Below are 110224 nucleotides of genomic sequence, written 5' to 3' on the forward strand. Positions count from 1 at the left end.
CACGGTGAGCTCGTTGCCGGTCGCCGTGGGTGCTCAGGTCGCCGCCGGCACGGTGCTGGCGGTGATCGATGAAACAGGCTCCGAACAAAGATCATTGGAGAACTCATGACGGACCAGGAGATCGCCTTCACCGAGTCGCCCGAGCGACGCGCGTTGCGGAAGTCGGTGGCCGCGTTCGCCCAGAAGTATGGCGACAGCTACTGGCTGCAGTGCGCGCGAGAGGACCGCAAGACCGATGAGCTGTGGGCCGACGCCGGCCGCCAGGGCTATCTCGGAGTCGCCATACCCGAGGAGTACGGCGGTGGTGGCGGCGGCATCGGCGATCTGGCGGCTGTCGCGGAGGAGCTCCAGGCGGCGGGGTGCCCCCTGCTGCTGATGGTCGTCTCACCCGCGATCTGCGGCACGATCATCACGCAGTTCGGCACGGCCGAGCAGAAGCAGCGCTGGCTGCCGGGATTCGCCGACGGCACCCGCAAGATGGGCTTCGCGATCACCGAGCCGGATGCCGGTTCCAACTCGCACAACATCACCACGACCGCGGTCCGTGACGAGTCGACCGGTGACTGGATCCTCAAGGGCAGCAAGGTTTTCATCTCCGGCGTCGATGAGGTCTCCGATGTCTTGGTCGTCGCGCGCGCCGCGAACCACAAGACCGGCAAGCTGCGTCCGGCGTTGTTCGTCATACCGACGGACGCGGAGGGTTTCGGCTACTCGCGGATCGACATGGGCATCGTCGGACCGGAGAAGCAGTTCGTCGTCCACATCGACGACGTGCGGTTGCCCGGGGACGCACTGGTCGGTGACGCGGACGCCGGCATCGAGCAGCTCTTCGCCGGGCTGAACCCGGAGCGGATCATGGCCGCGTCCTCGGCGACCGGTATGGCGCGCCGAGCCATCGCGAAGGCCGTCGAATACACCAAGCAGCGCGAGGTCTGGGGCGCCCCGATCGCGACGCATCAGGCGGTCTCGCACCCGCTCGCCCAGTCGTATGTCGAGACCGAACTCGCTCGGCTGATGACGCAGCGCGCGGCCGCGCTCTACGACGCCGGGGAGCTGATGCTGGCCGGCGAGTCGGCCAACATGGCGAAGTATGCCGCCGCCGAAGCCGCCTGCAATGCGGTCGATCGAGCGGTCCAGGCACACGGCGGCAACGGCCTCACGGAGGAATACGGCCTGGTGCACCTCATCGGCAATGCGCGGCTCACCCGCATCGCACCCGTGAGCCGGGAGATGGCGCTCAACTTCGTCGCACAGTTCGGTCTCGGGCTGCCCAAGTCGTACTGAGCCACGTCGTACTGAGCCGGGACTTCACCGCTTGCGGACGGTGGCCAATACCTCGGGGTCGGCGCGCAGGTCGATGCGATGGATCCGTCCGTCGACGATCGTGATGTCGAATGCCACCTTGTACTCGCCGCGATGCATCCACGCCACGGCGGGCCGATCGCCGAGGTGCACCGGGAATGCGGTCTTCATGCCACCGTTGACCAGGCCGAGGACCTCCTCGCGGCCGACGAGGCGCCGCGAGCCGAGCGCCAGCGCGGCGGCGTCTGCGCCCTCGACGATGACGTCCGGCGCCAGCAGTTCGAGCAGGGTCTCGAGGTCGCCGCCCTTGGCCGCGTGCAGGAAGGCATCCACCACTGCCGTGTTGTCCAAGCCTTCCGACCGTCTCGCCGGAGCTCCGGCAGCGGCGACCTTCTGCCGCGCCCGGGACGCCAGTTTGCGTGCCGCTGCGGGCGAGCTGTCGAGAATGGCGGCGATGGTCGGGAAGTCCACGGCGAAACTGTCGTGCAGGACGAACGCCACCCGCTCCGACGGCCCGAGCCGGTCGAGGACCACCTGGAGCGCGTCACCGACGGAGTCGGCGAGGACGACTTCATCCGCGGGATCCGGTGCGGTCTCGTCGATCTCGAGGTCGTCCCGCGGGTCCGGGAGCTTGCTGCGCAGCCGGTCGAGACACAACCGGGTCGTGACGGTGGTCAACCAACCAGGAAGGTTGTCGATGCGGGATTCGTTGCGCGACAACCGGATCCAGGCATTCTGGACGGCGTCTTCTGCTTCGGCGTGGTCGCCGAGCAACCGCTCGGCGATGCGCACCAGCCGAGGCCGCTCGGCGACGAACACGCTGGTCTGCTCATCCATGGACCAAGTCCACCACAGTCCACCGGTTGCGTGTGGTCACACTTGCCGATCCTCGATCGTCATGGAAGTGACGCGCATCGAGCACGTCACCACCGAACCTCGAAAGGCTCCCATCATGGGCAACTTCCAGACCGTCCTCCTGCCGACGAACGACCTGGCCGCCTCCCGCGACCTCTACATCAAGCTGCTGGGCGTGCAGCCGAACGCCGACTCCGACTACTACGTCGGTTTCGACGTGGACGGCCAGCAGATCGGCCTGGTCCCCGGCAGCACCGATGTCCAGCCGCACCTGCACGTCGACGACCTCGAGGTCTCGCTGCAGATCATCACCGACGCCGGTGGCACCGTCGTCGACGGCCCGCGTGCCGTTGGCGGCACGCGTCGGGTGGCTGTCGTCCGCGATGCGTATGGCGCACAGTTCGGCCTCACCCACGACGCCTGAGAGATCTGGGCGACAGGCAATGACGCGGCGACCGAACGACGAGCGGACGCCCGCGAGACGACGACCAAGGTGCTTGGCGCAACGGAGCGAGCCCTCGAGCCGGTTGCTCCAACCACCTTGCGAGGAGTCGAGCAAACAACTACGTCAGGTCGCGGTGCCAGCTCTCCGTCTTGTATGACGTGACCCACCCCATGGACGAGTAGAGGCCGTCGGCGCCCGTCGGTGAGTCGGCATCCACTTCCAGCCCCACCCGATTGCTCCCGGTGTCCAGTGCATCGCGGATCACGGTGTGCAGCAACGCTTTTGCGACACCCCTGCCCCGTGATCGGCGATGCACGCCGATGTAGTCGATGTAGCTGCCCGGTGCACCGGAATCGTCCGGCGGAAGGACGGCCCCGACCACGGCACCACCGGGCAGCAGCGCCCGGTCGGTCTCGACCTCCGCCAACCACCAGTGGTCCCAACGGTGTCCGGGATCCTCGCGCAGCCGCTGCACGAACTCCGGGAAGCTCTCCCGGTAGGAATTGAAGTGGTCGGCGAACGACTCCTCCAGGACCAGGTGCACCGCCTGCAGGTCGGCGGCCACCGGCGTGCCGTCGTCGTGCAACCCGATGGGCCGCACGGTCACTCCCTCGCGCGGGGCGGGGAGGTCTGCGTCCGCCGCGGTCACCGGCCGCTTCATCTGCAGCCAGGTGCGGGCCAGCCCGAATCCTGCGGCAGTGAGCCAGCGCTGCTGGCGCTCGTCCCCGGCATACGCACCGGAATCCAGCTGCGTGACGCTCAAGCCGCGCACCCGCATCATCGTGCTGGCCTCGGCGCTCGCCCACGCGAAGAGGCTCGCCGCGAGCTCGTCGGAGACTCCGGGACGCGCGGTGATCTCGACGACCGTCCGTCCCGCTGCGCGATCGTGCACGACCGCCCATGCCGCGGCTGCACCCTCGGCATCACGCACGACGACCTGCCGGCGAGTCCAGGATCCGACGCCGGCGACGTTGGACGCGACCATGTCGGGGTCGACCGAGCTGCTGCCGTGTGCCGCGACCTGGTGTGCGGCGAGCAACTCGATCAGGTCCGGGACGTCGGAGGTGTCGGGTGTGCTGGCCACGAAACCGTTCGGGACCTCTGGCATCGGCAGGATCTGTTCGCTCACGGCATACAGTCAAGCGCACTCCGAGGGCTCCGTCGCGCACCCGCTTCCGAAGGCCCACCGCACAGCGAGGAGAGCCTCAGCAACAGCCGACTCAGCAAGGGATTCCAAGCGCGGTCGGAAGGTGCCCGCACCGCCCGCTCCCTGGGGGTCGATCGGCGCACAGAAATACGAAATATGTTCGATAAAGTACTAGCCATTCAATGACCCTCCGGGTATTCTGTAGATAGCGAAAATGCTTACAGGGGAAGGGGGTTCACGTTATGGCCATCACTGATTCGCAGACGCCTGGCTCCCTGACCGTCGAGCCTGGTCGCGGGCCGGAGGTGCTCGCCGCCTTGCGGGCCGCAGCCGAGATGCTGGACGAGGTCCCGGGTGCGATGCATCAACTCGGTGGTGCCGAGGAGGACGAGTTGCTGTCGGTCCTGCTTCGGCTGCACGGCCGGACGGCGCAAGTCACGACCGTCGTCGCTGCGGATGCGGTGAAACGTGGGGTGTTGATCGAGTCGAACGCGGCCAACACCAGCCAATGGTTGGCCGGACATCTCGCGAGTGGAGTGCCGGTCGAACCGCGGACGGTCCGGACGATGGCCTCGGTGGCGGACGCGTGCCAGGTGCGTAAGAACGCCGTCATCGCTGCCGCGCTGCGAGGCGGGGCCTGTTCGGTGGAATCCGCCAAGACCGCGTTGACACAGGCGGACAAGGTCGCACCCGTCATACCGACCGCCGATCGTGACGAAATCCTTGGTTGGTTCCTGCAGATCGACCCGGCCCTCGGCGCCGCCGGACTCACCCAGTTGACGCGTCGGATCATCGCCCGATTCGCCCCGGACAAGCTGTCCAAGGACGACGAGAAACTTGAAGGCACCGAGTCGCTGACCTGGTCCACCACACCCACCGGAATGACCCGCCTGGTCGCAGAACTCTCGCCGGCGAACGCCGCAATCCTCACAGAGGCCATCAGCGCCAAGTCTTCGCCCCGACCCGCGAAAACTGCTGATACGGCTGAAGATTCCGAGATTGCGAAGGCTGGCCGAGGAACGCGGAACGAGCGTCTCGACGTCCCGGCCGGCGGCGACTACGGCTCTCACACAGCCTTCGGCCATGGCACCGGCGAGTCAGTGCGGGATGAACGCTCACCGGGCAAACGCCGGTTGGACGCGTTGATGGAGTTGCTCGGTGCTGGTGCCCGGGCAGCGGTCGGCGATGGCGTCCAAGCCGGCGCCGCTACCGTCCTACTGACCATGAGCCTGGAGGAACTACTGGCCGGTCGCGGAGCGACGTCCGCCACCGGCGACGTGGTCGACGCGGGCGCCGCCCGCCGGTTCGCGTGCACCGCCGACCTGATCCCCGTGGTCCTTGGCGGACCCAGCCAACCACTCGACGTCGGACGACGAGAACGCCTGGCAACCAAAACAATCCGAGCCGCGGCAATCCTCCGAGACCGCGGATGCACGTTCCCCGGGTGTGATCGACCACCCGGCTTCTGCGAAACCCACCACATCCAACCCTGGTGGACCGGCGGCGAAACGTCTCTGATCAACTCAGCACTGTTGTGCTCCCGACATCACCAGATCGTGCATCGGCAGGGATACACCGCCGACGTCCGACCGGACGGTGTGCACTGGGATCTGACACCCGGGCTCATGCACGGACACCACACCGCGGCAGCCTGACGAAGACCCCTGGCTGAACGAGGTCCGCCGACCGAACCACACGACAGTCGGCGAGCGAGACTCGTGTCTGCTGACCGCACCGTCGGATAACGATTCGCCGTCGGATCGCGACTGGTCACGCGATCGCGACCATCCTGTAGACATGTTGCGATCGTCTGCCGTGGCCACAGCGATCTTGACCACCGCTCTCGCTGGGTGCGGTGTCATGGACAGTCGTGTGTCGTATGACGAGGACCTGGAGCAAGCTCAGACTCTGCCCGAGTGGATCGCTTGCTCTCGGGCGATCGCGACCGGCGAGGTCGTCAAGGTGGTAGGGGCGGACTCGCCGCAGGTGACCGTCACAATGCGCGTGAGTCATTGGATACGTCCCAGCCACGGGAAATCCACCCTCGTCTTCTCGGAGCGGAACCCGAAAATCGACGGAGGCGGCGCCTGGAAGACAGGCGGTCCCGTCTTGGCAGTCATTCCGTTGAAGACGTCCGATTCGGCACGCATGTATCGCGGTAATCAACTCACGGTGAACAAGCGCCTCATTACGTCGGGATTGAAAGAGGCATCTCGCACGACGTGCCCTTCACCGTGGGCTGCTAGCTCCCGGTAAACCAAACAGACCGGCACCAGCGCGCAAGCAGGTCAGTGCTGACACCACCCGGACCAGGAGGCACCCTAGTATTGGCGGGAATTGACACCTCCCTGGCGGGCACGCAAGCGGGGCGAGTCCGAGCAGATTGAGCAGAGGGGGCGCATGTCGGCGACGAAGCTCCTGGTGCTCGGTAGCGTGCACCTCTCCGGCGGCGCGCATGGCTACCAGGTGCGGTCCGAGCTGCAGAGCTGGCGTGCGGATACGTGGGCCAATATCAAGCCCGGCTCGATTTATCACGCGCTGAAGAAGGCGGCGGCTGACGGCTTCCTCACCGAACACGGCGAGCCGGGCAACTCCGGGCCGGAGCGCGTTCTGTACCGCATGACAGCTCGGGGACGTGACGAGATGGTCGAACTGGTCCGCGACGGTCTGCGGCGTACCCATGACCCCACCATGCTCGACGCGTCGATCGCCATGTTGCCCATGTTGACCAGGACAGATGCCATCGCGCACGTCAACGAGCGGGTCGCGCGCCTGGAAGCGGAGCTCGTAGAGCAGGCCACGTGGCGGGAGCACCCGAACCCCGACATTCCCGAACACGTCCGTGATCAGGCCGAACTGTGGGCGGGACATACACGCACCGAACTGGAGTGGGCGAAGAGCCTGAGCAAACGACTGGCTGAGGGCGCCTACACCATGGCCGATGATCCGGGCTCGTGGCGAACGGTCCCCTAATCAACCTTGACTAGATGCTCCTCCTCGTTTACTTTGACCGAGTAGCCAAACTTGACTAGCCGTCCGGGCCCTGACTCGGACGCGGCAAGGAGAGCCGAATGAGCACCATCCTCAAGAACAGCTCGGAAACCGTTGCGCACACGCCCGGGCGGGCGAGCAGCATCGGGGTCTGGATCCTGCAAATCGTGCTGGCGGCGATCATCGCCGGCGGCGGAATCTCGAAGCTCGCCGGCGACCCGGTCATGGTGGACATGTTCGCCAACATCGGGGCCGGCCAGTGGCTCCGGTACCTGGTCGGAGCGCTGGAGGTCGCGGGAGGGCTTGGACTTCTGATCCCGGCTCTGGCGGGCCTGGCCAGTCTCGGGTTGGCGGCATTGCTGACCGGTGCTGTCATCACCGATCAGTTCGTGCTCGAGCAGAGCCCTTGGCTGCCGCTCGCCCTTCTCGTCGTGGCGGCCGTGATCGCAAGGGTGCGGTGGACGCGCACCGAGGCCGTCGTCGGCACGCTGCTCAGGCGCTGAGACAAACCTCTCGAACGGAGATGTGAGATGAACGAGATGGCCTTTCGCGTGACATCAAACGATGGCACCACCATCGCCTACGACCGAAAGGGAAGCGGCCCGGCTGTCATCCTGGTAGGCGGCGCACAGGACGACGGAGCCGAGAACGCTCCCTTGATACCTGTTCTCGCCGAGCACTTCACGGTCTACAACTATGCCCGTCGGGGACGCGGCGCGAGCGGCTTCACCGAGCCCTACGCCGTGGAAAGGGAGATCGAGGACCTGGATGCGTTGATCGCAGAGGCGGGCGGCTCGGCACACCTGTTCGGGGCGTCCTCTGGTGGCGCTCTGGCGCTGGAAGCCGCCGCGGCCGGGTCAGCCATCGACACGATCGCCGTGTGGGAGGCGCCCTACGCGGTCGGGGACGACATACGCCCGCAATTCGAGGAGTACGTCGCGGACACCCGACGCGCCTTCGACGCCGGGCGAGACGAGGAGGTTCTCGAACTGTTCATGCGCATGACCGGCGCCTCCGACGACAACATCGCGGCCAGGAAAGCGGCAGGCAAGCAGACGGCGCATTGGGCGGATTCCGTCGCCCTCGCGCCCACGCTGGTCCACGACAGCCTCTTCCTCAACCACTACCGGTTGCCGGCCGATCGACTGGCAACGGTCACCCAACCGGTCCTGGTCACCACCGGAGGACCGATCACGGTCCCCTACATGGCAGGCCTGCCCTCGGACTTCTTCGACCGCGCAGCCGACGAGCTTGCAGACCTCCTACCCCACGCTCAACGGGAGACCCTCGAGGGGCCGGATCACGTCGTCGACCCACAGATCATCGGCCCGCTGTTGCTACGGTTCTTCAGCAGCGAACACTGAGGGGCCCGCGAGGTGTTGCGGGAAGACCGATGAGGCACCGCACAAGCAGATCTCTCAGGCCGGCAACGATCCGCCCGGAGAGTCGTCATCGTCGTCCTTGTTCTTCGGGATGCGACACCAGCCCTGGACGACCAGGCCGACGATCACGGCACCGATCGAGCCGACCAAGAGCACGATCGCCTGGATCAGCCCGCCGCGTGCGCTGCCCGCGTCGAGACGGCCGAGCTCCACCAGCGCGAATGCGGCGAACCAGCCGGCGAACATCGAGCCCGCCAGCACCCATGCCTGCGCGGCGACCAGGGCGCGTCGGGCGCGTAGCGGCGTCGGAGGTCGGGTCGACGTGCCGTGCAGGTAAGCACGGACCTCCCAGCCGGCGGCCAGCACGGCGAAGGACAACAGCACGAGCGTGACCAGGATGAACCACGACATGTGCGGCAGCCCGTGCCCGTGCGCGGTGGTCCACCGCAATAGGCCGTAACAGACGAGCAGCACCACGACGCCGACACCGGCCGCGTGCCGCCAGGTGACCCCGGACTCGTTCACAGGGGGCACCACTGCGGACCGACGCGTATGCCGGACGAGTCCGACGCGCGCAACAGCTCGACAACGGGCACGACCTTTCGGCCGACACGCAGTCGGGCCTGCGGGTCCGCAGCGAGCCATGGCGCCAACACGAACGCCCGCTCGTGTGCCCGCGGGTGCGGCAGGGTCAGTTGTTCGGAGTCGAATCGCAGGTCGCTGTCCGCAGCCGGGTCGCCGACCTGGATCAGGTCGAGGTCCAAAGTCCGCGCACCCCAACGGATCTCGCGGGTCCGTCCGCGGCCCGCCTCGATCTCGTGCAGCCGGTCGAGCAACGTCCACGGCGCGAGCCGGGTCGTGCCGACCGCGACGGCGTTGAGGTAGTCGGGTTGCTCCGGGCCGCCGACCGGATCGGTCTCGAAGAGTCCGCTGACCTCGATCAGTGTCAGTCCCTCGATCCGACCCAGGGCACGGACCGCCGACGCGAGGGTGGCGACCCGGTCACCGAGGTTGGCGCCCATCGCGATGACCACGGGACGGTGCTGCTCACGACGAACCATCACCGCCGGACCGGTGAGCCCGATCGACGAGAACTCCACGCCCGCAGGCGCATCCGGCTTGTGCACGGTCACCTCGACCGCCTCGGCCGCGGGCCGGGCGAGCACCGACGCCGCGATCTGCTCGGCAAGCGTCTCGATCAGATCGACCGGCGGCTGCCGCAGGATGCGCTCCGCCTCCTGCGCCACCTCGGCGTAGCTGATGGTCCGGTCCAGATCGTCGGAGCTGCCGGCTGCCGACAGGTCGCACTCGATGGCGATGTCGACGAAAAACCTTTGCGGTTCACGCTTCTCGTGCGCGAGCACCCCGTGCGGGGTGGTCACGGCGAGCTGGGTGAGAGTGATCCGATCAGCCATCGGTCGCCTCCCTCAGATGTTTGACGACATCGCAGGCGGCGAAGGTCGAGCGCACGTCATGGACCCGGATCGCCCAGACGTCCGCCTGCGCGAGCACCACCGACACGGCAGCGGTCGCGAAGTCCCGTTGCTCGGCCGGGACCGGTTGCCCGTCGCGGCTGCCCACCTTCGCCAGGAACGACTTGCGGGACGCCCCGACGAGCACCGGCAGGCGCATCTCTTGGAATGCCGAAAGGTGTTGCAGCAGAACCCAGTTCTGCTCCGCGGTCTTGGCGAACCCCAGTCCCGGGTCGATCACGATCTGCTCACGACGCACCCCGACGTCGAGCGCCGCGCCGACCTGGTCGGCCAGCTCCCGGCATACGTCTGCAACGACGTCGTCGTAGACGGCGCGGGTCTGCATGTCGTGGCTGTGCCCGCGCCAGTGCATGGCGACGAAACCGACACCGGTCCGGGCCGCCACAGCGGTCATCTGCGGGTCGGCCAGTCCCCCGCTGACGTCGTTGATGATCCGTGCGCCCGCGTCGACCGCGGCCTGCGCGACCTCGGACCGCATCGTGTCGACGGAGATCCAGGCACCGGTGTCCGCCAACCCCTCGACAACGGGTATGACGCGACGGATCTCCTCCTCGACCGTCGGCCGCTCGGCACCCGGCCGGGTGGACTCACCACCGATGTCGATGATGTCCGCGCCCTGGTCGACCAACTCGCGCCCGTGCGCGACAGCCGCACTCGCGTCGAAGAAGAGACCACCGTCGGAGAAGGAGTCCGGGGTGACGTTGACGACCCCCATGACCAGTGGCCGATCTGCGGGGCGTCGTGGCAGGGCGGTCGGCTCGGCCGCGGCCATCAGCGTCGGCTCTGGCCGTTGATCAGGCTCATCGCCTCGGCACGCGTGGCGGCATTGGTCAGCTGCCCGCGGACCGCGGAGGTGATCGTCTTGGCTCCTGGTTTGCGTACGCCGCGCATCGACATACACAGATGCTCGCACTCCAGGACGACGAGCACACCCTGCGCGTGCAGGTGCTCGACGAGCGCGTCGGCGACCTGGGTGGTCAGCCGCTCCTGAACCTGCGGTCGCTTGGCGAAGACGTCGACCAGCCGGGCGATCTTCGACAGACCGGTGACCCGACCGTCCGCCGCCGGGATGTAGCCGACGTGGGCGACCCCGTGGAACGGGACCAGGTGGTGCTCGCACGTCGAGTAGAGCTCGATGTCGCGCACGATGACCAGCTCGGAGTGATCGACGTCGAAGGTGCGACTGAGCGCTTCCTGCGGGCTCTGCCACATGCCCGCGAAGCTCTCGGCATACGCACGCGCGACACGGTCAGGAGTGTCCTGCAGACCTTCGCGGTCCGGGTCCTCGCCCAGGGCGAGCAGCAGTTCGCGCACTGCGGCTGCTGCTCGCTCCAGATCAATTTTCGGTGGGGTCGACATACCCGCCGTCCGGGACCTCGACAACCGCCTCGGGCGGATGCACCTGACCGGCCTGCTGCCGCTCTTCCTTCTCCAGGTCGACGCCGTGCGCCATCGCCTCCCGCTCGGCGGGGGTCAGCACCGGCGGCCGGTCGCTGACGTTGCGGCGATCGCTGGACAGCCAGATCTTCCGCTTCGGGCGCTTGTTGACGTCCTTGAAGACGACCTCCAGCTGGTGCACGTCGAGGGTTTCCTTCTCGAGCAGCTCCAGCACGAGGCTGTCCAGGATGTCGCGGTTGTCGTTGAGGGCGTGCCAGGCCTCGTCGTGCGCGGCCTCGATGAGTCGGCGCACCTCCTCGTCGACGACACCGGCGAGTTCCTCGGAGTAGTCGCGCTCGTGGCCCATGTCCCGGCCGAGGAAGACCTCGGAGTTGCCGGAGCCGAGCTTGATCGCGCCGACCCGCTCGCTCATGCCGAACTGGGTGACCATCTTGCGGGCCAGGCCGGTGGCCTTCTCGATGTCGTTGGCCGCACCGGTGCTCGGGTCGTGGAAGACGATCTCCTCCGCGACACGGCCGCCGAGCGCGTAGGCCAGCTGGTCGAGCAGTTCGTTGCGGGTCGTGGAGTACTTGTCGTCGACCGGCAGCACCATCGTGTAACCGAGCGCGCGACCACGCGGCAGGATGGTGATCTTGCTGACCGGGTCGGTGTGGTTGAGCGCCGCGGCGACCAGGGCGTGCCCGCCCTCGTGGTATGCCGTGATCTTGCGCTCCTTGGCGCTCATCACTCGGGTGCGCTTCTGCGGACCGGCCATCACGCGGTCGATCGCCTCGTCCAGGGCGCGGTTGTCGATGACCTGCGCATTGGAGCGCGCAGTGAGCAACGCCGCCTCGTTGAGCACGTTGGCCAGGTCGGCGCCGGAGAAGCCCGGAGTACGACGGGCGACCTGCAGCAGGTCGATGTCGTTGGCCATCGGCTTGCCCTTGGCGTGCACCTGCAGGATGTGGTGGCGGCCGCCCATGTCGGGCGCCTCGACGGCGATCTGCCGGTCGAACCGGCCCGGGCGCAGCAGCGCCGGGTCGAGGATGTCGGGACGGTTGGTCGCCGCGATCAGGATGACGTTGGTCTTGACGTCGAAGCCGTCCATCTCGACCAGCAGCTGATTGAGGGTCTGCTCACGCTCGTCGTGACCACCGCCGAGTCCGGCGCCACGGTGGCGACCCACGGCGTCGATCTCGTCGACGAAGATGATGGCGGGAGCGTTGGCCTTCGCCTGCTCGAACAGGTCGCGGACGCGGCTGGCGCCGACGCCGACGAACATCTCGACGAAGTCCGAGCCGGAGATCGAGTAGAACGGCACGCCCGCCTCGCCGGCGACCGCCCGCGCGAGCAGGGTCTTACCGGTGCCGGGAGGGCCGTAGAGCAGCACACCCTTGGGGATCTTGGCGCCCACGTCGAGGAACTTCTTCGGGGACTCGAGGAACTCCTTGATCTCGTGGAGCTCCTCGACCGCCTCGTCCGCTCCGGCGACGTCGGCGAAGGTGACCTTGGGCATGTCCTTGGTGGCCAACTTGGCCTTGGACTTGCCGAACTGCATGACGCGCGAGCCGCCGCCCTGCATCTGGCTCATCAGGAACCAGAAGATCAGGATGAAGAGCACGAACGGCGCCATACTGATCAGGATCGACAGCCAGACGCTCTGCTTCTGCGGGTCGTCGGTGTAGCCGCCGGAGGGCGGGTTCTTCTCCAGCAGGTTGACCAACTGGTCGCCACGCGGGTCGACGTAGTTGGCCTCGACCTTGGTCAGACCCTTCTTGTCACCGACCGTGGTCGGGTCCTTGAGGGTCAGCTTGATCGAGTCGGGGGTCAGCGTGGCCGAGTCGACCTGCTTGGACGAGATGAGTTTCTCGGCCTGCGAGGTGTCGATGCTCTGATATCCGCCGACATTGCCGACCGCGAGCCAGAGCACGCCGATCAGCACGACGAGGATGACCCATAGCCCAGGGCTGCGAAGAACGCGCTTGAAGTTCATGTACCTGCGGGGCGTGCCCCGATCCTCCTGCTTGAGTTGGGCGGAGCCCATGACAGACCAGTAGACGGTACACCGCGGGTAGCGGGGCTACGGTGCGGTGTCCCGGCTGGATCAACGCGTGGGCGGCGGGCGGTGTTCCGCAATGACCTCGACAGCTGTAGATGCGACCCGCTCGCGTGTCAGGTCAGCTGTACACGTGGGGGGCGAGGGTGCCGATGTCGCGCAGGTTCCGGTAGCGCTCGTCGTAGTCGAGGCCGTAGCCGACGACGAATTCGTTCGGGATGTCGAAGCCGACGTACTTGCAGTCGATCTCGACCTTGGCGGCCTCCGGCTTGCGCAGCAGCGTGCAGATCTCCAGCGAGGCCGGCTCGCGGGACGTCAGGTTGGCGCGGATCCAGTTGAGCGTCAGGCCGGAGTCGATGATGTCCTCGACGATCAGCACGTGCCGGCCGGAGATGTCGGTGTCGAGGTCCTTCAGGATGCGCACGACGCCGCTGGACTTGGTGCCCGAGCCGTATGACGACACCGCCATCCAGTCCATCGGGACCGATCCGGGCAGCGCCCGCATGAGGTCGGCCATCACCAGGATGGCGCCCTTCAACACACCGACCAGCAGCACGTCCTTGTCGTGGTAGTCGCGCCAGATGTCGGTCGCGAGTTCCTCGAGCCGCGCGTGGATCTGTTCCTCGGTGTAGAGGACGTGCTCCAGGTCATTGCCCATATGGCTGGAATCCATGGGCCCTATTGAACCCGACGCGGCTCGACGTGGATCAGCCCGGCACCACGCCGGACCTGCAGGGCGCCCGGGACGTGGATGGGTTGCTGGCCGTGCCATCCGCTCACCAGGGCATCGACCGCGTCGATGTGGACCTTGCTCAGCGAAGCGGCCGGCGATCCTGCACGACGCAACAGCTCGCGCCATACCCGTGTCCGGAGCGGGGTGGCGAGGGCAGCCAATTCGTCCGCGGCCCACGGGGATTCGCCGAATTCGTCGGCGATCTCGCCGGCCCGGTCGTCCAGGAAGTCGAGATCGTCGCGCACCAGGGACGCTGTGCGTGCCAGCCCGGCGACGACCCCGGGACCGATGTCGGCCTCCAGATCGGCGAGCGCCCGCCGCGCCCGAACGCGCAGATAGCGGGGATCGGCGTTGTGCGGGTCGTGCCACGGCTCCAGGTGGAGCGCCGCGCAGGCAGCGTGCGTCTCCGCGCGGGTCACCTCCAGCAGCGGCCGCACGAAAGCCGGTCGAGTAGCAGCTGAGGAACGAGGCTGCGTATCGAGACCGAGGGGTCTCGATACACCTCCCCCGCTTCGCTCCTCCGGCACTCGACCCGCAACACGCGCCATACCGGTCAGAGCCCGTGGCCCGGAGCCGCGGGCGAGAGCGAGCAGCACCGTCTCGGCCTGATCGTCGAGCGTGTGCCCCAGCAGCACCGCCACGGCGTCGTATGACGCAGCCGCCGCCTGGAGCGCGGCATACCGTGCCTGTCGTGCGGCGGCCTCCGGCCCGTCCGCGGTCCGGGGCACCTCGACGGTCCGCACCACCGCGTGGTCCACGCCGAGGTCCCGGCACTGCTCGGTGGCGCGCAACGCCACCTCACCGGAGCCGTCCTGCAGTTGGTGGTCGACGACGACGGCGACCGTGGTGATCCGCAACTTCGGCGCTTCGAACGCCACCGCGGCCGCGAGCGCCAATGAGTCGGCGCCGCCCGAAACCGCAACGACCACAGTGCTTCCCGCGACGAACCCGGCGTCGGACAGTGCTGTCCGAACATGCCGCCGGCACGCGGCGACAGCGGGGTGGGGGCCGGTCATGTCGTTATCCGTGGATCCGGGCGACCCAGCTGGCCGGCGCGTAGATCTCGTCGGCAGTGGGCAGGTTCTCCGGTCCGGCCCAGACGGCGTTGAACCCGTCGACACCGACCTGCTCCTGGACGCCGCGGCAGCAGGCCGCACCGTCGCGGTACTGACGCATCTTGGCCTCCAGGCCGAGCAGCCGCCGGATGATCCGATCCGGTCCCATGCTGCCCCTGCGGCGCGCGTTGAACTTGCGCCGGATCTCCTCCACCGTCGGCACGATCTGCGGGCCGACGTCGTCCATGACAACGTCGGCGTGCCCCTCGAGCAGCGACATGATCGCGGTGACGTTCGCGAGTTCGGCGCGCTGTTCGGCGTTGCCGATGAGATCGGTGAGGCCGCCGCTGCCCTCGCGCAGCAGCCCGGGCAGCGCCTTCGCCGCGTCCTGCAGGCGCTGCTGCAGCATCTCCGGGTCCGGCACCATCTCGACGGCAAGGGTGCGGACCCGCTCGATCAGGTGCTCCCGCAGCCACGGCACGGCGGTGAACTGCACCCGATGGGTCTCCTCGTGCAGGCACACCCACAGCCGGAAGTCCGACGGGTCGACGCCGAGCTCGCGCTCGGCGCTGACGATGTTGGGCGCGACCAGCAGCAGGCTCGGCTGCCCGTCCGGGGCGAGGTCGAACTGCCCGAGCACCTTGCTGGCGACGAAACCCATCAGTGCGCCGGTCTCGGTGCCGGTGACCTTCGCCCCGACCGCTCGGGCGCGCGGGCCGGCCTTGCGCTTGGCCGTCAGCTTGTCGACGACCGGGTTGAGCAGGGCCGCCATCGAGTCGACGTTGACATCGATCCAGGAGGCACGGTCGACGACATACACCGGCGACTCCGCGCCGGCCGTCGCGTCGAGGCGAGCGGTGTCCGCGACCGGCTGCAGCGCACGATGTGCGGCGTCGCGCAGCTCGGTGACGACGTCGGCGGCTTCTGCCGCCGTGGTCTTCGGGCCGTCGGACACCCACCGTTGACCCGTGCGCTTGGCCAGTGCCCAGTCGACATACTCCTCAGACATGGGATCGAGCGTATGTCAGGCGGGACGCCGGAAGACGAGGTGCGCGAGCTGACCGAGGTAACGGAACGGGTCGAGCGCGCCCAGTCGTTCCTCGACGGCGAGGAGCGCCTCGATGTCGGCCGGGTCGGGCGGGAGCGGCGGGTCGTCATCGGCCAGGTCGTAGGCGATGCGTATGCCGTACCACTGCTCCAGCTGCAGCCCGGCGTCGTGCGCGGCGGCGACGAGTCGATCGAAGGAATCTGCGCGAGCGGGTGCACCGATCTCGTTGGTGTAGCGCAGATCCGTGCCGGCGGCCTTGTCCTGCTCCCATCGGGTCAACGCCGCGAGAGCGGTCGGCCAGTCCTGGCGACGTGCCGGGCGCCATACGGCTGAGACGTCCAGGCGTACGGCGACGGAGAGTATGCCGCCGGGCGCGACTCGGGCAGCGGCTTCCGCCACGGCGTCCGTGCCCGACGGGAGATACATCAGGACACCCAGCGCGAGCACGGCATCGAAGGTTCGACCGGCCAGCTCGTCGAGGCCACCGAAACCCGCTGATGACACGGTGATCCGCTCGCGAACTTCGGGTGCGGCGCCGGCGATCCGCTCGTGCAGGACCGAACGCATGTCGTCGTCCGGCTCGGCCGCGACGACATCGTGACCGAGCTCGGCGAGCTCCAGCGTCTTGTGCCCCTGGCCGGCGCCGATGTCCAGCACAGTGCCCGTCCGGTCCTCCAGATGCGCCTCGAGTTGGCGGCGCAGGAGTTCCTGGCGCAACCTCACCCGCAGCGACTGCTCGGAGTCGAGCCATTGCTGCCGCGCACCCGGAAAACTACTGTCGGACAAGGTCTTCCGCCCTCACTTGGAACAGCCGCACTTCTGCAGCGCGGCGACGAAGTCGTCGATCGCGGCGCGGGTGCCGTAGGGCCCCCAGGACTTCGCGGCATTGTTGATCACCGCGAAGACGAGCACCCGGTCGTCCTTGGTGATGACCGTCCCTGCGAGGGACGCGACATCGGTGAGTGAACCGGTCTTGGCGCGCACGTCACCGGCGGCGGAGTTGTTGGACGGCTGCAGGAAGCGGTTGTCGAGAGTCCCGTTGTAGCCGCCGACACTGAGCCGGGTGAGGGTCTCGGCGAACGGTTTGTTCTTGCCGCTGGTGCCCGAGAGCAGCACGTCGGCCAGCACGCGCGGCGGGATCGTCGTGCCGTCGGAGAGACCGGAGACGTCGGCCAGCTTGACGCCCTGCATGTTGAAACCGGCCTCCTTCAGCGTCTTCTCGACGAACGCGGTGACGTCCGCGGTCGAGCCGCCGACGCCCTTGTGGAAGGCTGCCTGCCGGGTGAGCGACTCGATCATCGCGTTGTCGCTGGCCTGCAGCGCGTTGCCGAGGACGTCCAGGAGCGGGGACGACTCGACCTTGCCCAGGGTGGTCGCGTCCTTGCCTGCGGTCACGTGCGAGCCGGCCGTCGCGTGGATCCCCTGCTTGACCAACGCCTTCACGAACGCCTGCTGCGTCGAGGCGACCGGGTCGGCGGGCGTCGGGCGAGCCGGGTCGGTCGCGCGCTCGGTCGACAGGCCCAGCTGTGCGATGCGTGCGGTGTAGCCGGCGGCGACGACACCCGGGTCCCAGTGCTTCGCGGTCAACGGCCCCGGTGCGTATGACGTGTCCACGCCGACGCTGACCGTGGTCGTTCCGGCCTTCTTGAGCGATGCCGCCACCTGGGCCGCCAGATCCGCCAGACCGGCGTGCCCGTTGACGTGGTCGGGGTCGCCCTTGCCCGGATTGAGCGCGGTGTCGCCTCCGGCGACGAGCACGATCTTCCCGGTCGCTGCCCCGTTGACCACCTTGGTCGTCAACGGCTTCTCGAGGTCAAGTGTGTTGGCGACGACCCACCCGGAGAGCAGCTTGGTCACGGATGCCGGTGTCATTGCTGCGTTCTCGTTCTGTTGCAGCAGCACCTGCCCGGTCTTGCCGTCCAGGATCTCGACGCCGAGCTTCTTGGCGAGGTCCGGGCTCTTCATCGCGGCGGCGACCTGTGCGCGGACCTTCGCGGGCACCTGCTCGGGACCGTCGCTGACCGCGAGCGGCGTCGCGGAGGCGGGCGTCGGCGGTGCAACGGACGGCCCCACCTGGGTCTTGCCGGGCTCCGGGACAGGGGTCGCCGCGGCGGCCGAACGGGTGAGCGGTCCGGGGACCACGTCATACACATCGAGCGCTTCGTAGCCGACGCCCAGCGCCACGACGGCAGCAACGCCCATCGCGATCCGCTTGTTCATGTCACCCCTACCACCACAGCACACCCGTCGGTGCGTCAAACTAGGCGCCAGTCAAGCACAACGATCCGCCGAAGGGACAAAGCCGTCATGGAGTTCGACGTCACCATCGAGGTGCCGCAGGGCAGCCGCAACAAGTACGAGATCGACCACGAGACCGGGCGCCTGCGTCTGGACCGCCGGTTGTTCACGTCGATGCAGTACCCCACGGACTACGGATACATCGAGCACACGCTCGGTGAGGACGGCGACCCGCTGGACGCGATGCTGCTGATCACCGAGTCGGTCGTCCCCGGGGCAGTCGTCGAGGCTCGCCCGGTCGGCGTCTTCAAGATGGTCGACGAGGCCGGCGGCGACGACAAGATCCTGTCCGTCATCGCGGGCGACCCGCGCTGGGACCACATCCAGGACGTCAGCGACGTCAACAAGTTCCTGCTCGACGAGATCAAGCACTTCTTCGAGACCTACAAGGTGCTCGAGCCGGGCAAGAGCGTCGAGGAGGGCTCGCACTGGGCCGGCCGCGAGGACGCCGAGAAGATCATCGCCGACGCCCTGCAGCGCGCTAAGGACCAGAACGTCGACACTGCGCGCTGGGTCTCCCCCAACAAGCACTGAGGCTGCACCGCCCCTGATCGAGGGGCGCCGATCGCACTGAGCGGCATACGGATCCGAGGATCTCGTATGCCGCTCAGTGCGTTGGTGGTCGCGCGATCAGCGACGAACCTCTCGCACCCAGCACGAAGGGGCTAACCCTGGGACCAGGAGATCCCAAGCACCGAGCTGACCACGAAGGTGAGCAGGAACGCCTTCCCACCGGTGAGTCGCCAACGCGGCTTGACTGGACTGTCGACGTAGGTAGTTGCCCACGATCCGCTCGCGAGCAGGAACAAGGGCACACCCACCACGTTCAGCGGCGTGGCGATCACCCAGAACCACGCCCACCGTGTAGCCCAGCGCGGCTGCGGGCCGTTCACGAGCACGAAGATCGCGCCGAGCCACATGAACATGGCGACGTACAGCGTCCAATCCGGGACTCGCCATCCGGCGATCGCGCTGTAGCCGGAGATCTCGCGGCCGGTCCGGACCACCCGGAGGTCCCGGTGCGGTGCGATCGCTCGCAGTTGCGCGGCCACGTCGCCGTACAGGACCAGCGTCGCGTTGGATGTGGTCGACATGTCATCGGTCTCGTCGGGACCACTCGATTCGGTCGCTTCGGCGACATGCCAGTAGGCGCCGGCGTGCCAGCGATAGCTGGTCAGGGCGCTTCCCCGTGTGCCGTTCAAGCCGCCGGTGATCTCGACACGATGCGTTCGCCCCGCGGCGACGTCGCCGCGCAGGCTGTTGTACGACGTCTCCCGGGCGCCCGCGAACCAGGCGGCGCCGACGACGACGAGCACTGCCACCAGCAACACCATCCGCGCGACCCACCATGGGCTGACCCGCCTCGTGGCTGACCGGCTCCCCACCGGCGCCACGGTCCCCTGAACCGTCATGGGCGAAATCTACGCCGTCGGAACAGTTGCGGAGAGCGCTTCGCTCAACCGGCGGAGCGGGTCCCGCGGACGCTGACCTTGAGGTGCTCGTAATCGTCCGAGCTGTGCACCAGCCGGCGGGTATGGCGCCGCAGCCGCAGGATCTGGATGATGCCGAAGGCCCACACGACGTACTGGAAGGACATCGCCACCCGGAAGGCGTGCATGTCGTAGTGCTCGGCACCGCCGGGAGCGACGTGGTCGAGGATCACGCCGATCACGAAGACCGACATCAGGGTCGCCGAGAATCCACCGACGTTGACGATTCCGGACGCCGACCCGATGCGGTGGGTCGGGTTGAAGGTCCGCGCCAGGTCGAAGCCGATCATCGATCCAGGGCCACCGATCGCGGTGACGATCACCAGCACCAGCAGCACCGGCAGCGGTGCTCGTCCCGGCCAGAGCAGCACGACCGCCCACATGGCCATGATCGCCGTGACCGTGCCGAGCACCAGCGTCGATCGGTTGTAGGGGTAACGCGCGGTGAACGCGCCGAACAGCGGGCTGGCGGTCACCGTCGCGATGACCATGATCTCCAGCAGCAGGCTCGCGGTGCCGGACGACAACCCCTCGGCCTTGGTCAGGAACGGGAAGCCCCACATCAGGCTGAAGACCGTCGCACTGAACTGCGAGGTGAAGTGGCACCACAACCCCAGCCGGGTGCCCGGCTCGCGCCATGCACTGGACACCGCACGTGCCACGGCGCGCAGCTTGATCTCGGTGCGCTCCTTGGTCGTGTATGGCGAATCGCGCACGACCAGGATCAGCGCGACACCGAGCACGATGCCCACCGACGAGGCGAGCAGGTAGGACTTGGTCCAACCCATCCCGTGCAGCGCCGCGGACAGCGGTCCGGCCGCCGCGATCGCGCCGAATTGCCCGAACACACCGACCAGCTGCGTCATGATCGGCGAACGAGCCGGCGGGAACCACAACGCCACCACCCGCAGCAGCGACACGAAGACCATCGCGTCGCCCATACCGACGAAAACCCTTGCCAGCACACCCAATGCGAAGGTGTCGGCGAACGCGAAGCCGAACTGCGCGATGGTCATCGTCGTCACCCCGGCGATGAGCAGCACCTTGGAGCCGAAGCGGTCCAGTAGCGCACCGACCGGCACCTGCATGACGGCATACACGAAGAGCTGGACCATGACGAAGGTTGCCAGCTGCGCCGAACTGATGTGGAAACGCTCGGCGGCCATCACCCCGGCGACGCCGAGCGAGGTGCGGTGGAAGATCGCCAGAATGTAGACGAAGAGCGCAGTGACGAAGACCGCCCACGCGCGACGTCCGCCCAACGGCCATGCGGCAGAGGGAGATTCGACGATCCCGGGCAGATGACCGGCGTCGGCGGCAGGCGCGTTCATCGGGTGCCCGCCAGACTGCCGGCATACGCGACGTGCTCACTGCAGGCATGCACGAACTGCGACTTGGTACCGGACTCGACGAGGCGCAGGAGTTCGCGGTGCTGCCGCAGCGACTTGGTCATCCGCGGCTTGTCGCCGCGCAGGTTACCGGCGACGATGACGATCTGCCGGTCCCGCAGGTGGGAATACTGCCGGGCGATCACCGAATTGCCGGCCGCCTCGACGATGACCTCGTGGAACGCCCGGTCCGCGGCGCTGAAGGCGCTGACGTCATCGATCTTCATCGCGGCCGACATCTCGTCGAGCCTCTCGCGCAACGCGGGTAGCGCCTCGTCGCGACGCGACCACATCTGTGCAGCCGCCCACTCCTCGATCAGGGCGCGGGCCTCGAACACCTCACGCATCTCCCGCGGGGTCGGGGCGACGACGAGCGCACCCTTCTTCGGGAAGAGCTCGATCATGCCTTCGGCCTGGAGTCGCAGCAGTGCCTCACGGACGGGCGTCCGGGAGATGCCGACCTCGTCGGCGAGCTGCCCCTCCGTCAGGAAAGTGCTCGCCGGGATGTCCCCGGCGAGGATGCCGCCCTTGACGTGTTCGTATGCCTTGTCGCTTGCACTCATGTTGTATCTATCTTAGATGCAACAGTGCGGGTGGGGCCAGGCCGTCGCACGTGACGTGCGCGACATACACTCGCCAGCCGTCTGGGCTACCGTCGGGTAATGCAGACCTACCGCCGCGGCCAGCTGACCTTCGATGTCTCCGACTCGGGACCGGAGGACGCTCCGCTCATCGTGCTGCTGCACGGCTTTCCGCAGGACCGCCAGGCCTGGGCGAAGGTCACGCCATTGCTCGTCGACGCCGGCTACCGGGTGATCGCACCGGACCAGCGTGGTTACTCCCCCGGCGCAACGCCGCGCAAGCGCACGGCATACCCGTTGTCGCAGCTGGCGCAGGATGTGATCGCGCTGATCGACGCCGCCGGCAAGGAGACCGCCCATGTCGTCGGCCACGACTGGGGCGGCGCGGTGATCTGGCAACTCGCGCAGGCGCACGCCGATCGCATCGCGTCGGCGACCACACTTTCCACACCGCACCCCGAGGCCCTGTTGTGGGCGATGCGGCACAGTGACCAGTGGCGCAAGAGCAGTTACATGGCGCTGTTCCAGGTGCCCTGGGTCGCCGAGCGCGGCGTGCTGCGACAGTTGCCGGAGATGTATGTCAAGACGGGCATGTCGCCCGAGGACGCCCAGAAGTATGCCGACCGCTTCAGCACTCCGCAGTCGCTGACCGGCCCGCTGGGTTGGTACCGGTCGATGGCGGCCGGGCAGTTGCGCGCCGCTCTTCCGCGCCGCAAGCGTGGCGGTGGTCGTGGCGACGGGCACGCACCCAGGGATCGTTCGATCACCGTGCCGATGAGCTACGTGTGGGGCACGCGAGACTTCGCGCTCGGCCGTGAAGCGGCGGAGAAGTCAGCCGAATTCGTCTCCGGCCCTTACGAATTCATCGAGATCGAGGGCGCCGGACACTGGCTGCCGGAGGTCAACGCCGCGGAGGTCGCCGAAGCGGTCCTGCGGCGGGTCCGGTCAACGAGCTGACCGAGCAGCGCCGGTCGCCCACGCCGCGCGGAGCGCGTTGATCGACGTCTCCGGACGATGCGGGTGCACCGCGTTCGTCAGCAGTATGGCGGTCGCGCCACTCGCCAGGTCTGCCACGAGCGAGGTGCCCGTGAAGCCGGTGTGTCCGATGGTCTGCGGGCCACTGAGTTCGCCCATGTAGCGGGGCTGATCGATCTCGAAGCCCAGGCCATGCGAGTCTTCGGGCAGGTCCGGGTTGAGGTTGGTGGTCATGGCAATCACACTGTCAGTGCTCAGGATCCGTGGCTCATCACCGGTGAAGACCTGCGCGAACCGCAGCAGGTCGGCAGCGGTCGAGAAGACGCCTGCGTGCCCGGAGACACCGCCGAGGGACCAGGCGTTCTCGTCATGGACCTCCCCGCGCACCAGGCCGCGGCCGGCATCGTCCTCGATCTCGGTGGCCGCGAAGCGCTCCGCCGGGACGTGCCCGAGTCGAGGGATGAAGCCGGTGTCCCGCATACCCAGCGGGGCGGTGACGCCGTCATGGACCAGCACGTCGAGCGACGCGCCGCCGAGCTGTTCGAGGACGATGCCGAGCGTGATGAGATTGAGGTCGCTGTAGACGAACCGCTCCCCCGGCCGCGTCGCCGGCGGATGGGTCAGGGCCGCGTGGATGCGGGCTTCTCGCGTCGGCCAGTCCCGCCAGAGCGGCAGCCACCACTCCAAACCGCTGGTGTGCGTGAGCAGTTGGCGCACAGTGATGGCGGCCTTGCCACCCGCCGCGAACTCCGTGAGGTATGCCGCGACCGGCGCATCGAGGTCGAGCGATCCCGCTTCGACCTGCTGCATGGCGACGGTCGCGGTGAAGAGTTTGGTCAGCGATGCGACGTCGAAGACCGTGTCGGGCCGCATCGGGACCCGGTCGTGCTCGGACAGGAGAGCGGCGGAGTCGTCATACAACACGGCGGAGCCGGTGACGTGCGTCGTGAGGACGTCGTCCCCGATGGCGAGGAGTCCGACGGCGCCCGGGACCAGCGGTGCTCCGGGTGCGACCGGAGTGACACGCGCGGCCTCGAGGGCCGCGACCGCGTCAGTGACCGGCTTGGCGACGCCGCTCACGCTCTTCGTCCTTCTTGACCAACAGCGGAAGCTCGGGAGCCTCTCTCGGCCCGCCGCGGCGCTTGTCGCGCTGCTTGCCGACCCAGATGATCAGGGCGAAGAGGACGACCATGAAGATGCAGATGCCCCAGAAGGTGACGCCCATCCCGATGGGGTGCCCGTTGTTCTGGTCGAGCTTCGTCGGCAGGTCGGCAATCACCTGTCCATTGTGCACCGGCGGTGGCGCGGGGGCACCACACCCCCGGTGGTCATCGCACGGCAGCGCAGATGTCGGTCTCCGTGCCGTATGACCTGGTCAGTGTGCGCTCGGTGTTGTCGGCGTTGAACCGCACGACGTGATAGCCGTCGACGGCGTAGTAGCCGGCGGGCAGACCCTTCGAAGCGCCGGCCGGCATACCGATGCCGACGGGTCCGAACATCCGGTAGGTCTGCAGATTGCCGGTCGGGTAGTCGGTCTCCAATGCCTCACCGCCGAGGTCGTAATTCTTGGCCTTGCCGGTGGTCAGATTTTCGGCGCGAGTCGTGAGCGGCCCGCTGTAGAAGGTGTCTTTCGGCGTGCCGTTGTCCCAGCGCGAGAGCACCTTGCCCCGGACATCCTGGGTGACTGCGGACAGCTTCAGGTCGAACGTGCCGCAATACCGAGCCGCCGGAAGAGTCAGATCTCCTTGCGGTGCCGGCTTCCATCCCTCGTGCACCCAGTGCCAGCCCGTGCCGCTCCCGGCGGCTCGTGGCGTCGCAACTGCCGGTGCCGTTTGCGCCACTCCCACAGCGAGTGCCGCCACTCCGATCGTTGCCGTGATTCCTCGTGACAAGCGCATCGTTCATTCCCCTAACCATTCATTTCAACTAACTGGTTATTGCATAACAGTGGTTAGATGACGAGGTGTCAACCCCCTGGACGATCGAGGTCGACGGCGTCGTTCTGCCCAAACCGCTGAGCGGGCACCCGGCACTCGAGCTGTGCAACACCCGTGCCGGATGGGACGGCCCACCCGATCTGCGCGGCGAATACCTACGTTCGTATGACGCGCTCGCGCTGCTCGCGTACAGCACCGGGGTCATGTCAGAAGCGACCACCGATGCACTCCGCCAGCAGGCCGCCAAGAACCCGAAACCAGCCGATCGGACCCTCGACCGCACCCGCGCGCTGAGAGCCGACCTCTACGCCGCGCTGACCAGCACTCCGAGCGCGGCTGCCAGACATCGGCTCGCCACCGCGATCGGCGCAGCCCACTCCCGACGACGATTTGTCGTCGAAAATGACTCCGCACACTGGGAGTTCGGTGGCACGCCTACGCTGCACGATCCCCTCGATGCGTTGTTGATCGAGGCCGGGCACCTGCTCGCCGATCAGCAACGCGAGCTCGTCTCCGCCTGCCCCGGGGAGGACTGCGGGTGGCTCTTCCTCAACACGTCCCGCCGCCGACGCTGGTGCCAGATGGCGGTCTGCGGCAACCGTGCGAAGCAAGCCGCATTCGCGAACCGGCAGCACCACTGACCGCACCAGTCCGTCGGGGTGCTGTCCTGGGACATCGCTAGGGATCAGAGCGATATCGACTCACTGGGTTTCAGATCGGTCGAACCTCCGCGAGTCGTTTGAGCGCGACGACTACCCGCAGTGGGTCGTGATCAACGACCGGTAGCCGCCGCTGTAGGCGGTCGCGTCACCCTTCCACCAGATGTTCGCGTGCACGGCGATGCACCGGCCCTTGGCGTTGACCGAGACCGGACCGGCATACTGCTTGAAGTTCCCGCTGTTGATGGCGTGCTTGTCCATGTCACAGTTGCGGCCGGGCGTACGATTCCTGCACGAGTAGATCTCGATGAGGGTGTACGCCTTCTTGTTCCAGGTGACGCCCCCGTGATTGGTCTTGGCGCAGTTCACTCCCGTCGCCGCGTTGTAGTAGATCGCCATCGACCCGACAATGGTCTTGCCGACCTTCAGCGATCGGCTCTCGATCAGCTTGCCCGAGCATCCCGTCGCCGCTGCGGCGTGCGGGGCGGTCGCAACCGGGACCACTCCCGTGACGGCCAGTGCGGCTGCTGCGACCGCCGCGATCTTCGCGTGCTTCATACTGATCAGATTCATCGGACTCTCCCCTGTCTGCGCCCCCGGCGGACGGTGGCTGCCGGGCGGGTCGTGCCTGAGACTACCCACCAGACCGCGCGCCAGCACCCGGTTCGACCCGGTCGGCGGCACGTTGAGTGGTAGTCAAGGCCACCCTGCCTGGCGATCCCCGCCGCAGTGAAGAAGGCATACTTTCAACGGCGTCGACGCAACGAGGCCTCCTGCCCGAAGGCCCGCGACGCCGAGAGAGGCAAACATCGTGAGCACCGAGCTGCGACGCACCTTCCACGCCGAGACGCGGCCGACGATCGTCTGCCTGTGCGGCTCGAGCCGGTTCTATGACGAGTTCCAGCGGGCCAACTACGACCTGACGATGGCCGGTCAGATCGTCCTCTCGATCGGCTTCTACCCGCACGCGCACGAGCAGCACGGGTATGGCGAGGGCGTATCCCACGACTCGGTCGAGAAGGTCGCCCTGGACGAGTTGCACAAGCGCAAGATCGATCTGGCCGACTATGTCTACGTTCTCGATGTCGATGGGTACGTCGGCGAATCGACCAGGTCAGAGATCGCCTACGCGACCGCGCACGGCATCCCGGTGAAGTATCTGTCCCAGGACGCAGCGACAGGTCAGTGGATGTCGTGAGAGTCGACTCTCACCACATCCACTGACCTTTCGCGCTCACAACGCTTGGTGCAGTCGGGCCCTGAGCCCGGGGATGACGACCGCCGCGGCCGCAAGGTGACTGCAGATCAGCGCGACTCGGGACGCCGCATCGATGTCCGGCGTCACGAGGTCGGGGATGAACGACAGCACGAGCAGCGCCAGGGTCGTCCACGTGAAGACCTGAGCCGGGTTCCGCGACCACCGCCGACACGCCGCAGCCAGCAGGACGCCGATGAGAGAGAAGATGAACGCGAGCTGGGCGAAGCCGAGCACCGGAATCGCGTCACCGGCAATCTCCAGTGACGCCCCGGCTGCGTGTGCGACGGCGGCGACCAGCGAGGCGGCGACTGCGCCGCCGACGGACAGCGCGACGCCGGGCAACCACAGCGCCGAACCGGTCGATCGAACACGGGACTGCTCGTGGACGGTGAGTATTTCGGACATGTCATGCACCTTCCGGTCAGTGAGGCGGCTGTTGCCGTCCCTTGACATGACGACGAACGGGCTCGACCGAATACGACATCCGGCAGCGCAACTCACCCGATCAATTCACCCGGTGCCCATACGCCTTCGCCAGCTGCGCACCCAACAGGGCGTTGTTCTTGACCAGCGCGATGTTGGCGGTCAGCGACGCACCGCCGGTCAGTTCGACCACTCGGCCGAGCAGGTATGGCGTGGTGTCCTTGCCGGTGATGCCCAGGTGATCCATGTCGGCGAGCGCCTGCGTGATGATGCCGGAGATCCGATCGGCGGGGATCTCGTCGGCCTCCGGGATCGGGTTGGCGATGTCGAAACCGGACGTGATGCCGAGGTCCCACTGCGTCGCCATGATCGCGGCGAGTTCGTCGGGGCTGTCGGCGCGCATCGGGACCGCGTGGCCGCTGGAGCGCGAATAGAACGAAGGGAATTCGTCGGTCCGATATCCGATCACCGGGATCGACAGCGTCTCCATCGCCTCGAGCGTCAAGCCGATGTCGAGGATCGATTTCACCCCGGCGGAGATGACCGCGACCGGCGTACGGGACAGCTCGGTCAGGTCGGCGGACACGTCCATCGATGTGGTGGCACCACGGTGCACGCCGCCCAGTCCGCCGGTCGCGAAGATTCGGATCCCGGCCAGCGATGCGAGGCGCATGGTCGCAGCCACGGTGGTCGCGCCGTGACCGCCCTGCGCAATGACAAGTGCCAGATCCCGCACGCTGGCTTTGGTGACGGATTGGCCTGCCCTGCCGAGCATTTCGAGGTCTGCGTCGGTGAGGCCGATGCGCGGCACACCGTCCAGCACGGCGATCGTCGCCGGCGTCACACCCTCAGCGCGGATGAGCGCCTCGACCTCCCGCGCCATCGTCACGTTGTCCGGGTAGGGCATCCCGTGGCTGATGATCGTGCTCTCCAGAGCCACCACGGGACGTCCGGCCTCCAGCGCGTCACGCACCTCGTCGGTCGGTCGTAGACGGGGGTGGATGCTCATGCGGGGTCCCCGCGAAGTATTCGGAGGAAAGAAGTGCGGGAGAAACTTCGTGGAGTGCTGTTCATGGACGCTGCTCCTTCAGGACGCTCTCGATCAGTGCCGGGGTGAGATCCGGCCGGACGGTGTGCTCGCTGATGACGGTCAGGTACGCCGCGGCGGCCCCGTGGCGGGCCGCTGTGACGTCGTCGAGCCCGGCGACCAGGGCGTGGACGTATGCCGCTGCCATCGCGTCCCCGGCTCCCGTGACGTTCTGCACGACGGCGGTGATCGCCGCCAGGTGCGTGGTCGATGTGCGCGTGAAAAGCGTTGAGCCACTTGCGCCTTCGCGGACCCATATCCGTTCGACGCCCAGGTCGTGCAGCGCGGCGACTCCCGACTCCGGATCGTCCTCACCCGTCAGCGCGACAAGTTCCGTCCGCGTCGGCGTGAGGGTGTGGATCGGTGCAGTGCCCAGGACTTGGGCCACGCGTTCGGCCTTCGGCACGGACACCGGGTCGATGATCACCGGCACATCCGCGGCGGCCGCCGCCCGGCATACATGCTCCAGCACGACGCCGGCGAGATTCGCATCGAGCACGACATACGAGGCGTCCGCGATGAACTCCACGCCGACGTGTTCGACCCGCAGCGACTCGGTCGCCGCCATGTCCGAGACCGCACCGACCAGCTCACCGTCCGCGCCGAGCATCGCCAGATAGCTGCCGCTGGGCATGTCGACGTCCACCGAATGTGTGAGATCGACTGAAGTAGCTGATGTTTCGGACCGTAGCCGCTGACCGAACGTGTCGTTCCCGAAGGCAGCGATGAGGGTGGTCGGCACGCCGAGCCGGCCGAGATTGGCGGCGATGTTGCGGCCGACGCCGCCGGCGCTGGAGTAGGTGCGTCCGGGGTTGCTGGTGCCCGGAGTGAATGTCGCCGACGACTGCGCGACGACGTCGACGTTCGCACCACCCACGACGAGGACTCGACACATGAAAATCAGTCTGTCAGGCGCTGTGACGTACGTTACGGTCACCCCATGTCCGCCGAACGCACCATTCTCGCAACCTCCGGAGGCCTCCGCCCCGGTGAGCGCACGTACTTCGAGTTCAGCGAATTGACCCAGTTCGCAGTTGATCTCGCCGGTGTGACCGGCCGTGCTCCCCGCGTGTGCACGATCGCGACGGCGTGCGGAGACAACCCGCACGTGCTGCACAACCTCGCCGAGGCCGCAAAGGTCGCCGGCTACGACCACTCGCACCTGCAGCTCTTCACCATGCCGAATGTCGCGGACCCGGCCGAGCACCTGCTGCAGCAGGACGTCATCTGGGTCATGGGCGGCTCCGTCGCCAACCTGCTGGCCGTATGGCGCGTGCACGGCCTCGACGACGCGATGCGCGCTGCATGGGAGGCGGGCGTGGTGCTCACCGGTGTCAGCGCCGGTTCGCTCTGCTGGCACATGGGCGGCACGACCGACTCGTTCGGAGTGGACCTGCGTCCGGTCACCAACGGTCTCGGCTTGCTGCCCTACGGCAACGGCGTGCACTACGACGGCGAGGAACGCCGGCGACCGCTGATGCAACGACTGGTCGCTGACGGCACCCTGCCCGAGTCCTATTGCAGCGACGATGGCGCCGGAATCCTCTATCGCGGGACGGAATTCGCCGAAGCGGTGACCGAGCTCGACGGCGCCGGCGCCTACCACCTGGTGCGGGACGGCGACAGCGCCGTGGAGACCGAGCTGCCGACCCGGCGGCTGTGACGCGGTAGTCATCGCAGGGTGCACGCGGCATACATGATGTGCCGCTACAGTGCTGGACCCGTGAGCCTCGAGACCCCGCCGCCCCTGGACAAGCTGCTTCTCTCCATGCCGTTCCAGCGCTGCCGCCACGTCGCGGCGCGCACCGTGAACGACCACACTGCACTGGCCGGCCTGCTCGAGAAGGTCGCGGCGCACGAGTTCGGCATCGGACAGCTGCCGGATGCCCAGGGCGGCATCGACATCGACATCGCGTGCGCGGTGGTCGAAGCGCACATCGACGACCTGGCCAGCGGTGACGCGACCGACGTTGTCGCGGACGCACGATGCCGGCTGGTGGTCGCAGCGCTGCACTACCTGGTCGACATGAACGACGTCATACCCGACAACCTGCCCAGTGGTCACGTCGACGATGTGGCCGTGATGCGCTGGGCGACGCGCGTCGCGCGTGGTGAGGTGCCCGTCGAGTAGCGGGGTCGGCTCTCGCTCGTATGTCGGTCGGCGATGCCAGACTCATCGATCGTGGGCAGAACGATACCTCGGGAACGCGTGGTTGCCGCCGTGGCGCGGGACGGCGAGCGCGAGTTCGTCGGGCGGTGCGTTCGGCTGCTCGGCGGCGACATCGACGCGGCGCTGGTGGAGGTCGTCGGTGGCGAGAGTGCGCCATACGTGCTCGAGGGGCATGAAGGCGGCCCGGACGGCTACTGGCCGCGTGCGTGGGCGCTGCGCGCGTTGCTCTACGCCTGGGACCCGATCGCCGAACCTGCGGTCCTCGCTGCGTGCTCCGACGAGCACTGGCGAGTCCGTGAGATGGCGGCCAAGGTCATTGCGGCACGTATGACGACCTCGGTCGATGCACCCCACACAGTCGAGCAGCTTGCCAAGGACGACAACGCCCGCGTTCGCGCCGCCGCCGAGCGAGCCCGGGGCACACTCGGCTGACGCCGGAGGTGCGACGCCGCAGCGACTCAGGCAAGGTCGCTGTGCACGTCCCCGATGCGGATGTTGTTGCCGAACGGGTCGCGTATGGCGAAGTCCCGGCCGTACGGCTGCTCGACGATCTCCTGGGTGAAGTCGACACCGGCGTCCTTCAACGTGGCGAACGCACCGTCCACGTCGTCGGTGTCGAAAGCCAGCCAACCGCCGCCGGCGCCCTTGGTGACGAGTTCACGGACCTGAGCGGCAGTCGCTTCGTCGATGCCCGGAGGGCCGGGCTTCTCCAGCAGGATCACTTTCGGGTCGCCCGGGACACGCACGGTCAGCCAGCGCATGGGTCCGAAGTCCATGTCCTGGTCGACCTCGAGGCCGAGCACTTCGGTGTAGAACGTCTTCGCCTCGTCCTGGTCGAGCACGAAGATCGAGGAGATGTTGTTCCGCTTCAACATGATGTTGCTCCCTGCCAGTCGGTGGTGCCGGTCGAGTCCTTGCGAGCCTATGACCGGGTCGGTCCACCGCACTTCTCCGAAAGTGCGCTCCTCGCGACCGGGCTCCCACCGCCATACGATGGCCCGGGTGGAGCCTCTGGAGGACCGCAACCGTCGGCTGTTGCGGGCGCGTGACGCGATCGACGTGCACTACCGCGAGAAGCTCGACGTGCCGAGGCTCGCCCGCATCGCGCTGATGGGTAGGGCGCATTTCATCCGGGAGTTCAAGGCGGCGTTCGGTGAGACACCGCACCGGTATCTACAGCGGCGCCGCGTGGAGCGCGCCATGTACCTCCTGCGCTGGACCGACCGCAACGTCACCGACGTGTGCATCGAGGTCGGGTTCAGCAGCCTCGGCACCTTCACGCGCACCTTCACCGAGATCGTCGGTGAGTCACCGGGTTGCTACCGGACCAGCGCCGACCGACCGGCTTCGTTCGTTCCTGGTTCGTTCACGATGCGATGGACCCGCCCATCCGGTTGATGCTGGTCCTCCAGAACATAGCGAACAGAACATAGTTCGGCCGCCGCCGAAGCTTGTTCGCCATACCGTGCAGGTATGACGACTCACCTGTATGACGTCGCCCTGACCTGGACCGGGTCCACCCGCGACTATCGAACCTACGACCGGAGCCACGAGGTCACCGTCAATGGCACGCATGTCTCGGTCAGCGCGGACAAGGCGTTTCGCGGAGACCCGACCAAGGTGAACCCGGAGGCGCTGCTGGTCGCGGCCGCCAGCTCCTGCCAGCTGCTCAGCTTCCTCGCCGTCGCCGCCCGGGCGCAGCTGGAGGTGGTCAGTTACGAGGACGACGCCGAGGGCAGCATGCCCGACGACCAGCAACCAGTGCGTATTTCACGGATCGTGCTGCACCCGTACATCCGCATGCGAGGTGGCACCGCCGACCGGGGTCCGCGAGTTGCTGCACAGCGCACACGAGCAGTGCTACATCGCCAACTCGTTGACGACTGAGATCCAGCTCGATCCGACCGTGGAGGTGGTCTGAGTGTTCGACATCGAGATCCCGGCACCCGACGGGGCCGTATCGCTCCGCCACATAGGCAACGTCCTGGGCGCTGCAGGAGTCAGCCTCGAAGGCGGCGGCCTGTGGTCCGGCATGGCGCACTATCTGGTGGAGGACGGTGATCGTGCGGCGATGGCGTTGCGCGACAACGGGTTCCATGATGTGGCGGTGAGTCCGGTAGTGGTCGTCGAGCTCGACGCGGACGTGCCTGGAGCGCTCGGTCAGCTGATGGACCGGCTGGTGGTCGCCGGCGTCGCCCTGCGCGGGCAGTACAGCGACCACGACAATCGCAAGGTGCTGCTCGTGGATGACCTCGATGCAGCGCGCCGGGCGCTCGGCACCACAACCAGCGAGTCTGTCGAACTGCGTACCTGAAGCGGCGAAACCGATTGCTGGAACAGGAGAACGACGTACTGCGTCACGCCGCGGCCCATCTGTCGCAGGCGAGTCTGCCGCCCAAAATGATGGTCCCGCTCGTGCGCGAGTTGGCCGCACAGGAGCACCCCGTCCGGGTACCGGTGGCTGCCCGGACGCGCGGGCGCGATCCAACGCGATGGCTGACGTTGCCGATCCGACAGCGAAGAAGGCATCCGAGATCGACCCACCCCCCGACGACCCGTCGAGCAGATCGCACCGCCGCTTCGGGCGACGACGTTCGCTTCGAGCTGTATGACAGAGCCGGGCACGCCTTCGACATTCCGATGCCGATCGTCCATCACCCCGAAGCGTCCGCCGCTGCCTGGCGCACACCGTGGATTTCCTGTCGGCATACTTCCCGGCCGTGCGCCGACGGTCAGTCGGACTCCACCCGAGCGAGCACGTTGGTGATCGCATCGTCGGCCAGCTCGTGCAGCGCCGCATCGTCCTCGACAACTTGCCCGACCCAGATCAACGAGACGAGACCGTGCGCGGTCGCCCACAGTTGCAGGACGTGTCGGTCGGCGTGCTTGTCGCCGGCCTCGCGCAACAGCCGGGCCAGGATGTCGCCGACGGCCTGGCCCTCGGTCCATGCGTCGGTCGCGGGCACGCGGTCGCCCCCCACGCCATACATCAGGCCGTAGAGCGCGGGTTCGGCGAGCGCGAAGTCGAAATACGCGTGCGCGGCTCGCCGGACGGCGGCCAGCTCGGCGGTCTCGTCGTGCCGCCGACGCCCCGCCTTCCGTCCTGCTGCAGCGGTTTCCAGCGTTGCGCGAAGGCGCGCGAACCCGTCGCGCGCGACATTCAGCAGTATGTCGGTGCGCCCCTTGAAGTAGCGGTACGCGAAGTTGGCGGAGTAGTCGAGCCGGTCAGCCAACGCGCGCATGGTCACCGCGTCCCACCCGTCCGAGCAGCCGATCTCCAACGCCGCGGCGAGGATCGCCGATCGTGCGGCGTCGCGTTCGCGCTCACGGCGCTGCGCTGCCCGGGTCGGTATGTCGGCGGGCGCTTTGCTCATCGGCAACTCCTTGCGGACGGGGCGGTCGTGGTGGTTACAGTGTACACAATGATGACGTTGTAACCAGAACATCGGACGGAGCGACATGGCAACGATCGAACTGAACAACCCGGACCCCGACGTCCTGGACGGGCGACACATCCGTGCATCCGCCTTCGAAGCCGCCCAACGCGAGCTTCTCACCAGACTGCATCAGCAACTGCCCGCCGCCGATCCGCAATTCGCCACGGCGCTCGCAGTCGGCGCCGGCTACAGCCGGTTGCCACAGCTGATGCTCGACGTCGGGTACCACGTCACTGCCGTGGACCCGTCGGCCGATGCGACGAGGGCGCTCCGTGCCGGATACAACGGTCGGTGGCCGACCCTTCGATCAGTTGTGGGAGACGCCAAATATCTTCCTGCAGAAGCGGATTCGATTGATCTGGTGTGGTGTGTCGACACCCTGGAGATCGTGTCCGACGTGCGACCGGTCTTCACCGAGATCAGTCGGGTGCTGCGACCCGGTGGGGTCGTCATACTCGACACGCTGAACAACACTGCGCTTTCTCGGGTGATCTACCTGCGACTGTTCCAGCAGGCGCCGGGCACTCGGATCATGCCCCCCGGCAGGTATACCGCAGCGCGACTGTGGCGCCCGGACGACCTCAGTGCGGCCGCCCGTGCCGCGGGCCTGCGAGTGGCGGAGGTCATCGGCTACGAACCGCGGTCACCCATCGCGTTGCTGAGCGCTCTGCTTCGGCGGCGGAGCGGCCGCATCGGTGACGAGCAACTCAGCGACCTCGCAGGCTTCCGGTTGTCGACCTCCGAGCACACTCCGCCGGTGACGTATTACGCGATTGCTCGGGCCGAGTAGCCGGCGATGTACTTCCCGGCGAACGCGCCGCTCGGCATGCGGTGGAGGTCGTACGCCAGGTGGTTGGCTCGGGAACGTCTTTCAACCTTGTTGTCTGCGTGCCGTGTTACCGGTCGAGGCCCCCGGCCACGGAAGAAGGGCAAGCGACATACGAAGACGGCCGGTGAGCGTTGTGCTCACCGGCCGTCGTGTCGCGGGGTGTCAGGTGGCGACCAGTGCAGGGTCTTCGTCGGCCCGCCGGCGATCCTCCTCCTCGGCAAACTTCTTCGCGAGGCCTTCGCCCTCGATGTCCACCTTCGGCACGACCTTGTCGAGCCATTTGGGCAGCCACCACGCCTTGTCACCCAGCAGGTACATCACTGCCGGGATGAAGGTCATCCGGACGACGAAGGCGTCGAAGAAGACCGCTACCGCGAGAGCGAAGCCCATCGACTGGATCAGGCTGTTGCTCTGGAAGATGAATGCTCCGAAAACCGAGATCATGATGGTCGCCGCCGCGGTCACCACACGGGACCCGTGCCGGAATCCGTCGACCACGGCCTCGCGAGCGGTGTCGCCGTGCACATATGCCTCACGCATCCGCGTGACGAGGAAGACTTGGTAGTCCATCGCCAGCCCGAAGACGATCCCGATGATGATGATCGGCATGAAGCTGACGATCGGCTGCCCGTCCACCAGGCCGAGGAAGCCATTCTGGAAGATGCCCACCGTCGCGCCGAGGGTGGCAAGAACCGACAGCAGGAACCCGAGGGTTGCCATCAGCGGCACCACCAACGATCGGAAGACGACGATCAGCAGGACGAAGGCCAGACCGACGACGACGAGCAAGTAGATCGGTAGCGCGCTGGAGAGCCGATCCGACACGTCGGTCTCCAGGGCGGTGGTTCCGGTCACACCGACCGTCGTGCCGGTCTTCTGCTCGATCGCCGACTGGGTACTACGCAGTTTGTCCAGCAGATGAACCGTGGACTGGTCATCTGCGGATCCGCGCGGCGTGATCACCAACTGCGCCCCGGACTTGTCTTTGTTGAGCCCGATGATCTGGGCATTGACAACGTCTTTCTGCTGTCCAGCCCAGCTCATCACCTGGCCGTATGCCGCCATCCGCTGGTCAGTGCCCTTCACATGAGTGGCGTCGACAACAGCGAGCAGGCTTGCCTGTCGGCCGGCGCCGAACGCCTCGGTGACCATGTCGGCCGCCTGACGCTGCGTCGTCGACTTCGCGGCCGTCGTGTCCGTCGGCAGCGCCAGATGCATGCTCATCATCGGCACGGCGAGCGCACCGAGCACGACGACCACCAGCGCGACGAACGCAGCCGGCTTCTTGCCGAGCAGGTGCGCCCACCGGACACCGTTGTTGATGGTCTTACCGTTCGGGAGCACCTTGTCCTGGCGCTTGCGCAGCTGGCCTCCGAAAACCTTGGACTTCAGCAGGCCGAGGACCGCCGGCAGCAGAGTCAGTGCGACGCACACAGCGAAGAACACTGAGCCGGCCGCGGCCAGGCCCATCGAGGTGAGGAACGGAATGCGGACCACGGACAAGGCGCACAGAGCGATCAGCACGGTCAGGCCGGCAAAGACGACCGCGCTGCCGGCTTTGCCGACCGCCATCCCCGCCGCATGCGACCGGTCATCGGTCTCGTCCAGTTCTGTGCGGTATCTGGCCAGGATGAACAGGGTGTAGTCGATGCCGACGGCGAGACCGATCATGGTGGCCAGTACGGGCGTGGTCGTACCGATCGTCGTGAAAGCAGTCGTGATCTGAATGGCCAGCTCGCCCATGGCCACACCGACGGCGGCAGAGATGATCGGCATACCCGCCGCCACCAGCGACCCGAACGTTATGAACAGAACGATGGCCGCAATGATGACGCCGAGCAACTCGCTGCTACCACCGGACTCCACTTTCGCCTGCATGCCGGTGCCGTTGACCTCCGCACGGATGCCGTCGCGTCGAGCCTGCTTCAGATCGTCGAGCACCTTGTCCTGTGTGGACGACTTGACGTCGGCAAGGGTCTTGACGTCGAAGTTCCAGGTCAGCGTGCCGGTCCGGCCATCCTTCGACAGCGGCGACAGCGCTTGGGCGTTCTTCCTGGCCTGCGCCTGCTCGGGTGCGCTCCTGCCGGCTGCTGCCAGCATCTGCTTCTGCTGCGCCGCAGCCGCAATGACCGGATTGACCGGCTGCTGAGCGGGCTTGGTCGGCATCTGCGGAGCCTTGTCCAGCTGCGTGATCAGGTTGTCGACCGCAGTCTTGTACTTCGCCTCGCTGAGCGTATGCCCCTTGGGTGCCTGCACGACCACCGTCGCGGTCGCCTGATCCTGCAAGTCCTTGGTGCCGGGAAAGAGCTCCTGTTGCATGCTCTGCGCCTGCAGCGAGGGGATGCCCGGGATGCTGAACTTGTCGACCATCGGCTTGCTCACGCCGACGGCGAGCGAACCAAAGCCGACCAGGATGATCACCCAGGCAGCGATGAAGATCGGCCACCTACGGTAGGCGGTCCGCCCCAGACGATAAAGAAGGGAAGCCATAGAATTCCTAACGAGATGTTTGAAGTACGTTGAGCTATTTGAAGATTCGGCGTGCGATCGCCAGGTGGTCGCGAAATACCGCTGCCGGATCACGGTCATCGTCGACCATGCTGAATTCCTGCATCGCGGTGTCGAACGTCGCCGCGAAGATCGCCAGCAGAACCCGCATCTCCGGAGTTTCCGCCGGGGTTCCAGACCGTCGTTCGATCAACTCCTGAACGCCCTCGATGAAGCCGGCGAACATCTCCCGCACGACGACGACCAGTCTTGGGTTCACCTCGAAGCACCGGCGCATGGTCCGCCAGTCCTCACGAGTTATTTCGACCTCGGCGGAGGTCCGCAGGATGCCGAGGACAAGCACGGCGAAATCCTCGGTGAACTCCCCCGTAGGGCCACCGTCGAGGAATACGTCGATGTCTTTCTGATGCAGCTGCGGACCTCCGCCGATGGTGGCCTCGAGCTTGCCGTCGAAGTAGTTGAACAAGGTACGGCGGGAGACCCCAGCACGTTCGGCGAGCTCGTCGAGGGTGAATCCGTCATACCCCTTCTCCACTGCCAACCGTTGCGCCGTGCTGGTGATCCGGAACGCCCTCTGCAACCGCTTCGTAGGCATTGTTCCGGCGATCCGCGGTGGCGAGGCGGAAGCCCCTTTTGAGGGGTGGGTCCTCACGGTTAGCTGACGCGCAGCAGCACCTTGCCGCCGACACCGTTCCGCAGGTCGTGGAATGCGTCGATGATCCCGTCGAACGGGCGTTCCTCGACCCAGCCTGTGGTGTCGTAGAAGCCGTCTGCCATCGCCGTGATCACCTCGTCGAACTCCTGCGGTTCGTAGCCGACCGCGCCGACGACTTCCAGCTCGGACATCATCAGCTGAGTCAGCGACAGTTCGACCGGGTTTTCGTGGAGAGCCACAACGGACAGCCGTCCCCCGGGCATGAGGCCGGCGATCGCGCCGGTCGCGGCCGGACCCGCACCCGCGGCGTCGACCGCGACCTTGACACCCTCGCCGTCGGTGAACTTAGCGATGGCTGCGGCCAGGTCGTCGGCGGGATCGACGACGTCGGCGCCGATCTTGGCGATCGCCTCGCGCCGCTGCACGTTCGGCTCGGAGACCAGGATTCTTTCCACACCACGGGCCTTGAGCGCGAACCACGCACCGAACCCGACCGGGCCGGCGCCGGCGACCAGCGCGGTGTCACCCGGCTCGGCATTGGTACGTGCCACGCCATGCCAGCCGACAGCCAGCGGCTCGACGAGGGCGCCCATCCGCAGGTCGACGTTGTCGGGCAATTTGTGCAACTGCCCGGCATTGACGGTGACGTACTCCGACAGGCCGCCGCCGGGCGCGGTGGCGCCCAGCGCACCGATCTGATGGCAGATGAATGGCTTGCCGGCGCGGCAGGGCGCGCAGTGTCCGCACGACTTCACCAGTGGGAAGACCGCGGCGCGGTCGCCGACCTGCACATCGGTCACGTCGGGCCCGACCTCCACGACCGTGCCCGAGAACTCGTGGCCGAGCACCTGCGGCAGGGTCGCCCCGGTGACTGGGTGCGGCTTGCTGAAGTCGAATGGAAGCGACTCGGGGTAGAAATAGAAGTGCAGGTCCGAGCCGCAGATTCCGGCATACGCGTTGCGTAGCTTGACTTGCCCCGGGCCGACCGTGGGCTCCGGGATGTCCTCCACTCGGACGTCATGCTTGCCGTGGAAACGAACTGCCTTCACGTGTTGCTCCTTGCTGACTGTGTGAGTCGGGCGGTTGACGACCACGGGCTCGAGGTTGCTCGACCCTGACCAACTCGGTTGATGCTGGCCAGTCTTCGCCGCGGCCAGCTGGTTGAGAACCGCCAAGTGCGAGGGGTTCTCGTCATACAGCCCGCCGAACGCGCGGCATCGCGCGGACCAGAATCGGTCGTCCGTGCTTCTTGCCCACGACAGCGCGGGGCCACGTCGATGACGTAAGCACCACTTCCTGGGCGGGGACGACGATCATCAACCCAGCACCAGGTTGAGCTGTGGGCGTATGAGGAAGACCGAGATCGAGGCGGTACTCAGTGCAATGCAGGTTCAGGTTTCGGCGGCGCGGCACCGCCGACGTGTCGCCGTATGCCGCACCGGCACGAGCGACCGAGGTTCAGGCGAAGCTGCATGTGTGGGCGGCGGTTTGCATGGGTTCGACCTGATGGCTCCACATGCCGGTGTGAGTCAGGCTGCACATGCTGCTCGGGACAACTGGGTCGCACGCACGATGGATTCCTGACCCGCGACCGACACGGGTTGGTCAGCGTGGTGAGCCCGTGCCCGGCTGATCGGACAGCCGCAAGATCAAGGCCGCCGCGATGTAGCGCATCCGGCCCAGCGGAGTGCGCACGTCGTACCCCAGCTGCAAGGTGAGCGCCTCGTGCCGGGCCTGCACGCTCGAGTGGTGCATCCCGAGAGTTGCCGCGGCGGACCGGATGCTGTCGGTCTCGACGAGCGTGCGCAGCACGTGCGCGGAGCGTTCGTCCAGGGCGGCCAGCGCACCCACGTCCGGGTGCGGGTCCTGCGGGTTGTGTGCACGCAGCAACATCAGCATGGCGCCGAGTTCGGCCGCGTCTACGACCGGATCGTCGTCGTTGGTGAGCCGCAGCGCGATCAGCGCACCGGCCCAGGAGTCCGGTGCGTGGTCAGCGCGCACCCACTGGCCGAAGCCGACCAGGCCGGACACGTCGCGGGTGCCGGTCGTGTCGAGTGTCGCGCGCACCAAGCCGTATGGCGTCGGCACCACAGCCGACGTCGCCCCTGCGATGGGTGGCGTGTCGCTCGCAGTTGCGATGATCCGCATCCGCTTGGCCGGGTCGAGACGGAACCGCGCGAGCTGGGTCACGCGATCGCTCAGCGAGCGGTCCTCGTCGAGGATGGCATCGAAACCTGTGGGGCGCCGGTGGGTCTGGAGCAGTTCGACGCCGAATGCGAGCCGATCCACGATCACGTCATCCGCCAGTTCGGGGCTGCCGTCACGCTCCAGCCACACCGACCAGTCCGCGCCCGCGCGCTGAGTTGCGTACGGCGCCCGCGCGCCCGAAACGGGCTCGTGGCCGTCGGGATCACGGCGTCGAACGCGGCCACCGATCTCGACGCCCGCCGTACACCCGGCCAGGACCGCCGCCCCGCGCAGCATCCCGTCCACGCCTGACCCCCGAGCGATGAGCCTGTCGAAGTATGCGACAACGCGAAGGTTGTCCGCAGCCTCCGGATTGCTCGCGCTCAATCGTCCGACCGGAGGCTCCATCGGGCGGTCCCTTCTTCCAGCGGGTACGCAGAGCCTGACCCGCGAGGCCATCGTGAGTGTCCCAGTATGCGCCGAGGCCACGAGGCGCTCGACTGCGTCCCGGCGATCCTCGGCCCCCCGCGCCGCGTCACCGCTCCTGGGCGGCGTGACCGGCCGATGCGACCGGGGTGCACGCGCCGACGGTGCTTGTCGGGGCTGCTGCACGGTTCGCGATGGTTTGTAGTCACGCAGCCCGAGCGACTGGTGTGGTCATGGTGATCTCGTCTTCGATGAGGTCAATCGGCCCAGGACGTAATTGCGGACCCGGTACCGCCGCGACGAGGCTGGCGACGATAGCCAGGAGATGAGCCTGCATACTGCGTGGGCGATCTGCTCGGCCAAGGGCCGCACCCGGCACGACTTCACCACCGCCCGGCAGGTGAACACGGTGTGGTTGACCGACATGTGTCACCGAGTGGAGATAGAGCGCGCGCCAGGGACGAGGCTGACAGGATCGGAGCATGACCGCGATCCGACCCAATGTTGACCACGTCGACCGAGACATCGCCCTCGCCAACGAGATCCTCCGTGTGACCGTCGGCTCCGGCGCACACGGGATGGCGATCCCTGGCCACGACGACAACGACGAGATGGGTGTACGTCCAGACGCCGGGGCAGGTCGCCGGACTCGCTCACACTGACGAGCACTACGTCTCCCGTACCAAACCCGAAGGCGAACGATCCGGCCCTGGCGACACCGACCTCACGATCTACTCGCTGCGCAAGTTCACACGTCTCGCGGCCGCCGGCAACCCAACCATCCTGATCCCGTTCTGGTCCAACGATGTCGACCTGCTCCTCAGTACGGAGCTGGGCGACGAACTCCGCGCGCTCGGAAGCAAGCACTTCGCCACGCGTCGAGCAGGACGGCGCTTGCTCGGATACCTCGAGGGACAACGCGAACGGATGACTGGAGGCGGGCGCCAATCGCGGATACCGAACCGTCCTGAACTGATCGAGAAGTACGGATATGACACGAAGTACGCGAGCCACGCGCTGCGCCTCGGACTTCAAGGCATCGAACTCGTCACCACCGGGCGACTCAGCCTGCCCTTGCGTGCCGAAGACCTCGCGCCCTGCATGGAAATCAAGAGAGGTGAGGTCGACTACGACGAAGCCTTGCGTCGCGTTGACGCTGTCAGGGCGCAACTCGACACCACGCTGGCCGGAGTCCTTCCGATCCTGGACGAGCCCGAGATGGACGAAGTCAACGCATGGCTCGTCGGGGCGCACCGTCGGCACTGGGGATGGCTGGTCTGACCTGCCAAACCTGCGCATCCTCTGGAGGACGAACCATGCAGAACCACACACTGGCCACAATCCTCGGCCAAACACTGGCTGACTCCGACGACATCACGCTGCCCGGGATCGAGGCCGTGATTGGCGAGCTGGCATTGCACATCCGCAGCCTGAGCGGCCCCGACCTGGGAGCCACGTTCCCGTCGAAGGTTCGATCGAACTCGCTCCGCATCCTGGCTGCTGGCTTTCCGGATGCGGAACGCATCGGCAGTCACGGAGCCTCAGGTCACGCTTCCGATGTCGTGGACGCGCTGCGACGAGTTGAGTCCGCCATGACCAGCTCGACCAGCCCGGGACTGTGAGGATGCAGCGGCATCAACTGGAAGGGGTCCACATCTCGATTCGACGTGAACTCGGCCCGCCTCGGCATCCCCGACGCTTGAACGCCGATCGGGTCGCTGAGGCGCCTCGTCGTGGCCCATGCTGCCCCAGCTCAGTCGGTAGAGCGATTCACACCACACGCGGTCGCGCCGCACGAATGGCTGATCAAATGGCCAATGACAGACGAACGGCGCGGTCCGAGATTTCTCCCAGACCGCGCCGTTCCGCCGAGCCGCCTAACGGAATCGAACCGTTGACCTATTCATTACGAGTGAATCGCTCTACCGACTGAGCTAAGGCGGCATGACCTACGACATGCGTCGAAGGCCGCGACGAGTATACGCAGCAGTTGGCCCGGACACCGAATCGGCCAGCGCGGTCAGCCGGCGTCCTCGTCGGCGATCAGCTCGGCGATGGCGTCGCTGACCACGCGGGCACCCTTGTCACCGAGGGTGATCGTGTAGTGATTGACGCCGTCGACCTCACGCCAGGTGAAGTTCGGCCGGCCGGTCTCCCAGTCGTCCAGCTGGCTCGGTGCGTAGAGGCCGCCCTCCTCGCCCAGCAGGCCGCGCGGCGCACGCAGGAAGATCGCCGACGCGTGGATCGCCGGCCAGGCCAGATCGGTCGGGCCGCCACTGAACATCTGCGGGTAGTCCTGGGTGACCAGTTCACCCGCCACCGTGCTCCGGTATGGCGGGCCGGATCCCAGGTCGTAGTCGACATAGTCCGCGGCAGCCTGGCTCCATTGCCCGACGAAGGCCGGGTGCTGCTGCCAGAACTCCTGATAGGCCTGCGGGCTGTCGAACTCCATCGACAACCGCGCGACGGCAGGCCCGAGCACGGCCTTCATCCGCGCGTCCAGGTCGCCGCCCGGCGGCAGCTCGAACGGCACGCCGCCGTCCACCAGCAGCAGGCTGCCGACCGCTTCGGGATGCTCACCGGCCAGCGTCGCGACCACGAAGCCGCCCATCGAGTGGCCGACCGCCACGTCGCAGCGTCCGTCCGCGAGCTCCTGCAACACGACCAGACAGTCGGCGGCGTGCTGCGACATACCCGAGGGTCCGGGCAACGATCCGGACCGGCCGCGACCACGCAGGTCGGGCGCGAGGACCACGGTGCCCGCCGGCACGGCCGCACCGACCGACTGCCACGACATGTGCGTTGCGGTGATGCCGTGCACCGCGAGGATCACCCGCTCGACCGGACCGTCGCCCTGCCACCGGCCGACGCGGAGCATCCCACCGTCCACCGGAACGTCGTGCACCGAGTACGTCATGGCTCAGCACGCCTTCCCGGCAGGCGGCACGGTGCCCTTGGTCAGGTAGGCGTCCACCACGCCGTCGACGCAGGACGAGCCCAGCTTGTACGCCGTGTGCCCATCCCCGTCGTAGGTCAGCAGGTGACCGTTGTCGAGTTCCTTGGCCAGCCGCTGCGCCCAGTCGTAGGGCGTCGCCGGGTCCCGTGTGGTGCCGACGACCAGGATCGGCCCGGATCCCTTGGCCGTGATCCGCTCGGGCTTGCCGGTCGCCTTGATCGGCCACTCGCCGCAGGCGAGCCCACCCCACGCCAGCATCGGACCCCAGGTCGGTGCCGCCTTCGCGAACGTCTTGGCGTCCTTGCGATAGGTCGCCAGGTTCGAAGACCCAGCGCGGTCAAGGCAATTCACCGCATTGAGCGCCTGCATGATGTTGCCGTTGTAGGTGCCGTCGCTGTCGCGCTCGGCATACTGATCGGCCAGCGCCATCAGCTTGTCGCCGCTGCCGTTGAACGCCGCCTGGAAGGCGTCGGTCAAGGTCGGCCAGGAGCCCTTGTCGTACATCGCCTCGGCGATGCCCATCGTCGCCCAACCCTCGGTGAGCTGCGTGACGTCACCCTGACCCGTGACTTTCAGCGGCTTGGCGTCAACGTCCTTGAGGAACTTACGGATTCGCGCCATACCGTCGTCGAGATTGGCGCCCAACGGGCAACTGCCCTGCGCCACGCAGTCACGCACGTAGGCGCGGGTCGCCTGCTCGAAACCCTTCGCCTGACCCAGGCCCATCTCGGTGCCGGTGATGTCCGGCGGCACCACTCCGTCCAGCACGAACCGGCCGACCCGCTTCGGGAAGAGCCCGGCATACGTCGAGCCGATGAAGGTGCCGTAGGACTTGCCGAGGTAGTTGAGCTTGTCGTCGCCGAGCGCGGCGCGCAGCACGTCCATGTCCTTGGCGACCTCGACGGTCGACACGTGCTTGATGAGGTCACCGGTCTTGGCGACGCAGGCCTTGCCGAAATCGCGGCTCTCGGTCGCCGCCGCCTGCTGCTCCGCCGCATCGTCCGGCGTCGGGTCCGCCGCGAGGTACTTGTCCATCTGCGCGTCGCCGTAGCAGGTGATCGGCGCCGAGCGTTGCACCCCGCGAGGGTCGAAACCCACTACGTCGTATGACGATCGGACGTCCTTGCTGACGACGTAGCCGGACGCGGCCGCAGCGGCGTAGTCGACACCGGACCCGCCCGGGCCGCCGGGGTTGACCACCAGCGAGCCCTTCTTGTCGCCGGTTGCCGGCACCTTGTCGATCGCCAGCTTGATGGTCTGCCCGCCGGGTTTGGAGTAGTCGAGCGGCACGACGAGATCGGCGCACTGAGCCTGCCCGCAATCGCTCCACTTCAGCTTCTGGTCGTAGAACTTCGCCAGATCGGCCGGCGTCGTGGCGCCCGCGGATGCCGCCGCGCTCGACGCGCCCGCGGAGGAGTCGGCACTGCTGGACCCTCCGCCGGACGCGGTCTGGTCGGTGGCACCGCCGCCGCTGGATCCGCCGCTGCAGCCGGCCAGGGCCAGTCCCAGCACGGTCGCACTCGCAAGGCCGGCCAAGGACCGTCGTCGAACCATGCGCTGCACGTTACGTCATACGCCTTGGTCGGCGGTGTGGACTTGCTCCTCGCGCACGGGCAATGGACCCTGTCCCCATGCCGCGCGCCATTCGCCCCACTGCGTCGAGCACCGCTGCGTTGGATCGTGGCAGCCGCATCCTCTGGCGGACCCTGGGCCGCCCCATCGATCTGGCCGGTGCGCATGCCTGGCTCGAGGCACCGATGCACTCACAGTCCCGTGTCGCCGACGGCTGGGTGGAGGATGCCGCGCACCGCCTCGGTGGCGTGGCGGATCGCAGCGGGACGGGCGGGCTCCTCGCCGACCTGTCCGCCCTGGACGGCCCGGGGTTCAGTGCGTCGTCGGTGGACCCGGTCATCCGCCGGTTCTACGAAGAGACCAGCGGATGGCGCATGGAGGCGTGGGCCCAGTGGAATCCGCTGCTGCAACCGGGCGGCGAGTTCGTCAGTCGCGCCTTCGGCACCCGGGTCCAGCAGCTCGCCATACCGACGCGTCCGCTGGACGTCGCGCGTGGCATGGACAGCACGGTGGTCCGCATCCTCGACAACACCGGCCGACAGCGCAGCGCCGCCTGGTTGCGCACACTGCGCGGTTCCGGCGATTACGTCTACAGCGGCTGCTACTCGGTGCGATCGCTCCCGGGCAGCGACCGGCCAAGTGTGCACGTCGCGTTCCCCCTGGAGTCCGGCAACGTCCAAGTGTTCCTCCGGCCACGTGCTCTGCCGGACGGCGGACTCGAACTCCATTCGCCACCAGGCAGTTTCGGCCAGGACGGCGCGTATGTCGTCGTCCGCGAGCGCGGCACCCACGCCTCACGTGCACCGATCCACGAGACGTTCCGCGTGTATGTCGACGACGAACGCGTCCTGCGCACCGACCACGTCCTGAAGTTCGGCCGCGTCACCGCCGTGCGCCTGCACTACAAGCTCACCCCGCAATGAGTCCGGGCCCACAACTCGGTTGATCGGTACTCGCCGCGTCGTGAAGGCTGGTGCCATGACGGTGCCCCCCGACGATCTCCGGCTCGAGCTGCTGACCATGCGACACGCAGCGCCGCTTGAGGCGTTCGAGCGCGACAACCGGGCATTCTTCGCCCGCGAGGTCGGCGACCGCGGCGACGATTTCTTCGCCGAGTTCGCCGACCGGCTCGCCGAACGAGTGGCCGAGAACGACTCCGGGACGTCACTGCTGTGCGTCGTGGTCGACACGAACGGCCAGGTCCTGGGCCGGGTCAACCTCCTCGACATCGACGATCCCGGGCGCACCGAGCTCGGGTATCGGGTGGCGGAGTCGGCCCAGGGACGCGGTGTCGCGACGTGGGGCGTCACCGGCGCACTGGATCTGGCCGCCGCACACGGGGTCCGACAGGTGCAGGCCCGGGTCGCGACGACGAACCCGGCGTCACGACGGGTGTTGGAGCGATGTGGCTTCGCGGCGACCGGTCCGATCGACGCGCCCGCCGGTTCGACGCAGCGGTTCCTCGGCTACCGGAAGGACCTCTGACCGACGGCCCGCGTCAGGCGGTGGAGCCGGTCGGTGCCTGCAGGCCGATCGTCATCGCCTCCAGGGCGAGCAACGGCGGCACGTTGGCCTCGATCCGCTCCCGGGCCGTGCCGATGGTGTCCATCGCCAGCAATAGTTGCTCGCTGGTCCGCCCACCGGCCAGGTGCCGCACCTCGTCGGCGAGGTCGGCGTTGATCAGCTCCACGGTCCCGCCGGCCTGCAGCACCAGGGCGTCCCGGTAGATCGACAGCAGATCGACCAACGACCGATCGATGACGTCCCGGCTGAACCGGGTGGCCCGGGTCTTCTGTTCCTTCTCCAAGGCGGCCAGCTGCGAGCGCACGTGCGGCGGTTGGGTCCGGGCCGCCGGGTCGGCACCGAGCTGGGCCATCAGGCGTTCCTTCTCGGCGGCGTCGCGTTCGGCGGACGAGGCAGAGGACTCCTCGCCGGCGATCGCCGCCAGGTCCGCCGCCGCCGTCATCGCGTCGCCGAGGTTCGTGATGTGTCCGGCCAGCAGCAGCGTCTTGCGGCGACGCTCCCGCGCCGACGCATCGGTGGCGAGCCGCTTGGCGAGGCCGACGTGGGACTGGGCCGCCCGGGCCGCGTCGGTCGCGACCTGCAGGTCGATGCCGTCCCGCTCGCTCAGCAGGGCGGCGACCGCCTCCACCGGCGGAGTGCGCAACCGAACGTGCCGCGAGCGGGACCGGATGGTGATGATGACGTCCTCGAGCGAGGGTGCGCAGAGCAGCCAGACGGTGCGCTCCACCGGCTCCTCGAGTGCCTTCAGCAGCGCGTCCGCCGCGCGTTCGGTGAGCCGGTCGGCGTCCTCGATGATGATCACCCGCCAGCGACCGATGCTCGGCCGGCGCTGGGCGAGACCGGCGAGCTCGCGCGCGTCCTTGACCTGGATCGACAGACCCTCGGTCGCCATCACCGTGACGTCGGCGTGACTGCGGTCGAGCACCGTGCGGCATTCGTGGCACTCCCCGCACCCGCCCTGCGGGCACTCCAGCGCAGCCGCGAACGCGCGGGCCGCGGTGGATCGGCCGGAGCCGGGTGGCCCGGTCAGCAGCCAGGCGTGCGTCATACGGGCCGGGTCGGCGACGGCTGCCCGCAACGTGCCGACGGCCTGGTCCTGCCCGATCACGTCGCGCCAGACACCCGGGTAGTCGGTCACAGCCGACCCACCCGCTCGGCGACGATCGCGGCGATCTCCTCGCGCGGCAGGGCGGCGTCCACGATGAGGTAGCGCGCCGAGTCCTGCGCGGCGAGCTGCAGGTAGTGCTCTCGGACGCGGGAGTGGAAATCGTCCTGCTCCGACTCCAACCGGTCGTGTATGGCGCCACGCCGGGCCCGCCCGTCCTGCGGCGTCACGTCGAGCAGCACCGTCAGGTCGGGCAGCAGGTCCTCGGTCGCCCACAGCGAAAGCCGTTTGATCTCAGCGGGATCCAGCTCGCGCCCGGCTCCCTGGTAGGCGACGGAGGAATCGATGTACCGGTCCTGCAGGACCACGGCACCGCGGCGCAGCGCAGGCCGGACGACGGTCGCCACGTGGTGCGCCCGGTCGGCGGCGAACAGCAGTGCCTCCGCTCGCGCGGCAATGGCGTCGCCGTGCAGCACCACCTCGCGGATGCTGGTGCCGAGGTCGGTGCCGCCCGGCTCGCGGGTGACGACCACGTCGTGGCCGTCACCGACCAGCCGCGCACGCAGCATCTCGATCTGGGTCGTCTTGCCCGCGCCGTCGCCGCCCTCGAACGCAATGAACACGGCCCGAGCCTAAGGGACCAGGACGACAGCTCGGCAGCCACGCCGCCGGCCCGCGCTCGGGGCGGGGTGCGCATGTGACGCACATCGCATGGTCCTAGGTTGGTCGTATGACGCAAACCGCCTCCCCCCTCAGCGATTCGACGGCCCGCGTGCTGACCGGCACCGCGATCGAAGCCCAGCGCGACAGCCGCACACCCGCGTTGGTGGCCGGCGTCGGTCGACACGGCACGCTGCTGTGGTCCGAGTCCGTCGGCCGGGCCGACCTGTCCGACCCGAGCGTGCCGCTCGGACCGGAGACGCAGTTCCTGGTCGCGTCCAACACCAAGACCTTCACCGCCGTGCTGATCATGCAGCTGCGCGACGAGGGGAAGCTGAGCCTCGACGACACCGTCGACCAGCTTGTCCCGGGCACGACGCACAACCAGGTCACCGTCCGCCAGATGCTGGCCCACGTCAGCGGCATGCAGCGCGAACCCGTCGGCGATGTGTGGGACACCCTGGAGTTCCCCGACCGCGACGGCCTGATCAGCGGCTGGAACGACGCCGAGCGCGTGCTGCGTCCGCACAACCGGTGGCACTACTCGAACCTCTGTTACGCCCTTCTCGGCGAGATCGTGGCGCGCCTGGACGGTGGCAGCTGGGAGGATTCGCTGCAGCGGCGACTGCTCGACCCGCTGGAGCTGCGTCGCACCACGCTGACGCGGGTGGCGCCATACGTCGGGCTCTACTACGTCCACCCGTTCACCGACGTGCCTGTCGAGGAACCCGTGCTGACCAAGAACACCACGGCGTCCGCCGGCGCGCTGGCCAGCACGTTGTCCGACATGGTGCGGTGGCACGGCTTCCTGCTCGACCCGGTCGAGGAGATCCTCTCCCCCGACACGGTTGAGGAGATGCGCCAGCCGCAGATCGCCGCCGATGCCGGCTGGAACACCGCCTGGGGCCTCGGTCTGGAGCTGGAGCGCCGCGACGGACGTGTCTGGTTCGGACACACCGGAGGTATGCCGGGTGGCATCACCGGGTTCTTCTCCGAGCCCGAGTCCGGCACCACCGGCGCCGTGCTGATGAACAACTCGATCTCCAAGGACCCGGCGGGCACCGCCATCAAGCTCGGCGCGTACGTCGTCGAGCACGACCCGGAGCTGCCGGAGCCCTGGGTGCCCGGCACGGTCGAGCCCGAGGAACTGAAACCGCTTGTCGGCCAATGGTTCTCCGAAGGCGCCGAGTTCACCTTCGCGATCAACGAGGGCAAGCTCACCGCGCGTCTCGCGTCCGCGCCGCGCAGCACCGCGCCGTCGGTCTTCGAGCCGGAGGACGCAGACGTCTACCGCACGGTGAGTGGTCGCGAGCGCGGTGAGCGCCTCGTCATACACCGGCGCGAGGACGGCTCAGTGCGCCAATTCAACTGGGCCACCTACCGATTCACGCGAGAGCCCCTCGGTTTCGGCCAGCCCACCCGCTGACCGCACCGACGACCGAAGGCGGCCACCCCACCAGGGGCGGCCGCCTTCAGCATGACGACTGGATGACCGGCAACAGCCGGCCGCAGGTCACTTGGACCAGACGATCTCGGTCTCGTAGGTGTCCCACATGACCTTGCTCGGGGCCGGCCCGGTCACCTGGTAGTAGTAGCAAGCGGATCCGCTGCCACCGACGGGGATCTCGTCATACGAGGACTTCTTGCAGCCCGGCAGGTCCTGGTAGGGCGAGCCACCGGCGCGACCCTTCTCGGACGAGTCGAAGACCGGCTTCAGGAAGAACTGGTTGGGCGCGGTCGCGCGGAAACCGTACTTCGCACCACCGAGGTTGGTGACGTCGAAGTTGACGTAGTACATCTTGCCGTTGCTCTTGTTGAGGTTCGCCGTCGCGTATGCCGACTCCGGGGCGGCGGTGATCGACTTGACCTTCAGCTTGTACTTGCCGTCGGACTCATCGTCGATGACAGCGCTCTCACCGAACTTCAGCTTGGTGCCGTCAGGGGTCACCTTGGCGTCGCTCTTGGAGCCGCCGGCTGCCGCCGTGGAGGACTCGCTGGTCGAGGACTCGCTCGGCTCGCTGCTGGTGCTCGTCTGTTCGCTGGTCGGCGCCTCCGAGGACGTCGGCGGAGCCGGCTCCGTGGTCGCCTTCGACGTGGCGACGGCTGTCGGTGCCGAACCAGTGGGCTTGCTCACGCTCGCGGTGTCGTTGTTGCACGCGGCCAGGCCCAGGGCGCCCGCGATGGCAACGGTACCGACGACGCTGCGGCGAAAAATGTTGCTGGACATGACTTTCCTCCGTGTGTGTCCTTCGTGAACTTCGGGCCTGTGACGGTTGGTGACCCGATGTGGTTCCGTGGGAGCGTAACGGAAGGTGCGACGACCGCGAACCGGACAGTCGTCCGGTGGACCCGAATCAGTCGGCGGACTTCGCCGCCGACGCCTTCTTCGCAGTCGTCTTCTTGGTAGTCGTCTTCTTGGTAGTCGCCTTCTTCGCGGTGGTCTTCTTCGCCGCCTTCTTGGTGGTCTTCTTGGCTGCTCGCTTGCGCGTGGTCGGGCCCTTGGCCCGCTTCTCGGCGAGCAGCTCGAAACCACGCTCCGGCGTGATGGACTCGGGGTCGTCGCCGCGTCGTAGCGTCGCGTTGGTCTCGCCGTCCGTGACGTAGGGACCGAACCGGCCGTCCTTGACTACCACCGGCTTCTCGGACACCGGGTCCTTGCCCAGTTCCTTCAACGGCGGCTGCGCCGCGCGCCCGCGCCGCTTGGGCTCGGCATAGATCGCCAGGGCCTCCTCGAGGGTGATCTCGAAGAGCTGCTGCTCGGTGGCCAGCGACCGCGAGTCGGTGCCCTTCTTCAGGTAGGGCCCGTAGCGACCGTTCTGAGCGGTGATCTCCACCTGCTTGGCCTCGTCACCCTCACCCTCGCTGACGGTGCCGACCACGCGCGGCAGGCTGAGCAGCTTCAACGCGGTGTCCAGGTCGACGGTCGCCAGATCCATGTCCTTGAAGAGGCTGGCCGTCCGCGGCTTGGGACCGGCGACCTTCTTGGCGCGCTTGGGCTTGGCACCGTCCGCGGGCGCGGGCGGCTCCGGCGGTGCCGGCAGCACCTCGGTGACGTACGGCCCGTAGCGGCCGGCGCGGGCGATGATGTCGTGACCGGTGGCCGGGTCCTGCCCGAGCACGCGGCCGTCGTCGTCCGCCGAGACCAGCAGCTCGCGCGCCTTCTCCGGCGTCATCTCGTCCGGCGCGATGTCATCGTTGATCGTCGCGCGGCGCGGCTTGGGTGCTTCCGCCGAATCCGACGTCACCTCACCGGTTTTCGGGTCGACTCCGTCAGGAACGACCTCTTCGACATACGGGCCGTAGCGGCCGACGCGGACGACGACGCCGTCGCCGATCTCGATGGTGGAGATGCCCCGGGCGTCGATCTCCGGGAGGTGCTCGACCATCTCCTGCAGGCCCTCGTTGCCATCCGGGCCGCTGGTGGGCAGCCCGGGCGTGCGGTCGTTGCCGTCGCCGAAGTAGAAGCGGGTGAGCCAGTCGACCCGGCCGACGTCGCCCGCGGCGATGCGGTCCAGGCCCTCCTCCATCGAGGCGGTGAAGTCGTAGTCGACCAGCGACGGGAAGTGGACCTCGAGCAGCCGAATCACGGCGAACGCGGTCCAGGTCGGGATCAACGCGGTGCCACGCTTGTTGACGTAACCTCGGTCCTGGATGGTGCCCACGATGGAGGCGTATGTCGACGGGCGTCCGATGCCCATCTCCTCCATGGCCTTGACCAGGGTGGCCTCGGTGTAACGCGGCGGCGGGCTGGTCTGGTGGCCCTCGGCCTCGGCACGCAGCACGTCGAGAGCAACGCCCTCGCTCAGCTTCGGCAGTCGCGTGCCGGTGTCGTCGCCCTTGGCGTTGCGCTCGACATCGCGACCCTCTTCGTATGCCGCCAGGAACCCGCGGAACGTGATGACCGTGCCGGACGCGGTGAACTCCGACCGCTTCGCAACGCCCGAATCCTCAATCGGAACAGTCAGTTTCACCGTGGCGGTGCTGCCGCGCGCGTCGGCCATCTGGGAGGCGACGGTGCGCTTCCAGATCAGCTCGTAGAGCGCGAACTCCTCACCGCGCAGCTCACCGGCGACCTGGGCCGGCGTGCGGAAGGTGTCGCCGGCGGGACGGATCGCCTCGTGCGCCTCCTGGGCGTTCTTGACCTTCGCCTGGTAGCGACGCGGCTGGTCCGGGACGTACTCCGCGCCATACAGATCGCGGGCCTGGCCGCGGGCGGCCCGAATCGCCGACTCCGACAACGTGATCGAGTCGGTTCGCATGTAGGTGATGTAGCCGTTCTCGTAGAGCCGCTGGGCGACGCTCATCGCCGCCTTGCTACTCATCCGCAGCTTGCGACCGGCCTCCTGCTGCAGGGTGCTGGTCGTGAACGGCGCGCTCGGGCGACGCGTGTAGGGCTTCTCCTGTACCGAGCTGACCGTGGCCACACCGGCGCCGACAGCTTCCGCAACCGCGTTGGCCTGCGCCGCGTCGAGATGAAAGACCTTGTCGTTCTTGAGGTTTCCAAGGTCGTCGAAGTCGCGACCGGTGGCGACCCGGGCACCGTCGAGGCCGGTGAGCTTCGCGGTGAACTTCTGGGCGCTACTGTTGCCGGGTGCGAAATCGCCCTCGACATCCCAGTAGGAAGCGGAGCGGAACGCCATACGCTCCCGCTCCCGCTCGACGACCATGCGTGTGGTGACCGACTGGACGCGGCCGGCGGACAGCCCGCGGCGGATCTTGCGCCACAGCACCGGACTGACCTCGTAGCCGTAGAGCCGGTCCAGGACGCGACGGGTCTCCTGTGCGTCGACCAGGTGGTCGTCCAGGTCACGGGTCGTGTTCGCAGCGTGCTGGATGGCTTCGCGGGTGATCTCGTGGAAGACCATCCGCTTGACCGGCACCTTGGGCTTGAGCACCTCGAGCAGGTGCCAGGCGATGGCCTCCCCCTCGCGGTCCTCATCCGTTGCGAGGTAGAGCTCGTCGCTGTCCTTGAGCAAGCGCTTGAGCTCGGCGACCTTCTTCTTCTTGGCCGACGCGACGACGTAGTAGGGGTCGAAGCCCTCGTCGACATTGACGGCGAATTTGCCGTACGGCCCCTTCTTCATGTCGACCGGCAACTCGGACGGGTTCGGCAGGTCCCTGATGTGCCCGACGCTCGCGTCGACGACGTACTCGTCCCCCAGATAACCGCCGATCTTCTTCGCCTTGGCAGGCGACTCGACGATGACAAGCTTGCGCGCCACTTCGTTCATCTCGCTTCCCGTCCGACGTGCAGTGGATTCGTCACTGCTTCGACGTACGAACGGGGCTGAGTCTAAGCACGTCGTTCGAGAAACCCCCACCGCGGTCGGGTCAGCAGGCACCTTTCCGGTAATAGTTGAATTTTAAACTTGTTTACGTCATCATGGAACCCATGACCGCAGACCGCCAGCCCGTCCTCTTCCTCAGCCACGGTGCGCCACCGCTCGCCGACGACGCGCGGTGGACCGCTGAGCTCGGCGCCTGGGGAACGAAACTGCCGCGACCGAAGCGGATCCTGATGGTGTCGGCGCACTGGGAGTCGGCACCGATCGCGGTCAGCTCGACGACCGGAGCCCCGCTGCTCTACGACTTCTGGGGCTTTCCGCAGAAGTACTACGACGTTCGGTATGACGCACCGGTCGCGCCCGACCTGGCCGACGACGTCGCCAAGCTCATCTCGACACCCGGGCAGTCACTGGTGCGCGACGAGACCCGCGGGCTCGACCACGGCGCCTACGTCCCGCTGAAGGAGATGTTCCCCGCGGCCGACATACCGGTGCTGCAGCTGTCGATGCCGACGCTCGACCCCCAACGGCTCTACGAGCTCGGCCGCAAGCTCGCACCGTTGTGCGAGGACGGCACGCTGATCGTGGGCTCCGGCTTCACCACGCACAACCTCAGTTGCATGCAGCCGAGCGCCGACGCGGCGCCGCCGTCGGTGATGTCCGAGTTCGACCACTGGGCCGCCGAGACGATGGCCGCCGGCGACCTGGACGCGCTGATGGACTTCGGCCACACGGCACCGGCCGCGCAACTGGCACACCCGCGCACCGAGCACTGGGCGCCGCTGTATGTCGCGCTCGGCGCCGCGGCCGCGGACGGCTCCGACTCGCGCACCGTCATCGACGGCTTCTGGCACGGCCTCTCCAAGCGCTCCTGGCAGTTGGACACGACCGCCGCCTGACCAATCCCGAGGTCGCCGAGGAGCGAGGAACGAGCGTCTCGAGGTGCCAGGTTTCGATACGCTCCCCCGCTGCGCTCCTCCGCTACTCAACCCGCAATATGCGGCATGACCTCGGCCGCGATCAGGTCCAGGTGCTCCAGATCCCGAATGTCGAGCACCTGCAGGTAGACCCGCTCGGCGCCGGCCGCCGCCAGCGCACCCAACCGGTCGATCGCTTCGGCCGGTGTGCCGGCCACGCCGTTCGCGCGCAGCTCCACGACGTCGCGACCGATCGCGGCGGCGCGATGCCCCAGTTCGGCCTCGGTCCCGCCGATGCAGACCACCTGTGCCGTGGACCAGACCATCGAGTCGGCGGCGCGGCCGGCTGACTCCGCAGCCGCCCGCACCCGACCGAACTGCGCGCGGGTATCCTCGATCGACGCGAACGGCACGTTGAACTCGTCGGCGTACCGGGCCGCAAGCGCGGGCGTGCGCTTCTTGCCGTGACCGCCGATCACGATCGGCACACCATCGCGAATCCCGGTCCGCTGCACCGGTTTCGGCAACGCCGGACTGTCGGCCACCTGGTAGTGCTTGCCATCGAACGCGTAGCTGCCGTCGGCCGACCACAATCCGGTGATCACCTCGAGCTGCTCCTCGAGCCGGTCGAAGCGCTCCTTCGTCGGCGGGAACGGTATGCCGTAGGCCGCATGCTCCCGCTCGAACCAGCCTGCGCCCAGGCCCAATTCGACCCGTCCGCCGGACATCGCATCGACGTTCGCGACCTCGATCGCGAGCACGCCGGGTAGCCGGAACGTCGCACTCGTGACCAGCGTGCCGAGTCGGATCGTCGACGTCTCCCGGGCGATGCCGGCCAACGTGATCCACGCGTCACTCGGTCCCGGCAGGCCGGTCCCGTCGCCCATCGCGAGGTAGTGGTCGGACCGGAAGAATGCTCCGAAGCCGAGCTTCTCGGCGTGCTGGGCGATGGTCACGAGGTCGTCGTACGACGCGCCCTGCTGGGGTTCGGTGAAGATGCGCAGCTCCATGCGCCGAGCCTACGAGCCGTTCAGCAGCAGCCCGTCGGCGACCAACTCGTGTATGGCGGGCAGCGACCCGCGCACCAGCTCGTCGGTCGGCACGTCCAGCAGGGACGCGATCGCGCCGAGCGCCTGACCGGTCGACAGCTCGCCGTCGCAGACCGACACGAATGCCGCGACGGCCGTGTCGACCCGCACCGCGCGGCGCAAGCCACCGCCCTGCCGGATGACGATCACCGAAGGGTCCTCGGCGCCCGGGCGACCGTGCCGCTCCTCGATGACGTCCGCCGCGACCGTCAGATGCGCGTCGAGCAATCCCTGGTCCCCCGCTTCGGCCAGCCAGGTCCGGGCATGCAGTCCGGCATCGATCGCCGGACCCATCGGCGACTGCACCGGACCGGTCACCTCGACCAGTTCCTTCCACGGCCGACGTCGGGTCTCCGGCAGCTGCACCGTGATCACGCCGAAGCCGATCTCGGCGATCCCGCGTGACTCGAAGTCGCGCAGCCAGGCGCCATACATCTGCTCGAAACCGGTTGCGCCGGAACGCAATCCGCCGTCCCCGGACCACAGCTCGGCATACTCCGCCGGGTCCTGGGTGTCGCGCTGCACCACCCACGCGTCCTGGCCGGTGCGCTCGAACCACTCACCGACGACGTCGCGCCAGTCCTTGCCCTCGGGGACCTCCCAGTTGGCAAGCAGTTGCGCGACGCCGCCCGGGTTGAGGTGTCTGGGCAACTCACGGATCAGCGAACGCACCACTCCGTCGCCGACGCGTCCGCCGTCGCGGTATTCGTAGGTCGGCACACCTTCCGCGCGCGGCGTGATCACGAACGGCGGGTTGCTGACGATCAGGTCGAACTGCTCACCGCCGACCGGCCGGAAGAGATCGCCACGACGCAGATCCCACCGGTAGCCGTTCAACGCGGCGTTCCAGGCGGCGATCTCCAACGCACGCTCGGAGGTGTCCGTCGCGACGATCTGGTCGGCGTGGCCGGCCAGGTGCAGCGATTGCACCCCGCAACCGGTGCCGAGATCGAGCGCCCGGGCGGCCGGGCGACGCGGCGTCCACGACGCGAGGGTCGTCGACGCGCCACCGATGCCGAGCACGTGGTCGACCGGCAACGGTTCGCCGGTCATCACCTCGGACAGGTCGGACACGACCCACCACTGGTGGTCGTCGTCGCCGTACGGACGCAGATCGTATGCCGCCCGCACCTGCGAGCCGTCCACCCGCACCAGTCCCGCGGCGCGCAGTCGCGCGGTGTCCCAACCGGGCAGCGCACGGTCGAGTTGCCGCGCCCCGACCGGGAGCCCGAGCGCGAAGAGCCGCACCAGGGTGGCGACCGGCGAGGTGTCGTCACGGGTCACCAGGTCCGCCGGCAACCGCTGCTCCCGGTGCAGCGCCTGGGACGCCATCGGTCCGAGACAGTCGCCGATCCCGTCGAGGGTGAAGCGGGCGGCGATCAGTGCACGCCGCAGAGCTGCGGGGTCGTCGGCGAGCGGCGCGGGGTTCGGCATACGCACATCCTCGCGCACTACGGCGCCTTACCCGGTCCGTCCCACCCGCCGTGGGCTACGACTCAGCTGTCGGAGGCGACGGCGTCGGCGATCGACGCGTGGATGTTGAAGACGCGGTCGAGGCCGGTGATCCGGAAGTTCCGCAACAGCCGCTCGGACTGTATGACGAGAGCGAGATCGCCGCCGCCGATGCGCTGCTGCTTCAGCCGCCCCACGAGGACACCGAGACCGGTTGAGTCCAGGAACGGCACGTCGGTCAGGTCGACGAGTACCTTCTCCGCCGGGTCGGTGATGAGCCGCGCGAGGGCATCCCGCAACCGCGCCGCGGCCGAGACGTCCACGTCACCGACCAGACGAATGACAGTGAAGTCGCCCTCGTCGCTGCCGCTGATGTCCAGATCGGTCACGAGCTGCCTTTCGTGGAAGTTCCGGTTGCCGACCGTCAGTCTTTCATCGTCGCGACCGGCCGGATCAACAGATGTCGGAGATCGGTCCTACCGTGGAAGACGGAATGACGAACATCGCGCCCGTCACCGGCCCTCCGCACGCTCGGCCGGAGCCGCTTGCTGCCCCGGAGACGTCCGGTGACTTCGACGCCCAGGCGGCGCTCGACGCGCTGCAGGGCGCGGGCACCGGGCAACTGCTGCACACCCGTCGACTGCCGGGCCGTGTCGCGATCGATGCCCCGTGGCCGGACTGGGTCAACCCGCAGGTGCGCGCCGCCATCGCGGGCACCGGGATCGACGGTCTCTGGTCGCACCAGCGCCGTGCCGCTGATCTCGCGTGGTCCGGGGAGCACGTCGTGCTGTCGACCGGCACGGCGTCCGGCAAGAGCCTGGGCTACCTCCTGCCGATGCTGTCGGCCGTCGCCGACGGCTCCACCGCACCGACCGGCCGCGGCGCCACCGCGATCTATCTCGCGCCGACCAAAGCCCTTGCGGCGGACCAGGAAGCGCGGATCCGGAGTTTCGCCATACCGGGCGTGCGAGCGGCGACCCTCGACGGTGACACCCCGCTCGACGAACGCCGCTGGATCCGCGAGCACGCCGCGCTGCTGCTGACCAACCCGGACCTGCTGCATCACACCTTGCTGCCCGGTCACGAGCGGTGGGCGTCCTTCTTCCGCGCGTTGAAGTATGTCGTGATCGACGAATGTCACGTCTACAGAGGGGTTTTCGGCTCGCACGTGGCAGGCGTCCTGCGCCGGCTGCGACGGATCGCGGCGCGCTATCACGCGAACCCGACCTTCGTGCTGGCCTCGGCCACGGTCGCCACGCCCGGCCTGCACGCGGGCGAGCTCACCGGCCTGCCGGTGCACGAAGTCACGCAGGACGGGTCGCCGCGCGCGCCGATGCTGGTCGGCCTCTGGCAGCCGGGCAGCAAGCCGGGTGCCGGCCCGGACGCCGCGCAGCGCAGTGCCGTTGCCGAGTCCGCCGACCTGATGACCGCTCTCATCGACCGGGGCGTGCAGACCCTCACGTTCGCGCGGTCCCGCGTCGGCGTGGAGGTGGTCGCCGAGATGGTGCGCAGCCACGCGGGACGAGCCGAGCACGCCGATCGAGTGGACGAGCACGCCGGTCGCGTGGACGAGCACGCCGGTCGAGTAGCGCGAGCCCCCCAGAGCGAGCGCGTATCGAGACCACCCGGCGCCGACGAGGCGACACCCGTTGCGGCATACCGCGGCGGTTACCTGCCCGAGGAACGTCGCGAGCTCGAGAACGACCTGCGCAGCGGACGGCTGCGTGGCCTGGCAGCGACGTCCGCGCTCGAGCTGGGCATCGACGTCAGCGGACTGGACGCGGTGCTGCTGGCCGGCTGGCCGGGGACGCTCGCGTCGTTCTGGCAACGTGCCGGCCGCGCCGGTCGGAGCGGTCGGACCTCTCTGGTCGTGTTCGTCGCCGAGGACGACCCGCTCGACTCGTTCCTGGTCCACCACCCCGAGGCGATCTTCGAACGCCCGGTGGAGGCCGCCACTCTCGACCCGACCAACCCCTTCGTGCTGGCGCCGCATGTCGCGGCCGCTGCGCACGAACTGCCGGTCACGGAGGCCGACGCCGAACTCTTCGGGCCCTCGATGGCCGGCATTCTGCAGTCGCTCGTCGCCCGCGGCATCCTGCGCAAGCGACCGCGCGGCTGGTTCTGGGCGCGTGACGACCGGCCGGCCGATCACTTCTCGCTGCGCGGCGGCGGGGAGGACGACGTCCGCATCGTCGAGACACGCACCGCGCGGGTCCTCGGCACCGTCGACGCCGACCGCGCTCACGCCGCGGTGCACACGGGTGCCGTCTACCTGCACCAAGGCACCTCGCACGTCGTCACCGAGCTCGACCTGGATGCGACGACCGCGCACGTCGTCGTCGGCGACCCGGGCTGGTCGACGTTCGCGCAGTCCGTGTCGGCCTTCGACATACAGCAGGTGGAGCGCGAAACTCGTTGGGGCAGTGTCGGTTTGCACTTCGGAACGATCCGGGTGCGTACCCAGGTGACGTCGTTCCAGCGAATGCTGCCTTCCGGCGAGGTCATCGGCCAGCACCCGCTCGACCTGCCGGAGCGAGAGCTGATCACGCGGGGTGTCTGGTGGACCATCGACGAGGACGAACTGCTGCGCGAGGGCATCACGGAGGACGCCCTGCCCGGCGCCCTGCACGCCGCGGAGCACGCCTCGATCGCCATGTTGCCGCTGGTCGCGCAGTCGGACCGGTGGGACGTCGGTGGGGTGTCGACGGCGCTCCACCCGGACACCGGGTTGCCGACCGTCGTCGTCTACGACGGATACCCGGGTGGCGCCGGCTTCGCTGAGCGGGCGTATGCCGAGGCCGCCACCTGGCTGCTCGCCACTCGTGCAGCGATCGACGCGTGCCCGTGCCGCGAGGGTTGCCCTGCCTGTGTGCAGTCGCCCAAGTGCGGCAATGGCAACAACCCACTGGACAAGTCCGCTGCGATCGTCGTGCTGGACCGCGTGCTGCGCGACCACCGCTGATCGGTCCGTTCGGCGCGTAATTCGCTTGCCCACACGGCTTTTCACCGGCATCGTCATGGCCGTGATGGACGATGCGAGCCTGCTTGCGGCATACGACGAACAACTCCGGGCCGACGCCGAGATGGGTTCGACGGCCGACGTCGTGCGGCACGGGCCGCTGCTGTGGGGGCGATTCCACAGCGGTCGCGGCTTCGTCAGCTACCAGACCCTCGGCACGCCGACCGATGCCGAGCTGGAGCAATTGATCGTCGAAACGATCGAGCACTATGAGGCCGACGCGGAGGTCACCGAGTTCGAATGGAAGACCCGCGGCCACGACGGGGTGCCCGCCCTGGACGGCTTGCTGCGCAAGCATCGGTTCGTCCCCGAGGACGTCGAGTCGGTGATGATCGGTGAGGCGACCGCCATTGCCGCGGATGTTCCTGTGCCGGAAGGTGTTTCGCTGCGAAGCATCACCTCTCGCGAGGACGTCACCGCGATGGTCCGGATGCAGGCAGGCGTCTTCGGCGACCCAGAGACCATCGACGAGCGAGTGGACTCGACACTGCGCCGGCTGCACGACACGGACGCGCCGGGCGTCGAGTTGTGGATCGCCGAGGCCGGCGGGCGACCGATCAGCGCCGGGCGCATCGACCCCGTACCGAACACCGACTTCGCCGGAATCTGGGGCGGTGCGACCGTGCCCGAATGGCGTGGCCGCGGCATCTACCGCGCACTCACCGCCAAGCGCGCCCAGGCCGCCCTGCGGGCCGGCAAGACGCTGATCAACTCGGATTCGACGGAATTCTCCCGGCCGATTCTGGAGCGTTCCGGCTTCCGCCGTGTCACGACCACGACGCCATACATCTGCAGCGCTGAGCGATTCGAGCTCACGGCCAATTCCTCGACCTCACCGGCCCGATGCGGCGCAGCGGACGATTGCACAAGTTTCTGATTCTGCAAGATGCCTGCCATTCCGTCGCCGGAATCGCGTGCAAGGTGGAGGATCAGGCCCATGTGGGAGGTTGCACGACGCAGGGGACATGTGGGGTTGGGGCCAACTGTTTCGGGTCCGTGGCACACGTTGGCGGATATGAACGCTGTGACCGGCTGGCTGTTGTGGTCACACCGGATGGCGTCACCGTACGGCGGGATGACCGGCAAGGCCTTCGCCGCGGCAGCGCGCGCTCGTGGCGTGCCGCTGTCCGAGACGGAGGTTTCACGGACGGAGAACGGCGAGTCGGACATCGCCATCACCGCGCTGGGGAAGTACGAACGGATGCTCGACATGCCTCCGGGCACCCTGAGCGCCCCGTTGCGGTCCGCTGCCCGCCTGGCGCCGCACGCCCCCGGATCGGGTCGTCTCGCCACCTTGCGCACGGTGCCCAAGTCGCAGGAAGCACGACACCAGATCGTCGATGACTTCTACGTCCGGTACGTCGACGGGGAGCGGTTCACGGCCAGTGACTGGCTGATGATGGTCGATGCCATCACCTATCGCGACAACTCGTTGCTGCCAGATGCTTTAGCAGCACAGTGGATCCGCGCTCTGCTGGATGAAGCAATGCGGGCAGTCAACAGCGCCTATTACCTGCGGGTCGAAGCGTTGTCCGCCATTGCGGAGTGCGACCGATATGCCATGCACGTCCTGGCGGCCGTCCGGGAGTTGACTGCGGCCAAGGGGGTCTCCGGAGCTACCGATGCCTGGGGCGTCGTCAGCGACATCCGCAACCCGGAGGTCTTCGACACGTTGATCGCGGAGTTGCCGTCAGTCCCGGACCACCGACTGATGCAGTACGCACTGGCGTTGTCGCCGCCCGCTGACCGCAGATCGTTCACCGCGGCACAGGACCGGGCGATCGCTACCGATCTGGAACGTCGGCTTGCGTCGTGGTCCTTGGGATCGTACGAACCGATCGCGACACTCGCCGCCGAGCTCCCGAAGGCGATCGGCGAACCCATCCTTCGGCGCATCGACAACGTTCATCCTCTCGCGCGCCTGACCGGCCGCCGTACCGACCGGGATGTGACACGCGAAGTCTCGATCTACACACAGGCAGCCATGGCCACCACCTGGCCGGATCATCCGCACGGCAGTGTTCTTCCGGAGTTGCTCCGTCTGTCGCTCAGCAGCGAGCGGGCAGCCCTCCGCTATCACGCGACGACGCTCATCTATTGCAGCCCGTTCTCGCCGGCGCTGTGCGATACCGCCGCCGATCTCTGTACGTCCGACGAACGCCCCGTGACGCGACAGCTTGCGACCTATCTCATCTCGCGTCTTGCGACGCCCGACAACGATGAACGGCTGCGGTTGTTGATCAAGCAGGCCAACGGTCGCGGCCTGGTCACCAACGTCATCACCGCGATGGCGCACGCCGGGATCCTCACCGATCAGGACGACCTGCAGCCCTACCTGTCCAACGACGACTACCGAGACATCGGCGTCTACGCCGCCGGCATCACCCACCACCCGGATCTCTACAGCAGGGCGGCCGACGGCGATGCCGCCACGTGGTGGCGGGAGAAACGCGGCGGCATCCTGGAATGACCGACCTCAGGCCGCGGGCGGCCGGCTCATCGCCGGGGCCGGAGCGGACATCCGGTCGGGTCCGGCGCGTGCCCGAGCACGGGCCGGGTCCAGTCCGGGCCAGCTCGCCCGGGTGGTGACCGCGACGGTCAGGTCGTCCCCCGCGATGTCGCACTCCACCAGCGCCCCTCCATTGCGACTTGCCACCGCCGCAGCGACGTCGCACGGTGCGCGCGCGTCTCCCGAGACCAGCACCTGCGCGCCCGCGAGCGCAGCGAGGTCGGCTGCGGCACGAGCTCGGTGACTCGCCTGGACTGCGGACAGCAGAGCGAGCGCACCCATCAGGCACAACAACACCACGCCGATGGCCATCACCCCGAGAACAGTTGCGGAGCCGCGCTCTCCCGCATCCGTCGTCCGGCCCCTCACGAAACCGGCTCGGAATTCTCGACCGGAGTCGTGATCGCCGACCGCAGCGGCTTCCCACCGACCAACCAGCCGAACGGCCCGGGCACCGGAGCAGTCACCGTGACGGTGACCTCTGCTGCTGCGCCAGAACCACCGGCGACGACAACCGTGCTGCCCGACGGGCCCGCTCGAGCGCCGACTTCCTGCACGGCTGTTGCGCTGTCTCCTCGGGCGGCTGCCCGAGCCGCCACCCGCGCCGCGTCCACACAGCGCACCTGGTTGATGCCGATCATCACCGCGTTGACCGCGATCAGCAGCACGAAGATGAGCGTTGGGATGGTGGCCGCGAGCTCGGCGGTGACCATGCCGCCGTCCGTATGCCGGGCCCGGCGCGCCTCTCCCGCGCGAGCCCGCCGCGGCCACCACCCCGGCATCAGGACGCGACGCTCAGTGCCGATTGGATGATGCCGGTGAGTGCGCTCTTGACCGCGCCCGACTTCACCACCGCCATCAGCACGACCGCGAACGCCACTGCGGCGAGCGTGCCGACGGCATACTCCGCAGTCGTCATCCCTGCCTCTTTGCGCTGAGCCGGCGCGGTCGCCAGTTGCAACCAGCGGGTGTGCAATCGCGCGCCCAGCCGAATCGTCCTCCGTGACATGTGATCTCTCCTCATCTCGATGAATTGCCCTCTGCGAGAGCGTTTTCCGCGCACCATCACCGGCGCGGGTCCTGTGGTCACTCACTTCATTCCGGTCATCAAGTCACCGGCGAGTGCCGCGATCACCGGGACGACAGTCAGCAGCGCGAACGCCGGAAGGAAGCACAGCCCGAGCGGTATGACGACCAGCACCGACAGCCGCCCGGTGGCTTCCTCGATGCGCCGTTGCTCCGCTCGCCGCATGTCGGCGGCGGCCCGCGACAGCAGGCCGGCAGGAGGAACCCCGGCCATGCCGGCCAGAGCGACGGCCTGTCCCGCGGGATGCCACATGCTCGGGAGTCCGTCCCAGGCCCGCGCCTCGGCGACGCCCCACCGCAGCGCGGCGACGACCTGGCGGAGGTGACCCGCAACCACCGGGCCGCTGCGGTCCGCGACCACCTCGACCGCGGTCAGCAGCGGCACCCCGCTGCCGAGCGCGAGCGCCATCAGGTCGAGCGCGCCAGCGACGCTCAGCACGTCTTCCTCGCGGGCGGCTGCAACCTTCCGCTGCGGCGTCGTGTCAGCCACGGCGGAGCCCGGACCGGGCGTCGTACGCGCCGGCCACAGCAGCGGGAGCGCGGCCACCGTCAGCGCCACCAACAGGGCTGTCATGCCAGCACCGTGGGCGCACTCGCCCGTCGGATCATCCGCCGGGTCATCAGCCTCCCCGCGACGACGAAGCCAGAACCGAGCACGAGCACACCGAGACCCAGCGGCCCGGCATACAGCCGCCAGGGCGGCACGCCGATGATCATCGCGATCCCGACGCCGAGCATCGGCAGCACCGTCAGCAGTTGCATGGTGGCGCGCGGACCGGCGGTCGCGGCGGCGATCCGCCGCTGCAGGTCGAGCTGCTCGCGCATCATCGCCGTCGCCGCGGCCAGGGCGTCGCCGATCGCGCATCCCACCTGCTCGGACAACGCCCACGCCCTGGCGACCTCGCCGAGCGCCGGAACCCCGTGTCGCGCCTCCAGTCCCGCCCACAGCGGCGCCAGCTCGGCGCCGGCAGCAGCCTGGCGTGCCAGCAGCTGCAAGTCGTCGCGCAGCGCCGGTGCGGACACCGTGCCCGAGGTGAGCAGCGCGGAGGTCGCCACCGCGGTCGCCGGTGTGACCCCCGCCGCGATCGCCGGCGCGATGCCTTCGACCATCGTCGTCAGCGCGTCCAGATCCGCGCTGTGCGCTCGCCGCCCGAACCGGCGCACGCGGAACGACCACCCCGGCTTTTCCTGCTGTATGCCGGGCCCCGGCCGTCCCGGCCAGCACAGGACCGCGAACAGGAGGCATCCCGCAGCCAGCACCGTCACGACGGCTCACCGCCGACCGGTCCGTCCGACACCGCGGCGCGGTCGACGACGTGCTGGTCGAAGAGAGCTGCGAGGGCGCCCCAGCCCTCGGCGGGACGGAGCAGTCCATCCCTGCGGCGCATGGCCGGCACCACCCGCAAGCGGTCCCCGGTCCGGTCGATCACGCCTATCTCGGCCACAATCCGCGCGGTCCCCTCGCGCCGGACGTGGATCACGATCTTGACGGCGGAGGCCAGCTGCGAGCGAACGGCTCCGCCCGACATTGCCGCGAGGGCACCGAGAGCCTCGAATCGACTCAACACGTCGCTGCTGGTGTTGGCGTGCACGGTGCCGCACCCGCCCTCGTGTCCGGTGTTGAGGGCGCTCAGCAGCTCGCGCACCTCCGCGCCACGAACCTCACCGACGACCAGTCGATCCGGCCGCATCCGCAGCGACTGCCGCACGAGCGTCGAGAGGGTGATCTCACCCTGTCCCTCGACGTTCGGGGCACGGCTCTCCAGCCGGACGACGTGCGGGTGATCGATCTGCAACTCGCGAACGTCCTCGACCACGACGATGCGTTCAGCCGCCTCGACCTCGGCGAGCATCGACGCCAGCAGGGTGGTCTTGCCCGACCCGGTGCCGCCACTGATGACGAACGCCACGCGGGCGTCGACGATCCGGCGCAGCACCGCGAGACCCTCCGGGCAGCACGTGCCGGACTCGGCGAGGAGCGTCAGCGCCGGCGGTTCCCTCCGCGGCACCCGCAGGCTGATGTGCGCGGCACCCTCGACCAGCGGCGGCAGCAGTGCGTGCAGTCGCACTCCCCCGGGCAGCAGCCCGTCCACGAAGGGCGACGTCTCGTCGAGCCGGCGCCCGGCACGGGTGGCGAGACGCACGGCGAGCCGACGCACCGCCGCCGCGTCGCCCAGCTCCAGCGGTGCGCGTTCCAGGCCCGAGCCGCGGTCGATCCACACCCCGGTCACTCCGTTGACGAGCACGTCGGTGACGCCGTCCACCGCGAGCAACGGCTCGAGCGGGCCGGCACCGAACACGTCCGCGCGCAGTCGTCCGGCGAGAGTCTGGACACTGTGCCGACCGAGCACGGCGGCATCGAGCTCGGCGAGCTGCTCGACGCTCTCGCTGGTCGGCGACCGGCCGTCGCGGATCTGGGCCCACAGTGCGTCGCCGACGGCCGGATCGCTGCGCGAAGTACTCATGCTGCCGCCGCCCCGGACAGCAGGAGGTCGCGCAGCAGCCGATCGCATTCGCCGACATATGCCGACCGGGCACGAGAACCCGCGGGCAGACCACGCTCGGCGTCAGCAGCCAGCCGTCGATCGTCCGGCACCAGCGCCCCGAGCTCCAGCCCGAGTGCGCCGGCGGCCTCCTGCGCCGCGGCCGAGCCTGCACCCCGGACCACCAGCTGCGGCAGTCGCCCGATGCGCTGGGCGGTCGCGCCCGCGGCGGCGAGTCCGGCGGCGGTGCCCCGCGCGACGAGAAGGAGCTCGTCGTAGCCGGCGACCGTCTCGGGCGCGACGAGGTGCCGGCCGACGTCGATGAGCAGCACGTCGTGCACGGCGCCGAGGCCGCTGATCGTGCGGTCGAGCAACTCACCGGCAACGGTGCACCACCGGCGGCCGAACGAGAGCACGCTCGGTCCGTCGTCGGCCGACGGGAGCCGCTCGAGGAGTCGTTCCCCGTCGAGCGGACCGTCGGAGCCGAGCAGGTCCTCCCAGCGGACACCGGACTCGGTCTCGACACCGAACGCGACGTCGAGGCCGCCGCCACACGGATCGGCGTCGATCGCGGCGACCCGCCTGCCCGCCGCATGGGCCCGCACCGCCAAGGCAACCAGCAGCGTGGTGGCACCCGCACCGGTGCCGCCACCCAGCACCGCGATCGTCCGCACGTTGTTCATGCACCCGATCGTGCGATCGCGGGAACCCGAATCGAAGTGTCCGCGTCGCTACTTGTGGATGCCGGCCGTCCGCCAGAAGGGGTGTGGATGAGGGGACCGGAAGGCGGTCGGTCGGCATCCGTCCCGGACATATGAAGACCCCCGCCGGGGGGGGGTGGCGGGGGTCTTCAGTCGCAACGTGTCCCCGGGGGGGGTTAGGAACGCGTTGCTGCGCTTCGACCTGGAAGGGAGCGCTTCGTGTTCAAGTGTGATCGGCCGACGAGTGCAACACAATGCTCCGAAGAGTTCCCATAAGAAATCCTTACCTTCCGCAGAACTGCGGGGCTTGAGTAAGGATTCCGGAACCGCTCAGCAACGCCGATCCGGCCGCCGAATGTCCGCCACCGAGTGCGTTCGACGCATCATTTTCCGGGCAATGTCGGGTCGGGCCGGACTTCCCTGTCCTCCGCGCCGCGAAAACCCCCACGCAGGACGATGGCCCCGCCACTCCGAGGAGTGGCGAGGCCATCAACCGCTTTCTACCTCCAGTTACCAGGCGTGCATCCTCAAGGTTTGTCGCCAGGGCGCAAGGCCCCGAACGAGCGGTCCATAACGTGGACTGTCTCCGCGTGGGTGCCGGTTTCGAGAGCGGTGGTCGTCGGATTCCCATCCGTCGTTGATGACCACAGGTCTACTCCGATCGGCGCCGTCATACAAGACTTGAATCTGGGTGTTGCCGGGCGGACAATCCGGCCCGGCGGGCAAGCGGCTCAGGGCGCGGTCAGCCGCCCCGCGAGGACCGCGTCGGCGATCGACGTCGCCTCGGCGACCCCTGCGACGACCGCTTCGGCGTAGTGCCGCAGCCACAACGCGACGCCGTCCGGCTCGCCCGTGCTGTATGCCGCGAGCGCCCCCTGATAGGCGACCGCACCCTGCCGTGAGTAGCCAGCCTCGCTGACCACCGCGCCGGTGGGCTCCACACCGAGAACCTGCAGCAGCAGCCGCTCCAATCCCCTTGCCACCATTGCGTTTCCGTGCACGAACGGTCGGGCTGATGCGATCTCCGCGTGCGCGACAGCGGCGACGAGGATGCCGGGTTCCTGTTTCGAGTTCGCGATCAGGTCGATGACGCCCCGCAGCCGTGCTCCGGCCGTCGACGCCTCCGGCGGTGCGCCGAGATCCCGCAACTCGGAAGCGGACTCACCGGCCAACCGGGGCCGGCCGAGTTGGTCGGCCTCGGCCAGGTCGGCAGCCGCCGCGGTGTGCAACCGCGCGAGCGCCTGGGCCGGCGCGGCGAGGACGACGGACCGCAACTGCTCGGTCGCGCTGGTCACCTGGATCGCGCCGTGCAACACCCGTTCCTCGGGCCCGTCGTGACCGAGCGGGGTCGCACCCCGGATGACGTCCCGGACGAGGTCGACCGGGAATTCCGCACCCTCCAGGAACGCACTCGCCCGGGCACCACGGACTCGCGACTCCGCTGCGACCTCCGGCACCCGTCGGCGCAACGCACCGTGCCACCGCAATTGGGTGCACGCCTCGCGCGCGGCATCGATCGCGTCCGCGACTCCCGGCAGTGCCGTCAGGCCGGTCAAGGTTGCGGTCATCGGGTGTCGTTCTCCTCGGCCCGGTCGTCATGGACCCGTCGAGGATAGGTGCCGGCAGGCCGCGACATCCCGTCGGCTTCGTCGTCCACGACCTCGGCGCTGATCGGCATCCGCCAGCGACCCCCGCCACCGTGCCCGGTGACCGCATTGAGCAGACCCGCGACCCGCCACGAGATGCCGACCGCCATACCCATCAGGAAGATCGCGAGCGGAATCTCGATGAGGACGGCGGAGGCGACCGACAGGTGCAGGTCGTCGGCGTCGGACGTGGTGATGTCGAACCACACGTCGGCCAGCAGCAGCACGCCCGTCGCGAACGAGGTCAGCACCACCAACATGCGGCGCTTCCAGGCGAAGAAGGCGGTGAGCCCGAGCAGGATGATCAGCAGTACGTCGAATCCGGACCAGGTCAGCGCCCATGCCTTCGCCACGTAGCGATCGGGCAACGTCACCGCGAGGTATGCCGTCCACGGCACCAACAACGCCGCGGCGACTGCGGTCACCGTCAGCGCCACCGCACGGCGACGTCGCATCCGATGCTCGATGGCCACCGCCGGCGAGGCGTCGGCGACCGCACCATGACGCAGCCGGCGGATCAGCTCCCGACGCGCCGCGGGATCGAGACCGTCGATCTCGTCATCCGTCAGCGACATACCTCAAGTCAACCGCATGACCGTGACGGTGGTCGTGTTGACGACGACCAGCACGGCCCAACACGTCGCGAGCCACACCGGGAGGATCGTGTATGCCGCCAGGGCGCTCCCGCCCAGGACGAGCACTTTGACCGCGATGGCGAGGACCGGCTGGTCGTAGGTCGCCTTCGGAGCGGCGAACAGTCCCCACAACACCGCGGCCACCCCGAGCACCACGACGACGGCCAGGACTCGTGCGACAACCGACTCAGGGGCCAGCCGCCATGCCCAGATGCCGAGCAGCGTGAACGCACCGAGCTCGACGAAGAACGCCACGATGTCGTTGACCCCGACGGCGCGGCCCACGGTGTCGTTCACTGCTGCTCGAGCCGGAAGACGGGGTGGTCGACGATGACCGCGGCGAGCTCGGCGTCGGTCGACTTCGCGCTGACACCCTCCGGGAAGAACTTCCCGACCTCCCATGCCCAGCGCTTCATGTAGTGGCGCATCACCGGGACAGCGGTCTCGTCACGCACTTCGTGCGCCGTGTATGACGCCTGGGACCGCCCGCTGCGCAACGTGATTCGAGGATCATGACGGACATTGCGTACCCATTGCGTCTGACCACGGGGCGCGACGAGGTAGAGCTTTCCGTCGACCCGCAACGGGTTGACCGGGGTGCTGTGCTGCTTGCCGGACTTGCGGCCGGTCACGACAAGTTCCTTCGCGCCGAACGCGCTGACGCCGAGGCGGGACAGTCGCTTCACGACGACGTTGAAGATCCGAGTGCTGCGGTCGAGCTGCTGAACGGGCATGGGTTGACCTCTCCTGGATTCCGAGAGCACCGCTCTCGAAATTGAGAGTAGCCCTTTTCTGACCACAAAACAAGAGCACCGCTCTCTCTTGTGTTCCCCGCTCACAGTTGTCAACATGAGTGGATGAGCCCGACCCCTCGCGAACGTGCCCGTGTCGACACCATGCAACGGATCCTGGAGTCCGGTCGCGCCCAGCTGGCCGAACACGGAGCAGCAGCGCTGTCCTTGCGCGCTGTCGCCCGCGATCTCGGGATGGTGTCGTCCGCCGTCTACCGCTACGTCGCCAATCGGGACGAGCTGCTGACCGCGCTGATCGTCGAGGGCTATCAGGACCTGGCCGACGTCGTCGAGGACGCGGCAGGCGGTCGCGCGGCCCCGGGTCGCCGGTTCATCGCACTGTGCGCGGCGATCCACCACTGGGCTCGGAAGAACCCGCACCAGTACGCCCTGCTCTACGGCTCCCCCGTCCCCGGCTACCGCGCCCCCCAGGACACCATCGTGGACGCAGCCCGGGTGCCGGTTGCCGCCATACAACTGGTGGATGCGGCGTGGACCGCCGGCGAACTCGCCGATGATGCGCCGATGCCGGCCGCCGGCCCGGCACTGCGCCGCCAGGCCAAGGACCTCGCGGCCGCGCTCGAAACGGCACTGCCCGAACGCGTCCTGGTGCGCTTCGCCGCCGCCTGGACACAAGTGTTCGGCGTCATCAGCTTCGACCTCTTCGGTCAGTTCGTCGGCAGCTTCGACCCCGGCGACCAGATCTGCACCTACACGTTCCGCACCGCCGCACGGACCATCGGCTTCCCCGAACCCTGAGTGCCTCGGCGAGTTCGACCGCTGCTCTCCCCCTCGGTAAAATGGCAGTCTGGTGTGCCGGGAAGTGTGGCCCGAAGATGCGTCCCTCATCTTCAACGCCACACCCGTGCTGTGGGATGTGCCGTCCTTCGGCCGGGCTGGTCGGCGTTGCTGTTCGCGACCCTGAACGACCCCGCACACCGAAAGGCTCCGTATGACGATCCGGCCCATCACGCGCGTGTTCACCCGCGGCGACTGGCCCGAAGCCCGCCGGGTCGCAGCACTCTTGCGCCAAGAGACCGTCGGCGGCGCACTCCTTCTCGTCGCCGCACTGGCCGCACTCGTCTGGGCCAACAGCCCGTGGCGCGACGGCTACCACGACCTGGTCGCCTTCGAGATCGGTCCCGACATCCTGCATCTACGGCTGAGCCTCGCGCACTGGACCTCCGACGGGCTGCTGGCGATCTTCTTCTTCCTGGCCGGACTCGAACTGAAGCACGAATTCACCCACGGAGCCCTGCGCGATCCCGGCAAGGCGGCCGTGCCGATCGTCGCCGCCTGCTGCGGTGTCGCCCTGCCGGCGATCCTGTACGCCGCCTGGCAGCTGTATGGCGGAGGCGCCCTCAAGGGCTGGGCGATCCCGACCGCGACCGACATCGCCTTCGCGCTGGCGGTGCTGGCGGTGATCGGCACGCACCTGCCGGCGGCACTGCGCTCCTTCCTGCTCACGCTTGCCGTCGTGGACGACCTGATCGCCATCACGATCATCGCGCTCTTCTACACCTCGAGCATCAGCATGCTCTGGCTCGTCGTCGCGGTCCTCGGTCTCGTCGCGTTCGGCATCACGATGAAACGTGGCCGAAACCCGTTGCTGCTCATTGCCTTTGGGTTGATCACCTGGCTCGCCGTGCTCAACTCCGGCATACACGCGACAGTCGCCGGTGTCGCGCTCGGCCTGTTGGTGCCGGTGACGGCGCTGCCCGGTGAGCACGAGTCGCTCGGTGCGCGCATCGACAACCGGCTGCGGCCGGTGTCCGCCGCGGTCTGCGTGCCGGCGTTCGCCTTCTGTGCGGCCGGGGTGACGGTCGTCGGCGGCGGCCTGGGCGACGCACTCCGCGACCCGGTCACCGTGGGCGTCGTGCTCGGCCTGGTGTTGGGCAAGGCGATCGGGGTGTTCGGCGGCACCGCGATGACGGTGCGGCTGACCCGTGCGGAGCTTGACGACGACCTCGCCTGGTCCGACGTGTTCGGCCTCAGCCTGTTGGCCGGTGTCGGCTTCACGGTCTCACTGCTCATCGGCGAGCTCGCGTTCGGCGACGGTTCGGTCGCCGACGAGCACGTGAAGCTCGGCATTCTCGGTGGCTCGATCCTGGCCGCGCTGCTCGCCACCGTGCTGTTGCGATCGCGCAATGCGACCTATCGACGCATCCACGAGATGGAGTCTCGCGACGCGGACGGCGACGGTGTCCCCGACTGTTACGCGGACGAAGGTCCGCAGGCCGCGCACTGACGCCGGCCCGCGCCCGGGCTTGCTGGGTACGACCGTGGCATGGATAAGGTACCGGTGAGTTCGTTGCGCTTATTCTGGCGAGAACAGACGAAGCGAGCCGACAACCACGACGAGGAGTAATCGATGGCCCAGACCACCAAAGGCACGGAGCGCAGCCTCGGCCAGTTGGTCGCGGACGCCTCCACCGACCTGAAGGCGATCGTCAAGGACGAGATCGCGCTGGCCAAGGTAGAGGTCAAGGCGGACGTCGCCAAGGGCGGCAAGGGCGCGGGCCTGCTGGCCGGTGCCGGACTCTTTGCGCTCTACATGCTCGGATTCCTGCTGCTCGCCCTCGCCTGGGGTCTGCACGCCGCGGGCCTGTCGGTCTGGCTCGGCATGCTGATCACCGCCGGGGTGCTGCTCGTGATCACCCTGATCCTCGCGCTGATGGGCGTCAGCGCCCTGAGGAAGATCAAGGGCAAGCCGGCTCGCACCATCGACAACGCGCAGCGCACCGTCGCCGCGGTCAAGCCGCCGAAGGTCTGATTTTCGCACGCAGACGAAAGCCCCGGGTTCGCCCGGGGCTTTCGTCATGTATGCCGAGCCGGATCAGCCGCCCTGCAGATAGCGACTCGGCACCGGACGCCGGTCGGCGCGGTCCCAGGGCTGCTCGAGACCGGCGAGCCGCAACGTCGCGTCGAGCAGGATCGCGGTGAAGCCCCACACGTAGAGCCCGTCGACCTCGAAGGCGGGCGCGACGAACTCCCGCCCGGGCACCGCCGCGCTGAACCGGTTGGCCGGGTCCACCAGCTGGGCGAGCGGCACCCGCTCCACCCGCGCGACCTCCGCCGTGTCGACGACACCGATCGGTGACGGACGCTCCCACCACGCGGCGATCGGGGTGACCCGGAAGCCCGTCACGCTCAGCGGCAGCGCCGGCAGCACGCCGACGACACGGACGCCGTCGCGGTCGAGGCCGACCTCTTCGTGCGCTTCGCGCAGTGCCGTGTCCGCAGCGGACACGTCGCCCGGGTCGACGCGACCGCCGGGGAACGACACCTGCCCGGCATGCTTGCGCAGGGTCGCTGCCCGCTCGGTGAGCACGACGTCCTGGCCACCGAACTCGTCGGGACCGAAGAGCATCAGCACCGCCGAGGCCCGCCCCTCCGCCTCGGGCAGCCCCGCGACCATCGGCGCCTCGTGGGCGCGCTGTTCCAACTCGCGCAGCCAGTCGGGCTCGGGCGCGGCGGAGGGGCCGGTCACAGGACCGCGACCGGCTCGGGCACACCCTCCGGCCGGGTCGCTCCGGGAGCCAGCTCGAACTTCAGCAGCTTGCGCGCCTTGTCCGGATCGGTCTCCCCCGCGCCGTATGACGGGCACCACCGCGCGATCGGACACACGCCGCACGCGGGCCGTTTGGCGTGGCAGATGCGCCGACCCTCGAAGATCAGGGTGTGGCTGAGCTGGGTCCACTCCTTGCGCGGGAACATCTCACCGATGGCGTGCTCGACCTTGACCGGGTCCTCCAGATCGGTCCAGCCCGCGCGACGTACCACGCGACCGAAGTGGGTGTCGACGGTCAACCCGGGCACACCGAAGGCGTCGCCGAGCACCACGAACGCGGTTTTGCGGCCGACTCCCGGGAGGGTGATCAGATCCGCCAGCTTCGGCGGGACCTGGCCGTCGAACCGCTCGACCAGTGCCTGCCCGAGGTTCATCACCGAGTTGGCCTTCGCCCGGAAGAAACCGGTCGGCCGCAACAGCTCCTCCAGCTCCTCGCGGTCGGCGGCGGCATACGCAGCAGCGTCCGGGTAGCGCGCGAAGAGCGTCGGTGTCACCTTGTTGACGCCGACGTCGGTGGTCTGGGCGGACAGGATGGTGGCGACCAGCAACTCCAGCGGTGTGGTGAAGTCGAGCTCGCAGTGCGCGTGCGGGAACTGCTCCTGCAATGCACGGAACATCTTGCGTGCCCGACGGGTGCGAGCCAGGTCTGATTCGGCCGAGACGTCGATGGGCTTCACGACATACGACCTTATGCCCGGGGTCGGACAGCGACTCGCGGGGCGCGAGGAGATGTGAGCTGCACAACTTCCGGCCGTGGCACGTGGCAGACTGCACATCGTGGATACCGAGGCTGTGCGCAAAGCGCCATTGTTCGCCGCTCTGGACGACGACGCCGCAGAAGCGTTGTTGTCGACGATGACCCGCACCAAGATCGCCCGGGGACAGGAGCTGTTCCACGAGGGCGAGCAGGGTGACTCGCTCTACGTGATCACCGGCGGCAAGGTGAAGCTGGGCCGCCGCTCCGCGGACGGCCGGGAGAACCTGCTGGCCATCCTCGGCGAGGGCGAGATGCTCGGGGAACTGAGCCTCTTCGACCCCGGCCCGCGTACGGCGACCGCGAGCGCCATCGCCGACACCGAGCTGGTCGGCCTCTCCCACCAGGACATGACCGCCTATCTCGGGACCCGTCCCGAGATCGCGATGACCATGCTCTCTGCACTGGCCGCACGGTTGCGCCGTACCAACGAAGCTCTCGGCGACCTCGTCTTCACCGACGTGCCGGGCCGCGTTGCGAAGGCGCTGCTGGATCTGTCCCGACGCTTCGGTCAGCCGTCCGGCGACGGCATCCTCGTGGCACACGACCTGACCCAGGAGGAGCTCGCCCAGCTGGTCGGCGCCTCCCGCGAGACGGTCAACAAGGCGCTCGCCGACTTCTCCTCGCGCGGCTGGATCAAGCTGGAAGCCCGAGCCGTCACGCTGATGGACTCCGAGCGCCTGCAGCGCCGGGCACGCTGACCCGACATACTGACCCGACATACTGTCCCCGCAGCGGGAACCACGCACCTGCCGGTGACGTCTGGATGACGGCACAGGGGCAGTTTGCTGACGGAGGAGAGGCGCGGGAGTGGACACGAGCGAGGCATCGGATGTGGCGGACGACCCACGCAATCACGTTGTGTTGTCACCGCATTCGTGGGTTGCCGGAAGTTCCGACATCGGGCAGCGCCATCACCGCAACGAGGACTCGATAGCCCTCGCCGCATCCAGTGAGCCCGGTGCCCGGGCGGTGCTGGTCGCCTGCGATGGCGTGTCCACCTCGACGGACTCGCACCTCGCGTCACAGGCCGCCGCCATCGCGGCGATGGAGCGCCTCTCCCAGCCGATGCCGCGTGCCGGTGTGCCCGACGCGACGTGGCTCGACACCGCCGCGCACGCCTTCGTCGAAGCCGCCGAGGCCGGCAGCGCGGCGGCCGCCGAGCTGGGCACCGACGACGACCCGACGCCACCGTCGTGCACGTTCGCGGCCGCCGTGGTCGAGGACAACCTCGTGGTCGGCGGCAACGTCGGTGACAGCCGGGTCTACTGGATCCCAGCCGCCGCCCCGGAACGCGCCGTCCAACTGGGCCAGGACGACTCGATGGCCAACGAGCTGATCCGGCACGGCGTCCCGCGCGACAACGCCGAGAACGCACCCAACGCCCACGCCATCACCCGCTGGCTGGGTCGCAACGCGCCGGACGATCTCACTCCCCGGCTCGCCCATCTGCTGGCCGAGGAGGCCGGCTGGGTGATCGTGTGCACCGACGGGCTCTGGAACTACTGCTCGGCGCCCGCGGACCTCTGGGATCTGGTCCACCGCGTCCGCACCTCGCACGGTGAGTCCGCCACCGAGATCACCGCCGGGCTGGTGGAGTTCGCCAACGATTCCGGCGGGCACGACAACATCAGCGTGGTGCTGGCCGCTCTCACACCGGGCACCCCGCCCGCGTAACCGCCGCTCGATTCAGCTGCGCAGGTACTCCAACTGCGCCTGCACGCTCCACTTCGCTGCGGGCCACACCTCGCGCGGGACGTCGGCGTAGACCCGCTCGACCACCGCTTGCGCGACATCGTCCGCGTCCGCGTCGCCGGCCGCGAGCGCGGCGCGCACCTGCTCCAGTCGCTCCAGTCGGTGCTGCTTGTATGCCGTGATGACCGCGGCCGCGTCGGGATGCGTCGGCCCGTGTGCCGGAGCCAGCGCAGTGGGACGCTCCGTCGCGATGGCGAGCAGCCTGTCCAGCGAATCCAGGTAAGGACCCAGTGCGCCGTCGGGATGCGCCACGACGGTGGTGCCGCGCCCCAGCACGGTGTCGCCGGTGACGAGCACATCGGCATCCGGCAGGTGGAACGACACCGAGTCGGCGGTGTGGCCAGGGGTCGTGATCGCCCGAATCCGCAACGACCCCAGCTCGATCCGCTCATCGTCGGCGAGTGGTTCGCCATACCCGCCGCCACGGATCGGCGCATCCACCAGCTGCGCCCAGCGCTCGAGCGACTCGGTGTGGTCGTGGTGCCAGTGGGTGATCAAGGTCAGCCCGACGCGCGCACCGCGCTGCTCGACATGTGCCAGCACGGCCTGCAGGTGGCCCTCGTTCAGCGGTCCCGGGTCGACCACGACTGCCGTCTCGTCGCCGGGCGCGTGCAGCACCCAGGTGTTCGTGCCGTCCAGGGTCATCGGGCCGGGATTGGGTGCGAGCACGGCGTGGGCCTGCTCACCGAGAGCGCCGCCGCGCCATACCGATTCAGTCGTCACGGCACGCAACGCTAGCGCGTTGCACCCGCGACCCGAACATGTGTCGGACCGACGCGCGTACTTGTCAAACGTTTACCGGCCACTGAATCGGAGTTTGCCTTGTGTGAATACCGTGAAGGGTGTTGAAGCTGAGGTTTCCCCTGGCCGAGGCTTCCACCAGGAACGACAAAGCTTCGTGCAAAGGACCCCGAACATGAAGAAGACTCTGCCCGCGGCGACTGCAACGGTCGCCATCCTCGCCCTCGCGGCCACCGCCCTCCCCGCGCAGGCCGCCACCAAGTCACCCGAGAAACCCACCAAGGCCGCCCAGGCCGCCGGCATCCATCAGATGGGTGGCGCGTATGCCGGCTGGGAGAAGCACAACAGCGCCGACCACGTGAGTTCGAACATCGCACCCTCCCCCGCACTGGCCGCGACGAAGACACTCGGCATCGACGTCTCGGCATACCAGGGCAACGTCAACTGGAGCTCGCAGTACAGCTCGGGCGTGCGCTGGGCCTACACCAAGGCGACGGAGGGCGATTACTACACGAACGCCTACTTCGCGCAGCAGTACAACGGCAGCTACAACGCCGGCATCATCCGCGGCGCCTATCACTTCGCCAATCCGGCCGGTCGGTCCGCGTCAGCGCAGGCCGACTACTTCGTCGCGCACGGCGGCGGCTGGTCCAAGGACGGCAAGACGCTGCCCGGCATGCTGGACATCGAGTACAACCCGTACGGCGCGACCTGTTACGGCCTGTCCCAGTCGGCGATGGTCACCTGGATCAAGACGTTCCTGGCCCGCTACAAGTACAAGACCGGTCGTGACGCCGTCATCTACACGACCACCGACTGGTGGAAGACCTGCACCGGCAACAGCACGGCATTCAGCCAGACCAATCCGTTGTGGATCGCGCGCTACGCGTCGACGCCCGGAACGCTGCCCGGCGGCTGGCCCTACTACACGATGTGGCAGTACACCTCGTCGCCGATCGACAAGGACTACTTCAACGGCGACATCACCCGCGTTCGCGCCCTCGCGAACGGCTGACCACCCCGTCAGGAAGCGACACACACCGGCAGGACGCGACCTGCGGGCCACTCCGGCTCGCAGGTCGTGTCCTGTCGGTTGTTTCGTGGCCTGTCCGTCGCACGGAGTTCGCCGGGATCTGTGAAGTCTTTACCGCCACGGGGTAATCACTTTACGTAGAACTCAATACCGTGAGGATTCCTTACCGAGCGTCGTGCGCCCTCCTGGACGACACCGCGCGCACCCAGTGGAGGAGCACCCATGAAGAAGTCCCTGGTCACCGCCGTCTGTATGACGGGAGCCGTCGCGTTGAGCGCCGCCGTCGCAGCGGGTCCGGCGCACGCCGCGCCCGCCCAGAAGAGCCCGACGGCGGCTGCGGCGCGCGCCGGCATACATGCACCGGGTGAGGCGTATGCCGGCTGGAAGAACGCCGGCGGTGCACTGACCCGCAGCGTGCGTCCTGCCGCGGCGGACGGGCAGACGCTGGGCATCGACGTCTCGAGTCACCAGGGCAACGTGGACTGGAGCGCGCAGTGGGGCGCCGGCGTGAAGTGGGCGTACACCAAGGCGACGGAGAACAACAACTACACGAATCCGTATTTTTCCCAGCAGTATTCAGGCTCCTACAACGTCGGCATGATCCGCGGCGCCTACCACTTCGGCATACCGAACGGCGCCTCTGCGGCGGCGCAGGCCGACTACTTCGCGGCGCACGGCGGCGGCTGGTCCAAGGACGGCAAGACGCTGCCCGGCATGCTGGACATGGAGTACAACCCGTACGGCGCGACCTGTTACGGCCTGTCCCAGGCGTCCATGGTCAGCTGGATCCGCGCCTGGCTCACGGAGTACAAGGCCAAGACCGGGCGTGATGCGGTGATCTACACCAACCTGGACTGGTGGAGCACCTGCACGGGCAACTCGACGGCGTTCAACCAGACCAACCCGCTGTGGGTGGCGCGCTACGCCTCCGCGCCGGGAACACTGCCCGGCGGCTGGCCCTACTACACGATCTGGCAGTACACCTCGTCGCCGATCGACAAGGACTGGTTCAACGGCGACATCACCCGAGTGCAGGCGCTCGCCAACGGCTGACGCGAAAGCGGGTCGAGTGCCGGGAGGAACGAGCGGCGTATCGAGACCCGGTCGAGAACCTCAGTCGTTCAGGTCGGCCCGCAGCAGCACTCGGTCGCCGTCCCGGACCGGCCGGGGCATCACGACGTGCAGACCTTCGCGGTTGATCGTCGCGGGCGCGACGTCCGGCCAGCCGGACAGCCGTTTGAGCTGCACGAGCGTCGGAGGAAACATCCGGACCTGCCCGGATGTTTCCTCCGCGATCACGTCGGCCGGGCGACGCCATACGGCCGTGTCGGCCTCGGAGGTGCGGTCGTCGGCGACCTGGCGGTCCGGCAGCCGCGCCGCGAAGAACCATGTGTCGTAGCGGCGTGGCTCCATCTCGGGCGTGACCCAATGGTCTTGCAGCGCAAGCAGATCCGAGCGAAGCACCAGGCCGCGGCGCTCGAGCAGCGCACCGAACGAGACCTCACGCTCGAGCACGGCGCTGCGATCCGCCTGCCAGTCGTCGGTCGACACGTCGAGCACCACGTCGTCGGCCGAAGCGCCCGCCAACAGCACGCCACATTCCTCGAAGACCTCGCGCACCGCAGCAATGACGATCGCCTGCGCGGTCTTCTCCGGTATGCCGAGCCGGCGGCCCCAGTCCGCCGGAGACGGCCCGGCCCACGGGACCGCCGATGTCTCGTCCCGGGCGTCGACACCGCCGCCCGGGAAGACCCACATCGACGGTGCGAACTTCATCGATGAGACCCGGCGCTGCATGAAAACCTCGACGCCGGAGCCGGATTCGCGGACCAGCAGCACGGTCGACGCACGCCGCGGCGGCGCGATGCTGCGGTCGGAGGCGGGCGTCGCCAGCCAGTCGAGCGCGTGCTGCCGCAGTGTCTCCGGCAGCTCGAGCTCGTGGGTCGAGGCCATCAGGACCGTCCTACTGGACGGAGACGACGATCTCGACCTCGACGGGCGCGTCCAGCGGCAGCGCGGCGACACCGACGGCCGAACGAGCGTGCGCGCCCGCCTCGCCGAAGGCCTTCGCCAGGAGTTCGCTGGCGCCGTTGATGACGACCGGCTGGCCTGTGAAGCTCGGGTCGCTCGCGACGAATCCGACGACCTTGACCACGCGGGTCACCTTGTCGAGATCACCGACCTGGGACTTGACGGCGGCGATCGCGTTGAGCGCGCAGGTCTGCGCCAGCTTCGCAGCGTCCTCCGCCGTCACCTCGGCACCCACCTTGCCGGTGGCGGCGAGCTTGCCGCCCACCAGCGGCAGCTGACCCGACGTGTAGACGAGGTTGCCCTCCTGCACGACCGGGACGTATGCCGCGACGGGTGCGGCGACCTCGGGGACTTCCAGACCCAGCTCGGCGAGACGGTCTTCAACTGCGGACATCTGTCACTGCTCCTTCGGACGCTTGAGGTAGGCAACGAGGCTGTTGCCGTCGGGGCCGGGGACGACTTGCACGAGTTCCCAGCCGTCCTCGCCCCACTGGTCGAGGATCTGCTTGGTGGCATGAACGATCAGCGGCACGGTTGCGTATTCCCAGGCGGTCATGCCGTCACCCTATTCCTGAACAAGCTGGTCGAGTGCCTGGGGGAGCGCAGCGGAGGAAGGCGTATCGAGACCGCGATCTCGATAGACGGCCTCGTCCCTCGACCGCACCCTTCGATACTCCCGTTCGTTCCTCACGGGCCACTCAGGACGATGCTCGATCCGCTTGAGCCATTCAGCGCGTCGGGTTGAAGGGCAGCAGCTCCGGCGGCGTGACGCCGGTGACCATCTGCTCGGCGAGCAACTGACCGGACAACGGGCCGAGAGTGATGCCCCACATGCCGTGACCACCGTTGGCGAAGACCCGCGGCACGTCGGTCGGACCGACCAGCGGCAGTCCGTCGACCGTGACCGGGCGGCCACCGACCCAGGTGTCCTGCCGGTCGTCCCAATCGACACCGGACAGAAGGGGTTTCGCGTTCTTGACGATCGCCTGGACCCGCTCGTCGTGCAACGGCTCCTCGGTGCCGGCGAACTCCATGGTGCCGCCGACGCGCAACCGATCGCCCAACGGCGTGCACGCGACCCGTTCGAACGGGAAGTAGACGGGGCACGGCACCGGACGATTCGCCTCGTCCGTGACCGACACCGAGAAGCTGTAGCCACGGCCGGCACGCAATGCGGTACGCACGCCGCACGCCTTCGCCAGCTCCGGCAACCAGGCACCGGTGGCGACGACGACCGCGTCGCCGGAGATCGGCTCGCCGCTGACCATCTCGACGGTCACCCCACCCGGGCCGTGGCGCAGTGCCCGGGCATTCGAACCGATGACGATCTTGCCGCCACGATCGGCGACGGCGTGGGCGAGCGCGTCGACATATTCACCGGGGTTGATGTACCGCTGGCCGCCGAGCCGGATCGCCTTCTCGACATCGGCGCTCACGATCGGCAGCTCCGCCCGCAAGGTGGCGTTGTCGACCTCGGTCGCCTCGAGCTCCAGCCCGGCCTCGCGGATCAGCTTGACCTCGTGCTCCAGGCCTGCGGCATCCTCGGCACGACGGAACGCAGCCATGATCGGCGCCTCGTGCGAGGTCGCCTGCACGCCGTGGTCCTCCAGGAACTGGTAGGCCTCGATGGCGCGCCGGTTCACCGGCACGTACTTGTCCATCGTCCGCTTCCACTGGCCCGGCGTGCAGCGACGCGCGAACCCGAGCAGGAACGCCGCCAGTTTGGGGTCCGGCTTCATCGGGATGTAGAGCGGCGAGTCCGGGTCGAGCAACGCCTTCAGGCCGTACTTGATCACCGACGGATCCGACAGCGGCACGCACAGGCCCGGCGACACCCAGCCGGCGTTGCCCCAGGAGCTGCCCGCTGCGACGCCGGACCGTTCCACCACCGTGACGTCGACGCCTCGCTCCTGCAGGTGCCAGGCGGTGGACAGGCCGACCATGCCGGCCCCGATGATGACGACGTGCGCGGTGCCGTGGCCCTTGGCGGGCCGAAGCGGTTCGAGCGCCATGGCGATCCTCTTTCCGGGGTGATTCGTTACCTCGCTTGGACGGTAGCAATGATTCGGTTTCGAAGCTCAATCGCGGTGCGACTCGCCAGTAGGGTCCCGCGTCGCGTCATACCGGTCATGGGGTGTTCAGCTGCATCGACTCGGTACACAATGAAGGCGTCCTACCCGAAGGTGGAGTCATGAGAACCCTTGTTTCCCAGGCAGGCTCGCAGCCGCAACTCCTCGAGGCACCGGATGCCTTCCCTGCCGCGGGAGCGGTCGCCATCGCGGTGGAGGCGGCGGGCGTCAACCCGGTGGATCTGGCCGTGGCGTCCACAGCGACGCGGGACAACTTCGGGCTCCCGGACTCGGTCGGCCTGGGCTGGGACGTTGCGGGCACCGTCGCCGCCGTGGGTGACGGAGTGACCGAGGTCGCCGTCGGAGACCGGGTGGCCGCGCTGCACAACGATCTGGCCGCTGCCGGCCGCACGCATGCCGACCGGGTGATCGTGCCGGCTGCAGCAGTCGGGCGGGTGCCCGACGACCTCGGCTCCGAGGATGCTGCGTCGGTGCCGCTCAACGCCCTGACCGCGGCGCAGGCGCTGCAGCCACTCGGCGAGCCGGAGGGCCGCCGGCTGCTGGTGACCGGCGCGGCGGGCGGCGTCGGCGGCTACGCGATCGCACTGGCTGCCGCCGACGGCTGGCAGGTCGACGGCCTCGCCCGGGCCGGTGACCGCGAGTTCGTGGAGTCCACCGGGGCCCGGCTCGTGACCGACCTCGGGTCGGGCCCGTATGACGCCGTCGTCGACCCCGCCGAAATCACCGACGTCGCCACCGCGCTGCGCGACGACGGGGACTACGTGAGCATCAAGGACGACAACACCGACCGCGGCCGCGGGATCCGCGTCCACACCGTCCGGGTGCATCCCGACGGCGCCGCACTGACCACACTGCTCGCACGCAGCGCCGCGGGCGAGCTCCGGACCCGTGTCGTCGGCAGGTATCCACTGGTCGAGCACGCAGCGGCGTATGCCGAGGCGGGACGCCCCGGCCTCCGCGGTCGCGTCCTGCTCCTGCCGTGACCTAGTCTCCGCGATATGCCCGTCCCCGATCCCTCACCCGTGCCTCCGGACCGGACCATCGCGTATGGCAGGTCGTCCGACCAGGTTGTCGACCTCCGCATTCCCGTCGGGACGCCGAGGAATGCCACCGTGGTCGTCATACACGGTGGGTTCTGGACGCCGTCATACGATCGGGCGCACGCAGGTCAGCAGTCGGATGCGCTGGCAGCACACGGTTTCCACGTCGCGACGATCGAATACCGCCGCATTCCGGGCGATTGGCCGGCGATGGCCGCCGACGTGCTTGCCGCCGTCGGCGCCGTCACGTCCGACCCGGACCTGCCGGACGACGTGGTGCTGGTGGGGCATTCGGCCGGCGGACACCTCGCGACGTGGGCGATCTACCAGCCGGGGATCTCGGTCGCCGGTGTCGTGTCGCTGGCCGGCTGCGTCGACCTGCACCTGACTCGCGACCTGCACCTCGGCGATGACGCCGCGAACGCGCTGATGGGCTCCGCCACCGAATCCGTTTGGCGCGCAGCCGATCCCGCCATGCTGGGGCAACCGCCGACGCAGGTCCGACTGGTCCACGGTTCGGCCGACGACCGCGTGCCGGTGGAGGTCTCCGAGAGCTACCAGTCCGCAGCGGGCGAAGGCGTCTCAGTGCAGGTGTTGGCGGGCTGCGGCCATTTCGAGGTGATCGACCCGGCGTCGCCATACTTCCGGCACACCGTGGCCGCGGTCGACGCGGTGCTGGCCGGATAACCGGCGGCCCGACCGAGCCCGCACCCAACGCACGAGCTGACCCAGCACGGCCATGATGACCAAGGACACCGCCGCGACCACGAGCGGCGCGGCTCCGGTGAGTGCGCCGACGGTGCCGCCGATGCCGATCATGTATGCCGCCCACATCATCGAGCCGAGCGCGCTCGCCAGATGGAAGCGACTCCTCGGCAGCCGTCCGGCTCCGGCGAGGAAGGTGATCGCGACCCGCCAGCCCGGCATCAGGCGCGCGGACACGATCAACGGCACGCCGCGGCGTTCCAACTCGACACCAGTTCGTTGCAACACCCGCGCGACCCACGGACGGCGTTGCCAGGCAACGCGATCGGTGCCGATCAGCCGACCCAGCGAGTAGCTGATCGTGTCGCCCAGGGCGGCCCCCGTCGCTGCCAGCAACCACAGGCCGACGACGGCCGGCCACCCCGCGGCGAAGGCGCCCGGCGTGTGCGCCAGCAGCACGGCCTCACTCGGGACCGGAGGCACGACGCCGTCCGCGACGATGAGCGCGAACAACAGCACCAGGCTCATCGCGCGATCCTGGCCAGTCGGGTGAGCGCCAGCGGCATACAGACCGCGATGATGACGAGCGGCCACGCGACCGCGAGCAGCGTTGCGTGCTCGGCGACCCAGGACGTCGCGGGCGCGGACGGGTTGCCGAACAGATGGCGAGTGGCAATCACCGTGGCGGACAATGGATTCCAGCGAGCTGCCTCGCCGACCGCGGTCGGCATCAGCTCCGTGGGTATGACGGTGTCGGCCACCATGGCCAGCGGGAAGAGCAGGGCGAAGTACTTCATCGCCGCCTCCGGACCGCTGACCAACAGGCCGAGCAGGATGCCGATCCAGGAGAAGGCCAGCCGCAGCAGCGCCAACAGTCCGAAGGCACCGAGCAGCGACCCGACACCGCCGTGCCACTGCCAGCCGAACAGCGTGCCCAACCCCATCACGATGACGAGTTCGACTGCAGCAGTGGCTAGATCGGCTACCGAGCGGCCGGCCAACACCGCCGCGGGCGACATCGGCAGTGACCGCATCCGGTCCAGCACCCCGCCCCGTATGTCGGCAGCGACCGAGATGGTGGTGTTGCCGATCCCGAACGCCATCGTCAGCGCGAAGAGCCCGGGCAACAGGAACTCGCGGTACTCCGCACCGGGCAGCACCATCGAGGCGCCGAGTGCGTTGCCGAAGACGAACCCGAACATCACGACGGCCATGACCGGGATGAGCAGGGTGCCGAGGAGTTCGTCCGGGCGGTGGACGAGGCGGGTCAGGTGTCGCTTGGCGACCACCCAGGCGTCGGCGGCGAACCAGGCCAATCGGGTTGGCACCGGGCTCAATTCGGCGTTGATGGCGGTCATCACGCCACCGTCCTGAGTCGGGGGCGGCCAGTGAGCTGCAGGAAGGCATCGTCGAGATTCCCGCCGACCCGGGCCTTCAACTCCGCCGGTGAGCCCTCCGCGACGATCCGCCCGTGGTCCAGCACCGAGATGCGCGAGCAGAGCCGGTCGGCCTCCTCGAGGTACTGCGTGGTCAGCAACACCGTGGTGCCCGAGTCCGCCAGCTCGCGGACGGCGTCCCAGACCTCGTTGCGACTGCGCGGGTCGAGCCCGGTGCTCGGCTCGTCGAGGAAGAGCACGCGGGCGCTGCGGATCAGGCTGACGGCCAGGTCGAGGCGCCGGCGCATGCCACCGGAGTAGTGCCGCACCGGCCGGTCCGCTGCGGCCACCAGGTCGAATCGCTCGAGCAGTTCGTCGGCACGAGTTCGCGCGGCACGAGCGCGCAGGTGGTGCAGTCGACCGAACATCTGCAGGTTCTGCCGCCCGGTCAGGATGTCGTCGACTGCAGCGTATTGCCCTGCCACTCCTATCCGTTCGCGCACCGCGGCCGGATCTCCGGTCACGTCGTGGCCGGCGACGACCGCCCGCCCGGAGTCGAGCCGCTGCAGGGTCGACAGGATGCGCACGGCGGTGGTCTTGCCGGCCCCGTTCGGGCCGAGCAGCCCGTGGATCGTGCCGGACTCGACCGCCAGGTCCAGGCCGTCGAGCACCTGGCCGCGGCGCGGGTAGCTCTTCCGGACGTCTTCGCACCGGATCGCCGGCTCACGGGTGGTCATGCCGCCGCCTCGCTGAAACTCAGTGCATCCCGGACGTTTTCGATCGGCGCGACGGATGGGAAGCTCGCACCCGCGGGCGTCACATCGTCATACCGACCGACGGCGATGCGGGCCATGTTGCGCAACGACTCACTGCCCTCGGTGTAGTAGCCGCAGTGCCCGGTGATGTCGCCGGTCCCGAACCGCGTCGCGTGTATGGCGGGATGCAGCGGTGGGCGCCCCAGCCCCAGGCGTCCGATCCGGCCGTGCGGGAAGAAGCGGATCCAATCCGAATCCGTCTGTGCGGCCCACAGTTTCGTGTCCGAGCCGAGCTGTTCCCGTCGCCAGGCACCCATGCCTGCGCTGCCGAGTGCGACACAGTCGTCGACCCGGGCCGAGGGAAGCGCGAGTCCGCAGACCGCGCTCCCGTAGCTGTGCCCGATCAACGTGACGTGTGCCGAGCGGGGCAGGTAGTGGGTGAGTCGGGCCAGATCGGCAGCGCCCTGCCGGGCGTAGCTGTTGGAGAACGCCGACGCCATACCGGCCGGGGTGCGGTAGCCGACCCAGACGACCACGGCCACCCGCTCCCCGGGAGCCAGCGCATTCATCGCCCGCAGCACCTGCTCGCCACGAGCGCGCGGGCTGACCGGACCACGGTCGGTGAAGTAGTTGCCCAGGTGGTGGCCGTTGCCGGGAACGATGATCGCGATGTGGTCGGCGAGCGCCACCTCCCCGAACGCCTCGACGACGCGTACGCCGCCGGGCGGGTCGCAGGCGAGCAGCGTGTGCTCGTCGACGCGGTGAAGTCGGTACTGGAGTTCCGCTGAAGTCGTCATACCGGGAAGTTATGGAGCAGGTTTCGCCCCACGCGTCACACCGAGGAGCCAAAAGCAGACCCCTACCGGGGTATCACTCCCCCGGCGTCACCAGTCCCGACTCGTAGGCGAACACCACAGCCTGCGCACGGTCCCGCAGGTCGAGCTTGGTGAAGACCCGACTGACATGCGTCTTCACCGTCTGTTCGGCGACGAAGAGCTCCCGGGCGATCTCCGCGTTGGAGCTGCCGCGGGCCACCAGGGTGAGCACCTCGGTCTCTCGCTCGGTCAATGCGTTCAGCCGCAGCGCTGGCTTGCGACCGCCGACCGACGGTGTGCGCTGGGCGAATTCGGCGATCAACCGGCGGGTCACCGAGGGTGCGAGCAGCGCCTCGCCCGCGGCGATGACGTGCACAGCGGCAATGAGATCGGCCGGCGGCGCGTCCTTGAGCAGGAACCCGCTGGCGCCGGCCCGCAACGCCTCGTAGACGTAGTCGTCGACATCGAAGGTGGTCAGCATCAGCACCTTCGTCCGGTCCGCGACCGCCGGTGCCGCGAGGATCCGGCGGGTCGCCTCGAGGCCGTCGAGCTTGGGCATCCGAACGTCCATCAGCACGACATCGGGGTGTGTCCGCAGCGCCAGTGCGACACCCTCCTCACCGTCGGATGCCTGGCCGACGACCTCGATCCCGTCCTGGGCGGCCAGTAGCGCTGCGAAGCCGGCACGCACCATGGCCTGGTCGTCGACGATGATGACGCGTGTCGTCATACGGATTCCTTTGCAATCAAGGGGATTTGGGCGGCGACACGAAAACCTCCGTCGGGCAGCGGCCCCACCTCGAGAATGCCACCGACGAGCCGGATCCGTTCGCGCATACCGACGAGGCCCTGCCCCGTGCCGTCGTTCTCGAGCGGCGCCCGGCGCGGTTGCGGGGACGGCTCGTTGACGACCAGGACCAGCAGAACCTCGTCATCCGTCGACACCTTCACCTGCGTCGGGGCGCCCGGCGCGTGCCGGACGACGTTCGCGAGCGCCTCCTGGACGATCCGGTATGCCGACAGGCCGACCGCTTCGGATGCCTCCGTGTCGCACGTGGCCAGCTCGACCGGAACCCCCGCGCGACCCGTCGCCTCCACGAGCTGCTCGATGTCGGCCAGCCCTGGCTGCGGCGCGAGCTCACCGTCCGCGTCCTCGTTGCGCAGCACCCCGAGCAGCCGCCGCATCTCGCCGAGCGACGCGCGTGCCGTCGTCGCGATCGAACTGAACTCCTCCTGCACCTCCGGTGTCAGCCCGCCGAGCCGGTAGGTCGCGGTGTCGGCCTGCACGGTGATCATCGACATGTGATGGGCGACCACGTCGTGCAGCTCGCGCGCGATCCGTGCCCGCTCCTCCAGCAAGGTGCGCCGGCTGCGCTCCGCCTCGCTGATGGTCTCCTGCTCGGCGAGACGCTGCTGAGCGTCATACCGCTCGCGGAGCGCGGCGCCCAGGATCATGGCGACCGCGCTGAGCACGATGACGACGGCGACCGTGTTGCTGGTGCTGTCCGGCGCCAGGAAGGTCAGCGCGATGCCCGCGACGATGGTGACCGCCCAGACGAGCAACAGGGTCCGACGCGCCTCGCGCAGCCCGAGCGCGAGCGAGAGCAGCACGAGTCCGACGATCTCCATCGCCGGGAACGGCCACGCATAACCCGCCGTGTCGCCGGTCAGCAGCAGGAGCGCACCGACGACGTCAGCGGCGAAGACGATGCACCAGGCCTGCAACGGGCGGATCACGGCATACAGCAACGGCGCCGTCTGGATGACCGCGAGCGCACCGGCGACCCCGGTGTTGAGTCCGTAGTCGGAGTTCAGGACACCGAGCGTGACCGGCATCAGGACGATGCAGTAGAGGAACGCGACCCCCCACGGCACGGCCCGCACCCACGCACGGGACGCCCCGCCGAGCAGGGCGTCCGGGCGCCGGGGCACGACTGACGACATACGTGCAGCGTAGGTGAGCAGCACCCACCGGACGTCCCGCTGCAGTAGCACCTTCGGCGTCACTCCCGGGTATGACGCCGCGGGCCCCCACAGCCGCCCCGATACCGTGAGCGCATGAGCACCACCCCACGAAGTTTCTCCTCCGCTTCGCTCCCCCGAATACTTCGCAGGGACCCCGTATGAGCAGCGGTGACTGGGACGGCGTGCGCCTGCACGTGGTGACGGGCAAGGGCGGCACCGGCAAGACGACCGTCGCTGCCGCCCTGGCGATGGCGCTGGCCACCGACGGCAAACGGGTGCTGCTCGTCGAGGTCGAGGGCCGCCAGGGCATCAGTGGTGTCTTCGACGTGCCACGTCTCGGCGACGACGAAGTGCAGGTCGCGACCGGCCCTGGCGGCGGTCAGGTGATGGGCCTGTCGGTCGACCCGAAGGCCGCGCTGCTCGAATACCTGCAGATGTTCTACAAACTCGGCATGGCCGGCGGCATGCTCGAACGCTTCGGGGTGATCGACTTCGCGACCACGGTCGCGCCCGGTCTGCGCGACGTGCTGCTGATCGGCAAGGTCTACGAGGCGGTTCGTCGCCGGCCCAGCCGCCGTGGCACCCGCAGTGATCAGCTGTATGACGCCGTCGTGCTCGACGCTCCGCCGACGGGCCGGGTGGGTCAGTTCCTCGGCGTCAACCATGCGATGTCCGGGCTGGCCAAGATGGGGCCGGTCAAGAACCAGGCCGACGCGATCACCGCGATGCTGCAGTCGTCGCAGACCGTCGTGCACGTCGTGACGTTGCTGGAGGAGATGCCGGTCCAGGAGACGGTCGAGGCCGTGGCCGAGCTGCGTGGCATCTCGCTCCCGCTCGGCGCGGTGATCGTCAATCAGGAGGTCACTCCTCCGGTCGGCGACCGCACGCTGGAGCTGCTGGCCGCCGACAACTTCGACAGCGAGCCGCTGTCACAGGACCTGACCGCGCTCGGCCTGCGGGTCGGTCCGCGGATGGTGCGCGGGCTGACCCAGACCGGTGTCGACCTCACCCGGCGCCTGGCGTTGCAGGAACGCGAGCGCCGGACCCTGGAGGACCTCGACCTGCCGACCTTCCACCTCCCGTTGGTGCGCGGCGGCATGGATGCCGGCGGCCTGCTCGAGTTGTCGGCGGCTCTGACCGAGCAGGTGGCTTCGGTATGAGCTCCGACCCGAGCGAGGACACGAACGAAGTGAGGCCCGGAGCAAGGGACAGAGGCGCGACGAACTCATGACGCAGACACCCACCCTCGACATCGACGCACTGCTGCAGGACGAGACGGTGCGCACCATCGTGTGCTGCGGTTCCGGCGGCGTCGGCAAGACCACGACGGCCGCGGCGATCGCCATACGGGCTGCCGAGCAGGGGCGCACGGTCGCCGTGCTGACGATCGACCCGGCGAAGCGGCTGGCGCAGGCGCTGGGCCTGGAGCACCTCGACAATGAGCCGGCACCGGTCGAGAAGATCGACGCATCGAACGGCGGTTCACTGGACGCGATGATGCTCGACATGAAGCGCACCTTCGACGAGCTCGTGCTGCGACACTCCGCACCGGACAAGGCGCAGCAGATCCTGGAAAACCCTTTCTACCAGGCTGTTTCGAGCTCATTCGCGGGCACTCAGGAGTACATGGCGATGGAGCGGCTCGGCCAACTGCACGCCGAGCAGGCCGGCGGCGACGCGCGCTGGGACCTCATCTTGGTGGACACCCCGCCGTCGCGGTCCGCGCTGGACTTCCTCGATGCGCCGAAGCGGCTCGGGTCGTTCCTGGACGGCAAGTTCATCCGGTTGCTGATGTCACCGGCGAAGGCCGGTGGTCGCGCCTATCTGAAGGTCATGTCGGTCGGCGTCAACACGATGACCGCGGTGATGTCCAAGGTGCTCGGCGGACAGTTGCTGCGTGATGCGCAGACCTTCGTCGCGGCATTGGACTCGATGTTCGGCGGCTTCCGCGAGCGGGCCGATCAGACCTACGCGCTGCTCAGCGATGCGGCGACGGCGTTCGTCGTGGTCGCGACCCCCGAGCGGGACGCGCTGCGCGAGGCGTCGTTCTTCGCCGGCCGGTTGGCGTCCGAACATATGCCGCTCGCCGGTCTCGTCGTCAACCGTGTCGAGCGCACCCACGTGCCGTCGCTACGGGAGGGCCGGGCCGAGGCGGCGGCGGATGAGGCGGACGGCTTGTCCTCCCGCAAAGGTTCGGGCTGGCAGCCGGAGGACACGGCCGGACTGCTGCGACTCCACGCGGAACGTGCCGCGCAGGCCGGACGCCAGGAGGCGGCGATCGGTCGATTCACCGCGGCACACCCGACGATCCCGCAGGTCACCGTCGCCGCGTCGGCCGAAGACGTCAACGATGTCGAGCAACTGCGTGCGATCGGCGAGCAACTCGCCGACTAGAGGTCCCTGAGGAGCCCGCGAGGGACGAGCGGGCGTCTCGAAGGGTCCGCCGTTCTACTGGTTGGCCTCGTCCGCGCGAGCGAGCTTGAAGAGCTGTGCCCAGGAGGGCACATCCGGGCGACGACGCAACAGGGCGCGACGCTCGCGCTCGGTCATGCCGCCCCACACGCCGTACTCGGTGCGGTTGTCGAGCGCGTCGGCGAGGCATTCGGCGACGACGGGACACCGCTGACAGATCACTTTGGCGGACTGCTGAGCAGCCCCCTTGGCGAAGAGCTCATCCGGAGCCGAACCCGTTCGGCACACAGCGCGCGCCGCCCAGTTGTCGTCCCAGGTCGCCTTCTCGGGCATCACAGCAGTCATGTTCTCGCTCTCGGCCTTCCCCGCCCCTGATGGATCTGATGTGCACGCCCCCCGCGTGTGTCTTGGGTCACGGTATTGACCCTGAGCGCCGGCCGCCAGATCCTCGGGGAACTATTTCCAAATAGTCCTTTCGCACTATACGTGCGGGTTTGGCGATTCGTCTATCATGTCCGGCCCGCCGGATGCGGTCGATGACAGTTTCGGCGGTTACGCTGCCCCGCATGCGTGTTGCGTCCCGCCTCGGCACTGTCTTCAGTCTGCTCGGCGCCTTCGTCGCCACGGCCGTGGCGATGGGGCTGATCGTCGCGTGCCTCTTCCTGCCCGCGATCGGCGCCGCCGGCCAGGCCACGAACGGCGGCGTGAAGCTCTTCAACGACATGCCGGGCTCGTTCGCCATGAACCCGCTGGCGCAACAGTCCAAGATCCTGGCGTCCGACGGTTCGGTGCTCGCGACGCCGTTCAACCAGAACCGCATCGTCGTTCCGTTCAACAAGATCTCCGACAACATGAAGCACGCGCAGGTGGCGATCGAGGACGAGCGTTTCTACCAGCACGGCGCGCTCGACTCGAAGGGCCTCTTCCGCGCCATCGGGTCCAACATCTTCAGCAACGGCACGCAGGGCGCATCGACGCTGACGCAGCAGTACGTCAAGATCGCGCTGCAGAACGAAGCGATCAACAGTGGTAACACCGCCAAGGCCAAGCAGGCAGTCAGCCGCACCGGCATGGAGGGTTACGTCCGCAAGATCCAGCAGCTGAAGTACGCGGTGTCGCTGGAGCAGAAGTACACCAAGGACCAGATCCTCGACGGCTACCTGAACCTCGTCTACTACGGCGGTCAGGCGTATGGCGTGGAGGCCGCCGCGCGGCAGTACTTCGGCGTACATGCCTCGCAGCTGAACCTCCAGCAGTCCGCGATGCTCGCCGGCATCGTCAACGAGCCGGGCACGCTCGACCCCTACAACCACCCGGACGCGGTGCTGAACCGGCGCAACGAAGTGCTGACGAAGATGTACCAGCAGAAGATGATCAGCCGGGCCCAGCTGATCAAGGCGAAGAACAGCAAGCTGGACGTCGGGTCGCACGACGTGCAGTCCAACAGCTGCGCCAACTCCAAATACGCCTACTTCTGCTACTACGTCGTCAGCTGGCTGCAGACCCAGCCCGCGCTCGGCAAGACCCCGAAGGAGCGGATGGCGACGCTGGAGAGCGGTGGCCTGACGGTTCAGACCAGCTTCAACCCGAAGATGGCCAAGGCAATCGACCAGCAGATCGAGAAGCGCGTGCCGATGGGCAACAAGGCCGATGTCCAGTCCGCGGGTGTGATCGTCCAGCCCGGCACCGGTCTCGTGCTGGCCAGCGGTCAGAACACCAAGTACTCCAACTCCGGCGGCAACTTCAGCACGGCGGTGAACTACTCGATTCCGGCGTCGACCGGTGGCGGCAGCGCGGGCTTCCAGATCGGTTCGACTCAAAAGCTCTTCGCCGTCATCACCGCCCTGGAGCACGGCTACAAGCCGGACTCCGAGGTCCAGGTCCCGCCGATGAACACCAAGACCAAGGTGGGCGAGGCGGCGCGCGGCTACACCAAGACCGACTTCCCCGACGCCTGCGGCTACAACAGCTACCAGCCCTGGGTCGTACCGAACGACGAGCCGGAGCCGGTAGGACCGATGAAACTCGAAACGGCGACGGCGCGGTCGGTCAACACCGCGTTTGCATCGTTGGTCAGCAAGCTCGGCACCTGCGAGGTCAAGAAGACCGCCACACGGTTCGGAGTCGTCCAAGGTAAGGACGGCAGCCCGATCGAGAACGGTCCGTCGTCCATCATCCTCGGCTCCTCCGATGTCGCACCGGTCGATGTCGCGAACGCCTACGCGACGATCGCAGCCGGCGGCATGTACTGCCCGCCGCACCCGGTCGTGTCGGTCAAGAGCGGCAGCGGCAAGAAGCTGAAGCTCTCGGGCACCGCCTGCAAGCGCATCGTGAGCAAGAAGGTCGCGGCCGAGACCACCCAGGTCTTCGAGAAGGTGCTGACCGATCCAACAGGCACCACCGCCGGCGACATCCAACTCGCCGGCCACCGTCCGGCAGCTGGCAAGACCGGAACCACGAACGGTGCGTCTAACATCTGGTTCGCCGGGTACACCCCGCAGATCGCGACAGCGATCTGGGTCGGCCACGAGAAGACCACGAGTCCACTGAAGGACATCACCTTGGCAGGTCACTTCTACAAGGGCTACATCTTCGGTGGAACCCTCGCGGCACCAATCTGGAAGGGCGTCATGGACGAGGCCCTGAAGGGTCAGCCGCTGAAGCAGTTCATGCGGCCGGACGGCACGACACCGAAGAGCTCGCCCTCCCCGAAGACGAGCGACAAGACCACGAATCCGCCGGTCCAGCCGTCGACCTACACCAACATCCCGCAGACCACCACGACGCGGACCTACGTCGCACCACCGCCGACGACGCGCACCTACGTTCCGCCGCCGGCCACGTCGACAACGACCCAGCAGCCGCCGCCGGCCACGACGACGCAGCAGCCGCCGCCGAAGAAGACAGGTCCGCCGAAGCACACCGGCGGCCCGCCCTCGAAGAAGTAGCGGACTCGAGCGGTGGCCGAGGAGCGAGGAACGAGCGTCTCGAGGTCCCGCCGATAACGAAGACCCTCGCCCGTATGACGGGTGAGGGTCTTCGTATTCAGCGGTGGCCGAGGAGGGCGGAGGAGCGCAGCGGGGGAAGCCCGTCTCGAGGTCCCGACCAATGTGGCCAACCACGATTGACGGCGAAACAGCGATTGACTCTCCTGCTGCGCCGCCAGTGACCGTTTCGACCGTCAATGACGAAGCGTGCTCAGCCCTGCAATGCCTGCTTCACGGCGGCTGCCACGCGACCGCCCTCGGCCCGGCCGGCAACCTTCGGCTGGACCGCCTTCATGACCTGGCCCATCCCGGCCATCCCCTGTGCGCCGGTCTCGGTGACGGCCTCCGCGACGAGTGCTGACAATTCGTCGTCGCCGAGCTGTTGCGGGAGGTACTCCTCCAGGATCGCCAGCTCGGCCCGTTCGGTCGCCGCGAGCTCTTCGCGACCGGCGCCGTCATACGCCTCGGCCGCCTCGCGGCGCTTCTTGGCCTCCTTGGCGATGACCTGCTGCACCTCGTCGTCGGTGAGCTCCTTGGCTTCCTTGCCGGCGACCTCGGCGTTGGTGACCGCGGCCATCGCGGATCGCAGGGTGTTGGTGCGCACCTGGTCGCGTGCGCGGAGGGCTGCGGTCATGTCCTCGCGGAGGCTCTGCTTGCTCGTCATACGGCCCAGTGTCCCACCGCGTATGGCGCCCGCCTCCCCAGCCGCACATGAGGACGCGACACAATTGGCGATGTCATGAACGCATTCACCAAGACCTCAGCGGTCGTCGCCGGTGCCGGACTCGGCACGCTGGCCTGGGCTTCGCTGGTGGAGCGGCACCTCTACACGCTGCGCCACTTCGAAGTGCCGGTGCTGGCGCCCGGCTCACGCCCGCTCCGGGTGCTGCAGGTCAGCGACCTGCACCTGGTCCCTCGACAGGAGCGGCGCATCCAGTGGGTGCGCGGGCTGGCCTCGCTCGAACCCGACTTCGTGATCAACTCCGGTGACAACTGCTCGGACCTGCACGCGGTGCCGGCGGTGCTGCGAGCGATGGAGCCGCTGCTGGAGTTCCCCGGCGCGTTCGTGCTCGGGTCCAACGACTACTACGCGCCCGCACCGAAGAACCCGCTGAAGTATGTCGGCATCGGCGAGCCACACAAGCGCGGCGACGACCTCGACGTCCCGTCGTTGCCGGTGGACGAGCTGGTTGCCGGCTTCACCGATGGCGGATGGCTGGACCTGAACAACGTTCGCACCAAGCTCGAAATCAACGGCATGCCAATCGAATTCGTCGGCGTGAACGACCCGCACATCGATCTCGACGACTATCCGTCGGTATCGGCACCGGCGGCCACCGACGTCGTCGCGACGGTGGGTCTGGTGCATGCGCCATACGTGCGGGTGCTCGATGCGATGACGGCGGACGGCGCCGGCCTGGTGCTGGCCGGGCACACTCATGGCGGGCAGGTGTGCGTGCCGTTCTACGGTGCGCTGACCACCAACTGCGACCTGGACAACGCTCGTGCCAAAGGGATTTCACGATGGTGGCCAGGCGCATCCGGCCACCTCGACGCGGACGCACCGGCCGACGCCGCCTGGTTGCACGTCTCGGCAGGGTTGGGCCACAACAAGTACAACCCGGTGCGTCTCGCGTGCCGACCGGAGGCGACGCTACTGACGCTCGTCCCCCACGCTGGTTGAGCCTGGCGTGCCGTTGCGATGACCTACACCAAACAGGCTCGCTCGGCACGGGCCGCTGCGTGGGAAGTGGCCGGGCTCGACTGGCTGCGTGTCGACGGTGGTGCGGCCGTCGTCGAGGTCGATGCGGTCGACGCCAACGACCTTGTGCTGCAACGAATTTCATCCGTGGCACCCACCGCCTCCGACGCGGAGGCCTTCGGCCGGCCCCTGGCCAGGACTCACGCCGCCGGTGCTTCGGCATACGGCGTCGGCCCGGACGGCTGGGATGGTGACGGATTCCAGGGTCCGGCTGACGACCTGCTGTCGTTGCCGCTGCTGCCCCATGAGTCGTGGGGCGCGATGTATGCCGACCTGCGCCTCGTCCCGTTGCTCGACCGAGCTCCGTCGCTCCGAACTGCGACTGAATCACTCTTGCAACGCCTGCGCAGCGGCGAGTTCGACGAGACCTGCAGCGCGCCGGCTCGGCTGCACGGCGACCTGTGGTCCGGGAACGTCCTGTGGACCGCGGATGGCGCCGTCCTCATCGATCCGGCAGCGCACGGTGGTCACCCGGAGTCCGACCTCGCGGCACTGGCGCTCTTCGGAGCGCCGCATCTGGACCGGATCCTGGCGTCATATAACGAGGTGGCATCGCTGGCGGACGGCTGGCGTGATCGTGTGCCGATGATGCAGCTGCACCTGGTGCTGCTGCACGCCGTGCTCTTCGGCGGCGGGTATGTCGGTCAGGCGGAGCACATCTTCGGGCGCTATCGCTGACCCGAGAGGTGGCCGAGGAGTGGAGCAGCGGAGCGTCACGAGGTCTTGCGTTCATGGCGCTGGTGGCCCCGATTGGGCGAAACCAGAGATCAGCTTGTATCGTTGCTTCTCGCCGCGCGTATCCATCGGGTGCCCGCGGCATGCCACGGGGTGTGGCGCAGCTTGGTAGCGCGCTTCGTTCGGGACGAAGAGGCCGCAGGTTCAAATCCTGTCACCCCGACCAAATTTTCCGCCAGCTTGCTGGCGGATTTTTTGTCGGGGGACATGATGCCGGGAGCGCGTGCACGGTTCCGACGAAGGAGGAAACGTCACGCGCGGTTCCTGTCACCCCGACGGTTTCGAGACGCTCCTCCGCTGCGCTCCTCCACTCCTCAACCACCTCCCATCTCCGGGTTTCGAGACGCTCCCCCGCTGCGCTCCTCCACTCCTCAACCACCTCCTGCCTCGGGGATTCGAGACGCTCCCCCGCTGCGCTCCTCCACTCCTCAACCACCTCCTGCCTCGGGGATTCGAGACGCTCCCCCGCTGCGCTCCTCCACTCCTCAACCACCTCCCACCTCCGGGTTTCGAGACGCTCCCCCGCTGCGCTCCTCCACTCCTCATCCACCCTGTATCCGAAATGACGTCGGCGTGACCCCGACAGGGGCCACGCCGACGACTGTTGCGGTCGCTGCGGTTACGCGCTGGCTCGCGCCCGGCGGCGGGCGGTCCGCTCGCCGGTCTGCTCGCGGGTGGCGAACTGCTCGACGTGCCGGGCCGCGATGTAGAGGCCCTCACGGTTCAGGTGCCGCGAGTACCGCGCATCCAGATAGAGGACCGGGATGTCACCGGCGACCCGCTGCAGCGCCGGCCGTAGCAGGTGCTTGATCGGGCCCGAGCCGCCGCCATACACATAGACGACCTCGGTGGTCGCACCGGTCTGGGCGATGACGTCCGCGAACCGGCTGGCGATCTCGGCAACCAGGTATCGCGACTCGTCCTCGACGAAGCTGCTCGCGCGGCTGTACCGGCCACGCTGCAGCACCGACGGGCGCTGCTGCAGGAAGTCCGCCAGCTGCTTGCGGCTCGTGAATGCCAGTTGCTTGTCGGACTCGCTCATCCGCTCCATGGCGTTCATCAGGGCGGTGCCGTATCCCTGCTCGAGCGTGACGGCCGACTCGGCGTTGAATCGCCCGTCGGTGAAGACCGGGAAGTTGACCGTGCCCTCGCCGACGTCGACGCCGATCGTGTTGCGCACGCTGACCAGGTCGGCGGCCGTGACACCTTCCGGCAGGGCGTCCGCATCGCTGGATCGGAGGTCGTCCAACAACGCCTGCGCCAGCGGCTCACCCTTGTCGGTGATCGCGAACTGGGCGGACGCACCCTCGGCGAGCACCTGCACGTCGACGAACCGCAGCCGCACCGTCACCGGAGTGCTGAAGTTCTTGATCGTCACCGAGTGGACGATCGGCTGGTCCTCGCCCTGCGTGCCGGTGAACTCGGCGGCGAAGGTATGGCGTCGCTGCACGTACTCGCTGATGGGCAGTGCCAGGCCGGCTCGGACGTTGACCTGGAGTTCGTGGTTGGGCAACCGGCCGTGCTCGGCGACATAGTCGCGCAGTGCCTTTGCCGCGAAGACGCCGAGCACGAGCACCGCGCTCAGTTCCTGGTCGGCCTTCGACCGCTTGCCGAGCACCTCGAACTCGGTGAATTTGCTGCCACGCACCGACAGGGCAGACCGGCCGAAGATCCGCCGGTCACTGTGCGCGACCAGCGGACTGGACAGTGAGCAGTCCAACCTGTTGTAGAAGTCGTCGGTGTCATCGGATCCGGAACCGTCGATCACGGCGACGACCTCGGAGTCCGCAAGCGGCACCTTCGGAGTGGACCGACTGGTGGAGACCACTGCCGAGGGAAGGTCGATCTCGTCGAAGACGGCTTCGCCGTCGACCTCGCCGCGGATGACACCCTTGAGGTACCCGTTCCCGACGTCGATGCCGCCGGTCAGGGTGATCTCGTCGGCAGCGCTCGTGCTGCTCGTGCCCGCTGCGCTCTTCGTGCTGCTGGGGCTGTGCTTCGCCATTCCTGATGTGTCCTTCTTCTTGGTTTGAATGTGTTCAAGGGAGGCCGACCGGCGTATGCCGGCTCAGCTCATCACTGCCGCGTGCTGCTCATGATCTCGTCGATCGAATACTGCTTCTGCGGCGTCGGCGCCGCAGCGCCTGTACTCTTCCCGCCTGCTCGCGAACGGCGGCGGGAGCCCGCCTCAGTCTCGTGATCGTCACGCGAACCCCGAGCAGGCGGACTGTCCACCTCGCCTGAATTCCCAGCAGTGGGAGTGGTGTTCGGGGATTCGGCGACCGGCCTGCCACGGCGCGGCAATTGATCGACCGGCCGGGTCAACATGTCCGTGTAGCCGTCGCGTTCGATCGCCGCTCGCACCAGCATGCGCAGCGATATCGACGGACTTTCCTGCACCTCGAGCCATCGCAGCACCGACGTGTCGGACGCCGGCACGGTGATTCGCAGGCGATGTGGCGGATCACTCCGCGAACGCGCGCTCATCCCGCGGCCATCCGCAGGGTGGCGGCGCCGGCCCCGCGGAGCCTCGCGCACACATCGATCTCACATGCCATGAAGTCGGTTTCCTCTCTGTTGTTCTCACGCTCACGATGCTGTGACAACGTCATGGGTGACCCCGGCGCGGTATGGCGAACGATCCGGAAGAGGCCAGCAAGGACCCACGCTCGATACCGCAGGAGATCACCCGGCATCCATTCCATCCCGGATCTGCCACGCGTGGGCGTTTTGTGGCCACCCTTGGCCCCAACGTGACCAAACCCTGACCAAACCGCCATGTTCAGGCCTCTTTTCGGACGCCGCGGGCCCGGCTCGTACTCTCGTAAAGATCCCGGTCCCAGCACTGGCCCGACTGTGGCCCATCTCTGGCCAATTGTTGGCCACGACCGGACACCAACTTGGCCCACGACATCCTGCTGTGGCCCTCGTTCGCATCCGTCCGAGCCCGTCACACGCGGGATCCACCTTCCCTGTCGTGAATCGACTGCCGCACGAATCCAATTGCGCATCCATCGTTTTCAGCCACAGCGAACTGCTTTCGGCGTCGCGTTCACTCGCGAGATCTCGTCGAGATCGAACGCCATCGCTGCACGAATAGTTCTGACAATGATTCTGCGTAATGTGATTTTGCAGGATCGGCTGGCATGCCGAAGAGGACCCGACCCCCCCACAGAGCATCACGCGAGCGACATGATGCGTGAATCCTCTTTATTTCCAGTCATATTGATAAGCACGAAGGCGACCCCCGGACCGCCATACCGGCGGCCTCGGCCACTGCCCGCTGGATACCCGACGAGGCGCCGCTCCTGACCCTCACCGTTGCGCGCCATACGCTGCAGGTGATGGCCGCGACGAAGGAGATCTGGTGATGAGCGCACGATTCGAGGAGCTCGCCTGGAGCGAGACACCCCGCGGCACGATCAGCCTGCGCCGACGACTGGAGCCGACGCTCAAGGTGGACGTCTACGAGGTGAAGCTCGACGAGGAGTTCCTCATGTCGAGCCTGTTCACCGTCGCCGAGATCGAACTCGCCCGACTCGGCCTCGCAGCGGTCGACGGCACCGACCTGGACATCGTCGTCGGCGGGCTGGGTCTCGGCTACACCGCACGGGCAGCACTCGAGGACGACCGGGTTCGGTCGATGATCGTCGTCGACGCCATGGCCGAGGTTATCGACTGGCACGAGCAAGGACTGTTGCCGGAATCAGCTGCGCTCGTTCAGGATTCGCGGACGCGACTCGTGCTGCATGACTTCTTCGCGATGGCCGCCTCCGAGAGCGGATTCGATCCGGATGCGCCGGGCCGAACGTTCGACGCCGTCCTCCTCGACATCGACCACACACCCCGCCACGTGCTGCACCCGGACCATGCCACCTTCTACAGCGCCGACGGACTGCGCGGACTCCAGCAACACCTGAAACCCGGCGGTGTCTTCGCCCTGTGGTCCGACGACCCACCGGACCACGACTTCAACGCACTGCTCGCCGAGGTCTTCCAGACGTCCGAAGCACACGTCGTCACGTTCGCCAACTTCCTCACCGGTGGCGAGTCGGCCAACACGGTGTACGTCGCCCGCTGACCACACCTGGCGAGCCGGCACTGGTCGCCGACGCGGCCGGTGCCGACAATGGGCAGCATGGATGCCAACGAACTGCGAGTTGCGCAGGCTCCGCTCAAGGAGCGCTATCGGCAGGACGCGGCTGCCGCGCTCACACCGCTCACAGCCACGGGCGACGGCAGCGGTCCGGCGCCGTCGTTCTCGGTCCGGCAGAGCGGATCGATCACCCAGGCGGGCCTGCACCGCGCGGCCGGCGGCGACGGCTCCGACGCGTGCTCCGGGGACATGTTGCTGGAGGCGGTGCTCGCCTGTGCGGGTGTCACGCTGCGTGCGGTTGCCCTCTCCTCGGGGCTGGAGTTGCGGTCGGTGGAGGGTCAGGCGAACGCCACCTTCGACGCGCGCGGCACCCTCGGAGTCGACCGCTCCGCGCCGGTCGGCATACAGGATCTGAGCCTGGAGTTCACCGCGGACACCGACGCGGACGACAAGCAACTCGAACGCCTTTCGCGTATGACGGAGCGATATTGCGTGGTCGGCCAGTCGCTCGCGCAGCCACCCACGATCACCGTGCGCCGCTCATAGTTCACCCGGCGTCCGCGGCCCAACCCGTCACGCCGACCAGGTCGAGAGTCAGCATCCGCGCGAACGGCCGGTCGCGGTACTGCGGATAGGACGCTGCCAACGACATCGCGAGCGCCTCGACGACATCCGGCTCAACGTCATCCCGCCACCGCAGCTCGGCGCGAACCCACCACAGCCGCGACCAGTCATGCCGATCCCAGTGCTCCACCAGCAGCGTCGCGCGCGGATCGGCCTGTAGATTCCGCTCCCGTTGCAGGAAATTCGACGACTTGGGCTTCACCGTGTCGATCGGTATGCCGACAATGTTGCCGGTCATCGCGTAGACGACCGGCACGGCATCCACGCCACGTCGCGGGTGCACCGTGCCCAGCACTCCGTGGCCGTCGGCGGTGAGTCGATCCAACGCCTGCTCCCGCGACAGCCTCATCGCGGCACCGCCGTGTCTCCCGCGGCAGCGCCCGGCCGGACCACCGTCGTGGTGAGCCTGGTCAACCCCGGGCGACGCGGTGTGGATGCGAAGCCGAAGCGCGGTGCCGGCTCGACCGGCGCGAGCTCACCCAGCGGCTCACCGTCCCAGGTGGCGACGATGGAGCGGACCGCGTGCAGGTCGTGCGCACCGTAGAACTCGTACCGTCCGGCGCCGGCCGTGCCGTGAGTTCGTACGCCGGGGAACACTCTTCGCGCCATGGGATCGCTCAGCCGACTGAACCAGGGTCGCGCCGTGAGCCCGTCGGGGAGCAGGTGCAGCGCCCACCCGATCGCCGTGCGTCGCCCCAGCTTCGCGATCAGCGACAGCCGGCCCGCCGTCACCGCCACCTGGTCCCCACCGCGTGTGACTTCGACCGACACGACGCGCACCTCGTCGAATCGGTATGTCGCTGCGACATACTCGGCGATCTGCCGGTTCGGCGCCAACAGGATCCGGTGCCCGTCCGCGCGTTCCACCATCACATCCGCGAAGCTCCCGTATGGCGACTCCGCCCAGACGCCCACCACGATGCGCGTCCCTTCACGAGTGCCGACGCCGAGGATCTCCCCGACGAACCGGTCCCGAGCGGACTGCGACCGTGAGCGCTGCATCACCGGGCGTCCACTCATTCCCCCGTCGGCCAGTCGACGTCGTCGGTCGTCGGCGGGAGCGAGCGGGCGGAGTGATCGGCGGCTCGCGCGATGATCGAGCCGATCAGAGTGCCGACGGCGATGGCGAGGAACGCCGAGAGCGCCGTGAGCAGAGACCTGGTGGTCCCGCTGCCCACCTCGATCTGGGAGGCGTTGAGCAACCCGAACGATCCGGGCGCCACGATCAGGAAGGCCGGCACGTAGGTGACCCGCCATACCGGTGCACCGGGGATCCAGGACACGACGATCGCGGCGATCATCGCGGCCAGCGCACCGGCGAAGCCGCCGACCTCGGGGTTGTAGATGATCTGCAACGGCACCTGGGTGCCGCCGGCCGCGCCCATCACGACGGCGATCGCGAGCGCGTGCTCGACCGGTGTGAAGAAGTGGATCATCAGCCCGACCACACAGATCGCGAGGCCGAGCACCGCGGCCCACCAGCCGGGATGCCCGCCGGTGTTGTTGCCGAGCGCGTCGACCGGCGTCCGGGTCAGCGCGCCGGCGGCAACCACACCGGACATGAACAACGAGATCTGCACGCCGCCGGACACCAGGCGCGAGGTCCCGGCTGCGGCAGCGCCGGATGCGATCTCGGTCAGTCCGACGACGATGGCGCTGCCGGGCAGCAGGACCGCGATGGCCGCCACGATCAGCCGGAGCGGACCGTCCACCCAGCCCGCGTGGAACGCACCGAGGACGACCAGCGAGGTCGCGAACGCCGACGCCACCGGCAGCAGCCTGGCCAACGACCGCCAGTGCCGCGTCAGCATTGTCAGCGCCGCGACCAGCAGCGAACACGCTGTGACGACAAGCAGATTGGGGACCGACGGCTGCAGCAGCAGACACAGGCCGATGCCGATCGGTATGCCGCCCAGGTCGCCCAGCCAGCGCGGCCACCGTGGTGGGGTCTCGCGGATCTCGGCCAACCTCCGCAGTGCCGCACCGACGGTCAGCTCACGCGCACGCAGCGCCGAGATGACGACCAGCACCTCAGAGCTCTGGTCCAGCCGCACCGCGGCATCGACCGGCACGAAGCTGACACTGTCCATCGGCTCGAGACCGACGAACAGCCCGGTCGGCAGTGCGGCGACGGTGATGTCCGGGCAGCCGATGGCGGGACCGAGCGCCCGCAGCTCGTCTTCGACGTCGCTGGAGGCGGCGCCACCGCCGAGCAGTGCGGCACCGACCTCGAGCAGCAACCGCTTGCGCTCGTCACCGCGGCCCGAAGCGTATGGCGCCCGCTCGCTCACGACACCCACCGATCCGCTTCCTCTCACCATGCCGCGGCCACTATAAGGCGCGTATGGCGATCAGCCACGATCGAGCGCGTCGCTCTCGTTGGCACGCGAGGCGAGGACCGCTCGCGTGGTGAGCAGGTCGTAGATGCCCCCGGCGCGTAGGGCGACTGCGATGGTCATCGCGATGGCGCAAGCGCCGAGCGTGGGCGACAGCAAGGTGGTCGTGCCGGTCATCTCGGTCGCGAGCACGATGCCGGTCACCGGCGCGTGAACGCTGGCAGTGAACAGTGCCGCCATACCGATGAGCGCCAGGCCGGCCGGTTCGGGGGCTCCGGGGTCGATCGCGTGGGCGATCAGCCCGACGGCGAGACCGAGATGACTGCCGAGCACCAGCATCGGGGCGAAGAGACCACCGGGCGTGCACGCGGCATACGAGACGACGCCGAGCACCCATCGCAGCGCCAGGATGCCGACGACCGCGGCGAAGGTGCCGGTGCCGAGCAGCGCGTCCTCGGTGAGGTTGTCGCCGCCGCCCACCAGCGTCGGAGCGACGAGGACCAGCACACCGACCAGCGCACCGATGACCGCTCCGCGCGCCTCGGCCGACCAGCGACTGCCGTCGACGTAGCGCAGTGCCCGCATGATGGACCGGTTGTAGGCGACACCGGCCAGTCCGCAGAGTATGCCGAGCAGGGCGACCCAGCCGGCCTGCGACAGCCGGGGATCGTGCAGGTGCGCCACGTGGAACTCGGTCTCGCTGGGCAGCAACAGGTGCGCCCCGGCGAACCCGGCGGCCGATGCGATCAGGGTGGCGATCGTGGCCTTGGGGTCGAACCGCCGGACGAGCTCCTCGAGCACGAAGACGCCACCGGCGATCGGTGCGTTGAACGCCGTCGCGAGCCCGGCGGCCGCACCGCCGGCCACCAGGAGGCGAAGTTGGTCACCGTGTCGCCGGGTCAGTTTCGCGACGATGACCGCGATGTTGCCGCCCATCTGCACCGAGGGCCCTTCGCGCCCCAGTGCCAGACCGGCACCGATGGACAGCAGGCCACCGACATACTTCACCGGCAGGATGCGGAACCGCCCCGGCTCGGTGCGGCCCTCGACGACAGCTTCGACGCGCGGTATGCCGCTGCCCTCCGCATGCGGCTCGACGCCGCGCACCAGCCAGGCCGACACGGCGGTTGCCGCGGCACACCCCAGGACGACCAGCGGCGCGACCCACCAGTGATGGCCGGTCCAGTCGCTGAGGTCGGTCCGCCGATCGGCCAGCCAGGACAGCGCTGCGCGGAACGTCGCTGCGGCCAAGCCGGTCAGGACGCCGACAACCGCTGCGGCTGCTGCGAATCCGAGCAGTTCGACGCCCGCGGCCGTGTCGTACGTGCTCAGCGCGGGTATGCCGGCCGGTCGACGCACCCACCGATCGAGTCGCCTGCTCACGGGCGGTCGTTCCGTGACGCGCGAGTGCGATTGCTGCTGTGCGCGGCCCGCACCAGGGCACCCAGGGAAGCAGCGAGGTCGATCTGGGCCTGCGCCGGGATGCTCTTCAGCAGGCGGGTGATCTCGCGCTTGCGATGCCGCGTGCTCTGCGCGATCAGGCTGTGCCCCTCCGGCCGCAGGGTGAGCGTCATCTGCCGGCGGTTCTCGCTGTCCACGGTCCGGTCGACGAGGTCCTTGGCGACGAGTCGGTCGCACATCCGGGTCGCGGTCGACGGGACGACGCTCAGTGCCTCGGCCAGCTGCGCCACGGTCATCGCCTCGTGCATGTCGATCAGCACGAGCGCCCGGAACTGCGGCAATGTCACTTCCGCGTCCAATCCGACGAGGGCTCGCGCTGCGACGGCGACGAAGACCCGGTTCGCCGCCAGCACGGCATCGACGACGTCAGCCTGACCGGCCAGCACGCTGGCTGCGTCATCCCCCGCCAGCTCCGCATCGATGGAGTCGGACACGGCGCTGGAATGCTCGGGCATCTCATCAGCATATGGCAACTGTTGCATGATGCACTAATTGAGTCGTCCAGCTGACGTCCAGTCGGCAATGGCACCGTTGCCCCATGCATCGACGGCGCTGGGCTCTGACGGCATCGCTGATCATCTTGGGCCTCACCGGCTGTTCGTCCGGTGCGGCAGGCAGCGCGCACTCCTCCCCGGGAGCACCCGCGTCGTCGTTGGATCGCATTGGTACGCCGTTGAATTCATCGATTCCGACGTCAATTCGCAATCTTCGGTTCACGACGAGCGACGGCAAACAGGTCTCCCTCGCCGACCTCACCGGGCGCATCGTCGTGCTGTCGGATGTGATGACGCTCTGCCAGGAGACGTGCCCCATCGACACCGCGACAGTGGTGCGGACGGCACGCGCGGAGAAACGCTCGAGCGGCGGCAAACCACCCGTCTTCGTCTCGCTGACCGTCGATCCGGCCAGGGACACCACGACCCAACTGAGCGCCTACCGCCGCCTGTTCACCGATCCGCCGCCGGATTGGCAGGCGTGGACCGGGAGCGCGACGAACGTCGCCAAGCTCTGGAACTTCTTCGGCGTATGGCGCAAGCGGGTCGCCGACGACCCCGGACCCACCCCGCACAACTGGCGCACCGGAGCGCCGCTGACCTACGACGTGCAGCACTCCGACGAGGTGTTCTTCATCGACGCGTCCGGCCGCGAACGATTCGTGCTCGAGGGCACGCCATACGCCACCGCCGGGAGCATCCCGAGCACACTCCGGAGGTTCATGGACGCCGACGGCAGGAAGAACCTCGACTCCCCCGCATCGACGGCCTGGACCGAGACGCAGGCCGAGACGGTCCTGCGATGGCTCCGGCACTGACCCGGCTCGGGTGGCGACACACCGATCGACGACGTGCGACGCTGGGTCGACCATGGCTCGTCCTCGACGAAGGAGCGCACGACGGCATCTGGACCCACCCGTCCAGCACGGAAGCGCTCAACGAGGTGCTGGCCGAGTTGCAGCCCTACCGACCCTGACCCTGCAGCCTCGATACCGTTCGCCGTATGACGAGTCCGGTCCATCACATCGAGCTCTGGACGACCGACCTGCACGGCAGCGGCTCGGCATTCGACTGGCTGCTCACCCGCATCGGATGGCACGAAGACCTCGACGCCGCATGGCCGGTCGGACGGGTCTGGGCCCGACCCGGTGCGCCATACATCGTGCTCGAGCAGTCCCCCGCCGTACGCGGCGGACTCGATCGGATGCGCGCCGGGCTCAACCATCTGGCCCTGCGAGCCGATGACCGGCAGACACTCGACCGGTTGCGCGCCGAATGCTCCGCGGGCGGTTGGAGCGAGCTCTTCGCCGACCGCTACCCGCACGCTGGCGGACCGGACCACACTGCGCTCTTCCTCGAGAACGAGGAAGGGTTCGAATGCGAGATCGTCGTCGATTGACCTGCGCCGCCGTGGAATCCAAGCCGACGGTCCACCCTCCAACCGGGCGGCGACACCGATTCCCCACGACGGACCGCGCCACCCGTCACCCGAATGACAGGATGTGTCCATGACGTCGAATCCGCCCGCTGCCTGGCATCCGGACCCCGCCGGCACCAACCGACTGCGCTGGTGGGACGGCCAGCAGTGGACCGAGCACTACCAACCGATGCCGGCGCCTCAGCCGCAGCAACAGCAGCCCGATTCGGCATACCCACAACACGGTCAGCAACAGGGCTACCCACAGCAGAACCAGCAGGGCGGTTACCCGCAGCAGGGCCAGCCGCAGTCCGCGCGCGGCCAGCACTCCGGTTTCACCCAGGGGTATGGCGACCAGACCTTCGGCGGCGCGGTCAACGGGCCGGTCGGACACACCGTGGCCGGCAACGACCGCAACGTCTTCACCGAGCACACGCTCGTCGTGAGCCAGAAGCGCAAGCTGATCGAGCTGACCAACGAATACATGGTCTACGGGCAGGACGGTGCCGAAATCGGTGCGGTCGTCGAGGTCGGACAGAGCAACGCCAAGAAGGCACTGCGCTTCGTCAGCAACCTCGACCAGTTCCTGACGCACCGCCTGGAGATCCGGGACACCAGCGGCCGGCCGTTGCTGTTGCTGACGCGGCCGGGCAAGGTCTTCAAGTCGACCATCGTCGTCGAGCGCCCGGGCGGCGGCGAGATCGGTCGACTGGTGCAGCAGAACGTCTTCGGCAAGATCCGCTTCGGCCTGCAAGTCGGTGGCCAGGACGTCGGCACCCTGAACGCCGAGAACTGGCGCGCCTGGAACTTCGCGCTGCTGGACGGCAGCGGCGTCGAGGTCGGGCGCATCACCAAGACGTGGGAGGGGCTGCTCACGACGATGTTCACGACGGCCGACAACTACGTCGTGCACATCCGCCCTGAGCTGCAGGATCCGTTGCGGTCCTTGGCGATCGCGGCCGCGCTGACCGTCGACACGGCTCTCAAGCAGGACGACCGCTGACCGCGATGACGACTGTGCTGGTGGTCCAACCCGCAGCGGACGACGGGTTGGGCAGGTTCGACGAATGGCTCACCGCCCAGGGCATCGCCCTGCAGACCGTGCGCCCGTATGCCGGCGACGTCGTCCCGGAGCGGCTGCGGCACGACGGACTGATCGTGCTCGGCGGCGAGATGAGCAGCAACGACGACGCCCGCTTCCCATGGCTCGAGCAGATTCGCGCGCTCTTCCGGGATGCGGTGCTGCAGCACCGGCCGACGCTCGGCATCTGCCTCGGCGGCCAGTTGCTGGCGCAATCGCTCGGGGGCGCGGTCGCCAAGGGTCTGCACGGGACCGAAGCCGGAGTGGTCACCGTGGAGGCGACCGACGCGGCAACCGGGGACGTGTTGTTCGAGAGCCTCGGACCGACCTTCCCCGTGGCGTCGATGCACGGCGACGCGATCGAGCGGATCCCCGACGGCGCCGAGTTGCTCGGGACGTCGAATCCCTATGCGCAGCAGGCTTTTCGCGCGGCGCCGAACGCTTGGGGTGTGCAGTTCCACCCGGAGGTCACCCCGGCAACGTATGCCGAGTGGGCCGCCGCGTTCCACAGCACCGACGCAGCAGAACGCGATCGCGTCGCTCGCGGCGTCGACGAACTGGCCGCGGCGGACCCGGAGGTGCGGAGGACCGCAGCGATCATCGCGTCCCGCTTCGCAGCACTGGTGCTACGGGCTGCGCACAGCGACCCGCCGGCGAGCTGAGACCGACCCACGACACGCGTTCAGGACCGGCAGTGCGTGCGCCATACCGCACCTTCTGCCGGACCCGGCACGTGGTGGCGGCCCATCCGCTCCCCGCGAGTGGCTACCGTCGGGTCCATGTTGATCGCCAAGGACGCTGCCCAACTGTCACACGCGGGCAACACACAACTCTCCCTCGCCGCTCTGGCCGGGATCGCCACGGTGGTGTTGCTGATCGTCGTGGTGAAGCTGCACCCTTTCATCTCGCTGATCCTCGGGTCGGCGATGGTCGCCCTCGTCGCGTGGGTGCCGGCGGCCGACGCGGTCACCAGCTTCACGAACGGTGCCATCACTCCGAACGGCGGTTTCGCCGGCACGGCAGGGTCGGTCGCCTTGCTCATCGCGCTCGGCGCGATGCTCGGTCAGATCCTGGTCGACTCCGGCGGCGCCGGAGTGGTGGTCGACACCATCAGCGACAAGCTGAGCGGCTCCGCCCTCCCGTGGGGTATGGCGCTGATGGCCGCCCTGATCGGCCTGCCGATGTTCTTCGAGATCGGCGTCGTCATCCTCGTCCCGATCGTGCTGATGGTGGCGCGTCATACCGGCCAGCGATTGATGCTGGTCGGCATACCCGCCCTCGCCGGACTGTCGGTGTTGCACGGACTGGTGCCACCGCACCCCGGCCCGGAGACGGCGATCGCATCACTGCACGCCGACCAGGGGCGAACGCTGCTCTTCGGGCTCATCGTCGCCATACCGACGCTGATCATCTGTGGCCCGCTGCTCGCCCGCGTCCTGGATCAGCTGGTACCGATCGAGCACCCGACCCTGCCCGGTGGCGGCACACAGGACATCGACGAGAAATCCGGCCTGAAACGCGCGCCCGGGTTCGGTCGCTCGGTCGCGATGCTGCTGCTGCCGGTCGGTCTCATGCTGCCGTCGGCGATCATCAACCTCGTCGTGTCCGACGAGAACAATCGCGCACGGCAGGTCCTCGACGTGATCGGCACCCCGTCGGTGGCCCTGCTGACGACCGTCGTCGTCGCCTACTTCGTACTCGGCATCGGCACCGGTATGTCGCGCAGCCAGGCCAGTGACTCACTCGGCGGCGGGCTGCCAGGCATCGCCGGGATCATGCTGATCGTCTGTGCCGGTGGCGGATTCAAGCAGGTGCTCGTCGACGCGGGCGTCGGCAACGTCATCGCCGACTGGGCCGACGGCAAGAACATCAGCGTGCTGTTGCTGGGCTGGCTCGTCGCGGTCGGCATCCGGCTGGCGACCGGTTCAGCAACCGTCGCCACCGTCACCGCCGCCGGCATCGTGAGCGGGCTGGCGGCCGACCTGTCGCCCAGCCACCTGGCGTTGCTGGTCCTCGCGATCGGCTGCGGGTCGCTGTTCTTCTCGCACGTCAACGACGCCGGCTTCTGGCTGGTGAAGGAGTACTTCGGCATGACGGTCGGCCAGACGATCCGCTCCTGGTCGCTGATGGAGACCGCCATCTCGGTCGTCGGCTTCGCGTTCGTGATGCTGCTGAGCACCATCACCTGACGCGCGAGAGCCCGGGGAGCTCCGAGCGAGTAACCGACGACAGTAGCGACCTACTCGCCGAACCAGCCGGGCCGCGCGACACGCAACCGCAGCACCCGCTCCGACTCGCTCGCCTCACGCACGTCCCGCACCCGGCCCTCGAGCAGCATGGTGAGGGAGACGAGGCCGACGAGCCGGGTCGAGTCGTCGCGGTCGACGACGGGCATCTTGTCGACAGCGTTGGCAGCCATGGCATTTACGGTCTCGCGCAGCGTCTGGTCGGCGTGGGTGACGATGGGTGCGGAGATGCACAGCTCCTGCAGGGAGGTGTCGCCGCCCTGCTCGTGCACCGCTGTCTCCAACTGCGTGCGGGTGACGACTCCGACGAGCGTGTCCTCG

Annotated in this window: 121 protein-coding genes and 2 tRNA genes (2 of these 123 cut by a window edge); 50 read left to right on the forward strand and 73 right to left on the reverse strand. The window is 68.2% G+C overall.

Annotated elements, in window-relative coordinates:
• Both ACZ50J_RS19430 and ACZ50J_RS19435 read left to right on the forward strand, forming a co-directional pair.
• A protein-coding gene (locus tag ACZ50J_RS19430) for an acetyl/propionyl/methylcrotonyl-CoA carboxylase subunit alpha (RefSeq protein WP_464298801.1) crosses the window boundary here: on the forward strand, positions 1-109 show its end. It extends 1865 nt beyond the left edge of the window; the window shows 109 of its 1974 coding nt (coding positions 1866-1974); its start codon lies off the left edge, out of view; its stop codon occupies positions 107-109.
• Positions 106-1284 carry an acyl-CoA dehydrogenase family protein gene (locus ACZ50J_RS19435; RefSeq protein ID WP_464298802.1) on the forward strand — a complete coding sequence of 393 codons (1179 nt, stop codon included), beginning with the start codon at positions 106-108 and terminating at the stop codon, positions 1282-1284. The genes ACZ50J_RS19430 and ACZ50J_RS19435 overlap by 4 nt, the downstream gene beginning before the upstream one ends.
• A gap of 24 nt (positions 1285-1308) precedes the next feature.
• On the opposite strand, the gene ACZ50J_RS19440 is transcribed toward ACZ50J_RS19435, so the two are convergent.
• On the reverse strand, positions 1309-2139 hold the full coding sequence (locus ACZ50J_RS19440) for a sigma-70 family RNA polymerase sigma factor (RefSeq protein WP_464298803.1): 831 nt from the start codon (positions 2137-2139) through the stop codon (positions 1309-1311).
• 61 nt (positions 2140-2200) lie between these two features.
• On the opposite strand from ACZ50J_RS19440, the gene ACZ50J_RS19445 reads away from it, so the two are divergent.
• Complete coding sequence (locus tag ACZ50J_RS19445) at positions 2201-2581, forward strand: VOC family protein (RefSeq protein WP_464298804.1); 381 nt, start codon at positions 2201-2203, stop codon at positions 2579-2581.
• Positions 2582-2720: 139 nt separating this feature from the next.
• On the opposite strand, the gene ACZ50J_RS19450 is transcribed toward ACZ50J_RS19445, so the two are convergent.
• The gene (locus tag ACZ50J_RS19450; RefSeq protein ID WP_464298805.1) at positions 2721-3731 is read right to left on the reverse strand and encodes a GNAT family N-acetyltransferase; all 1011 of its coding nucleotides are present in this window, start codon (positions 3729-3731) and stop codon (positions 2721-2723) included.
• Between the two features lie 260 nt (positions 3732-3991).
• On the opposite strand from ACZ50J_RS19450, the gene ACZ50J_RS19455 reads away from it, so the two are divergent.
• The 4 genes from ACZ50J_RS19455 (at position 3992) to ACZ50J_RS19470 (ending at position 8104) form a co-directional block, all read left to right on the forward strand.
• Positions 3992-5404, forward strand: coding sequence for an HNH endonuclease signature motif containing protein (locus ACZ50J_RS19455; protein WP_464298806.1), 1413 nt, complete (start codon positions 3992-3994; stop codon positions 5402-5404).
• A 745-nt stretch (positions 5405-6149) separates the two neighbouring features.
• On the forward strand, positions 6150-6722 hold the full coding sequence (locus ACZ50J_RS19460; protein ID WP_464298807.1) for a PadR family transcriptional regulator: 573 nt from the start codon (positions 6150-6152) through the stop codon (positions 6720-6722).
• Positions 6723-6820: 98 nt separating this feature from the next.
• Entirely contained in the window at positions 6821-7243 is a 423-nt protein-coding gene (locus ACZ50J_RS19465; protein WP_464298808.1) for a DoxX family protein, read from the forward strand.
• A 48-nt stretch (positions 7244-7291) separates the two neighbouring features.
• Positions 7292-8104 carry an alpha/beta fold hydrolase gene (locus ACZ50J_RS19470; protein WP_464298809.1) on the forward strand — a complete coding sequence of 271 codons (813 nt, stop codon included), beginning with the start codon at positions 7292-7294 and terminating at the stop codon, positions 8102-8104.
• Between the two features lie 54 nt (positions 8105-8158).
• Here the strand turns inward: ACZ50J_RS19470 and ACZ50J_RS19475 are convergent, their stop codons facing one another.
• The 10 genes from ACZ50J_RS19475 to ACZ50J_RS19520 all read right to left on the reverse strand — a co-directional run bounded on the left by ACZ50J_RS19475 (position 8159) and on the right by ACZ50J_RS19520 (position 18104).
• Positions 8159-8647 (reverse strand): DUF3180 domain-containing protein, encoded by a 489-nt coding sequence (locus ACZ50J_RS19475; RefSeq protein ID WP_464298810.1) that lies wholly within the window; start codon positions 8645-8647, stop codon positions 8159-8161.
• Complete coding sequence (gene folK, locus ACZ50J_RS19480) at positions 8644-9537, reverse strand: 2-amino-4-hydroxy-6-hydroxymethyldihydropteridine diphosphokinase (protein ID WP_464298811.1); 894 nt, start codon at positions 9535-9537, stop codon at positions 8644-8646. The genes ACZ50J_RS19475 and folK overlap by 4 nt, the downstream gene beginning before the upstream one ends.
• Complete coding sequence (folP, locus tag ACZ50J_RS19485) at positions 9530-10387, reverse strand: dihydropteroate synthase (RefSeq protein ID WP_464298812.1); 858 nt, start codon at positions 10385-10387, stop codon at positions 9530-9532. Before folP ends, folK begins: the two co-directional genes overlap by 8 nt.
• Positions 10387-10974 carry a GTP cyclohydrolase I FolE gene (folE, locus tag ACZ50J_RS19490; RefSeq protein ID WP_464298813.1) on the reverse strand — a complete coding sequence of 196 codons (588 nt, stop codon included), beginning with the start codon at positions 10972-10974 and terminating at the stop codon, positions 10387-10389. The genes folP and folE overlap by 1 nt, the downstream gene beginning before the upstream one ends.
• Positions 10952-12985, reverse strand: a complete 2034-nt coding sequence (gene ftsH / locus ACZ50J_RS19495; RefSeq protein ID WP_464301375.1) for an ATP-dependent zinc metalloprotease FtsH — start codon at positions 12983-12985, stop codon at positions 10952-10954. The genes folE and ftsH overlap by 23 nt, the downstream gene beginning before the upstream one ends.
• 184 nt (positions 12986-13169) lie before the next feature.
• Positions 13170-13721, reverse strand: coding sequence for a hypoxanthine phosphoribosyltransferase (gene hpt, locus ACZ50J_RS19500; protein ID WP_464298814.1), 552 nt, complete (start codon positions 13719-13721; stop codon positions 13170-13172).
• Between the two features lie 5 nt (positions 13722-13726).
• Positions 13727-14797: a tRNA lysidine(34) synthetase TilS gene (gene tilS, locus ACZ50J_RS19505; RefSeq protein ID WP_464298815.1), complete on the reverse strand. Its 1071-nt coding sequence runs from the start codon at positions 14795-14797 to the stop codon at positions 13727-13729.
• Between the two features lie 4 nt (positions 14798-14801).
• Positions 14802-15845: a zinc-dependent metalloprotease gene (locus tag ACZ50J_RS19510; protein WP_464298816.1), complete on the reverse strand. Its 1044-nt coding sequence runs from the start codon at positions 15843-15845 to the stop codon at positions 14802-14804.
• A gap of 15 nt (positions 15846-15860) precedes the next feature.
• The gene (locus ACZ50J_RS19515) at positions 15861-16670 is read right to left on the reverse strand and encodes a class I SAM-dependent methyltransferase (RefSeq protein WP_464298817.1); all 810 of its coding nucleotides are present in this window, start codon (positions 16668-16670) and stop codon (positions 15861-15863) included.
• A gap of 12 nt (positions 16671-16682) precedes the next feature.
• Positions 16683-18104 (reverse strand): D-alanyl-D-alanine carboxypeptidase/D-alanyl-D-alanine-endopeptidase, encoded by a 1422-nt coding sequence (locus ACZ50J_RS19520; protein WP_464298818.1) that lies wholly within the window; start codon positions 18102-18104, stop codon positions 16683-16685.
• 87 nt (positions 18105-18191) lie between these two features.
• Here ACZ50J_RS19520 and ACZ50J_RS19525 point away from each other — a divergent pair, with 87 nt between their 5' ends.
• Positions 18192-18716 carry an inorganic diphosphatase gene (locus ACZ50J_RS19525; protein WP_464298819.1) on the forward strand — a complete coding sequence of 175 codons (525 nt, stop codon included), beginning with the start codon at positions 18192-18194 and terminating at the stop codon, positions 18714-18716.
• Positions 18717-18847: 131 nt separating this feature from the next.
• Here the strand turns inward: ACZ50J_RS19525 and ACZ50J_RS19530 are convergent, their stop codons facing one another.
• Genes ACZ50J_RS19530 through ACZ50J_RS19540 form a run of 3 tightly spaced genes read right to left on the reverse strand, consistent with a single transcriptional unit; the run spans position 18848 to position 21623 of the window.
• A complete protein-coding gene (locus tag ACZ50J_RS19530; RefSeq protein WP_464298820.1) occupies positions 18848-19594 on the reverse strand; it encodes a hypothetical protein in 747 nt (248 codons plus the stop codon).
• A gap of 44 nt (positions 19595-19638) precedes the next feature.
• Positions 19639-21003, reverse strand: a complete 1365-nt coding sequence (locus tag ACZ50J_RS19535) for an MFS transporter (protein ID WP_464298821.1) — start codon at positions 21001-21003, stop codon at positions 19639-19641.
• Positions 21000-21623: a GntR family transcriptional regulator gene (locus tag ACZ50J_RS19540; protein ID WP_464298822.1), complete on the reverse strand. Its 624-nt coding sequence runs from the start codon at positions 21621-21623 to the stop codon at positions 21000-21002. The genes ACZ50J_RS19535 and ACZ50J_RS19540 overlap by 4 nt, the downstream gene beginning before the upstream one ends.
• A 99-nt stretch (positions 21624-21722) precedes the next feature.
• Between ACZ50J_RS19540 and ACZ50J_RS19545 the strand changes: the two genes are divergently transcribed.
• Positions 21723-22598: an alpha/beta fold hydrolase gene (locus ACZ50J_RS19545; protein WP_464298823.1), complete on the forward strand. Its 876-nt coding sequence runs from the start codon at positions 21723-21725 to the stop codon at positions 22596-22598.
• On the opposite strand, the gene ACZ50J_RS19550 is transcribed toward ACZ50J_RS19545, so the two are convergent.
• From ACZ50J_RS19550 to ACZ50J_RS19560, 3 genes are read right to left on the reverse strand one after another with little or no spacing between them, the layout of a single operon-like run.
• Positions 22587-23696 (reverse strand): serine hydrolase domain-containing protein, encoded by a 1110-nt coding sequence (locus ACZ50J_RS19550; protein WP_464298824.1) that lies wholly within the window; start codon positions 23694-23696, stop codon positions 22587-22589. The two genes, ACZ50J_RS19545 and ACZ50J_RS19550, sit on opposite strands and share 12 nt — an antisense overlap.
• Positions 23668-23895, reverse strand: a complete 228-nt coding sequence (locus tag ACZ50J_RS19555; RefSeq protein ID WP_464298825.1) for a hypothetical protein — start codon at positions 23893-23895, stop codon at positions 23668-23670. The genes ACZ50J_RS19550 and ACZ50J_RS19555 overlap by 29 nt, the downstream gene beginning before the upstream one ends.
• 49 nt (positions 23896-23944) lie before the next feature.
• Entirely contained in the window at positions 23945-24457 is a 513-nt protein-coding gene (locus ACZ50J_RS19560) for a hypothetical protein (RefSeq protein ID WP_464298826.1), read from the reverse strand.
• A gap of 122 nt (positions 24458-24579) precedes the next feature.
• On the opposite strand from ACZ50J_RS19560, the gene ACZ50J_RS19565 reads away from it, so the two are divergent.
• The gene (locus ACZ50J_RS19565) at positions 24580-25194 is read left to right on the forward strand and encodes a CGNR zinc finger domain-containing protein (RefSeq protein WP_464298827.1); all 615 of its coding nucleotides are present in this window, start codon (positions 24580-24582) and stop codon (positions 25192-25194) included.
• 111 nt (positions 25195-25305) lie between these two features.
• On the opposite strand, the gene ACZ50J_RS19570 is transcribed toward ACZ50J_RS19565, so the two are convergent.
• Positions 25306-25785 carry a hypothetical protein gene (locus tag ACZ50J_RS19570; RefSeq protein WP_464298828.1) on the reverse strand — a complete coding sequence of 160 codons (480 nt, stop codon included), beginning with the start codon at positions 25783-25785 and terminating at the stop codon, positions 25306-25308.
• Between the two features lie 238 nt (positions 25786-26023).
• On the opposite strand from ACZ50J_RS19570, the gene ACZ50J_RS19575 reads away from it, so the two are divergent.
• Positions 26024-26410 carry a hypothetical protein gene (locus ACZ50J_RS19575; RefSeq protein ID WP_464298829.1) on the forward strand — a complete coding sequence of 129 codons (387 nt, stop codon included), beginning with the start codon at positions 26024-26026 and terminating at the stop codon, positions 26408-26410.
• A 36-nt stretch (positions 26411-26446) separates the two neighbouring features.
• On the opposite strand, the gene ACZ50J_RS19580 is transcribed toward ACZ50J_RS19575, so the two are convergent.
• The 3 genes from ACZ50J_RS19580 to ACZ50J_RS19590 form a co-directional block, all read right to left on the reverse strand.
• Entirely contained in the window at positions 26447-26875 is a 429-nt protein-coding gene (locus ACZ50J_RS19580; protein ID WP_464298830.1) for a DUF6069 family protein, read from the reverse strand.
• Between the two features lie 100 nt (positions 26876-26975).
• On the reverse strand, positions 26976-27902 hold the full coding sequence (locus ACZ50J_RS19585) for a pseudouridine-5'-phosphate glycosidase (RefSeq protein ID WP_464298831.1): 927 nt from the start codon (positions 27900-27902) through the stop codon (positions 26976-26978).
• A 61-nt stretch (positions 27903-27963) separates the two neighbouring features.
• Positions 27964-28875: a carbohydrate kinase family protein gene (locus tag ACZ50J_RS19590; RefSeq protein WP_464298832.1), complete on the reverse strand. Its 912-nt coding sequence runs from the start codon at positions 28873-28875 to the stop codon at positions 27964-27966.
• Positions 28876-28920: 45 nt separating this feature from the next.
• Here ACZ50J_RS19590 and ACZ50J_RS19595 point away from each other — a divergent pair, with 45 nt between their 5' ends.
• Genes ACZ50J_RS19595 through ACZ50J_RS19605 form a run of 3 tightly spaced genes read left to right on the forward strand, consistent with a single transcriptional unit; the run spans position 28921 to position 30582 of the window.
• On the forward strand, positions 28921-29643 hold the full coding sequence (locus ACZ50J_RS19595) for a Type 1 glutamine amidotransferase-like domain-containing protein (RefSeq protein ID WP_464298833.1): 723 nt from the start codon (positions 28921-28923) through the stop codon (positions 29641-29643).
• 60 nt (positions 29644-29703) lie between these two features.
• The gene (locus ACZ50J_RS19600) at positions 29704-30111 is read left to right on the forward strand and encodes a hypothetical protein (protein ID WP_464298834.1); all 408 of its coding nucleotides are present in this window, start codon (positions 29704-29706) and stop codon (positions 30109-30111) included.
• A gap of 51 nt (positions 30112-30162) precedes the next feature.
• Positions 30163-30582, forward strand: a complete 420-nt coding sequence (locus ACZ50J_RS19605) for a HEAT repeat domain-containing protein (RefSeq protein WP_464298835.1) — start codon at positions 30163-30165, stop codon at positions 30580-30582.
• Positions 30583-30608: 26 nt separating this feature from the next.
• On the opposite strand, the gene ACZ50J_RS19610 is transcribed toward ACZ50J_RS19605, so the two are convergent.
• On the reverse strand, positions 30609-31025 hold the full coding sequence (locus ACZ50J_RS19610; RefSeq protein WP_464298836.1) for a VOC family protein: 417 nt from the start codon (positions 31023-31025) through the stop codon (positions 30609-30611).
• Positions 31026-31143: 118 nt separating this feature from the next.
• Here ACZ50J_RS19610 and ACZ50J_RS19615 point away from each other — a divergent pair, with 118 nt between their 5' ends.
• From ACZ50J_RS19615 to ACZ50J_RS19625, 3 genes are all read left to right on the forward strand, one after another.
• Positions 31144-31548, forward strand: coding sequence for a helix-turn-helix domain-containing protein (locus ACZ50J_RS19615; protein WP_464298837.1), 405 nt, complete (start codon positions 31144-31146; stop codon positions 31546-31548).
• A gap of 75 nt (positions 31549-31623) precedes the next feature.
• Positions 31624-32037, forward strand: a complete 414-nt coding sequence (locus ACZ50J_RS19620) for an OsmC family protein (protein WP_464298838.1) — start codon at positions 31624-31626, stop codon at positions 32035-32037.
• 34 nt (positions 32038-32071) lie between these two features.
• Positions 32072-32464, forward strand: coding sequence for a hypothetical protein (locus tag ACZ50J_RS19625; RefSeq protein ID WP_464298839.1), 393 nt, complete (start codon positions 32072-32074; stop codon positions 32462-32464).
• Positions 32465-32882: 418 nt separating this feature from the next.
• Here the strand turns inward: ACZ50J_RS19625 and ACZ50J_RS19630 are convergent, their stop codons facing one another.
• The gene (locus ACZ50J_RS19630; RefSeq protein WP_464298840.1) at positions 32883-33524 is read right to left on the reverse strand and encodes a TetR-like C-terminal domain-containing protein; all 642 of its coding nucleotides are present in this window, start codon (positions 33522-33524) and stop codon (positions 32883-32885) included.
• Positions 33525-33609: 85 nt separating this feature from the next.
• On the opposite strand from ACZ50J_RS19630, the gene ACZ50J_RS19635 reads away from it, so the two are divergent.
• Complete coding sequence (locus ACZ50J_RS19635) at positions 33610-34377, forward strand: class I SAM-dependent methyltransferase (RefSeq protein ID WP_464298841.1); 768 nt, start codon at positions 33610-33612, stop codon at positions 34375-34377.
• Positions 34378-34578: 201 nt separating this feature from the next.
• Here ACZ50J_RS19635 and ACZ50J_RS19640 read toward each other — a convergent pair whose 3' ends face one another.
• From ACZ50J_RS19640 to ACZ50J_RS19655, 4 genes are all read right to left on the reverse strand, one after another.
• Positions 34579-37005: an MMPL family transporter gene (locus ACZ50J_RS19640; RefSeq protein WP_464298842.1), complete on the reverse strand. Its 2427-nt coding sequence runs from the start codon at positions 37003-37005 to the stop codon at positions 34579-34581.
• On the reverse strand, positions 36941-37519 hold the full coding sequence (locus ACZ50J_RS19645; RefSeq protein WP_464298843.1) for a TetR/AcrR family transcriptional regulator: 579 nt from the start codon (positions 37517-37519) through the stop codon (positions 36941-36943). The genes ACZ50J_RS19640 and ACZ50J_RS19645 overlap by 65 nt, the downstream gene beginning before the upstream one ends.
• 59 nt (positions 37520-37578) lie before the next feature.
• On the reverse strand, positions 37579-38628 hold the full coding sequence (locus ACZ50J_RS19650) for an alcohol dehydrogenase catalytic domain-containing protein (RefSeq protein ID WP_464298844.1): 1050 nt from the start codon (positions 38626-38628) through the stop codon (positions 37579-37581).
• 556 nt (positions 38629-39184) lie between these two features.
• Complete coding sequence (locus ACZ50J_RS19655) at positions 39185-40174, reverse strand: hypothetical protein (protein ID WP_464298845.1); 990 nt, start codon at positions 40172-40174, stop codon at positions 39185-39187.
• Between the two features lie 633 nt (positions 40175-40807).
• On the opposite strand from ACZ50J_RS19655, the gene ACZ50J_RS19660 reads away from it, so the two are divergent.
• Both ACZ50J_RS19660 and ACZ50J_RS19665 read left to right on the forward strand, forming a co-directional pair.
• Complete coding sequence (locus ACZ50J_RS19660) at positions 40808-41473, forward strand: DNA polymerase beta superfamily protein (RefSeq protein WP_464298846.1); 666 nt, start codon at positions 40808-40810, stop codon at positions 41471-41473.
• A gap of 35 nt (positions 41474-41508) precedes the next feature.
• Positions 41509-41814, forward strand: a complete 306-nt coding sequence (locus ACZ50J_RS19665) for a hypothetical protein (RefSeq protein WP_464298847.1) — start codon at positions 41509-41511, stop codon at positions 41812-41814.
• Positions 41815-42063: 249 nt separating this feature from the next.
• Here ACZ50J_RS19665 and ACZ50J_RS19670 read toward each other — a convergent pair.
• From ACZ50J_RS19670 to ACZ50J_RS19680, 3 genes are all read right to left on the reverse strand, one after another.
• Positions 42064-42136, reverse strand: a tRNA-Thr gene (locus tag ACZ50J_RS19670).
• A gap of 76 nt (positions 42137-42212) precedes the next feature.
• Positions 42213-43109: an alpha/beta fold hydrolase gene (locus ACZ50J_RS19675; protein WP_464298848.1), complete on the reverse strand. Its 897-nt coding sequence runs from the start codon at positions 43107-43109 to the stop codon at positions 42213-42215.
• 3 nt (positions 43110-43112) lie between these two features.
• Positions 43113-44702: an alpha/beta hydrolase gene (locus ACZ50J_RS19680; RefSeq protein WP_464298849.1), complete on the reverse strand. Its 1590-nt coding sequence runs from the start codon at positions 44700-44702 to the stop codon at positions 43113-43115.
• A 77-nt stretch (positions 44703-44779) separates the two neighbouring features.
• Here ACZ50J_RS19680 and ACZ50J_RS19685 point away from each other — a divergent pair, with 77 nt between their 5' ends.
• Together ACZ50J_RS19685 and ACZ50J_RS19690 are read left to right on the forward strand one after the other, a co-directional pair.
• Positions 44780-45643, forward strand: a complete 864-nt coding sequence (locus ACZ50J_RS19685; protein WP_464298850.1) for a hypothetical protein — start codon at positions 44780-44782, stop codon at positions 45641-45643.
• 55 nt (positions 45644-45698) lie between these two features.
• A complete protein-coding gene (locus ACZ50J_RS19690) occupies positions 45699-46205 on the forward strand; it encodes a GNAT family N-acetyltransferase (protein ID WP_464298851.1) in 507 nt (168 codons plus the stop codon).
• 13 nt (positions 46206-46218) lie between these two features.
• On the opposite strand, the gene ACZ50J_RS19695 is transcribed toward ACZ50J_RS19690, so the two are convergent.
• Both ACZ50J_RS19695 and tmk read right to left on the reverse strand, forming a co-directional pair.
• Positions 46219-47382 carry a DNA polymerase III subunit delta' gene (locus tag ACZ50J_RS19695; RefSeq protein ID WP_464298852.1) on the reverse strand — a complete coding sequence of 388 codons (1164 nt, stop codon included), beginning with the start codon at positions 47380-47382 and terminating at the stop codon, positions 46219-46221.
• Entirely contained in the window at positions 47379-47972 is a 594-nt protein-coding gene (gene tmk / locus ACZ50J_RS19700) for a dTMP kinase (RefSeq protein ID WP_464298853.1), read from the reverse strand. Before tmk ends, ACZ50J_RS19695 begins: the two co-directional genes overlap by 4 nt.
• A gap of 107 nt (positions 47973-48079) precedes the next feature.
• Between tmk and ACZ50J_RS19705 the strand changes: the two genes are divergently transcribed.
• Positions 48080-49435: a serine hydrolase domain-containing protein gene (locus tag ACZ50J_RS19705; protein ID WP_464298854.1), complete on the forward strand. Its 1356-nt coding sequence runs from the start codon at positions 48080-48082 to the stop codon at positions 49433-49435.
• Between the two features lie 87 nt (positions 49436-49522).
• On the opposite strand, the gene ACZ50J_RS19710 is transcribed toward ACZ50J_RS19705, so the two are convergent.
• A complete protein-coding gene (locus ACZ50J_RS19710; protein ID WP_464298855.1) occupies positions 49523-50236 on the reverse strand; it encodes a hypothetical protein in 714 nt (237 codons plus the stop codon).
• A gap of 127 nt (positions 50237-50363) precedes the next feature.
• A complete protein-coding gene (topA, locus tag ACZ50J_RS19715) occupies positions 50364-53240 on the reverse strand; it encodes a type I DNA topoisomerase (RefSeq protein WP_464298856.1) in 2877 nt (958 codons plus the stop codon).
• A 161-nt stretch (positions 53241-53401) separates the two neighbouring features.
• Between topA and ACZ50J_RS19720 the strand changes: the two genes are divergently transcribed.
• A complete protein-coding gene (locus tag ACZ50J_RS19720; RefSeq protein WP_464298857.1) occupies positions 53402-54193 on the forward strand; it encodes a dioxygenase family protein in 792 nt (263 codons plus the stop codon).
• A gap of 86 nt (positions 54194-54279) precedes the next feature.
• Here the strand turns inward: ACZ50J_RS19720 and ACZ50J_RS19725 are convergent, their stop codons facing one another.
• From ACZ50J_RS19725 to ACZ50J_RS19735, 3 genes are all read right to left on the reverse strand, one after another.
• Positions 54280-55221 carry an LLM class F420-dependent oxidoreductase gene (locus ACZ50J_RS19725; protein WP_464298858.1) on the reverse strand — a complete coding sequence of 314 codons (942 nt, stop codon included), beginning with the start codon at positions 55219-55221 and terminating at the stop codon, positions 54280-54282.
• Between the two features lie 9 nt (positions 55222-55230).
• On the reverse strand, positions 55231-56733 hold the full coding sequence (locus ACZ50J_RS19730; RefSeq protein WP_464298859.1) for a DUF7059 domain-containing protein: 1503 nt from the start codon (positions 56731-56733) through the stop codon (positions 55231-55233).
• 62 nt (positions 56734-56795) lie between these two features.
• The gene (locus ACZ50J_RS19735; protein ID WP_464298860.1) at positions 56796-57140 is read right to left on the reverse strand and encodes an STAS domain-containing protein; all 345 of its coding nucleotides are present in this window, start codon (positions 57138-57140) and stop codon (positions 56796-56798) included.
• A gap of 104 nt (positions 57141-57244) precedes the next feature.
• On the opposite strand from ACZ50J_RS19735, the gene ACZ50J_RS19740 reads away from it, so the two are divergent.
• The 3 genes from ACZ50J_RS19740 to ACZ50J_RS19750 all read left to right on the forward strand — a co-directional run bounded on the left by ACZ50J_RS19740 (position 57245) and on the right by ACZ50J_RS19750 (position 62240).
• On the forward strand, positions 57245-59713 hold the full coding sequence (locus ACZ50J_RS19740; protein WP_464298861.1) for a DEAD/DEAH box helicase: 2469 nt from the start codon (positions 57245-57247) through the stop codon (positions 59711-59713).
• 25 nt (positions 59714-59738) lie between these two features.
• Positions 59739-60647, forward strand: a complete 909-nt coding sequence (locus ACZ50J_RS19745) for a GNAT family N-acetyltransferase (RefSeq protein ID WP_464298862.1) — start codon at positions 59739-59741, stop codon at positions 60645-60647.
• A gap of 138 nt (positions 60648-60785) precedes the next feature.
• Complete coding sequence (locus ACZ50J_RS19750) at positions 60786-62240, forward strand: hypothetical protein (RefSeq protein WP_464298863.1); 1455 nt, start codon at positions 60786-60788, stop codon at positions 62238-62240.
• Between the two features lie 6 nt (positions 62241-62246).
• On the opposite strand, the gene ACZ50J_RS19755 is transcribed toward ACZ50J_RS19750, so the two are convergent.
• The 11 genes from ACZ50J_RS19755 to ACZ50J_RS19805 form a co-directional block, all read right to left on the reverse strand.
• Positions 62247-62648, reverse strand: a complete 402-nt coding sequence (locus ACZ50J_RS19755) for an Rv3654c family TadE-like protein (RefSeq protein WP_464298864.1) — start codon at positions 62646-62648, stop codon at positions 62247-62249.
• Positions 62645-62992, reverse strand: a complete 348-nt coding sequence (locus ACZ50J_RS19760; RefSeq protein ID WP_464298865.1) for a TadE family type IV pilus minor pilin — start codon at positions 62990-62992, stop codon at positions 62645-62647. The genes ACZ50J_RS19755 and ACZ50J_RS19760 overlap by 4 nt, the downstream gene beginning before the upstream one ends.
• 68 nt (positions 62993-63060) lie before the next feature.
• Positions 63061-63288, reverse strand: coding sequence for a DUF4244 domain-containing protein (locus ACZ50J_RS19765; protein ID WP_464298866.1), 228 nt, complete (start codon positions 63286-63288; stop codon positions 63061-63063).
• Positions 63289-63369: 81 nt separating this feature from the next.
• A complete protein-coding gene (locus tag ACZ50J_RS19770) occupies positions 63370-63939 on the reverse strand; it encodes a type II secretion system F family protein (RefSeq protein ID WP_464298867.1) in 570 nt (189 codons plus the stop codon).
• Positions 63936-64631, reverse strand: coding sequence for a type II secretion system F family protein (locus ACZ50J_RS19775; RefSeq protein WP_464298868.1), 696 nt, complete (start codon positions 64629-64631; stop codon positions 63936-63938). The genes ACZ50J_RS19770 and ACZ50J_RS19775 overlap by 4 nt, the downstream gene beginning before the upstream one ends.
• Positions 64628-65830 carry a TadA family conjugal transfer-associated ATPase gene (locus tag ACZ50J_RS19780; RefSeq protein ID WP_464298869.1) on the reverse strand — a complete coding sequence of 401 codons (1203 nt, stop codon included), beginning with the start codon at positions 65828-65830 and terminating at the stop codon, positions 64628-64630. Before ACZ50J_RS19780 ends, ACZ50J_RS19775 begins: the two co-directional genes overlap by 4 nt.
• Positions 65827-66531: a CpaE-like family protein gene (locus tag ACZ50J_RS19785; protein WP_464298870.1), complete on the reverse strand. Its 705-nt coding sequence runs from the start codon at positions 66529-66531 to the stop codon at positions 65827-65829. Before ACZ50J_RS19785 ends, ACZ50J_RS19780 begins: the two co-directional genes overlap by 4 nt.
• Positions 66532-67280: 749 nt before the next feature.
• On the reverse strand, positions 67281-68117 hold the full coding sequence (locus ACZ50J_RS19790; protein WP_464298871.1) for a Fic family protein: 837 nt from the start codon (positions 68115-68117) through the stop codon (positions 67281-67283).
• Positions 68114-68770, reverse strand: a complete 657-nt coding sequence (locus ACZ50J_RS19795) for a hypothetical protein (RefSeq protein ID WP_464298872.1) — start codon at positions 68768-68770, stop codon at positions 68114-68116. Before ACZ50J_RS19795 ends, ACZ50J_RS19790 begins: the two co-directional genes overlap by 4 nt.
• 3 nt (positions 68771-68773) lie before the next feature.
• Positions 68774-69127: a DUF2568 domain-containing protein gene (locus ACZ50J_RS19800; RefSeq protein WP_464298873.1), complete on the reverse strand. Its 354-nt coding sequence runs from the start codon at positions 69125-69127 to the stop codon at positions 68774-68776.
• Positions 69124-69564 carry a nitroreductase family deazaflavin-dependent oxidoreductase gene (locus ACZ50J_RS19805; RefSeq protein ID WP_464298874.1) on the reverse strand — a complete coding sequence of 147 codons (441 nt, stop codon included), beginning with the start codon at positions 69562-69564 and terminating at the stop codon, positions 69124-69126. Before ACZ50J_RS19805 ends, ACZ50J_RS19800 begins: the two co-directional genes overlap by 4 nt.
• Positions 69565-69687: 123 nt before the next feature.
• Here ACZ50J_RS19805 and ACZ50J_RS19810 point away from each other — a divergent pair, with 123 nt between their 5' ends.
• The 3 genes from ACZ50J_RS19810 (at position 69688) to ACZ50J_RS19820 (ending at position 72394) form a co-directional block, all read left to right on the forward strand.
• Complete coding sequence (locus tag ACZ50J_RS19810) at positions 69688-70380, forward strand: TetR/AcrR family transcriptional regulator (protein WP_464298875.1); 693 nt, start codon at positions 69688-69690, stop codon at positions 70378-70380.
• 193 nt (positions 70381-70573) lie between these two features.
• Complete coding sequence (gene nhaA, locus ACZ50J_RS19815) at positions 70574-71869, forward strand: Na+/H+ antiporter NhaA (protein ID WP_464298876.1); 1296 nt, start codon at positions 70574-70576, stop codon at positions 71867-71869.
• A 123-nt stretch (positions 71870-71992) separates the two neighbouring features.
• Positions 71993-72394: a phage holin family protein gene (locus ACZ50J_RS19820; protein ID WP_464298877.1), complete on the forward strand. Its 402-nt coding sequence runs from the start codon at positions 71993-71995 to the stop codon at positions 72392-72394.
• Between the two features lie 63 nt (positions 72395-72457).
• Here ACZ50J_RS19820 and ACZ50J_RS19825 read toward each other — a convergent pair whose 3' ends face one another.
• Together ACZ50J_RS19825 and nth are read right to left on the reverse strand one after the other, a co-directional pair.
• Positions 72458-73111: an NUDIX hydrolase gene (locus ACZ50J_RS19825; RefSeq protein WP_464298878.1), complete on the reverse strand. Its 654-nt coding sequence runs from the start codon at positions 73109-73111 to the stop codon at positions 72458-72460.
• Positions 73108-73869: an endonuclease III gene (gene nth / locus ACZ50J_RS19830; RefSeq protein ID WP_464298879.1), complete on the reverse strand. Its 762-nt coding sequence runs from the start codon at positions 73867-73869 to the stop codon at positions 73108-73110. The genes ACZ50J_RS19825 and nth overlap by 4 nt, the downstream gene beginning before the upstream one ends.
• Before the next feature lie 100 nt (positions 73870-73969).
• On the opposite strand from nth, the gene ACZ50J_RS19835 reads away from it, so the two are divergent.
• Positions 73970-74647, forward strand: a complete 678-nt coding sequence (locus ACZ50J_RS19835; protein WP_464298880.1) for a Crp/Fnr family transcriptional regulator — start codon at positions 73970-73972, stop codon at positions 74645-74647.
• Between the two features lie 109 nt (positions 74648-74756).
• Positions 74757-75623, forward strand: a complete 867-nt coding sequence (locus tag ACZ50J_RS19840; protein ID WP_464298881.1) for a PP2C family protein-serine/threonine phosphatase — start codon at positions 74757-74759, stop codon at positions 75621-75623.
• 12 nt (positions 75624-75635) lie between these two features.
• On the opposite strand, the gene ACZ50J_RS19845 is transcribed toward ACZ50J_RS19840, so the two are convergent.
• On the reverse strand, positions 75636-76424 hold the full coding sequence (locus ACZ50J_RS19845) for an MBL fold metallo-hydrolase (protein WP_464298882.1): 789 nt from the start codon (positions 76422-76424) through the stop codon (positions 75636-75638).
• Positions 76425-76617: 193 nt separating this feature from the next.
• On the opposite strand from ACZ50J_RS19845, the gene ACZ50J_RS19850 reads away from it, so the two are divergent.
• Both ACZ50J_RS19850 and ACZ50J_RS19855 read left to right on the forward strand, forming a co-directional pair.
• A complete protein-coding gene (locus tag ACZ50J_RS19850; RefSeq protein ID WP_464298883.1) occupies positions 76618-77457 on the forward strand; it encodes a lysozyme in 840 nt (279 codons plus the stop codon).
• 240 nt (positions 77458-77697) lie between these two features.
• Positions 77698-78528, forward strand: a complete 831-nt coding sequence (locus ACZ50J_RS19855; protein ID WP_464298884.1) for a GH25 family lysozyme — start codon at positions 77698-77700, stop codon at positions 78526-78528.
• A gap of 60 nt (positions 78529-78588) precedes the next feature.
• On the opposite strand, the gene ACZ50J_RS19860 is transcribed toward ACZ50J_RS19855, so the two are convergent.
• The 4 genes from ACZ50J_RS19860 to ACZ50J_RS19875 form a co-directional block, all read right to left on the reverse strand.
• On the reverse strand, positions 78589-79428 hold the full coding sequence (locus ACZ50J_RS19860) for an NUDIX hydrolase (protein WP_464298885.1): 840 nt from the start codon (positions 79426-79428) through the stop codon (positions 78589-78591).
• A 10-nt stretch (positions 79429-79438) separates the two neighbouring features.
• Positions 79439-79900 carry a RidA family protein gene (locus ACZ50J_RS19865; protein WP_464298886.1) on the reverse strand — a complete coding sequence of 154 codons (462 nt, stop codon included), beginning with the start codon at positions 79898-79900 and terminating at the stop codon, positions 79439-79441.
• Between the two features lie 3 nt (positions 79901-79903).
• Positions 79904-80062: a DUF4177 domain-containing protein gene (locus tag ACZ50J_RS19870; protein ID WP_325552288.1), complete on the reverse strand. Its 159-nt coding sequence runs from the start codon at positions 80060-80062 to the stop codon at positions 79904-79906.
• Positions 80063-80234: 172 nt separating this feature from the next.
• Positions 80235-81518 (reverse strand): NAD(P)/FAD-dependent oxidoreductase, encoded by a 1284-nt coding sequence (locus ACZ50J_RS19875; RefSeq protein WP_464298887.1) that lies wholly within the window; start codon positions 81516-81518, stop codon positions 80235-80237.
• A gap of 179 nt (positions 81519-81697) precedes the next feature.
• On the opposite strand from ACZ50J_RS19875, the gene ACZ50J_RS19880 reads away from it, so the two are divergent.
• Together ACZ50J_RS19880 and ACZ50J_RS19885 are read left to right on the forward strand one after the other, a co-directional pair.
• Positions 81698-82579, forward strand: coding sequence for an alcohol dehydrogenase catalytic domain-containing protein (locus ACZ50J_RS19880; protein ID WP_464298888.1), 882 nt, complete (start codon positions 81698-81700; stop codon positions 82577-82579).
• Between the two features lie 15 nt (positions 82580-82594).
• Complete coding sequence (locus ACZ50J_RS19885; RefSeq protein WP_464298889.1) at positions 82595-83323, forward strand: alpha/beta hydrolase family protein; 729 nt, start codon at positions 82595-82597, stop codon at positions 83321-83323.
• Here the strand turns inward: ACZ50J_RS19885 and ACZ50J_RS19890 are convergent.
• The 6 genes from ACZ50J_RS19890 to ACZ50J_RS19915 all read right to left on the reverse strand — a co-directional run bounded on the left by ACZ50J_RS19890 (position 83219) and on the right by ACZ50J_RS19915 (position 88231).
• Positions 83219-83869, reverse strand: coding sequence for a DedA family protein (locus ACZ50J_RS19890; RefSeq protein WP_464298890.1), 651 nt, complete (start codon positions 83867-83869; stop codon positions 83219-83221). The genes ACZ50J_RS19885 and ACZ50J_RS19890 overlap by 105 nt on opposite strands.
• Positions 83866-84699, reverse strand: a complete 834-nt coding sequence (locus ACZ50J_RS19895; protein ID WP_464298891.1) for an ABC transporter permease — start codon at positions 84697-84699, stop codon at positions 83866-83868. The genes ACZ50J_RS19890 and ACZ50J_RS19895 overlap by 4 nt, the downstream gene beginning before the upstream one ends.
• On the reverse strand, positions 84699-85454 hold the full coding sequence (locus ACZ50J_RS19900) for an ABC transporter ATP-binding protein (RefSeq protein WP_464298892.1): 756 nt from the start codon (positions 85452-85454) through the stop codon (positions 84699-84701). The genes ACZ50J_RS19895 and ACZ50J_RS19900 overlap by 1 nt, the downstream gene beginning before the upstream one ends.
• Complete coding sequence (locus ACZ50J_RS19905) at positions 85451-86269, reverse strand: alpha/beta hydrolase (protein WP_464298893.1); 819 nt, start codon at positions 86267-86269, stop codon at positions 85451-85453. Before ACZ50J_RS19905 ends, ACZ50J_RS19900 begins: the two co-directional genes overlap by 4 nt.
• Before the next feature lie 73 nt (positions 86270-86342).
• Positions 86343-87017, reverse strand: coding sequence for a response regulator (locus tag ACZ50J_RS19910; RefSeq protein ID WP_464298894.1), 675 nt, complete (start codon positions 87015-87017; stop codon positions 86343-86345).
• Positions 87014-88231 (reverse strand): sensor histidine kinase, encoded by a 1218-nt coding sequence (locus tag ACZ50J_RS19915; RefSeq protein ID WP_464298895.1) that lies wholly within the window; start codon positions 88229-88231, stop codon positions 87014-87016. Before ACZ50J_RS19915 ends, ACZ50J_RS19910 begins: the two co-directional genes overlap by 4 nt.
• Positions 88232-88410: 179 nt before the next feature.
• Here ACZ50J_RS19915 and bagA point away from each other — a divergent pair, with 179 nt between their 5' ends.
• Positions 88411-89412 (forward strand): ATPase BagA, encoded by a 1002-nt coding sequence (bagA, locus tag ACZ50J_RS19920; RefSeq protein ID WP_464298896.1) that lies wholly within the window; start codon positions 88411-88413, stop codon positions 89410-89412.
• A 67-nt stretch (positions 89413-89479) separates the two neighbouring features.
• A complete protein-coding gene (gene bagB, locus ACZ50J_RS19925) occupies positions 89480-90646 on the forward strand; it encodes an ATPase BagB (RefSeq protein WP_464298897.1) in 1167 nt (388 codons plus the stop codon).
• A gap of 54 nt (positions 90647-90700) precedes the next feature.
• Here the strand turns inward: bagB and ACZ50J_RS19930 are convergent, their stop codons facing one another.
• On the reverse strand, positions 90701-91009 hold the full coding sequence (locus ACZ50J_RS19930) for a WhiB family transcriptional regulator (protein ID WP_464298898.1): 309 nt from the start codon (positions 91007-91009) through the stop codon (positions 90701-90703).
• A 221-nt stretch (positions 91010-91230) separates the two neighbouring features.
• On the opposite strand from ACZ50J_RS19930, the gene ACZ50J_RS19935 reads away from it, so the two are divergent.
• The gene (locus ACZ50J_RS19935; protein ID WP_464298899.1) at positions 91231-93612 is read left to right on the forward strand and encodes a transglycosylase domain-containing protein; all 2382 of its coding nucleotides are present in this window, start codon (positions 91231-91233) and stop codon (positions 93610-93612) included.
• A gap of 250 nt (positions 93613-93862) precedes the next feature.
• Here ACZ50J_RS19935 and ACZ50J_RS19940 read toward each other — a convergent pair whose 3' ends face one another.
• On the reverse strand, positions 93863-94315 hold the full coding sequence (locus ACZ50J_RS19940; RefSeq protein WP_464298900.1) for a GatB/YqeY domain-containing protein: 453 nt from the start codon (positions 94313-94315) through the stop codon (positions 93863-93865).
• 75 nt (positions 94316-94390) lie between these two features.
• Here ACZ50J_RS19940 and ACZ50J_RS19945 point away from each other — a divergent pair, with 75 nt between their 5' ends.
• The 3 genes from ACZ50J_RS19945 to ACZ50J_RS19955 all read left to right on the forward strand — a co-directional run bounded on the left by ACZ50J_RS19945 (position 94391) and on the right by ACZ50J_RS19955 (position 96314).
• On the forward strand, positions 94391-95335 hold the full coding sequence (locus ACZ50J_RS19945; protein WP_464298901.1) for a metallophosphoesterase: 945 nt from the start codon (positions 94391-94393) through the stop codon (positions 95333-95335).
• Between the two features lie 18 nt (positions 95336-95353).
• Positions 95354-96091 carry a fructosamine kinase family protein gene (locus ACZ50J_RS19950; RefSeq protein ID WP_464298902.1) on the forward strand — a complete coding sequence of 246 codons (738 nt, stop codon included), beginning with the start codon at positions 95354-95356 and terminating at the stop codon, positions 96089-96091.
• A gap of 146 nt (positions 96092-96237) precedes the next feature.
• Positions 96238-96314, forward strand: a tRNA-Pro gene (locus ACZ50J_RS19955).
• Here the strand turns inward: ACZ50J_RS19955 and ACZ50J_RS19960 are convergent.
• The 3 genes from ACZ50J_RS19960 to ACZ50J_RS19970 all read right to left on the reverse strand — a co-directional run bounded on the left by ACZ50J_RS19960 (position 96303) and on the right by ACZ50J_RS19970 (position 98635).
• Positions 96303-96698 carry a hypothetical protein gene (locus ACZ50J_RS19960; protein WP_464298903.1) on the reverse strand — a complete coding sequence of 132 codons (396 nt, stop codon included), beginning with the start codon at positions 96696-96698 and terminating at the stop codon, positions 96303-96305. The genes ACZ50J_RS19955 and ACZ50J_RS19960 overlap by 12 nt on opposite strands.
• A 69-nt stretch (positions 96699-96767) precedes the next feature.
• Positions 96768-98153 carry a hypothetical protein gene (locus ACZ50J_RS19965; RefSeq protein WP_464298904.1) on the reverse strand — a complete coding sequence of 462 codons (1386 nt, stop codon included), beginning with the start codon at positions 98151-98153 and terminating at the stop codon, positions 96768-96770.
• A gap of 71 nt (positions 98154-98224) precedes the next feature.
• Positions 98225-98635: a hypothetical protein gene (locus tag ACZ50J_RS19970; protein ID WP_464298905.1), complete on the reverse strand. Its 411-nt coding sequence runs from the start codon at positions 98633-98635 to the stop codon at positions 98225-98227.
• An 883-nt stretch (positions 98636-99518) separates the two neighbouring features.
• Between ACZ50J_RS19970 and ACZ50J_RS19975 the strand changes: the two genes are divergently transcribed.
• Positions 99519-100229: a spermine/spermidine synthase domain-containing protein gene (locus tag ACZ50J_RS19975; protein ID WP_464298906.1), complete on the forward strand. Its 711-nt coding sequence runs from the start codon at positions 99519-99521 to the stop codon at positions 100227-100229.
• Positions 100230-100286: 57 nt separating this feature from the next.
• On the forward strand, positions 100287-100790 hold the full coding sequence (locus tag ACZ50J_RS19980; RefSeq protein ID WP_464298907.1) for an OsmC family protein: 504 nt from the start codon (positions 100287-100289) through the stop codon (positions 100788-100790).
• Position 100791: 1 nt separating this feature from the next.
• Here ACZ50J_RS19980 and ACZ50J_RS19985 read toward each other — a convergent pair whose 3' ends face one another.
• Genes ACZ50J_RS19985 through ACZ50J_RS20005 form a run of 5 tightly spaced genes read right to left on the reverse strand, consistent with a single transcriptional unit; the run spans position 100792 to position 105120 of the window.
• Positions 100792-101217 (reverse strand): PNPOx family protein, encoded by a 426-nt coding sequence (locus ACZ50J_RS19985; RefSeq protein ID WP_464298908.1) that lies wholly within the window; start codon positions 101215-101217, stop codon positions 100792-100794.
• Complete coding sequence (locus ACZ50J_RS19990; RefSeq protein ID WP_464298909.1) at positions 101214-101888, reverse strand: hypothetical protein; 675 nt, start codon at positions 101886-101888, stop codon at positions 101214-101216. The genes ACZ50J_RS19985 and ACZ50J_RS19990 overlap by 4 nt, the downstream gene beginning before the upstream one ends.
• Positions 101885-103168, reverse strand: a complete 1284-nt coding sequence (locus tag ACZ50J_RS19995) for a threonine/serine exporter family protein (protein WP_464298910.1) — start codon at positions 103166-103168, stop codon at positions 101885-101887. The genes ACZ50J_RS19990 and ACZ50J_RS19995 overlap by 4 nt, the downstream gene beginning before the upstream one ends.
• A 51-nt stretch (positions 103169-103219) precedes the next feature.
• A complete protein-coding gene (locus tag ACZ50J_RS20000; protein ID WP_464298911.1) occupies positions 103220-104587 on the reverse strand; it encodes a ClC family H(+)/Cl(-) exchange transporter in 1368 nt (455 codons plus the stop codon).
• Positions 104584-105120 carry a MarR family transcriptional regulator gene (locus tag ACZ50J_RS20005; RefSeq protein WP_464298912.1) on the reverse strand — a complete coding sequence of 179 codons (537 nt, stop codon included), beginning with the start codon at positions 105118-105120 and terminating at the stop codon, positions 104584-104586. The genes ACZ50J_RS20000 and ACZ50J_RS20005 overlap by 4 nt, the downstream gene beginning before the upstream one ends.
• Before the next feature lie 83 nt (positions 105121-105203).
• On the opposite strand from ACZ50J_RS20005, the gene ACZ50J_RS20010 reads away from it, so the two are divergent.
• From ACZ50J_RS20010 to ACZ50J_RS20035, 6 genes are all read left to right on the forward strand, one after another.
• Positions 105204-105977 (forward strand): SCO family protein, encoded by a 774-nt coding sequence (locus ACZ50J_RS20010; RefSeq protein WP_464298913.1) that lies wholly within the window; start codon positions 105204-105206, stop codon positions 105975-105977.
• A complete protein-coding gene (locus ACZ50J_RS20015) occupies positions 105962-106135 on the forward strand; it encodes a hypothetical protein (protein WP_464298914.1) in 174 nt (57 codons plus the stop codon). The genes ACZ50J_RS20010 and ACZ50J_RS20015 overlap by 16 nt, the downstream gene beginning before the upstream one ends.
• 27 nt (positions 106136-106162) lie before the next feature.
• The gene (locus ACZ50J_RS20020) at positions 106163-106558 is read left to right on the forward strand and encodes a VOC family protein (protein WP_464298915.1); all 396 of its coding nucleotides are present in this window, start codon (positions 106163-106165) and stop codon (positions 106556-106558) included.
• A 109-nt stretch (positions 106559-106667) separates the two neighbouring features.
• Positions 106668-107579 (forward strand): LURP-one-related family protein, encoded by a 912-nt coding sequence (locus ACZ50J_RS20025; RefSeq protein WP_464298916.1) that lies wholly within the window; start codon positions 106668-106670, stop codon positions 107577-107579.
• Positions 107580-107584: 5 nt separating this feature from the next.
• The gene (locus ACZ50J_RS20030; RefSeq protein ID WP_464298917.1) at positions 107585-108319 is read left to right on the forward strand and encodes a type 1 glutamine amidotransferase; all 735 of its coding nucleotides are present in this window, start codon (positions 107585-107587) and stop codon (positions 108317-108319) included.
• 117 nt (positions 108320-108436) lie between these two features.
• Entirely contained in the window at positions 108437-109846 is a 1410-nt protein-coding gene (locus tag ACZ50J_RS20035) for a GntT/GntP/DsdX family permease (RefSeq protein WP_464298918.1), read from the forward strand.
• 50 nt (positions 109847-109896) lie between these two features.
• Here the strand turns inward: ACZ50J_RS20035 and ACZ50J_RS20040 are convergent, their stop codons facing one another.
• On the reverse strand, positions 109897-110224 hold the final stretch of the coding sequence (locus ACZ50J_RS20040) for a chloride channel protein (RefSeq protein WP_464298919.1). It continues 1505 nt past the right edge of the window; only the last 328 of its 1833 coding nucleotides appear in the window; its start codon lies beyond the right edge, outside the window — the gene reads right to left on this strand; it ends in the stop codon at positions 109897-109899.

Source organism: Flexivirga sp. G2, assembly GCF_055397625.1.

Bases quoted from the DNA above. Each gene is read 5' to 3' on its own strand.
- ACZ50J_RS19435 (WP_464298802.1), top strand. From the start codon at position 106: ATGACGGACCAGGAGATCGCCTTCACCGAGTCGCCCGAGCGACGCGCG.
- ACZ50J_RS19440 (WP_464298803.1), bottom strand. From the start codon at position 2,139: ATGGATGAGCAGACCAGCGTGTTCGTCGCCGAGCGGCCTCGGCTGGTG.
- ACZ50J_RS19445 (WP_464298804.1), top strand. From the start codon at position 2,201: ATGGAAGTGACGCGCATCGAGCACGTCACCACCGAACCTCGAAAGGCT.
- ACZ50J_RS19455 (WP_464298806.1), top strand. From the start codon at position 3,992: ATGGCCATCACTGATTCGCAGACGCCTGGCTCCCTGACCGTCGAGCCT.
- ACZ50J_RS19460 (WP_464298807.1), top strand. From the start codon at position 6,150: ATGTCGGCGACGAAGCTCCTGGTGCTCGGTAGCGTGCACCTCTCCGGC.
- ACZ50J_RS19465 (WP_464298808.1), top strand. From the start codon at position 6,821: ATGAGCACCATCCTCAAGAACAGCTCGGAAACCGTTGCGCACACGCCC.
- folK (WP_464298811.1), bottom strand. From the start codon at position 9,537: ATGGCTGATCGGATCACTCTCACCCAGCTCGCCGTGACCACCCCGCAC.
- folP (WP_464298812.1), bottom strand. From the start codon at position 10,387: ATGGCCGCGGCCGAGCCGACCGCCCTGCCACGACGCCCCGCAGATCGG.
- folE (WP_464298813.1), bottom strand. From the start codon at position 10,974: ATGTCGACCCCACCGAAAATTGATCTGGAGCGAGCAGCAGCCGCAGTG.
- ftsH (WP_464301375.1), bottom strand. From the start codon at position 12,985: ATGAACTTCAAGCGCGTTCTTCGCAGCCCTGGGCTATGGGTCATCCTC.
- hpt (WP_464298814.1), bottom strand. From the start codon at position 13,721: ATGGATTCCAGCCATATGGGCAATGACCTGGAGCACGTCCTCTACACC.
- tilS (WP_464298815.1), bottom strand. From the start codon at position 14,797: ATGACCGGCCCCCACCCCGCTGTCGCCGCGTGCCGGCGGCATGTTCGG.
- ACZ50J_RS19510 (WP_464298816.1), bottom strand. From the start codon at position 15,845: ATGTCTGAGGAGTATGTCGACTGGGCACTGGCCAAGCGCACGGGTCAA.
- ACZ50J_RS19520 (WP_464298818.1), bottom strand. From the start codon at position 18,104: ATGAACAAGCGGATCGCGATGGGCGTTGCTGCCGTCGTGGCGCTGGGC.
- ACZ50J_RS19525 (WP_464298819.1), top strand. From the start codon at position 18,192: ATGGAGTTCGACGTCACCATCGAGGTGCCGCAGGGCAGCCGCAACAAG.
- ACZ50J_RS19530 (WP_464298820.1), bottom strand. From the start codon at position 19,594: ATGACGGTTCAGGGGACCGTGGCGCCGGTGGGGAGCCGGTCAGCCACG.
- ACZ50J_RS19535 (WP_464298821.1), bottom strand. From the start codon at position 21,003: ATGAACGCGCCTGCCGCCGACGCCGGTCATCTGCCCGGGATCGTCGAA.
- ACZ50J_RS19540 (WP_464298822.1), bottom strand. From the start codon at position 21,623: ATGAGTGCAAGCGACAAGGCATACGAACACGTCAAGGGCGGCATCCTC.
- ACZ50J_RS19545 (WP_464298823.1), top strand. From the start codon at position 21,723: ATGCAGACCTACCGCCGCGGCCAGCTGACCTTCGATGTCTCCGACTCG.
- ACZ50J_RS19570 (WP_464298828.1), bottom strand. From the start codon at position 25,785: ATGAATCTGATCAGTATGAAGCACGCGAAGATCGCGGCGGTCGCAGCA.
- ACZ50J_RS19580 (WP_464298830.1), bottom strand. From the start codon at position 26,875: ATGTCCGAAATACTCACCGTCCACGAGCAGTCCCGTGTTCGATCGACC.
- ACZ50J_RS19585 (WP_464298831.1), bottom strand. From the start codon at position 27,902: ATGAGCATCCACCCCCGTCTACGACCGACCGACGAGGTGCGTGACGCG.
- ACZ50J_RS19590 (WP_464298832.1), bottom strand. From the start codon at position 28,875: ATGTGTCGAGTCCTCGTCGTGGGTGGTGCGAACGTCGACGTCGTCGCG.
- ACZ50J_RS19595 (WP_464298833.1), top strand. From the start codon at position 28,921: ATGTCCGCCGAACGCACCATTCTCGCAACCTCCGGAGGCCTCCGCCCC.
- ACZ50J_RS19610 (WP_464298836.1), bottom strand. From the start codon at position 31,025: ATGTTGAAGCGGAACAACATCTCCTCGATCTTCGTGCTCGACCAGGAC.
- ACZ50J_RS19615 (WP_464298837.1), top strand. From the start codon at position 31,144: ATGGCCCGGGTGGAGCCTCTGGAGGACCGCAACCGTCGGCTGTTGCGG.
- ACZ50J_RS19620 (WP_464298838.1), top strand. From the start codon at position 31,624: ATGACGACTCACCTGTATGACGTCGCCCTGACCTGGACCGGGTCCACC.
- ACZ50J_RS19630 (WP_464298840.1), bottom strand. From the start codon at position 33,524: ATGAGCAAAGCGCCCGCCGACATACCGACCCGGGCAGCGCAGCGCCGT.
- ACZ50J_RS19635 (WP_464298841.1), top strand. From the start codon at position 33,610: ATGGCAACGATCGAACTGAACAACCCGGACCCCGACGTCCTGGACGGG.
- ACZ50J_RS19640 (WP_464298842.1), bottom strand. From the start codon at position 37,005: ATGACCGTGATCCGGCAGCGGTATTTCGCGACCACCTGGCGATCGCAC.
- ACZ50J_RS19645 (WP_464298843.1), bottom strand. From the start codon at position 37,519: ATGCCTACGAAGCGGTTGCAGAGGGCGTTCCGGATCACCAGCACGGCG.
- ACZ50J_RS19655 (WP_464298845.1), bottom strand. From the start codon at position 40,174: ATGGAGCCTCCGGTCGGACGATTGAGCGCGAGCAATCCGGAGGCTGCG.
- ACZ50J_RS19665 (WP_464298847.1), top strand. From the start codon at position 41,509: ATGCAGAACCACACACTGGCCACAATCCTCGGCCAAACACTGGCTGAC.
- ACZ50J_RS19675 (WP_464298848.1), bottom strand. From the start codon at position 43,109: ATGACGTACTCGGTGCACGACGTTCCGGTGGACGGTGGGATGCTCCGC.
- ACZ50J_RS19680 (WP_464298849.1), bottom strand. From the start codon at position 44,702: ATGGTTCGACGACGGTCCTTGGCCGGCCTTGCGAGTGCGACCGTGCTG.
- ACZ50J_RS19685 (WP_464298850.1), top strand. From the start codon at position 44,780: ATGCCGCGCGCCATTCGCCCCACTGCGTCGAGCACCGCTGCGTTGGAT.
- ACZ50J_RS19690 (WP_464298851.1), top strand. From the start codon at position 45,699: ATGACGGTGCCCCCCGACGATCTCCGGCTCGAGCTGCTGACCATGCGA.
- ACZ50J_RS19705 (WP_464298854.1), top strand. From the start codon at position 48,080: ATGACGCAAACCGCCTCCCCCCTCAGCGATTCGACGGCCCGCGTGCTG.
- ACZ50J_RS19710 (WP_464298855.1), bottom strand. From the start codon at position 50,236: ATGTCCAGCAACATTTTTCGCCGCAGCGTCGTCGGTACCGTTGCCATC.
- topA (WP_464298856.1), bottom strand. From the start codon at position 53,240: ATGAACGAAGTGGCGCGCAAGCTTGTCATCGTCGAGTCGCCTGCCAAG.
- ACZ50J_RS19720 (WP_464298857.1), top strand. From the start codon at position 53,402: ATGACCGCAGACCGCCAGCCCGTCCTCTTCCTCAGCCACGGTGCGCCA.
- ACZ50J_RS19725 (WP_464298858.1), bottom strand. From the start codon at position 55,221: ATGGAGCTGCGCATCTTCACCGAACCCCAGCAGGGCGCGTCGTACGAC.
- ACZ50J_RS19730 (WP_464298859.1), bottom strand. From the start codon at position 56,733: ATGCCGAACCCCGCGCCGCTCGCCGACGACCCCGCAGCTCTGCGGCGT.
- ACZ50J_RS19740 (WP_464298861.1), top strand. From the start codon at position 57,245: ATGACGAACATCGCGCCCGTCACCGGCCCTCCGCACGCTCGGCCGGAG.
- ACZ50J_RS19750 (WP_464298863.1), top strand. From the start codon at position 60,786: ATGAACGCTGTGACCGGCTGGCTGTTGTGGTCACACCGGATGGCGTCA.
- ACZ50J_RS19760 (WP_464298865.1), bottom strand. From the start codon at position 62,992: ATGGTCACCGCCGAGCTCGCGGCCACCATCCCAACGCTCATCTTCGTG.
- ACZ50J_RS19765 (WP_464298866.1), bottom strand. From the start codon at position 63,288: ATGTCACGGAGGACGATTCGGCTGGGCGCGCGATTGCACACCCGCTGG.
- ACZ50J_RS19770 (WP_464298867.1), bottom strand. From the start codon at position 63,939: ATGACAGCCCTGTTGGTGGCGCTGACGGTGGCCGCGCTCCCGCTGCTG.
- ACZ50J_RS19780 (WP_464298869.1), bottom strand. From the start codon at position 65,830: ATGAGTACTTCGCGCAGCGATCCGGCCGTCGGCGACGCACTGTGGGCC.
- ACZ50J_RS19785 (WP_464298870.1), bottom strand. From the start codon at position 66,531: ATGAACAACGTGCGGACGATCGCGGTGCTGGGTGGCGGCACCGGTGCG.
- ACZ50J_RS19790 (WP_464298871.1), bottom strand. From the start codon at position 68,117: ATGACCGCAACCTTGACCGGCCTGACGGCACTGCCGGGAGTCGCGGAC.
- ACZ50J_RS19795 (WP_464298872.1), bottom strand. From the start codon at position 68,770: ATGTCGCTGACGGATGACGAGATCGACGGTCTCGATCCCGCGGCGCGT.
- ACZ50J_RS19805 (WP_464298874.1), bottom strand. From the start codon at position 69,564: ATGCCCGTTCAGCAGCTCGACCGCAGCACTCGGATCTTCAACGTCGTC.
- ACZ50J_RS19810 (WP_464298875.1), top strand. From the start codon at position 69,688: ATGAGCCCGACCCCTCGCGAACGTGCCCGTGTCGACACCATGCAACGG.
- nhaA (WP_464298876.1), top strand. From the start codon at position 70,574: ATGACGATCCGGCCCATCACGCGCGTGTTCACCCGCGGCGACTGGCCC.
- ACZ50J_RS19820 (WP_464298877.1), top strand. From the start codon at position 71,993: ATGGCCCAGACCACCAAAGGCACGGAGCGCAGCCTCGGCCAGTTGGTC.
- ACZ50J_RS19850 (WP_464298883.1), top strand. From the start codon at position 76,618: ATGAAGAAGACTCTGCCCGCGGCGACTGCAACGGTCGCCATCCTCGCC.
- ACZ50J_RS19855 (WP_464298884.1), top strand. From the start codon at position 77,698: ATGAAGAAGTCCCTGGTCACCGCCGTCTGTATGACGGGAGCCGTCGCG.
- ACZ50J_RS19860 (WP_464298885.1), bottom strand. From the start codon at position 79,428: ATGGCCTCGACCCACGAGCTCGAGCTGCCGGAGACACTGCGGCAGCAC.
- ACZ50J_RS19865 (WP_464298886.1), bottom strand. From the start codon at position 79,900: ATGTCCGCAGTTGAAGACCGTCTCGCCGAGCTGGGTCTGGAAGTCCCC.
- ACZ50J_RS19870 (WP_325552288.1), bottom strand. From the start codon at position 80,062: ATGACCGCCTGGGAATACGCAACCGTGCCGCTGATCGTTCATGCCACC.
- ACZ50J_RS19875 (WP_464298887.1), bottom strand. From the start codon at position 81,518: ATGGCGCTCGAACCGCTTCGGCCCGCCAAGGGCCACGGCACCGCGCAC.
- ACZ50J_RS19880 (WP_464298888.1), top strand. From the start codon at position 81,698: ATGAGAACCCTTGTTTCCCAGGCAGGCTCGCAGCCGCAACTCCTCGAG.
- ACZ50J_RS19885 (WP_464298889.1), top strand. From the start codon at position 82,595: ATGCCCGTCCCCGATCCCTCACCCGTGCCTCCGGACCGGACCATCGCG.
- ACZ50J_RS19890 (WP_464298890.1), bottom strand. From the start codon at position 83,869: ATGAGCCTGGTGCTGTTGTTCGCGCTCATCGTCGCGGACGGCGTCGTG.
- ACZ50J_RS19895 (WP_464298891.1), bottom strand. From the start codon at position 84,699: ATGACCGCCATCAACGCCGAATTGAGCCCGGTGCCAACCCGATTGGCC.
- ACZ50J_RS19900 (WP_464298892.1), bottom strand. From the start codon at position 85,454: ATGACCACCCGTGAGCCGGCGATCCGGTGCGAAGACGTCCGGAAGAGC.
- ACZ50J_RS19905 (WP_464298893.1), bottom strand. From the start codon at position 86,269: ATGACGACTTCAGCGGAACTCCAGTACCGACTTCACCGCGTCGACGAG.
- ACZ50J_RS19910 (WP_464298894.1), bottom strand. From the start codon at position 87,017: ATGACGACACGCGTCATCATCGTCGACGACCAGGCCATGGTGCGTGCC.
- ACZ50J_RS19915 (WP_464298895.1), bottom strand. From the start codon at position 88,231: ATGTCGTCAGTCGTGCCCCGGCGCCCGGACGCCCTGCTCGGCGGGGCG.
- bagA (WP_464298896.1), top strand. From the start codon at position 88,411: ATGAGCAGCGGTGACTGGGACGGCGTGCGCCTGCACGTGGTGACGGGC.
- bagB (WP_464298897.1), top strand. From the start codon at position 89,480: ATGACGCAGACACCCACCCTCGACATCGACGCACTGCTGCAGGACGAG.
- ACZ50J_RS19930 (WP_464298898.1), bottom strand. From the start codon at position 91,009: ATGACTGCTGTGATGCCCGAGAAGGCGACCTGGGACGACAACTGGGCG.
- ACZ50J_RS19935 (WP_464298899.1), top strand. From the start codon at position 91,231: ATGCGTGTTGCGTCCCGCCTCGGCACTGTCTTCAGTCTGCTCGGCGCC.
- ACZ50J_RS19940 (WP_464298900.1), bottom strand. From the start codon at position 94,315: ATGACGAGCAAGCAGAGCCTCCGCGAGGACATGACCGCAGCCCTCCGC.
- ACZ50J_RS19945 (WP_464298901.1), top strand. From the start codon at position 94,391: ATGAACGCATTCACCAAGACCTCAGCGGTCGTCGCCGGTGCCGGACTC.
- ACZ50J_RS19950 (WP_464298902.1), top strand. From the start codon at position 95,354: ATGACCTACACCAAACAGGCTCGCTCGGCACGGGCCGCTGCGTGGGAA.
- ACZ50J_RS19965 (WP_464298904.1), bottom strand. From the start codon at position 98,153: ATGGCGAAGCACAGCCCCAGCAGCACGAAGAGCGCAGCGGGCACGAGC.
- ACZ50J_RS19970 (WP_464298905.1), bottom strand. From the start codon at position 98,635: ATGAGCGCGCGTTCGCGGAGTGATCCGCCACATCGCCTGCGAATCACC.
- ACZ50J_RS19975 (WP_464298906.1), top strand. From the start codon at position 99,519: ATGAGCGCACGATTCGAGGAGCTCGCCTGGAGCGAGACACCCCGCGGC.
- ACZ50J_RS19980 (WP_464298907.1), top strand. From the start codon at position 100,287: ATGGATGCCAACGAACTGCGAGTTGCGCAGGCTCCGCTCAAGGAGCGC.
- ACZ50J_RS19985 (WP_464298908.1), bottom strand. From the start codon at position 101,217: ATGAGGCTGTCGCGGGAGCAGGCGTTGGATCGACTCACCGCCGACGGC.
- ACZ50J_RS19990 (WP_464298909.1), bottom strand. From the start codon at position 101,888: ATGAGTGGACGCCCGGTGATGCAGCGCTCACGGTCGCAGTCCGCTCGG.
- ACZ50J_RS20005 (WP_464298912.1), bottom strand. From the start codon at position 105,120: ATGCCCGAGCATTCCAGCGCCGTGTCCGACTCCATCGATGCGGAGCTG.
- ACZ50J_RS20010 (WP_464298913.1), top strand. From the start codon at position 105,204: ATGCATCGACGGCGCTGGGCTCTGACGGCATCGCTGATCATCTTGGGC.
- ACZ50J_RS20015 (WP_464298914.1), top strand. From the start codon at position 105,962: ATGGCTCCGGCACTGACCCGGCTCGGGTGGCGACACACCGATCGACGA.
- ACZ50J_RS20020 (WP_464298915.1), top strand. From the start codon at position 106,163: ATGACGAGTCCGGTCCATCACATCGAGCTCTGGACGACCGACCTGCAC.
- ACZ50J_RS20025 (WP_464298916.1), top strand. From the start codon at position 106,668: ATGACGTCGAATCCGCCCGCTGCCTGGCATCCGGACCCCGCCGGCACC.
- ACZ50J_RS20030 (WP_464298917.1), top strand. From the start codon at position 107,585: ATGACGACTGTGCTGGTGGTCCAACCCGCAGCGGACGACGGGTTGGGC.
- ACZ50J_RS20035 (WP_464298918.1), top strand. From the start codon at position 108,437: ATGTTGATCGCCAAGGACGCTGCCCAACTGTCACACGCGGGCAACACA.